The sequence below is a fragment of the Kutzneria sp. NPDC052558 genome (genome assembly GCF_044547355.1).
Lineage (GTDB): Bacteria > Actinomycetota > Actinomycetes > Mycobacteriales > Pseudonocardiaceae > Kutzneria.
Genome location: NZ_JBIUAG010000012.1, coordinates 69,444 through 184,306, shown reverse-complemented (window position 1 = coordinate 184,306; position 114,863 = coordinate 69,444). Strand labels below are relative to the sequence as shown.

The window sequence follows — 114,863 nt, the reverse complement described above, 5'->3', positions numbered from 1 at the left end:
CGGCACATCGTGGTGGTGCCGGAGATCGACATCCCCGGCCACAGCCAGGCCGCCATCGCCGCCTATCCGGAACTGGGCAATCTGGACTATCCGCTGCCGGTGTGGCCGCTGTGGGGCGTCAACGAGAACGTGCTCAACACCGAGGACTCCACTGTGGACTTCTTCCGGCACGTTTTCGACGAGCTGGTCGAGGTTTTCCCGTCGGAGGTCATCTGCGTCGGCGGCGACGAGGTGCCGACCGTGCAGTGGACTTCGGCGCAGGCGGCCGCGCGGGGCCTGGAGACCGTCCCGGAGTTGCACGGCTGGTTCATCCGTCAGATCGCGGAACACCTTGGCACGCATGGACGTCGCGCGATGGGCTGGGACGAGATCGTCCCCGAAGACCTGCTTGCGGGGTCGAGCAGCGGCACAGTCGGGCCGCTGCCCGGTGGTGCGGTGATCGCCTCCTGGCGGGGCGAGCGGGCCGGGGTCGACGCCGCCCGCGCCGGCTTCGACGTGGTGATGTGCCCGGAGCAGAAGGTGTATCTGGACCACCGGGAATCCGACCGGCGCGACGAGCCGATCCCGGTGGGCATGGTGCACACGGTGTCCGATGTGTACGAGTACGAGCCGATCCCGGCCGACCTCACCGGCGAGGCCGCCCGGCGCGTGCTGGGCGCGCAGGCCAACGTCTGGACCGAGCACCTGGACTCGCCCCGGCGGGTCGACTACGCGGCCTTCCCGCGCCTGTCGGCGTTCGCCGAGGTGGCCTGGACCGATCGGAGCAACCGGGACCTGGCCGACTTCAGCCGCCGGCTGACCGAGCACCATCTGCCCAGGCTGGACGCCCTCGGTGTGGAGTACCGGCCGCTGGCGGGCCCGCACCCGTGGCAGACCCGGCCCGGCGTCCCCGGCCGCCCGCGTTAGGCGACGCGGGTGAAAAGCCCGCGAGCACCACCCGTTTCGCTTACCAGTCGCTACCGTGCGAGCACGGACGGTGGGGGCGGTGCGTATGACGGGACGTTTCGGGGCGGCGTTCGCGGTCGCCGAGTACAGGGCGGTCTGGGCCGCCGGCGGCCTGTCCATGGTCGGCGACCAGCTGGCCCGGGTCGCGCTGGTGGTTCTGGTCTATGGCAACACGAAGTCGGCGGCGCTGACCGGTCTGACCTTCGCGCTGACCCTGGTGCCGTCCTTCGTGGGCGGCGTCTTCCTGTCCGGCCTGGCCGACAAGCTGCCCCGCCGCCGCGTGATGCTGACCGCGGATCTGTTGCGGGCAGCCATGATCGTGCCGGTCGCGGTGCCGGGCATGCCGTTCCCGGTGCTGTGTGTGCTGGTGGCCGGGGTGTCGCTGCTCAACGCCCCGTTCCGCGCGGCCGAGCAGGCGTTGTACGCGGATGTGTTGCCGCAGCAGGACTTCCTCGCCGGCATGGCCATTCGCAACATCACCAACCAGTCGGCCCAGGTGCTCGGCTTCGCCGGCGGCGGCCTGCTGCTGGCGCTGATCGGCCCGTACTGGGCGCTGTCGCTGGACGCCGTGTCGTTCCTGGTCTCCGCCCTGCTGCTGCGGGTGGGCGTGCGGGCCCGGCCGGCCGCGCTGAATCCGGCCGCGCGATCCGCGCCCGGCGGATTCTCCTTGCTGCGCAACGACTCCGGTTTACGGGCGTTGCTGCTGATCGGCTGGCTGACCGGTGTTTTCATTGTGTACGAAGGATTGGCCGGCCCCTACAACGCCCAGCTCGGCGGCACCACCGCGACGCTCGGCCTGCTGCTGGCGGCCGACCCGGTGGGCAGTGTGATCGGGGCGTTCATCTTCGGCCGATTCGTGCCGGCGACCGCGCAGACCCGTGGACTGGCCCTGATGTGCGTGGCCTCGGGGGCGCCGCTGCTGGTGTGCCTGCTCCAACCAGGACTGATCGTTTCCGCGGTGGTATTCGTGGTCGCCGGCGCATTCGGCACCGCGACGTACATGCAGACAACGGCATCTATTGTGCGGGGAGTGCCCGATTCCCGGCGGGCCCAGGTGTTGGGTCTGGCGTATGCCGGAATGATGGCGGCGCAGGGGTTGAGCCCATTCGTGGCGGGCCTGGTCGCGGACCGTGTCGGCGCGGCGAATGCGGTCGGCTGGTTCGGTGTCGCCGGGCTGCTGGTCGCGGCGCCGGTGGCGGTGGCCTGGCGGCGTGCCACCACCAGCCGGCCGGAAATCTGGCTGCCCGCCCCGGAAACCGGAGCGGACACCCGGCGGAACTGACCGGTTGCGGGACTAGTCCCGAGTCTTTCGCGTTGCCTTCATGGCGTTCCCTCCTCGTGATCACGGTTGTGAACTCACCCGGATGAACCTAGCGAATCCGCCGGGCTCGACTGAACACTGGAGACGGCGGCGGAAAAGGGGGCGACGTGTCGAGTATGAGCCAGTCCAGATCCTCTCCGAAAGGGGTCGATCGTTACGGGCTCATCGACCGCATGGCCGGATTCGCGCTGTGGGAGCTGCCGGGGCGCTGGATCGTCTACGCCGTTCTGGTGGAGGCGGTCGCGCTCGTTTTCGCGCTGGCCTCCTTCACCCACGGCGCGTTGACCGATGTGGCCCTGCTGCGTTTTGTCCTGCTGCTGGCGCTGGGCATGGTGCAGGCCGAGCTGTCCCGGCGGATCGAGCGCGACCGCCGCCGGATGAGCGGCTCCACCCACATCAACATGACCTCGATCTGGCTCATCCCGGCCGTGCTGATGCTGCCGCCGCAACTGGTCGCCATCCTCTGCGTCGCCCTCTACACCCACATGTGGCTGCGGATCTGGCAGAACCTGCGCAACGTCTCCCTGCACCGCACCGTGTTCGGGGCCAGCGCGGCGATCCTGGCCTGCCTGGCCGCGAACACCGTCTCGGCGGTGCCGCTGGCCGACCGGCTGCCCGAGTGGAGCTGGGGCGTCACCATGGCCTGCCTGCTCGGCGGGCTGACCTTCGAGCTGGTGGACGCCCTGTTGCTGGCCGTGTCCATCAACCTGCGCAGTCGGGGGAACGCCACCCTGACGGAGCTGTTCGGCACCTGGGACGACAACGCGCTGGAGTTGACCACGCTGTGTCTGGGCGGGCTGACCGCGCTCACCCTGGTGTACCAACCGCTGTTCACGGTGCTGCTGTTCTGCCCGATCGTCGTGCTGCACCGCAGCGTGCTGGTCAAGGAGCTGGAGGCGGCGGCCACCATCGACGTGAAGACCGGGCTGCTCAACGCGGTCACCTGGCACCACATGGCGACCCAGGAGCTGGCCCGGACCAAACAGGACCGTCGGGCCACGGTCGGCGTGCTGATGGTGGATCTCGACCATTTCAAGCGGGTCAACGACACCTACGGCCACCTGGCCGGCGACGCCGTGCTGAAGTCGGTGGCCACGGCGGTGAAGGGCCAGGTGCGGGCCGACGACGCGGTCGGCCGGTTCGGTGGCGAGGAGTTCGTGGTGCTGCTGCCCGGCGTCGACGACGCGGGCGCTCTTGTTGTGGCGGAACGGATTCGCAAGACCGTCGGCGCGCTCTACGTGATGTCGCCGCAGGACGGTGTGCCCATCGCCGGGCTGACCTGTTCGATCGGCGTGGCCGTGCACCGCAGCAGCGGCACGACCATGGAGCGCCTGCTGCTGGCCGCCGACACCGCCGTGTACCGGGCCAAGCGCACCGGCCGCAATCGGGTTGTGTCCACTATGGACAAGCGGGACGCGGCGTAGCGCCCGCCCGCGGGGTGATCCGGGACCTCCCCCTCGAAGGTCCCGGGTCACTCGTCCCACTCACTCGTCGTCGGCTTCCGGCACCAGCAGCCAGCAGGCCGCGTAGAGGACGATGCCGGCGCCGGCGAAGAACACCGTGCCGACCACCAGGCCGACCCGCAGCAGGGCGGCGTCCACGCCCAGCATCTCGGCCGCCCCGCCGCACACGCCGGCGAGCATTCGGTTCTCCCGGCTGCGGCGGAAGGTCCGCATCTTCTCGCCGGCCTCGTTCAGGATGTTGTTCGTCGTCATGGCACCAATACTGCCGTCGGCGCGGCCCCGTGCCATCGGGGTTCGTCCCTGGTTCGACCCGGAGATGGGCCTACCCTGCAAGCCATGGACACCCCGGGTGAGCTGGCCGCGGCCCTGGACCGGGTCGGTTATCTGGCCGACGAGGGGCTGGCCACGGCCGCCTTCCTGGCGCTGCGGATGCGCCGGCCGCTGTTCTGCGAGGGCGAGCCCGGCACCGGCAAGACCGCGCTGGCCAAGGCCCTGGCTGACGCCCTGGGCACCACGCTGATCCGTTTGCAGTGCCACGAGGGCATCGACGCGGCCCGCGCCCTGTACGACTGGGATTTCCCGCGCCAGCTGCTGCACCTGCGGGCCATGGAGTCCCAGGGGCGCACCGACGACGCCGAGGCCGAGCTCTACACCCGGCGCTTCCTGCTGGCCCGTCCGCTGCTGCAAGCCCTGGAGACGCCGGGCTGCGTGCTGCTAGTGGACGAGATCGACCGCGCCGACGACGAGTTCGAGGCGTTCCTGCTGGAGGTGCTCAGCGAGCACGCGGTCAGCATCCCGGAGCTGGGGGAGATCCGGGCGGCCGAGCCGCCGGTGGTGGTGCTGACCTCCAACCGCACGCGTGAGGTGCACGACGCGGTCAAGCGCCGCTGCCTCTACCACTGGCTCGAACACCCCGGTCTGGCCCGGGAGGTGCGGATCCTGCGCCGCCGCCTGCCGGCGCTGACCGAGGCGCTGGCCGGGCAGGTGGCGACGGCGGTGTCCCGGCTGCGGACCGCGGAGCTGCTCAAGCCGCCGGGGGTGGCCGAATCGCTGGACTGGGCCGAGGCGCTGCTGGCGCTGGACCGGCCGGTGCTGGACGTCGAGGCGGCGGCGATCACCCTGGGCGCGGTGCTGAAGTACCGGGAGGACGCGGACCGGGTCGTGCGGGCGGGGTTGGACGCGCTGCTGGCCTGAGTCGCATTATCTGAAGATGACGGACCCGCTGGTCGGGCTGACGGGCTTCACCGAGGTGCTGCGGCGCATCGGCCTCGGCGTGGATCCGGTGCGGGCGCAGGCCTATCTGGCGGCGCTGCGGCTCGTGGACGTGGCTCAGCCGAGCCAGGTGTACTGGGCCGGCCGCCTGTGCCTGTGCGCGGAGCCGGACGACATCGCCGGCTACGACGCCGCGTTCGCGTCCTGGTTCGGCGGCGTGCCCGTGCGCGCCTCCGGCAATGGTCGCGCGCGGCGGCGGACCGCGACCAGCGCCCCGTTGGTGGCACCGGTTTCCGGTCAGGGCCAGGGCGATGCGCCGGAACTGAGAGTAGCCGCCAGCGACACCGAGATCCTGCGGCAGCGAGACGTCACGAAGCTCGATGGGGCGGCGTTGCGGGAGCTCATGGCCACCGTCGACACCGCCCCGCCGCTGCGGCGCGGCGTCCGCACTCGACGTTCGCGCCGAGGTCGGCTCGACCCGGACGAAACCCTTCGTGAGCTGCTTCGTTCCGGCGGTGAACCGATCCGGCTGCGCTACCGTCGCAAGCGTTTGCGGCCGCGTCGGCTCGTACTGCTGATCGACGTCTCCGGCTCGATGGCCCCCTACTCCGACGCGCTGCTGCGGTTCGCGCACGCCGTGGTCCGACGCTCCCCGCCGAGCACGGAGGCGTTCACGCTCGGTACACGGCTCACGCGGGTCAGCCGCCAGCTCCGGATGCGCGACCCCGAGCAGGCCCTGGCGGCGGCGGCCCGGGCGGTGCCCGATTTCGCCGGCGGCACGCGCCTCGGCGACACCATTCGGCTATTTCTTGATCGCTGGGGGCAGCGCGGGCTGGCGCGGCAGTCGGTCACGGTGGTGTTCTCTGACGGCTGGGAGCGGGGCGACGCGACGCTGCTGGGCGAGCAACTGGCCCGGCTGCGCCGGCTCGCGCACGCCGTCCTGTGGGTGAACCCGCATGTCGGCCGTTCGGGCTATGCCCCGGTACAGTCCGGTATCCGCGCGGCGCTGCCGCACGTCGACCGGCTGCTCGCCGGGCACAGCCTGGCCACGCTGGATGAACTGCTGACGGAGGTGCGGCGTGCGTGACCTGCTCGACACGGTCGACCAGAACTGGCAGGAGGGCCGGCCGACCGCGCTCGGCACCGTGGTCGCCACCTTCCGCTCCGCCCCGCGCCAGCCCGGCGCCGCCATGCTCGTGGCCGAGGACGGCCAGGTCTCCGGCAGCGTCTCCGGCGGCTGTGTGGAGGGCGCGGTCTACGAGCTGGCCCAGCAGGTGATCGCCGACGGCCGCCCGGTGTTGCAGCGCTACGGCGTCAGCGACGACGACGCGTTCGCCGTCGGCCTTACCTGCGGCGGCATTCTCGACGTGTTCGTGGAACGCGTCGACGGCAAGCGGTTTCCCGAACTGGCCGCCGTGGTGAAGTCGGTGCGGGCCGAGGAACCGGTGGCCGTGACCACCGTGGTCGAGCATCCCGACGAGGCCCTGGTCGGCCGGCATCTGGTGGTGTGGCCCGATCGTCGGGCCGGCGACCTGGGCTCGGCCCGTATCGACGACGCCGTCACCGACGACGCCCGCGGCATGCTGGCCAGCGGCCGCAGCGGGCTCCTGCACTACGGCCCGGACGGCCAGCGCCGCGGCGAGGGCATGGCGGTGTTCGTCAACTCCTTCGAGCCGCCGCCGCGCATGCTTGTGTTCGGGGCCATCGACTTCGCCGCCGCCATGGTCCGCCTCGGCGCGTACCTCGGCTACCGCGTGACCGTCTGCGACGCGCGGGCGGTGTTCGCCACCAAGGGCCGTTTCCCCGACGCCGACGAGGTTGTCGTCGACTGGCCGCACCGCTACCTGGTGCAGCAGGCGGCCGAGGGCAAGATCGACCAGCGCACGGTGATCGCCGTGCTCACCCACGACCCCAAGTTCGACGTGCCGGTGCTGGAAGTGGCCCTGCGCCTGGACGTCGCCTACATCGGGGCGATGGGATCCCGCCGCACCCACGACGACCGCCTGGCCCGGCTGCGCGAGGCCGGCCTGTCGGAGGAGGACCTGACCCGGCTGTCCTCGCCGATCGGTCTCGACCTCGGCGCGCGCACCCCGGAGGAGACCGCGGTGTCGATCGCCGCCGAGATCATCGCCCTGCGCTGGGGCGGCCGCGGCGACCGCCTGGCCCACTCCCACGGCCCCATCCACCGCCCCAGCTAACCCCTCCCGCTCAACCCCCTCACGCTTGGAAGGGGGCTTTCCTCCACTCGGAGTGGAGGAAAGCCCCCTTCCAAGCTTCATGTCGGGGGCGGTGGGCGCAGATGCGGAGGAGGGGGTGGTTATGTCGCCGTATTTGCGCTGATCGTTGTGTCCGTGGGCGGAGGAGGGCAGGCTCGGAAGTGTGAGCCCGGTCACGACGCGGTGGCGGGTTCGGCGCTGCCTGGAGGCGACATGCGTATCACCATGATCGTGGACGGGACGAGCTACTCCGACGAGGTCGAGCCGCGAACGCTGCTCGTGCAGCACTTACGGGAGAAACTGGGCAAAGTCGGCACGGTTGTCGGCTGCGACACCGGCAACTGCGGGGCCTGCACCGTGCACGTGGACGGCCACAGCGCGAAGTCCTGCTCGATGCTGGCCGTGCAGGCCGACGGCTGTGAGATCACCACCATCGAGGGCCTGGCCCGGGACGGCCAGTTGCACCCGGTGCAGCAGGCCTTCCACGACAATCACGCCCTGCAGTGCGGGTTCTGCACGCCGGGCATGATCATGCAGGCGATCGACCTGCTGGCCGACGATCCCGATCCGGACGAGCGGACCGTGCGGCACGGCCTGGAGGGAAACCTCTGCCGCTGCACCGGTTACCAGAACATCGTGCGCGCGGTCCAGGACGCGGCGCACCGGCTGCAACCGGCGGCCGAGCGGGAGCGTGAGGCCGTGGGCGGTGGCGAATGACCACCGCCGAGATCGGAAAGCCCAGGCGCCGCAAGGAAGACGCCCGCCTGATCACCGGACGCACCCGCTGGACGGACAACATCGCCCTGCCCGGCCTGGTGCACATGGCCATCCTGCGCAGCCCCGTCGCGCACGCCCGGATCACCTCCATCGACACCGAGGCCGCGAAGGCCCGCTCCGGCGTGCTGGCCGTGCTGACCGGGGCCGATCTGGCCGAGGAGCAGGGCAGCCTGCCGTGCGCGTGGGCGATCACGCCGGACATGAAAACCCCGGCGCACCCGTCGATCGCCGTGGACACGGTCAACTACGCCGGCGAGGCGGTGGCGGTCGTGGTCGCCCGCACGGCGGCCGAGGCGCACGACGCCCTGGAGGCCATCGACGTCGACTACGACGACCTGCCGGTGGTGCTGGACATGGAGGCGGCCATCGCCGACGGCGCGCCGCTCGTGCACGATTCCCTGGGCACCAACAAGAACGCGCTGTGGGTGTTCGACTCGGCCGAGGCCGGCACCGGTGGCAGCGTGGACGAGGCCATCGCCGCCGGCGAGGTCGTGATCGAGCGGAAGTACCGCCAGCAAAGGCTGATCCCCGCGTTCATGGAGCCGCGGTCGGTGGTCTGCGACCCGACCGGCGAGCAGCTCACCCTGTGGTCGGCCACCCAGGTCCCGCACATCCTGCGGCTGATGCTGGCGCTGACCCTGGGCGTGCCCGAGCACAAGATCCGCGTGATCGCCCCGGACGTCGGCGGCGGCTTCGGCGGCAAGCTCCAGGTGACGCCGGAGGAACTGCTGGTCTTCCTGGCCGCCCGCCGGGTCGGCAAGCCGGTCAAGCACACCGAGACCCGGTCGGAGTCGCTGGCCACCGGCCACCACGGCCGCGACCAGATCCAGCGGGTGACCCTGTCGGCCACGCGCGACGGCACGATCACCGGCCTGAAGGTGGACCTGCTGGCCGACATGGGCGCGTACCTGAGCCTGGTCACGCCGGGCATCCCGATCCTGGGCGCGTTCATGTACAACGCCATCTACAAGATCCCGGCCTACCGGTTCAGCTGCACCAACGTGTTCACCAACAAGGTGATGACCGACGCCTACCGCGGCGCCGGCCGGCCCGAGGCCACCTTCGCCATCGAGCGCCTGATGGACGAGCTGGCGGCCGAGCTCGGGATGGATCCCCTCGCCGTGCGGGAGAAGAACTGGATCAGGCACGAGGAGTTCCCGTACACCACGGTCTGCGGCCTGACCTACGACTCCGGCAACTACGAGGCGGCCACCGACCGGGCCAAGCAGCTGTTCGACTACGACGGCCTGCGGCGGGAGCAGCGGGAACGCCGTGAGCGGGGCGACGTTGTGCAGCTGGGCATCGGCATCTCCACCTTCACCGAGATGTGCGGGCTGGCCCCGTCGCGGGTGCTGGGCTCGCTGTCCTACGGGGCCGGCGGCTGGGAGCACGCGGCGATTCGCATGCTGCCCAGCGGAAAGGTCGAGGTCGTCACCGGATCCTCGCCGCACGGGCAGGGCCACGAGACGGCGTGGAGTCAGATCGTGGCCGACCAGCTGGGCGTGCCGTTCGAGGACGTCGAGGTGCTGCACGGCGACACCCAGTCCTCCCACAAGGGCATGGACACCTACGGATCCCGCTCGCTGACCGTCGGCGCGATCGCGGTGGTGAAGGCCGCCGACAAGGTGATAGCCAAGGCGCGCACGATAGCCGCGCACATGTTGGAATGCGGCGAGGACGATCTGGACTTCACCGAGGGCCGATTCACCGTGCGCGGCACCGATCGCGGAACCGGCATCGGCGATGTGGCGCTGGCGGTGTTCGCCGCCCATGATCTGCCCGACGGCGTGGAACCGAGCCTGGATTCCGAGGCCACATTCGACCCGGAGAACTTCTCCTTCCCGCACGGAACCCATTTGTGCGCCGCGGAAGTGGACACCGAGACCGGCCGGGTGGCGATTCGCTCCTATGTCTGCGTCGACGACGTCGGCACCGTGGTGAATCCGCTGATCGTCGAGGGCCAGGTGCACGGCGGGCTGGCCCAGGGCATCGCCCAGGCGCTGTTCGAGGAGGCGGTGCACGACGAGAACGGCACGCTGACCACCGGCACCTTCGCCGACTACCTGCTGCCATCGGCGGCTGACCTGCCCTCGTTCACCACCGACCGGACCGAGACGCCGTCGACGACCAATCCGTTGGGAGTCAAGGGAGTTGGCGAGGCCGGCACCATCGCCTCGACACCGGCCGTGGTCAACGCGATCGTGGACGCCGTGCGGCACCTCGGCGTCAACGACATCGAGATGCCCTGCACGCCGTTCCGGGTTTGGAGCGCGATCCAATGATCCCCGCCGCCTTCGACTACGTCCGTCCGTCCACTGTGGATGAAGCGATCCAGGCGCTGGCCGAGGCCGGCGACGACGCGAAAGTGTTGGCCGGCGGGCAAAGCCTGCTGCCGGTGCTGAAGATGCGGCTGGCCGCGCCGACCGTCGTGGTCGACATCGGACGGATCCCCGAGCTGCGTGGCGTGCGCGAGGAGGGCGAGGACCTCGTCATCGGCGCGATGACCACGCACTACGAGGTGGCCCGGGACCACTTGGTCGCCGAGCACGCGTCGCTGCTGGCGCGGGCCACGGAAACCGTTGCCGATCCCCAGGTTCGCCACCGCGGCACGTTCGGCGGCGCGCTGGCCCACGCCGACCCGGCCGGCGACCTGCTGGCCCCGGCGCTGGCCCTGGGCGCGGTCATGGTGGTGGCCGGGCCGTCCGGCCGGCGCGAGGTGCCGGCGGCCGAGTTCTTCGTGGACTACTTCACCAGCGCGCTGGCCGCCGACGAGGTGCTGGTGGCCGTGCGGATTCCCAAGCACACCGGCTGGTTGTCGCACTACGAGAAGTTCAACCGGGTGGCCCAGGCCTGGTCGATCGTCGCGGTCGGGGTGTCGCTGTCGGTCAGCGGCGGCACGATCGCCGACGCCCGGGTCGGGCTGACCAACATGGCCTCGGTGCCGGTGCGGGCCGCCGGCGTCGAGCAGGCGCTGATCGGCCAGCCGGCCGGGGCCGACGTGCTGCGGGCCGCGGCCGAGCGCGCCGCCGAGGACACCAGCCCGATCGCCGACGGCAACGGCGACGCGGCGTACCGGGGCCAGCTGGCCAGGGTGCTGACCGGCCGGGCCCTGACGCTGGCCGTCGGGGGCTGACCGGTGCGGCTGGAACACCAGTTCCGGGTGGCGGCGCCGATCGAGGACGTCTGGTCGGCGCTGCTGGACCCGGCCCGGGTCGCGCCGTGCATGCCGGGGGCCACGCTCGGCGAGGTCACCGACGACTCGTTCGCCGGCTCGGTGAAGGTCAAGCTCGGGCCGGTCGCCTTGCTGTACAAGGGGACCGGCTCGTTCACCGACGTCGACGAGGCGGCCAGGCGGGCGGTGATCACGGCGTCCGGAAAGGACAGCCGCGGCAACGGCACCGCCGCCGCGACCGTGGAGGTCGTCCTTTCGGCCGAGCCCGGTGGGACCGTGGCCCGGGTCGTCACCGAGCTGAACGTGACCGGCCGGCCGGCCCAGTTCGGGCGGGGCATGATCACCGAGGTCGGCGGCAAGATCCTGGACCGGTTCGCCGAGTGCCTGGCCGGGAAACTGGCCCCGGCCGCCGAAGGCCCGCCGCCGGCCGAGGAGCGCCCCGCTGTCGGACAGGACCGACCTCCGCCGGCCGGCGACCCGCGGCCGCCTACGGCCGAGGAACCCCTGGACCTGCTCCAGGTCGCCGGAACGTCCGTAGCCAAACGGATCGTCGTGCTCATCGCGGTGGCGGTGCTGCTCATCGTGGTCGCCGGCCGGCTGCGCCGCCGCTGAACGGCTGCTTCGCAACGCCCATTGGGATGGCGTGCACCCGGGGTCAACCCACGGACGCCATACTGTTCGCGTGCCGAGCAAGCGAGTGACGATCACCCTGCCCGAGGACCTGGCGCCACGGGTCCAGGAGTTGGCCGACGACGCCCGCTTGGCGCTGGCCACCTACCTCACGCGGGTCGTGGAGTACCACGTGCTCAACCAGGACGGCCTGACGGCGATGGAGTACTGGGAGAGCCGGCACGGCCTGCTGACCAAGCCCGAGCTGGCCAGCGCGGACGAGGCCATCGAGGCCGCCCGCGCCCGACTGCGGCCGCCGCAGCAGTGAGCGGCAGCTTCCGCCCGCCGGTGGTCTACACGCTCGCCGCGATGGAGGCGGCGCTGGCCAACGACCGCAGGTTCATGGCCCTGCACAAGTGCTTCCTGCTCGACGAGTGCCAGCTCATCGTGCCCAGCGTGGTCCACGACGAGCTGCGCCGGCGGCGCGCCGAGCCGCTGGTCGTGATGCGCGCGTGCAAGGTCGACCAGTACGAGGACTCCCCGGTGGTCCGGGACTACATGGTCGACTTCGCGTTGATCGGCAAGGCCAACAGCCAGCTCAACGCCGTCACCGCCGCGACCGCGGTGGCCTACCGGGCGGTGGTCGTCACCAGCGAGGTCAACGCCCTGGAGCTGATGTGGGCGGTCCCCGACCCCGACCGCCCCATGTCCATCATCACCATCTGACCGCCCGTCCCCTCCCCAAGATCAAGGGACCGTTACTGACGTTGAACGTCATGAAGGGCCCCTTCATGACGTTCAACGTCAGTATGGGGCCCTTCATGACGTTGGATCAGCCGACCTCGGGCAGGGCCGGGCCGAGCAGGTCGTCGGCGTCCACGATCTTGTAGGCGTAGCCCTGCTCGGCCAGGAAGCGCTGCCGGTGGGCGGCGTAGTCGGCGTCGAGGGTGTCCCGGGAGACGATCGAGTAGAAGTGCGCCTGCCGGCCGTCGCCCTTGGGTCGCAGCAGCCGGCCCAGCCGCTGGGCCTCCTCCTGCCGCGAGCCGAAGGTGCCCGACACCTGCACGGCGATCGAGGCCTCCGGCAGGTCGATGGAGAAGTTGGCCACCTTGGACACCACCAGCGTCCGGATCTCGCCGCGGCGGAAGGCGTCGAACAGCTCCTCGCGCTCCTTGTTCTTGGTCGAGCCCTGGATCACCGGCGCGTTCAGGCCCTGGCCCAGTTCGTCCAGTTGGTCCAGGTACGCCCCGATCACCAGGGTCGGCTCGCCCTTGTGCTTGTCCAGCACGGCCTGCACCACCGGCAGCTTGGTGCGCGCGGTGGAGCAGATCTTGTACCGCTCCTCGGGCTCGGCGGTGGCGTACTGGAGCCGCTCGTTATCGGTCAGCGTCACCCGCACCTCGACGCAGTCGGCCGGCGCGATCCAGCCCTGGGCCTCGATGTCCCGCCACGGCACGTCGTAGCGTTTGGGGCCGATGAGCGAGAAGACGTCGCCCTCGCGGCCGTCCTCCCGGACCAAGGTCGCGGTCAGCCCGAGCCGGCGGCGGGACTGGAGGTCGGCGGTCATCCGGAACACCGGCGCCGGCAGCAGGTGCACCTCGTCGTAGATGACCAAGCCCCAGTCGCGGGAGTCGAACAGCTCCAGGTGCTTGTACTCGCCCTTGGTCTTGCGGGTGATCACCTGGTACGTGGCGATGGTGACCGGGCGGATCTCCTTGCGCTCGCCCGAGTACTCGCCGATCTCGTCCTCGGTCAGCGAGGTCCGGGCCACCAGCTCGCGCTTCCACTGCCGGCCGGCGACCGTGTTGGTGACCAGGATCAGGGTGGTGGCCTGGGCCTCGGCCATCGCCGCCGCGCCGACCAGCGTCTTGCCGGCGCCGCAGGGCAGCACGACCACGCCCGAGCCGCCGGCCCAGAACGACTGCGCGGCCAGCCGCTGGTAGTCGCGCAGCTGCCAGCCGTTCTCCGCCAGGGCGATCGGGTGCGCCTCGCCGTCGACGTAGCCGGCGTGGTCCTCGGCCGGCCAGCCCACCTTGAGCAGCGCCTGCTTGAGCCGGCCGCGCTCGCTGGGATGCACGATCACGGTGTCGTCGCCGACCCGGGCCCCGAGCATCGGGTTGATCTTCTTGTTGCGCAGCACCTCTTCCAGCACCGCGCGGTCGGTGGAGACCATGGTCAGGCCGTGGGCCGGGTTGTTCACCAGCTGTAGCCGGCCGAACCGGGCCATCGTGTCGACGACGTCGACCAGCAGCGGCTGCGGCACCGGGTACCGGCTGTACCGGACCAGCGCGTCCACCACCTGCTCGGCGTCGTGCCCCGCGGCCCGGGCGTTCCACAGCGCCAGCGGCGTCACCCGGTAGGTGTGCACGTGCTCCGGGGCCCGCTCCAGTTCGGCGAACGGGGCGATGGCCACCCGCGTCTCGTCGGCGAGCGGGTGGTCGACCTCCAGCAGCAGCGTCTTGTCGGACTGGACGATCAGAGGTCCGTCGGTCACCGCTCGCGCTCCTCACCTCGGGGACAGCCCAGTGTGCCGAGCCGGGCACGCCGATTGCCAATCCGGCCACCCCGAGGCTGATCTGTGTCGCAGATCACACCAATGATTTCTTGAAGATCGGTTGCACGAATGGTGATCGCTTGATCGCCCACAGTGGCGGGGCCACGGGTTTCGGGGCACCGCGTGTGCCCGAATCTCGTGTTCACATAACCAACCGGTAAATACCCGGCGGGCGGGACCCGGCGGTGGCTACTGTCCGCGCTTCGGGGGTTGTGACGCCTGAGGCCAGGCGTTTTGTCACGCGAAACACCACAGAGGGACACCCATGAGCACTCCACCCATGCCTCCGGGCCCGCAGGACCCGCAGGCGCCCCAGCCTCAGGGACAGCCGTATCCGCAGGCTCCGCAAGGACAGCCGTACCCGCCGCAGGGCCAGTTCCCCGGCCAGCAGCAGCCGTTCCAGGGCGGCCAGGTGCCGCCGCCGGGAGGTCCGGTGCCCGGCACCGGCCCGCTGCCGGGACAGCCGCAGGGCTTCCCGCAGGCCCCGGTGGGCGCGCCGCCCAAGAAGAGCCGCCGCCTGCTGGCCAGCATCGGCGGCGCGGTCGGCGTGATCGTCGTCGTGCTGATCGTGCGGGCGGTCATCGGCCTCGGCGTCGGCACGGTGGCCAGCAGCACCGACGACGCGCACAACACCGCGGTCGGCGAGTGCGCGAGCGTCACCGGCACCACCACCAAGCCGAACTACGACAAGGTGGACTGCGCCTCCGGCAAGCAGAACTACATCGTCGGCGTGGTGCTGAAGTCCAACAGCGACACCTGCCCGGACGGCTACGACTCGTACTACGAGGAGGGCACGCTCAACAACGTGAAGCTGTGCCTGGCGCCGGTGCTCGAGGACGGCAAGTGCTACGACCTGAGCTCCACCGGCACCGACATGGGCTACACGGCCAAGTCCTGCACGGATCCTTCGGTTTTGCAGATCAAGGTCATCAAGGACAAGGCGGACAAGAGCGCCTGTGGCGCCGGGGGCGACGCCCTCGTCTACGACCCGCTGAAGTTGACCTACTGCGTGGCCGCGCCCACCGGTTCCTGAGATTCTCGTAGCGTCAAAGTAAAGACGGCCGGGTCGGGAAAAATCCCGACCCGGCCGTCGTCTATTTCGTCAGAAAATCTCGATCAGCTGTTCTGCTGCGAGGGCGGCAGCATCGACTGGGCGTCCAGGCGGTTCAACAACATTCCGGACGTCTGCATCATGTCGGCCACGCGCTGCAGGCGCACCGCGTTCAACGTGGTCGGGAAGTCGCCCACCGAGATCAGGTCGGCGGTGGCCGCGTCGACCCCGGCGTAGTCCTTCAGCACGGACTGCACCTCGAGCCGGTCCGAGGCCCGCTCCTGGGCCTGCTGCAACGCCTTGCGGAAGGCGGCCATGGTGTTCGGGTTGGCGTCGGCGAACTTCTTCGACGAGGCGTAACCGGTCATCGGGAACTCCTGGGTGGCGCCGCGGGCGGCGTCGGTCAGGATGGTCGCGCCCAGCTGCTGCTCGGCCTTGGTGATGAACGGCTCCACCATCCAGGCCGCGTCCACCGTGCGGTTCTGCAACGCGGTGATCATGTCCGTGAACGGGATCGTGGAGAACACGATCTTGTTCTGCTGCACGCCCGCGGTGTCCAGCACCGACTTGGTGGTCAGCACGCCCAGGTCGTTGTCGGCGTTGACGGCGATCTTCGGCGCCGGCTTGGAGATCGGGTTGTTGTAGCCGAGCGAGGGCAGTGTGACCAGCGCCATCGTGTCGGTGCCGGCCTGGTAGGCCTCGCCCTGCAACTCCAGCTGGGCGCCCCCGGCCTCGGCCTTGAAGAAGCCGACGTGCGTGGCGAACGCGACGTCGAGCTGGCCGCCGGCCAGCTGCTTGATCGCGTCCTGGTCGCTGTTCTCCTGCACCAGCTCGATCTTCAGCCCGGCCGCGTCGAACAGGCCGCTCTTGACCGCCATGTACAGCGGGGCCACGTCGACCTGGGCCTCGTAGCCGACCCGTAGCGCCGGGTGCTCGAGCGTCGGAGAGCTGGAAGAGCCGGATCCGGGCAACATGCTGCACCCGGCCGCGGAAGCGACCAGACCCAGCGCGCCCGCGAGCGCCACAGCGGTCCGTCGTACCGCTCCGATGGCCATGCGCACCTCATTAATTTGATCTACGGGCCCCCCAACCGGGCCGCTGGCATCAAACCACGATCGATACCAACATGCGGGGATGGTAGCCACCCGGACGTATGAAGGCATCCCCCGTGGCGGATACCGTGAGTGCATCTGGAGTCTTCCCGTGCGAGGTATCCGCCACTACGCTTCTTGGGCTAGTGGATGTGGTCGGCGCGGACCACTGAAGAAGGAGACGGCGGGGCCGTCTGGCATTACGCCCCGTGGTTGTGCTGCAATTCGGCCCACTTCGGAACCAACTTGGTCCGGGGAGGGACCGAGACACTGCTGCTGGAATGAGGAAGCCCAGGGTGGCCCGTCGAGACAAAGGCCCCGGCCGACCAGGCCTCGCTGGTCCGGCGCGTTCGGGTGGCCCCGAAAAGGGTGAAGGACTGGCTGCGCAGCGTGATGTGGACGTGAGCGAAGAAACCACCCATACCGGACCGAGCGTCGATGTCGGCGACATCGACCGCACGGACGGCGGCACCGGATCGCGGTGGCGCCTGCAGAACTGGCGTCTGCGCACCAAGCTGCTGGTCGTCCTGCTGATCCCGACGATCCTCGCCCTCATCCTGGGCGGCATCCGGGTCAGCGCCGACGTGTCCAACCTCACCGACGCGCAGCGCCTGGCCAAGCAGGTGCAGCTTCAGGTGTCCGTGGCCGAGCTGGTGCAGCAGTTGCAGCGCGAGCGCGACCTGACCGCCCAGTTCGTCGCGGCCAACCGCACCGGCGACCAGGTCAGCCTGGACCGCGAGCGGGACCGGGTGGTGCAGGACATCACCGCGTTCCGCAACCTGGTGAACACGCTCGGTCCCGGCCTGTCCAGCGATGTGGAGCAGCGCTTCCAGACCGCCGCCGACCAGCTGTCCCGCCTGACCAACCTGCGCAAGGCCGTGCAGGAGTCCCAGTACCCGGCCAGCGCCACGTTCAACGCCTACAGCGACTCCATCCAGAACCTGCTCGACCTCGGCGAGCAGGCCATCTCCACCATCTCCGACCCGAGCCTGGTCCGGTTGCAGCTGGCCACCAACGCCGTGGCCCGGGCCAAGGAGCAGGACTCCCGCCGCCGCGGCATCCTGCTTCAGGTCTTCCAGACCAAGACCTTCCCGCAGGACCAGCTGCGCGCCCTGCTGGCCGCCGACGCCGAGCTCGACGCGGCCAAGAACGACTTCTCCAAGTCGGCCACGGCCGACCAGCAGCGCATCTTCGACGACACCGTCACCGGCCTGATCGTCGACGACGCCAACAAGCTGGAGGAGGCCGCGCTCATCCGCGGCACCAACAACCAGGACCTGACCGGCCTGACCACGACCCAGTGGGACATCGACTCCACGCTGACGGTCAACCTGACCAACCAGGTCCAGCAGGCCCTGTTGCAGCAGTTGCAGCAGAACACCGACAACCTGGCCAGCGCCTCGCAGGACTCGGCCATCCGCAACTCCGCGCTGGTGCTCGGCGCGCTGCTGCTGGCCCTGGTGACCGCCCTGTTCGTGGCCCGCTCGCTGCTGCGCCCGCTGCGCGTGCTGCGCCGCACCGCCCTGGACATCGCCGACCACCGGCTGCCCGAGGAAGTGCAGCGCATCCTCACTGACCCGAACCCGGCCGAGGCGGCCCGGGAAGTGGTCGATCCGGTCCCGATCCACACCAAGGAGGAGGTCGGCCAGCTGGCCCGGGCCTTCGACGCGGTGCACGGCGAGGCGGTCCGGATGGCGGCCCAGCAGGCCATGCTGCGGGACAACGTCAACGCCATGTTCGTCAACCTGTCCCGCCGCAGCCAGGCCCTGGTCGAACGCCAGCTGGGCCTGATCGACCGGCTGGAGCAGGACGAGCAGGACCCGGACCAGCTGGCCAACCTGTTCGAGCTGGACCACCTGGCCACCCGTATGCGGCGCAACTCGGAGAACCTGCTGGTTCTGTCGGGCACCGACCTGGGCCGCCGGCTGACCCGGCCGGTCCCGGCCGGCGACGTCATCGGCGCCGCGGTGTCCGAGGTCGAGCAGTACGCCCGCATCCAGGTCGCGCCCACGCCGGAGCTGACGGTCCAGGGCCGCGCGGTCAACGACCTCGTGCACCTGATCGCCGAGCTGCTGGACAACGCCACCGCGTTCTCCGACCCGAACACCAAGGTCACCGTGCGCACCGCCAAGACGCGGCGCGGCGAGCTGGCCATCGAGATCCACGACCGCGGCGTGGGCATGTCCGGCCCGGACGTGAACGAGACCAACGAGCGCCTAGCCGACCCGCCCGAGGTCGACGTGGCCGTGTCCCGCCGGATGGGCCTGTACGTGGTCGCCCGGCTGGCCAAGCGGCACGACATCAAGGTGCGGCTGCGCGGCAACGAGGACATCGAGGGCGGCATGACCGCGCTCGTCGTGGTGCCCGGCTCGCTGGTGCTGGCCCCCGGGGCCGAGGTCAACACGCCGCCCTCGGGCGCCGAGCGGCCGGCCGTGCAGGCCGGCGGCGGCATCGCCAACGCCTTCGGCATGGCCCGGCGTCCGTCGGCCTCGCTGGAGGAGCAGCCGCTCGCGGTCCAGGACGTGGCCGGCGACCCCGGCATGCCGGTGCAGTTCGTGTCCAGCGCGGGCAGCCCGGAGCTGGGCGTCACCGGCGTGCCGCGCTGGTCGCCGAACACGCCCCCGCCTGGGGTGCCGGCGCAGACGCCGCAGGAGAGCACCGCGACCTGGTTCCCCTCCATGGAGGACTCGGCCGCCGGCCAGCCGGTGGACATGTTCGCCGGCTTCCAGGAGATGCCCCAGGAGCAGGTCACCCAGGGCTTCGCCACCAACGGCAACGGCAACGGCCTGGCCGGTCTCAACGGCAACGGCCTCAACGGCCACGCCGCGCCGGCCGCCGCCCCGCCGGCCCCCGTGCCGGCGCCGGCCCAGCCGGAGCCCAACCCGTTCCCGTCCCGTGACCTCGATCACGAGCTGGACGCGCCGACCGAGCGGCTGCCGATCTACGAGGCCGTCCTGTCGCAGTGGTTCCAGGCCGTGGAGGACGAGACGCCGGACCTGGAGGGCCCCTTCGGCGTGCCGACCCCGGCCGGGGCCTCCGCCGACGACCTGCCCGCCGGGCCGGCCACCGCCACCATGGCGCTGCCGCTGCCCGAGGTGCCCGAGCCGGAGGCCGAGGCCGCCGCGGAACCGGCGACGCCGGCCGCCGAGCCGACGCCCCCGCCGGCGGCCGAGACGCCCGCCGCCGCCAAGGCCGAGGCGCCCGCGGCCAAGCCGGCCGGGATGCCGCTGCCCAAGCGCACCCCCCGGGCGACGACGGACCAGCGGTCCGGGCAGACTCCAGGGGTGCCCGTCGACACCGAACCCGCCCGCCAGCAGCTGCCGGAGACCCCGGCCGCTCGCAACGGGTCGGCTCCGCTGCCCACCCGGCCGTCCCGGCCGGCAGCAGCGCGGAGTAACGAATGGACATCGCCTGGCGACGAAGGATGGCATGCCGCGGAGTCCTTGCTGAACCAGGCGCCCGATTCGCAGACCAACGCCGGCCTGCCGAAACGGGTCCCGAAGGCGCACCTCATCCCGGGCTCGGCCGCGCCGAAGACCCCGGCCGCGGTGCCCACCAGGGCGCCGGCCGCACCTCGGTCGGCTGACTCGGTGCGGGGTCGCATGTCAAGCTTCCAGCAGGGCGTGCGCCGTGGCCGGCACGCTTTGATAGACGCCTACTCTGGTGATGCGTCCACATCGCCGCAGAGCAGTGAAGACGAGGAGCAGGAGTGACTACCGCGTCTGTACAGCAGCCCGGCAGCTTCAGCTGGCTGATCACCGACTTCGTCCGCCGGGTCCCCGGCGTGGCGCACGCCGTCGTCGTCTCCGCCGACGGCCTGCTGCTGGCCGGTTCCCACGGCCTGCCGCGGGACCGGGCGGAGCAACTGTCGGCCGTGTCGTCCGGGCTGATCAGCCTGACCCAGGGCGCCGCGCGTTGCTTCGAGGGCGGCGCGGTCAACCAGACCGTCGTGGAGATGGAACGGGGGTACCTGTTCCTGATGTCGATCAGCGACGGATCGTGCCTGTCCATCCTGGCCGCGCCCAACTGCGACATCGGTCTCGTCGCGTACGAGATGACCCTTCTGGTCGAGCGGGTCGGCCAGCAGCTGACGCCTGAACTACGGGCTCAGCTGCAGGGCGTGGTCCGCAGATAGGCCCGGGCGGGGGTGAGAAGTGATGGCCAAGGGTTCTGGCGTACCCGGCGGCCGGTTCGGTAAGAAGTTCGACTACCAGGCCTGGGCCGCCGAGGGCTTCAGCTTCTCCGATCCCGATTCGGAGGGCGCCTCGGAGGCCGAGGACGACGCGCACTACGAGCTGGATGAGGTGCTGGATGACCCGCCACGACACCAGCTGCCCGACGCACCCCGACAACCCGGCGCCGTCGGCCGGGCGTTCGGCCCTGCGGGACGAGGTCTAGGCGACATGGCAGCTCACGGTCTTGACGACCCGCCACAGCACGGACTGGACGAGGTGCCCAACCGGTTCGACATCGACGGCTACGGCAACGGCCTGTTCGGCGGCCCTGGCGCCGACCTGTTCGGCGAGCACGGGTTCGTCGAGGGGCCGGCGCGCAGCCGCGGCGCCTACGGGCTACCGGAGGAGATGCCGGGCAACGGCGCGTTCGGCTTCGCCGAGGAGCGGGCGTCGGAGCGCAGCAACCCCGGCTATCGCGGCGGACCGCCCTCGGGACCCATTTCCGACCCGATGTCGGGCCCGCTCTACGATGCGGACGGCTACGAGGTGCACTTCGTGCAGCCGCCGGACCCGGAACCCGAACCGGACCCGGCCCAGCACGAGCCCGTGGTCGAGACCGGATCGCTGGTCCGTCCCTACACCAGGACCGGCGGCCGGACCCGCCCTGATTACGACCTGGCGATCGAGGCGCTGGTGTCCACCAGTGACCACGGTCGCGACAGGGACGCCGCAGTGACCGCCGAGCACCGGTCGATCTGCGGTCTGTGCGTTGAGACCCGCTCGGTCGCGGAGATCGCGGCGCACCTGCGGCTGCCCCTCGGGGTGGTCCGGGTGCTCATCGGTGACATGGCCAGCATGGGTCTAGTCCTGATTCACCAAAGCGGCCTGGTCGTGGGGGACAGGCCGTCCATTGAATTCCTGGAGAGGGTGCTCAGTGGGCTCCGCAGGCTCTAGTCCCCAGATCGCCCGGCAGGCGACGACATCGGCGAAGATCGTGGTCGCCGGCGGGTTCGGTGTCGGCAAGACGACGTTCGTGGGGTCGGTGTCCGAGATCGTGCCGTTGACGACCGAGGCGGTGATGACCGAGGCCAGCCTAGGGGTGGACGACCTGTCGGCCACGCCGAACAAGGTCACCACCACGGTGGCCATGGACTTCGGTCGGGTGTCGCTGGACAGCGACCTGATCCTGTACCTGTTCGGCACGCCCGGCCAGCACCGGTTCTGGTTCATGTGGGACGACCTGGTGCGGGGTGCGATCGGCGCGGTGGTGCTGGTGGACACCCGGCGGTTGGCCGACGCGTTCGCGTCGATCGACTTCTTCGACGACCGGCAGCTGCCCTACGTGGTGGCGGTCAACTGCTTCGACGGCATGTTGCACCACCGGATCGACGACGTGCGCGAGGCGTTGACCATCGACCAGTCGGTGCCGATCGTGACGTGCGACGCCCGTAACCGGGAGTCGACCAAGCAGACGCTGATCACGCTGGTCGAGCACGCCATGCGCCAGTGGATGTCGGTCCGCGCCGGCTGACCGACTGCTCCACCCGCTCCGCCCCACCTTTTCTGCCACATGTGGCCCACATTCGACTCCAGGAGTCGAATGTGGGCCACATGTGGTGAAAGAAGGGGGCAGGGGTCAGGTGTCGACCAGGGCGGCCGAGGTGATGAGGTGGACCGGGTAGCGGCGGATCTCGCCGTGGTCCACGCCTTCGAGAATGCCGCCGGCCACGCTCACCGGGGTGACAACGCGCTGCGTCGCGACGCCCCGTGAGTCGACAAAGCCCAGCCACACGCTGCGCCCCTCGCTGGCGGCTGCCCGCAGCAGCTCCAGGGTGGCGGCCACGGCGGTGCCGCGCGGCGTCGCGGCCGCCCGGTCCCCGGCCCGCAGCTGGTCGACCAGGGCCCCGAGCTGCTCGTCGGCCACCACGCCCGGCGCCTGGCCGCGGCGGGACGGCCGAGCCTTGGCCGGGATCCGGCGGCCCGGCGGCCGCAGGTCCAGCACGGAGCCGTCGGCCCCCTCGGCGGCCGGCGCGAAGCCGGCGGCCCGCAGCTCGTCGAGCACCTCGATCAGCGGCAGCGGGCTGACCAGCACGGTCGGCGCGATCCGCCGCAGCTCCAGGCGGGCCGAGGCCGGGTTGGCCAGCACCTCGGTGATCAGCACCGGGTCGTCGCAGCGCAGGAACGAGCCGGCCGCGCCGCCGCGCAGCCGCCCGTGCCGGCGGGCCACGTCGTCGATCAGGTAGGTCAGCCCCTGCGGCACCGGCGTCCGGGACCGGGCGCGGAACAGCTCGTGCAGCTCGTCGGCGGTGCGGCCGCTGTCCAGGGCCCGCCGCACCGAGGCCTCGCTCACCCGGTACACGGTGGCCCCGCCGGCCGATTCGACGTCGGCGACCAGGGCCATCTCGGCGGCCAGCAGCGGCTCCAGCGGCCCGGGCGCGACCACCGTCAGGTCGGCCTGCACGAGCACGTGGTCCAGTGGCTCCGGCATCGCGTCGGCCATCCGCTTGGCGGCCATCGCCGGTCCCTCGGCCAGCAGCGCCCGGGTGGCCGAGCTGACCGCGCCCAGGGCCATCACGCCCAGCGCCGTCGCTTCCGCGTACGTCCAGCGCACGACGTCGTCGCGCAGCCGCCCGCCCCGCCGCGGCGCCCGCCAGGCCAGCAGGGCCGCCACCTCGTCGGCGTTCGACACCGAGGTGCCCGGCGGCAGCTCGGCCAGCGCCTCCAGCACCCGGCGGCGCTCCCGCGGGGCCAGCGGCCGCCGCAGGTCGTCGGTCAGCGGGCCGATCGCCTTGTCACGTTCGTCACGGGTGCCGATCAGCGCCGGCAGCCGCGGCAGGTCCAGCCACGCCGCGGCGATCGTCGCCCAGCGCTGCTCGGGCGCGGCCACCAGCCAGCCGTCGGTGAGCGTGGTCGGCACCCACTCCGGGTCCACGCCCTCGCTGTCGGCGACCAGCCCGGCCCCGACCGCCAGTTCGGCCAGCAGCCCGGCGCGGGCGTCGTCGACGTCCAGCGCCTTGGCGATCCGGCGCACCTCGCGCACGCCCAGGCCACCCGAGCGCAGCACCGGCGCGGGCTCCTCCGACCACAGCCGCAGCAGCCCCTCGACGTGCCGGACCAGCTCCGACGCCTCGCCGGCGGCGGTGGTGTCCACAACGGACGGCTCACGGGAAACGGCGGTGAGGCTTGGCTCCTTGACTTGGACCGTCCCGAGTGGACGGCGGCCGCGGACGGCCATGCCCACCTCGCGGGGCAGCTCCACCGTCTCGTTGTCGCGGCGGGCCAGCAGGCCCATGGCCAGCAGCCGCTGGGTCGGCGTCTTGGCCCGCTCCAGCGGCACCACCACGCCCGCGTCCTTGGTCAGTCCGATCGGCGAGTCCCCGGCCAGCGCGGACAGCAGCCGCCGGTCCGGCTCCTCCAGCCCGGCCAGCACCTCGGTCAGGTCCTTGCCGACCAGATGCGGTAACGACCGGCCGAGACCGCCCGGGTACTGCGGCGCGACCTCCCGCGCCGCCGGCGCCGCCGACACCGCGTCGTCCGGACCCCACACGACGGCCCGGGTCCGCAGCGTGCGCACGGCCTCGGTCACCCGGGTCAGGGTCGCGTCGGCGGCCAGCAGCTTCGCCGTCTCCCGGATCGTGACCGGGGCGCTGTCGGCGTCCAGCACCAGCAGCGCTTCCAGCACGGTCAGGGTGAAGGTGTCCAGGTCCTCGCAGGCCCTGGCCACCGACGCGCGGATGCCGGCCCGGGTCGCCAACACGGTGCTGTCCGCGGGCGCCGGGGTCGCCAGGTCCGGGCGGGCGCGCAGCAGCGCGACGAGCGCGTCGTCGTCGAGCGCCCGGAACCAGTCCGCGAGTGAGAGGCCGGCCATCATGCACCACGTTAGCCGTGCGGCACGCTGGATGTGCCGCTCGGGCGGCGTCGGGCCCGTGGCCATTTGCTCGCGCGGCATACTGTGACTGTCTGACCGCACGACGAGGAGGAACCGTGGCGAAGGACCGCAGCACGCGCATCGAGCCTTCCTGGCCGCACATCGAGGGCGAGAAGCACCCGGTCAGCGAGCTGGCCACGGACGTGCAGGGGGCGCTGTCGCCGTTCGGCGACGTGGTGTTCCCGGTCGACCCCGAGTCGCTGCCGTACACGCACCCGGTGACCGAGATCAACCGCTGAGAGCTGGTTTTCGAGTCGCGCACGTTCCGGAATTCGACGCGGTTTAGGCTCGTTTCATCGGCCGTCGGCCGCGTCGAATCTGGAGGACAGCCATGCCGGTTCCGGGACCCGGATATTCGATCACCATTCGGGTCGAGGCGCCGCCCACGGCGAGCGCGGCCGGCGACCTGACCAGCGCCGTTGGCCGCGTCGGGGGCGTGATCACCGCCTTCGACGTCGTGGAGTCCCACGCCGATCGAGTCGTGTTCGACATCACGTGCAACGCGATGTCGGCCAATCACGCCAAGGACATCACCGACGGCCTGGACGCACTTCCGGGCGTTCGCGTCCGAAAGGTGTCCGACCGCACATTCCTGGTCCACCTCGGCGGCAAGATCGAGGTCACCTCCAAGGTCGCGCTGCGCAACCGCGACGACCTCTCCCGCGCCTACACCCCCGGCGTCGCCCGCATCTGCCAGGCCATCGCGGCCAACCCCGAGGACGCCCGCCGCCTGACCATCAAGCGCAACACCGTGGCCGTGGTCACCGACGGCTCGGCCGTGCTGGGCCTGGGCAACATCGGCCCGGCCGCCGCGCTGCCGGTGATGGAGGGCAAGGCCGCGCTGTTCAAGAAGTTCGCCGGCGTGGACGCCTGGCCGGTGTGCCTGGACACCCAGGACACCGAGGAGATCATCCGCGCGGTCGAGCTGATCGCCCCGGTCTACGGCGGCATCAACCTGGAGGACATCGCCGCCCCGCGCTGCTTCGAGATCGAGGCCCGGCTGCGCGAGAAGCTGGACATCCCGGTCTTCCACGACGACCAGCACGGCACCGCGATCGTCGTGGTCGGCGCGCTGCGCAACGCCCTGCGCGTGGTCGGCAAGGACATCACCAAGTCCAAGATCGTGGTCTGCGGCGTCGGCGCCGCCGGCTCGGCCATCATCCGGCTGCTTCAGCACCAGAAGCCGGCCGACATCCTGGCCGTGGACATCCACGGCATCGTGCACCCCGAGCGCGACAACCTGGACTCCAACCTGGAGCAGATCGCCGCCAGCACCAACATCGAGCACAAGGCCGGCACCCTGCACGACGCGCTGGTCGGCGCGGACGTGTTCATCGGCGTCTCCGCGCCCAACCTGTTCGGCGCGGCCCAGGTGGCCACCATGAACTCCGACGCCATCGTGTTCGCGCTGGCCAACCCCGACCCGGAGATCGACCCGGTGGAGGCCCAGCAGCACGCCGCCATCGTGGCCACCGGCCGCAGCGACTACCCGAACCAGATCAACAACGTGTTGGCCTTCCCGGGCGTGTTCCGCGGCCTGCTGGACGCGCACGCCAGCACCATCACCGACGCGATGCTGGTGGCCGCGGCCAACGCCATCGCCGACGTGGTGGAGCCGGAGCGGCTCAACGCCTCGTTCATCGTGCCCAGCGTCTTCGACAACAACGTGGCCCCGGCGGTGGCCGAGGCGGTCAAGAACGCCTCGCGGGCCAACTAACTAGTATTCGTGCCGTGAGCGAGCTGAGTCACGTCGACTCCGCCGGCGCGGCCAGGATGGTCGACGTCTCGGCCAAGCAGGCCAGTGCGCGGGTCGCGGTCGCGACCGGCGTGCTGCGGACCACGGCCGAGGTCGTCGGCCTGCTGCGGCGGGACGGGCTGCCCAAGGGCGACGCCCTGGCCACGGCCAGGATCGCCGGCATCATGGGGGCCAAGCGCACCCCCGACCTCGTGCCGCTGTGCCACCCGATCGCCCTCACCGGCGTGAAGGTGGACCTGGCGCTGGAGGACGAGGCCGTGCGCATCACCGCCACCGTGAAGACCACCGACCGCACCGGCGTCGAGATGGAGGCCCTGACCGCCGTCGCGGTGGCCGGGCTGACCCTGCACGACATGGTCAAGGCCGTCGATCCGGCGGCCGTGCTCGACGCGGTGCGGGTGGAGCGCAAGGACGGCGGCAAGACCGGCGCCTGGATCCGACCGGAGGACCGATGAGCAGGCGGGCACGGGTTGTCGTGGCGTCCAACCGGGCCGCGGCCGGGGTGTACGCCGACCGGACCGGGCCGGTGATCACCGCCTGGCTGCGGGACCGGGGCTACGAGGTGGCCGAGCCCGTGGTGGTGCCCGACGGCGATCCCGTCGCCGCCGCACTGCGGGCCGCCGTCGCCGAGGGGGTCTCGGTGGTGCTGACCACCGGCGGCACCGGGGTGACGCCCACCGACCGCACGCCCGAGGCCACCCGCTCGGTGCTGGACTACGAGATTCCCGGCATCGCCGACGCGATTCGGTCGGCCGGGCTGCCCAAGGTGCCGACCGCCGTGCTGTCGCGGGGCGTCTCCGGCGTGGCCGGCACGACGTTGGTGGTGAACCTGCCCGGCTCGACCGGCGGCGTGAAGGATGGACTGTCCGTGTTGGACGGTGTGCTCGATCACGCGGTGGATCAGCTGGCCGGCGGCGACCACCCGCGCCCAGCCGGCTCCCATGAGCACGGCTCGGCCGCCGAGGCGGCGCCAGCGGTGGTCGTGCGGGCCGAGATCAGCGAGACGCCGGTCTCCGCCGCCGAGCACGCCGCGCTGGTGTCCGACCGGACCGCCGGCGCAGTTGTCACGTTCGAGGGCGTGGTCCGTGACCACGATCACGGCCGGGGCGTGACCGAGCTGGAGTACTCGGGCCACCCCAGCGCCAAGGACGTCATCGCCGACGTGGCCGCCGAGGTCGCCGCCCGCCACCCGGAGGTCCGGGCCCTGGCCGTCAGCCACCGCCTCGGCCACCTGGCCATCGGCGACGTGGCCCTGGCCTGTGCCGTCTCGGCCGCCCACCGCCGCGAGGCGTTCCTGGTCTGCGCCGAACTTGTCGACGAGGTGAAGGCCAAGCTCCCGGTGTGGAAGCGCCAGGTCTTCACCGACGGCACCGACGAGTGGGTCAACTGCCCCTGATCGGAGCCGGCAATACGGAGCGGGGGTCCGGGGCGGAGTCCAGCATGGGGTCTGGGGCCCGGCCCCCCAGAAAATACGCTAGCGCCCCATGTTCGCTGCCCAGAAAATCGGGCACTGCGCGAACATGGGGCGCTCAGGCGCTAGACAGACGTCACTTCGTGGTCAGCTTCTGACCGACGATGATCAGGTTCGGGTCCGAACCGATGACGTCCTTGTTCTTGTTGTACAGGTCCTGCCAGCTGCCGCTCAGGTGCAGCTTCTCCACCAGGCCGGACAGGGTGTCGCCGGCGACGACGGTGTAGTCGCCGTTGCCGTCCAGCTTCGGGGCCTGAACCGGCGCCTGCGCCTGCGGGGCCGGGGCGGCCTTGCGCGGGGCGGGCTTGGCCGGGGCGGCCTTCGGGGCCGGGGCGCCCGTGCCACCAGCGGTCACGCCGCCAGCGCCGCGGGAGAAGCACACCGGCCACGCGCCGCCACCCTGACCGGCGAGCACGCGCTCGGCCACGGCGATCTGCGCCTCACGGCTGGCCAGGTTGGCGGTGGGGGCGTACGCGCCGCCACCGTAGGCACGCCACGTGCTGGCGGAGAACTGAAGACCGCCGTAGTAGCCGTTGCCCGTGTTGATGGCCCAGTTGCCGCCACTCTCACACTTGGCGACGGCGTCCCAGTTCACGGATGCCGCGTTGGCAGTACCAGCTGCGATCGCCATCGGGGCGGCGACAATCGCACCGGCCAGGGCGACCTGGGTGACGGTACGAGCGACGGTGGACTGCTGACGGTGCTTACCGCGGTAAGAAATCATTGACCTCTCGCCTACAGCGCCTGCGTCACACGCTCGCCGGCACGACAGGCACAGGTGTGCCCGTCGAACGTCGACGGGCACTTCGGGTGGCCCGTCGGACTTCCGGCATGGGGTTCCGGGTGGTGCACATCCCGCTGGGCGGTTCTCGGGCGCCCAGGGGTGGTTCCCCCGCCCCTGTTCGGTAGTTGTCCTTCGCTCGGGGTTCTTGGCCGGGGGACCGCCGAACAGGGTTTGGCGCTTCGGTCCCTCGGGTACTGCCGGTCGTTTCGGGTTCGACCGAGAAGCGACGCTAGGTGACGGCGGCGGGATCGCCAAATGCTGAAGGATGTGACCGTCATCACAGTAACGCGACGCAACCGGGGTCGATCCCGCTTGTTTTCCCAGGTCAGATCGTCGTTATCTGGCCGTTTCCAAGTCGAGATCGATCACCTTGCGTGAGGCCTGTGTCACGTGGTTTAGCCCGAAAGCGATGGTCATAGCGCAACCGAAAAGTTGCCCGGATAGCCCTTGCGCGCCAGGCGACTGTATCGATTCAGGAGCGAGTCACGGACCGCTAGGCTCTCCGGGAGGGGCCGACGGGCGAGGGGAGGGGCGGGCTGGATGGCGGGCGAGATCGAGTTCCGTGTGCTCGGCCCGCTCGAGATCCGGGTCGACGGCGCGCCCCGGCCGCTGCCGGCGGCCAAGCAGCGCCTGCTGCTCGGCTCCCTTCTGCTCAGGGCGAACCAGGCCGTCTCCGCCGCCGAACTGGTCGACGTGGTGTGGGGCGAGCGGCCTCCGGCCGGCGCCCGCAACACCCTGCGCACCTATGTCATGCGCCTGCGTCAGCAGCTGGGCCCGGCCTGCGCCCTGCGCACCGCCCAGGACGGTTACGCGCTCGACGTGCCGGACGACTCGCTCGACGCCACCCGGTTCCGCCAACTGCTCGTCGCCGCCCGTGCGGCCGAGGAGCCGTCGGCCGCCTGGTCCCTGCTGACCGAGGCGGTGGCGCTGTGGCGCGGCCCGGTGCTGGCCGACCTGGCGCTGAATCCGTTGCAGCACAACGAGATCAACCGCCTGGAGGCGGAACGGCTGGACGCCCGCGAGCGGCGCATCGCCGCCGGCCTCGCGCTCGGCCGGCACGAGGAGCTGCTGCCGGAACTGCGCGAGCTGGCCGACGCCAACCCGGCCCGCGAGCAGATCTGGGCCCAACTCATGACCGCCCTCTACCGCTCCGGCCGACGCGCCGACGCACTGCATATATACGGAGAGGTGCACGAGTACCTCACCGAGGAGCTCGGTGTGGACCCCGGCGCCGAGCTGCTGCGCGTGCGCCAGGCCGTGCTGTCCGACCATCCCAGTCTGCGAACCCCGTTGGGGGCCAAGGCATCCGTGCCGGCACAGCTGCCGCCCGAGGTGATCAACTTTGTCGGACGGGTGGCGGTCGCGGCCGAGATCGCCGAGCGCCTCGCGCCGACGAGTCCACTGTCGGCGACCGATCCGCCGGAGCAGAGACAGGCGCCGGCAGCCACCCCGGTAGTGGTGCTGACCGGACCGCCCGGCACCGGCAAGACCGCGCTCGCGGTGCACGTCGCGCACCGGCTGCGCGCCCGTTTCCCCGACGGCCAGCTGTTCGTCGACCTCCGTGGCCACGCGCGGGGCCCGACCCTGGGGCCCGACCAGGTGCTCGCCCGGTTCCTGCGGGCGCTGGGCGTCGCCGCCGACGACGTGCCGACCGAGCTCGACGAGCAGTCGGCGGCGCTGAGATCTCTGTTGGCCGGCAAGCGAATGCTCATCGTGCTGGACAACGCCGCCCGCCCCGGCCAGGTCCGCCCGCTGCTGCCCGGGGACCCCGGCTGCGCGGTGTTGATCACCAGTCGGGACGCGCTGCGCGGGCTGGTGGCCGAGCAGGGAGCCGGCCGCGTGCACGTCGGCGGCCTCACCCCGGCCGAGTCGAACACCCTGCTGTCCCGGATCCTCGGCGACGAGGTGGTCCGGGAGGAGACGGCCGCCGCCGCGGAACTGGCCCGGCTGTGCACCTATCTTCCGCTGGCCCTGCGGATCGCCGCCGCCAACATGATCGGCGACGACCAGCCGCGGCTGGCCCAGCAGCTGGCCCGGCTGCGCGAGGGCAGCCGGCTGGCCGCGCTGGCCGCCGACGGGGACGAGACGGTGACCGTGCGGGCGGCGTTCGACCTTTCCTATGAGGCGCTGGACGAACCGGCCAAGCGGGCGTTCCGGCTGGTCGGCCTGGCCCCGGGCCAGGACCTCACGCCGGAGGCCATGGGCGCGCTCGCCGACTGCCCGCCGCCGCAGGCCCGCCGGCTGCTCGACCAGTTGTCGGCGGCCAATCTCGTGCAGCAGCTGACCCCCGGCCGCTACCAGGCGTACGACCTGCTTCGTGTCTACGCCCACGAGCGGGCGCTGGCCGAGCCCGAGGACCCGGCCCTGGCTCGCCTGCACACCTATTACCTGCACGCGGTCGCGGAGGCGGCGGCGCTGCTCGGACCCGAGGTGCCCAGCCTGGTGCCGCTGCCGCCGCGCCCGGGGCCGGACCGGTTCGGCGACCGGGACGAGGCGCTGGAGTGGATGACCGCCGAGCTGCCCAATCTCGTCCCGCTGATCCAGCAGGCCGCCGGCGAGATCGTCTGGCAGCTGGTGGACTCGCTGCGCGGCTTCTTCTACGCCCAGCGGCTGGCCACCGAGTGGCAGCTGGTCACCCGGGCCGGCCTGGCCGCGGCGGCCGCCGCCGGGGACGAGGTCGCCGAGGCGGCGATGCGCTACAACCGGGCCGCCCTGGACTGGAGCCGCGGCCGGGCCAACGAGGCCGCCGACAGCTACGCCCGGGCGCTGGAGGTGTTCCGCCGGGCCGGCCTGCGGGTCGGCGAGTACTCGGCGCTGACCAACCTGGCCATCGCCCTGTCGGAGTTGGGCGATCTGGACGGCGCGGCGACCCGGTTCGCCAACGCGCTGGAGATCGCCGAGGGCGACCCGACCCGGCAGGCCCCGGTGCTGGTCAACCTGGGTCTGGTGCAGGTCAGCCTTGGCGAGACCGAGGAGGGCTTCGGCTACCTGGCCCGGGCCAGGGCCATCTGCGCCGAGCTGCGCATCGAGCACGGCGAGGTGACCTGCCTGAACAACCTGCTCAACTTCAGCCGGCACATGGGCCGGTTCGAGGCCGTCGAGGAGTACTTCGAGCACGGCGTGGCGCTGAGCCGGCGGCTGGGCAACCAGGAGAGCGAGTCGGGGCTGTTCAACGCGATGGCGTTGGTGCGGCTGGACTTCGGCCGGCAGGCCGACGCCGAGCGGATGGCCGCGACCGCGCTGGAGCTGGCCGCGTCGCCGAGCCTGTACCGGTCCCGGATCGACGCCCTGAACACGCTCGGCGACGTGGCCCTGGTCGGCGACCGGGTCGAGGACTCCATCGGGCACTACCGGCACGCGCTGGGCCTGAGCCGCCAGCGCGGCCTGCGGTTCGGCGAGGTCGAGGCGTTGATCGGACTGGCCCACGCGATGCTGGACGAGGACGAGGCGCTGGCCCACGCGGTCGAGGCGGTGGCGCTGACCGGCCGGCACGAGCTGCGGTTGTCCCAGGGGCGGGCGCTGCTCGCGCAGGCGCACGTCCATCTGCGCCGGCAGCAGCCCGAGGCGGCGGCCGACTTCGGCGAGCGGGCGGTGGCGCTGCTGCGCAAGACCGGCCAGCGGCTGTGGGAGGCCCGCGCGCTGAGCCTGCTGGCCCAGGCCTACCGGGCCGCCGGCCAGCTGGAAGTGTCCACTCGGCACGGTGCCGAGGCCGCCGCGCTGCTGTCCGGCATGGGACTTCCGGCATCGTCGATCTAGACTGGATGATCGCTGTCGAAGTTCGTTTTTCGCTAGTGGACGCCGCGGGACACTCCTAGGCTGGAAGGCCACGAATGCACGGCCGAGAGGAGGGTGGCGTGTCCCCTGACCTGCGCTTCCGTATTCTCGGCCCGCTCGAGGTGTCCAAGGCCGGCCGGCCGGTGCCGATCCGCGCGGCCAAGCACCGCACGCTGTTGGCCAGCCTGCTGCTGCGGGCCAATCGGGTGGTTCCGGTGGACGCGCTCGTGGAGCGGCTGTGGGCGGGCAACCCGCCGGCCCGGGCCCGGGGCACGCTTCAGACCTACGTGCTGCGGCTGCGCCAGACCCTCGGCGATCCGACGCTGGTCCGCACCGCGCCCGAGGGTTACTACATCGACGTGCCACCGGGGTCCGTCGACCTGGAACGGTTCCGCGAGCTGTCCGACGAGGGCACCCGGGCCGGCGACGCCGGCGACCTGACCGCCGCCGCGGCCGCGCTGGACGAGGCCCTGCAACTGTGGCGGGGCGCCCCGCTGGCCGACGTGCCCTCGGACTCGTTGCAGCGCAACGTGGTTCCGCAGCTGGTGGAGCAGCACCTCCAGGTGCTGGAGCGGCGTATCGACATCGAACTTCAGCGCGGCCGGCACCAGGCGCTGATCGCCGAGCTCCAGTCGCTGACCGCCAAGCACCCGGCGCGGGAGCCGTTCTGGGGCCAGCTGATGCTGGCGCTGCACCGCAGCGGCCGGCAGGCCGACGCGCTGGCGGCCTACCAGGGCGTGGCCGGCTACCTGGCCGACGAGCTGGGCATCGATCCCGGCGAGCCGCTGCGCCGGCTGCACCAGGCCATGCTGCGCAACGACCCCGAGCTGCTGGCCCCGATCGTCTCCGAGGCGGCGCGGCCGGTGGTCGTGCCCTCGCAGCTGCCGGCCGACATCGCCGACTTCGTCGGCCGGGCCGAGCTGATCGACCAGCTGGTGTCCCGGTTCGAGCCCAGCCCGCCGGAGGGGCCGATCGCGGTGATGGGGCCGCCCGGCGTCGGCAAGACCGCCTTCGTCGTGCACCTGGCCCACCGGCTGCGCCCGCGCTTCCCCGACGGTCAGCTCTACGCCAACCTGCGCGGCTACGCCCTCGGCCCGGCGCTGAGCACCGCCCAGGTGCTGTCCCGGTTCCTGCGGGCGATGGGCGTGCCGCCGGAGCAGATCCCGATCGACGTGGATCACCAGGCCGCGGCCTTCCGCTCCCTGTTGCAGGGCAAGCGGATCCTGATCGTGCTGGACAACGCGGCCGCCGCCGACCAGATCCGGCCGCTGCTGCCGCCGGTCGCCGGCTGCGCGGTGCTCGTGACCAGCCGCAACGACCTGCGCAGTCGCCTGCTCGACGTCGACACCGTGCTGCTGGAGCCGCTCACGCCGACCGAGTCCCGGCAGCTGCTCAGCGCCGTGCTCGGGCCGGAGCTCAAGGACATGCCGGCCTCCACGGAGCTGGCCCGGCTGTGCGCGTACCTGCCGCTGGCGCTGCGGATCGCCGCCGCCAACCTGGCCAAGTCGCCGCCGTCGGGCCTGGCCGACTACGTGGCCGAGCTGCGCAACGGAAACCGGCTGTCGGCGCTGAGCATCGCCGGCGACGAGGGCACCGCCGTCCGCGCCGCCTTCGACCTTTCCTATACGACGCTGCAACCGCGCGCCCGCGAGCTGTTCCGGCTGCTGGGCCTGGTGCCGGGCCCCGACTTCACGCCGCAGGCCGCCGCCGCGCTGATGTCCAGCGACCCCGCCGACGCCGCCGACCTGCTCGACCAGCTCGCCGCCGTGCATCTCGTGCAGCAGGTGGTGCCGGGCCGATTCCAGTTCCACGACCTGATCCGGCTCTACGCCGCGCAGCGTGAGCACGAGGAGAACACCCGCACCGAACGGGACATCGTGGTCCGGCGGCTGTTCGACCACTACCTCGCCGGCGCGATCGGCGCTTCCCACGTCGCCTACCGGGACCTGGTGCGCCTGGTCGTCGGCCGGCAGCGCGGACGGGAGTTCGCCACCGAGGCCGAAGCCGTGGCCTGGCTGGACGCCGAGCGCCTCAACCTGATCGCCGCCTTCGGCCACGCCGCCCGGCACCACCTGTCCGAGCACGCCGTCCGACTGGCCGACGCCCTGCGCGGCTACTTCCTGGCCCACCAGTACAACGTGGACTGGTTCGCCACCGCCTCCACCGCCGTCGCCGTCGCGCGGCGGGCCGCCGACCGGCGCGGCGAGGCCGCGATGCTGTTCAACCTCGGCTCCGCGCAGTGGAACATGGACCGGCAGGAGGAGGCCATCGAGAGCTTCCTGGCCGCCGCCGACATCTTCCGCGAGCTCGGCGCCGACGACGGGGCCGCCGCCTCCCTCAACAACGCCGGCAACTCCCACCTGGAGCTGGGCCAGTTCGACGAGGCCGCCGGCTACTTCACCGAGGTGCTGGCGCTGGCCGAGCGGTCCGGGCTGCGCGACATCGAGGTGATCGGGCGGGCCAACATCGGCTTCGTGCTGCTGGAGCTGGGCAAGCTCGGGGAGGCCGTCGAGCACTGCCGACGGTCCATCGAGCTGTGCCAGGAGGCCGGGCTACGGCACTGCGAGGCCCACAGCGTGGCCAATCTCGGGGCCGCCCTGCTGGAGGGCGGCCATCCCTACGAGGCCATCGAGCAGCTCACCGCCGCGCTGGGCATGTTCCGTTCGCTGGGGGAGGTCAACGCCAGCCTGGAGGTGCTGCACCGGCTGGCCACCGCCTACCAGATGACCGGGCAGCCCGAGCCGGCCCTGGAACTGGGCCGGGAGGCGCTGGACAGCGCCCGCCGCACCGGCAACCAGCGGGCCCTGGCCATGAGCCGGTCCGTGCTGGGCCTGACCCTGCACATGTCCGGCAAGTTCGCCGAGGCCATGGCCTGCTTCGACGAGACGCTGGCCACCATCGACGAGGTCCGGCACCTGCGGACCCGGCTGTGGGTGCTGATCGGCGGGGCCATGGCCATGAACTCCGTTGGCCGCACCGAGGAGGCGCTGGCCACCGGCCGCCGGGCCCTGGAACTGGCCGCCCCGCTGCCGCTGTACCGAGGCCGGGCCCTGATGCTGCTGGCCGTGCTGCTCACCGGGCTCGGCGGCGAGCAGAACATGGCCGACGCCTACGCGTTCGCCGTGGAGGCACAGGCGATCTTCCAGGAGGCCGGCAACCCCAGCGGCTCGGCGTGGTGCCTGCACGTGATGGCCCAGGTCCGCAAGTTCCACGGCGACACCGAGGCCGCCGACCGGCTCAACCGCGAGGCCCTGCGCACCATCGACGGCCGCGCCTGGGCCGACCGCATCCGCGCCGCCATCACCGCCTAACCCCCAGGTTCGACGCTAGGAAGGGGGCTTTCCTACACTCCAAGTGGAGGAAAGCCCCCTTCCACACCTGAGCGGTGCTCAGCCGCCGGCGAAGGGGGGGAGCACGTCCAGCTCCACGCCGCCGGCGACCCGGATTCCGGTGTCCCGCACGGCGATTCCGTCCAGCAGCAGGCTGGAGGCGGTGAGCACCCGGGCCAGGCCCTCGCCGTGCCGGTCCCGCACCAGCCGCAGCACATCGTCCACCGTGGACTCCGGGGTCACGGTCAGCTGCTCGTCGCCGATCCCGGCGGCGGCCTTGGCCCCGGCGAAGTAGCGGATGGTCAACACCACGCGGTCAGCCTCCGATCGCGCTCATCGGACGGTCCGGCTGGGCGAAACCGTCGTCGTTGATGCCGTGCCCCTTGGCCTTGCCCCACATCGCGGCCCGCCACAGCCGGGCCAGCTCCTCGTCGGAGGCGCCGGCGCGCAGCGGACCGCGCAGGTCGGTCTCGGTGGTGGCGAACAGACACGTGCGCAGCGCCCCGTCGGCGGTCAGCCGGGTCCGGTCGCAGGCGGCGCAGAACGGCCGGGTCACCGAGGCGATCACGCCGACCGTCGCCGGGCCGCCGTCGACCAGCCACCGCTCGGCCGGCGCGGCTCCCCGCCGGGCCGGCTCCGGGGTCAGCGTGAACCGCTCGCCCAGCCGGTTCAGGATCTCCTCGGCGGTGATCATCTTGTCCCGGTCCCACTCGTGCTGGGCGTCCAGCGGCATCTGCTCGATGAACCGCAGCTGGTAGCCGTGGTCCAGGCAGAACTGGAGCAGGTCCGGGGCCTCGTCCTCGTTCACGCCGCGCATCAGCACGGTGTTCACCTTCACCGGCGTCAGCCCGGCCTCCTGGGCCGCGGCCAGGCCGGCCAGCACGTCGTCCATGCGGTCCCGGCGGGTGATCGCCGCGAAGCGGTCGGGTCGAAGTGTGTCGAGGGACACATTGATACGGTCCAGCCCGGCCAGGGCCAGCGAACGGGCCTTGCGGGCCAAGGAGACCGCGTTGGTCGTCAACGACATGCGGGGCCGGGGGCGCAGTTCCGCCGCGGCCGCGAGGATCTGCGGCAAATCCTTACGCAGCAGCGGTTCCCCGCCGGTGAAGCGGAGCTCGCGCACGCCCAGCAGGTCGACCGCGACGCGGATCAGCCGGATCAGTTCGGCCCCGCTGAGCAGATCGGGGGCCGGCAGCCATTCCAGGCCCTCGGCCGGCATGCAGTACGTGCACCGCAGATTGCACCGGTCGGTGAGAGATACCCGCAGGTCAGTGGCGACGCGGCCGAATTTGTCGATCAAGCCCGGCAGATCGGGACGCGTCGAGGTGTCCGGGGTGCTCCGCACGCCCGGAAGGCCTAGCTCGACGGGTGCCATCACGATCAGCCTAGTCGCTGGACGCCCTAGTCTTGACCGCTGCGGAACGGCGGTTGCCGGCTATGATGTCTTTAGGACCAAGTGTCTTAGCAAGCAGTATCTTATTAACCGAGGGAGGTTGAGGTGGTGGCCATGCCCGAGACGGCCGGGGCCAAGGCGGTCTATCCGGTCAGCGACGAGGAGCTGGCGCGCTTTTCGTGGCTGGGGCGGGACAGCAGCCTGGTGACCGTGATGTTCCACGCTCGGGTCGCCGAGCAGCTCGGCCTGTCGACCACCGACCACAAGTGCCTGGACCTCGCCGCCCGCGGCGGCCAGCCGATGACCGCCGGCCGCATCGCCGAGCTCTCGGGGCTGTCCACCGGCGCCGTCACCGGCGTGATCGACCGGCTCGAACGGGCCGGCTACGTGCGCCGCGTCCGCGACCCGCACGATCGGCGAAAGGTGCTCGTCGAGGTCACCCTCAGCGATCCGCAGCGGTTCGCCCTGCTGTTCAAGGGCGTGTCCGAGATGATGGCCCGGGTGCTCTCGCACTACACGCCCGAGCAGCGTGAACTGCTCTTCGAGTACGGCAGCGAGGTCCTGGCGCAGATGCGCAAGGAGATCGCCAAGTTCGCCGTCACCGATTGAGCCGATCGGTTAACAAATCCTTATCTGCGGAGCTATCTCCCTTCTCGTGCCGCATCGGCGGAGCTAGCCTCGGCGCGTGACCCGATCCGACGCGCCCACCTACCGGGTGTCCGAGGCCGCCGTGCTGCTCGGCGTGAGCGATGACACGGTGCGCCGCTGGCTGGACGGCGGCCAGCTCACCGCCGGCGTCGACAGCGCCGGCCGCAAGGTCGTCGACGGCGCCGAGCTCGCCGCCTTCGCCCGCGCCCAGGCCAATGCCGTGCCCGACCCGTCCGGCGTGGGCCGGTCGGCCCGCAACCGGTTCGTCGGCCTGGTCACCGAGATCGTCCAGGACAAGGTGATGGCCCAGGTCGAGATCCAGAGCGGGCCGCACCGGGTGGTGTCGCTGATGAGCACTGAGGCGGTCCGGGAACTCGGCCTGACCCCCGGGGTGCTGGCGGTGGCCGTGGTCAAGTCCACCCAGGTGATCATCGAAACGCCGGGAGGCATGTCGTGAGGAAACTCGTCGTCGCCATCGGGTCGGCCGCGCTGCTGCTGACCGCCTGCGGCGGTGGGTCGACGTCGTCCCAGGGACAATCGGGTCAGGGGACGTCGACCACCAGCGGCGCGCCGCAGGAGTCGGGCACCCTGACCGTGCTCGCCGCCGCCTCGCTGACCACCTCGTTCAACAAGATCAAGGCCGACTTCGAGGCGGCCCACCCCGGCGTCACCGTCAAGCTCACCTACGACGGCTCCTCGACCCTGGTGCAGCAGATCACCAACGGCGCCCAGGCCGACGTGTTCGCCTCGGCCGACCAGGCCAACATGGACAAGGTCACCAAGGCCGGCCTCAACGACGGGCCGCCCCAGCTGTTCGCGCGCAACAAGCTGGAGATCGCGGTGCCGCCGAGCAACCCCAAGAACATCGCCACCTTCGCCGACCTGGCCAAGCCCGGCACGGTTGTCGTGGTGTGCGCCGACGCCGTGCCCTGCGGGGCGGCGGCCCTGAAAGTCGAGCAGGCCACCGGCGTCACGATCACCCCGGCCAGCAAGGAGACCGCGGTCACCGGCGTGCTGTCCAAAGTGGAGTCCGGCGACGCCGACGCCGGCCTGGTCTACCTCACCGACGTCAACTCGGCCGGCAGCAAAGTGAAGGGCATTGCCTTCCCCGAGGCCGACAAGGCGATCAACGACTACCCGATCACCGTGCTGAAGAACGCGCCGCAGTCGGCCATCGCCAAGCAGTTCGTCGACTTCGTGCGCGGCGAGCAGGGGCGCAAGGAGCTCGGCGCGGTCGGTTTCCAGCTGCCGTGAGACGGTCCGTCCCGGTCCTGCTCTGGATCCCGGCGGCCATCGCGCTGGCCCTGGTCGTGCTGCCGGTCATCGGTCTGGTGGCCCGCAGCGACCTGGGCCGGCTGCCGGCCCAGGTGATCAGCCCGGCCGCGCTGGAGGCCCTGTGGCTCTCGGTGCGGACGGGCGCGACCGCCACGCTGTTGTCGTTGCTGCTCGGCGGTCCGCTCGCGGTCGTGCTGGCCCGCGGGCGGCTGCCGGGGCTGCGGCTGTTGCGGGCTGTGGTGCTGCTGCCGCTCGTGCTGCCGCCGGTCGTCGGCGGCCTGGCGCTGCTGTACCTGTTGGGGCGCAACGGATTCGGCGGGCAGATGCTGGCCCTGTTCGGGCTGCGGCTGCCCTTCACCACCGCGGCGGTGATCATCGCCCAGACCTTTGTCGCCATGCCGTTCCTGGTGATCGGCCTTGAGGGCGCCCTGCGCACCGCCGGCGAGCGCTACGAGGCGGTGGCCGCCACCCTCGGCGCCGCGCCGTGGACGGTGTTCCGGCGGGTCACCGTGCCGTTGTTGTTGCCGGCCTTGGGGTCCTCGCTCGTGCTGGCGTTCGCGCGATCCCTGGGGGAGTTCGGCGCCACCATCACGTTCGCCGGAAACCTCGAGGGCACCACGCAAACCCTGCCGCTGCTGGTCTACGTGCAGTCCGAGTCCGATGTGGACGCTGCCGTCGCGGTGTCGCTGCTGCTGGTCGTGCTGGCGATCGTGGTGATCGCCGTGGCCCGACCCCGGTCCATCGAGGGTCGACTGTGAGCCTCGACCTCGGCATCGCCGTCCGCCGCGATTCCTTTGCGCTGTCCATGGAACTGTCCGTCGCCGACGGCGAAGTGGTCGCGGTTCTCGGGCGGAACGGGGCCGGCAAGTCCACGTTGCTGTCGGCGCTGGCCGGCCTGCTGCGCCCCGACGAAGGCCGGATCGAGCTCGGCGGCCGGGTGCTCACCGATGCCGCCGCCGGCGTGCACGTGCCACCCCATCTGCGCGGAATCGGCCTGCTGGCTCAGGATCCGCTGCTGTTCCCGCACCTGACCGTCGCCGCCAACGTCGCCTTCGGTCCGCGTTCCCAAGGCGTGTCGCGTGCCACCGCCGATGCCATCGTTCGGCGTCTACTGTCCGATGTGGACGCTGCCGAGTTCGCCTCGCGCCGGCCCAGCCAGCTGTCCGGCGGGCAGGCCCAGCGCGTCGCCGTCGCTCGGGCGCTGGCGTCCGAACCGGAGCTGCTGCTGCTCGACGAACCCTTTGCCGCGCTTGACGTCGACGCCGCCCCCGCGCTGCGGGCCATGCTCCGGCGTGTGCTGCGCGGCTCGTCCCGCATGGCCCTGCTCGTCACCCATGACCCGCTGGACGCACTGGTGCTGGCCGACCGGGTCATCGTGCTCGCCGACGGCCGGATCGTCGAACAGGGCGAGACCCGGGCCGTGCTCGGCCGGCCCCGCACCGCCTTCACCGCCCGCATCGCCGGCCTCGACCTCGTGCCCGGCGTGTACGGGCCGTCCGGGCTCGTCGCCGAGGACCTCGTGCTCAGCGGGCACGTCCCCGAGCCCATCCCCGACGGCTCGCCCGCCGTCGCCGTCTTCGCGCCGGCCGCCGTCGCCGTGCACGTCGATCCGCCCGGCGGCAGCCCCCGCAACGTGTTCGGCGCCGTCGTCGGCGGCCTGGAGCCGCACGGCGACCTGATCCGGCTGCGCGCCGCCCGCGCCGTCGACGGTCCGTCCTGGGTGGACGGCCTGGCCGCCGACCTGACCGCCGCCGCCGTCGCCGACCTGGGGATCGAGCCCGGCGCCCGGATCTGGCTGGCCGTGAAGGCGGCCGAGGTGGCCCTGCACCCGGTCGCCGGGGGATCATGAGGCCATGGTCTGGAACTATCTGATGGACATGGACGGTGTGCTCGTGCACGAGGAGCACATCATCCCCGGCGCCGACGAGTTCCTCAGCGAGCTGCGGGACCAGGGCATCCCGTTCATGCTGTTGACCAACAACTCCATCTACACCCCGCGCGACCTGCGGGCCCGGCTGCTGCGCACCGGCCTGGACGTGCCCGAGTCGGCCATCTGGACCTCGGCGCTGGCCACCGCCAAGTTCCTCGACACCCAGCGGCCCGGCGGCTCGGCCTACGTCATCGGCGAGGCCGGTCTGACCACCGCCCTGCACTCGATCGGGTACGTGCTGACCGACAGCGACCCCGACTACGTGGTGCTGGGCGAGACCCGGACGTACAGCTTCGAGGCCATCACCAAGGCCATCCGGCTGGTCGACGGCGGGGCGCGCTTCATCGCCACCAACCCCGACGAGTCCGGTCCGTCGCGGGAGGGGCTGCTGCCGGCCACCGGCTCCGTGGCCGCGCTCATCGCCCGGGCCACCGGCCGGGAGCCGTACTACGTGGGCAAGCCCAATCCGCTGATGATGCGGTCCGCGCTGCGGGCCATCGGGGCGCACTCCGAGAGCACCCTCATGATCGGCGACCGGATGGACACCGACGTGCGGTCCGGGCTGGAGGCCGGCCTTCAGACCATCCTGGTGCTGTCCGGCATCTCCGGGGCCGACACCGCCGAACGCTTCCCGTACCGGCCGACCCTGGTGATCGACTCCATCGCCCAGCTCGTCGGCAACGCCGCCGACCCCTTCAAGCACGCTGGGTGACCGCCCGCCTGCGGACCGCTCAGAACCACGAATCCCCAGCTCACAGAGATCATTTCGATACGCTCCGGTGACCGGTCCGCCCGGCGGCCGGGGGCATCGACCGCCTATCGTGGCCACCGTGGGCGACGACGAACGAGACGAGTCGGTGTTCGTGGTCGGTGACGTCCATGGCCACCTCGCGGAGCTGATCACCGCACTGCACACCGCCGGGCTGACCACCCCCGAGGGCCAGTGGTCCGGGGGCCGGCACCGCCTCTGGTTCCTCGGCGACTTCGTCGACCGCGGCCCCGACGGCATCGGCGTCATCGAGCTCGTCATGCGCCTGTCCGACCAGGCCGACCGGGCCGGCGGCTTCGTCGGCTCCCTACTCGGCAACCACGAGGTGCTGCTGCTGGGCATGCACCTGTTCGGCGACACCCCCGTGCCCTCGGACTACGGCTTCCGCAGCTTCGCCCGCAGCTGGCACCTCAACGGCGGTCAGCTGTCCGACCAGACCCGCCTCACCGACCGCCACGTCCGCTGGCTCACCGACCGCCCCGTCGCCGTCGTCGTCGACGAGCACCTGCTGCTGCACTCCGACACCACCGCCTACCTGTCGTGGGGCGACACCGTCGACGAGGTCAACTCGGCCGTCAAGGCCATCATGCAGGGCCGTGAGCTCACCTCCTGGTGGGACTGCTGGCACAAGATGACCACCCGCTTCGCCTTCCGCGGCGCCACCGGCGCCCAGACCGCCGACGAGATCATGGGCAAGTTCGGCGGCAAGCGCATCGTCCACGGCCACAGCATCATCGCCGACCAGCTCGGCATCGAACCCGACCAGGTCGAGGGCCCCCTCTCCTACGCCGACGACAAGGTCCTCGCCGTGGACGGCGGCCTCTTCGACGGCGGCCCCTGCCTGGTCGTCGAGCTCTGAGGCCACCCCCGCTCGGGGGTGGCCGTGGTCCGCGTCACAGGCGAGGATGGGCCACATGGTCGCGCTGCCCGCATACGCCTCAGGAACCTCGGACGTGTCCCTGCTCGGGGACACCATCGGCGACAACCTGGACCGCACGGTCGCCCGGGTCGGTGATCGGGACGCGTTGGTGGACCGGGCGTCCGGCCGTCGGTGGACGTACGCGGAGCTGGCGGCGGACGTGGACGCGGTGGCGCTCGGGTTGCGGGCGCTGGGGGTGACGAAGGGGGACCGGGTCGGGATCTGGGCCCCGAACGGCGCGGAGTGGGTGCTCACGCAGTACGCCACGGCCAAGCTGGGCGCGATCCTGGTCAACATCAACCCGGCCTATCGGGTGCACGAGCTGGAGTTCGTGCTCAACCAGGCCGAAGTCGGCACGCTGATCGCCACGCCGACGTTCAAGACCTCGGACTACGAGGCGATGATCAACGAGGTGCGGCCGAACTGCCCGGCCCTGGGCACGGTGCTGCTGATCGGCCGTCCCGAGTGGACGGAGCTGGTCGAGAACGGCCGGACCGGGGATCGGGCCTGCCTCAAGGAGATCAGGCTCTCCCCGGACGACCCGATCAACATCCAGTACACCTCGGGCACCACGGGATTCCCCAAGGGCGCGACGCTGTCGCACCACAACATCCTCAACAACGGCTACTTCGTCGGCGAGCTCTGCGGCTACACCGAGCAGGACCGGATCTGCATCCCGGTGCCCTTCTACCACTGCTTCGGCATGGTGATGGGCAATCTCGCCGCGACATCGCACGGCGCCTGCATGGTGATCCCGGCCCCGGCGTTCGATCCGGTGTCCACATTGGACACCGTGCAGGCCGAGCGCTGCACCTCGCTCTACGGCGTGCCGACGATGTTCATCGCCGAGCTGACCCTGCCCGGCTTCGACGACTACGACCTGTCCAGCCTGCGCACCGGCATCATGGCCGGCTCGCCGTGCCCGGTCGAGGTGATGAAGCAGGTCATCGACCGGATGGGCATGACCGAGGTGACCATCTGCTACGGCATGACGGAGACCTCCCCGGTGTCCACGCAGACCCGCGCCGACGACTCGCTGGACCGCCGGGTGGCCACGGTCGGCCGGGTGCACCCGCACCTGGAGGTCAAGATCGTCGACCCGGTCACCGGCCTCACCGCCGCCCGCGGCGAGCAGGGCGAGCTGTGCACCCGCGGCTACTCGGTGATGCTCGGCTACTGGGGCCAGCCGGACAAATCCGCCGAGGTGATCGACGCGGCCCGCTGGATGCACACCGGGGACCTGGCCGTGATGGACGACGACGGCTACGTCGCGATCACCGGGCGGATCAAGGACATGGTCATCCGCGGCGGCGAGAACGTGTATCCGCGTGAGGTGGAGGAATTCCTCTACACCCACCCGGACGTCCTGGACGCGCAGGTGATCGGCGTGCCCGACGAGCGCTACGGCGAGGAGCTGATGGCCTGGATCCGGCTGCGCCCGGGCGCCGCGCCGGTCACGGTGGAGGCGGTTCGCGAGTTCTGCGCCGGAAAACTGGCCCACTACAAGATTCCTCGCTACGTGCACGTGGTCGAGGAGTTCCCGATGACGGTGACCGGCAAGGTCCGCAAGGTCGAGATGCGGGAACGAGCGGTGGAGATCCTCCGGGCGAACCAGACGAACGGCGGGTAGTCAGGCGCACATACCGTGTCGGTATGGTTACGCGGCGCCATCCCGATGTGAGGAGCCGCCATGAGGCATCGCGCCCTGATCCGCATCGCCGCCGGAGTCGCCGCCCTGCTGCTCGTCGGGTCCGCATCCGCGGCCGCCGGCGACGACACACCCGTGATGTGGAGCGTGCCCATCACCGGTGACCAGGTCAACCAGCTCGTCGCCGCCGGCTTCGACGTGGCCGAGACCGGCGGCGACGGCGTGGCCTACGTGACCGGCACCAACCAGACCGCGCAGGCCTTGCGCGACTTGGGATACCGGCCGACCGAGTTCGACACGATCTACAAGGAGCTGCCCGCGCAGCGTTCCCTGGCCGCCGGCACCTTCTACGGCGGCTACCGGACGGTGACCAGCCAGGAGCAGCACCTCGGCCAGGTCGCCGACGCCCACCCGGACCTGGCCACGGTGTACGACATCGGCGACTCCTGGCTGAAGACCAAGGGCCGCGGCGGCCACGACATCGAGGCCATCTGCCTGACCAAGAAGAAGACCGGCGACTGCGCGCTGAGCACCACCTCGGCCAAGCCCAAGTTCACGCTGATCGCGCAGATCCACGCCCGTGAGATCTCCACCGGCGAGCTGGCCTGGCGCTGGATCGACTACCTGGCCAACGGATACGGCTCCGACGCCACGGCGACGTCCATTCTGGACACCACCGAGATCTGGGTGATCCCGATCGCCAACCCGGACGGCGTGGACGCGGTGGCCTCCGGCGGCAACTCGCCGAAGATGCAGCGCAAGAACGAGGACAACAGCCACGGCTCGTGCACCGGCACCGACGTGGGCATCGACCTCAACCGCAACTCCACCTTCAAGTGGGGCACCGATTCCAACGCCCCGTGCGACGAGACCTACCAGGGCCCGAGCAAGGGCAGCGAGCCCGAGGTGACCGGGCTGGAGAAGTTCTTCCGGTCCATCTACCCGGTGCAGCGCGGCAGCGGCGACAACGACCCGGCGCCGGTGACCGCCCGCGGCACGATGATCACGATGCACAGCTACGGCAACGACATCATCATTCCCTGGGGCTGGAACAACAAGCCCTCGCCCAACGACGCCCAGTACCGGGTGCTGGGCAAGAAGATGGCCGCCTCCAACGGATACGTCGTCGACACCAACGGCGGCACCGTCGGCTACGAGACGCCCGGCACCACCGACGACTTCACCTACGGCACGCTCGGCGTGGCCAGCTTCACCATCGAGGTCGGCTCGGCCAGCGGCACCTGCGGCGGCTTCTTCCCGAAGTACTCGTGCGTGGACAGCAAGTTCTGGCCGGACCTGAAGGGCGCGTTCATCGTCGCGGCCCAGGCCGCCGCCGCCCCGTACAAGCAATAGATCGCGTTGTCGACAAAGCGGCCCCGGTGCGTCACGCGCCGGGGCCGCTGACTGTCCGAAGTGGAATGATCACCCGATCTAGCGATACAGACCCGGCTGCCTTCTCGGCCGGGGTACACCATGATCACCGATGTGACTCATCGGGAACTGCCTGCCAGCGGTCGAGGATGCTTCGCCGCGGTCGTGATCGTCCCCATCGCCGCGTTCGCCGGCCTGACGGCACTCACCACGCTGATCACCGGCCACGACGACCCGACGGCCGGGCCGCCGTTCGGCCTGCCCCATTCGACCAGGGTCAGCCAGACCGCCCCGCTGGAGACCGAAGGGAGCGAGGACCCGCCGACCGGCACGCTCGCCGCGCAGCCACTGGCCCTGCGCAACCCCGACAAGCCGACGACCAGCGTCATCGTGCCCTCGGCGGTGGTCGCCACCTCGTCGACAAGGAGCGCGGATCCGACCACGTCGACGCCGTGCCCGGGCCGGACGCCGCCCGCGCAGACCACGTCGACGACAACATCGGCATCGCCAACCACTACTGCGACACCGACGGCGACGAGCACCACCACCACCACAACCACAACGCCGCCACCGACGACAACTTCCGTTGCCACGACTACGACTACGACAACCGCATCGACGACGTCAACGAGTAATGCCGGTGTGTCCAAGTGAGTAGCGGCCCGGCTGCGGCCACACGCACAGGCCGTGCGGCTGGTTGCCGACCGGGATCTTCCTGAGCAGCGAGCCGTCCTTTGTGGACAGAACGTAGACCGTGCGGTCGTAGCGGCCGGACAGCCACAGCTGCGAGCCGTCCGCCGTCACGTTGCCCATGTCCGGGCTGCCACCGCCGGGGATGCGCCACTTGGCCTGCTCAGCGCCGGTGTAGGAGTCGAGCACACTGACCGAGCCCTCGTGGCGGTTGGTGACGTACAACTGCTTGGCGTCACGGGAAAGATAGAGCCCGTGCGCGCCGCCACCGGTCGGGATGAAGCGTTGCACCTTGGTCGCCGCGCCGTCGAGCACCCACAGGCCGTTGGCGTCCGAGTCGGCGATGTAGTAGGCGGAGCCATCCGGCGCCAGCTTGATGTCCTGCGGCCCCATGACCGTGTGCCGCTGCGGCATGTCGATCATGCGCAGCAGCTTGTGCGACGCGATGTCGATGACCGCGACCCGCCCGGCGAACTCGCACGTGAACACCGCGGTGCGACCGTCCGGGCTGAAGTCGGCGTGATCGACGCCGGCGCAGTCCGGCACCGCCGTCTCGTCCTGCTGCTTCCAGGTGGCCGGGTCGTACCAGACCAGCTTGCGCAGCCGCTCGGCCACCGAGATCGCGAACTTGCCGTCCGGCGTGAAGTACATGTTGTACGGGTCCACGACCGGGATCTGCTTGCCCGGCTGGCCCGTCCGCGGATCGAACGGCAGCAGGTGATCGCCCTGGTCGTCGGTGGCGTACAAGGTGCGCATGTCGAACGAGGGCACCACGTGCTGAAGTTCCACGCCCGCCGGGTACTTGGCGACTACCTGGAAGGTCGCCGGGTCGATCACCCACACGTCGCCGGAGCCGCTGTGCGGCACGTAGACCAGCGGCTTGTCCTGCTTCAGCGCGCCCAACACCATGTTCGGGCCGGCGTCGGCGTACACGTTGTGCGGGTCGCTCACCGGCGGCATGCCGGCCAGACCGTCCACAAGGGACTTCGGTGTGGTCGTGGTCGGCGGCGGCGTTGTGGTCGTGGTGGTCGGAGCCGGCTTCGGCTCCTCCGCCGCCGGGGCCGACGAGCACGCGGTCAGCGCCGCGGCGCAGGCGAGGGCGAGCAGCGCCCTTCCGTGGATGGGCAACTTCTCACCTCAGCAGTTCGGTCGCGGTCACCGGGGTCAGGCCCCGGGCGGCGAGATCGGTCAGGATGCCGGGCAGCGCCTGCACCGTGCCGGGATGGCCCAGGTGCATGCTCACCACGCTGCCCGCCTTGGCGGCGGCCGTCGCCCGCCGGATCGCCGCCGCGCCGGGATCCGTCCAGTCCAACGAGTCCACGTCGTAGGACAGGGTCCTCGCGTAGCCGGCCTTGCCGGCCGCCGCGAGCTCACGGGCGGTCGCGTGCTGGCCCTGCGACTGGCGGAAGAACGTGCCCGGTGTTCCGACCACTGTGGACAGTGCGTCCCGGCAGCGCTCGATCTCGGTCAGCATCGGGGCCGGCTGGTAGCTCTCCAGGTCCGGGTGGCTCCAGGTGTGGTTGCCCAGCTCGTGGCCGCCGTCCCGGACCATGCGCGCGCCGTCCGGGGTGTCGGTCAGCCAGGTGCCGACCGCGAACACCGTGACCTTGGCGTTGTGCTGGGCCAGCAGCGCCATGACCTGGCGGGTGATCTCCAGCGGGCCGGCGCCGTGGAAGGTCAGCGCCACCTCCGACCGGCCGCTCGTCGCCCGCGCCACCTCGACCGCCGGTCCGCCCGGGGCGACCGTCGTCATCGGCGTGGCCGTTGTTGTCGTTGTGCCCGGCGGCGTTGTCGTCCCGCGCGTGGTCGTGCTGGGGGATGGAGCGGCGGTCGGTGGTCCGGCGCATCCGGCCAGGGCGGTGGTCGCGGCGATTCCGAGCGCGGCTCGACGAGTGAAACGCCGGGTCACGTCGTAAGTATGGCCAGTGCCACGTTGAGAGCGATCACGACCCCGGCGATCAGCCCTGCAAGCGCGGTGGTCGCCGGCCGGTTCACCGCGTCGCCCATCACCGTGCGCTTCGCCGTCAACACGACGAGTGGCACCAGGGCGAACGGGATCCCGAACGACAACACCACCTGCGAGAGCACCAGCGCCCTGGTCGGGTCCACACCCAGCGCCAACACCACGATCGCCGGCAGCAGCGTCGCCAACCTCCGGGCCAGCAGCGGAACCCGGCGTCGCAGCAGGCCCTCCATCACTACCGCGCCCGCGTAACAGCCGACCGATGTGGAGGCCAGGCCCGATGCCAGCAGGCCGACCGCGAACAGCAACGCCACCCCGCCCCCGAGGGCATCGCCAACCGCCGCGTGCACCCCGTCCAGCGAACTCCCGTCCGTTCGGCCGCCCAACGCCGTGGCCGCCAGCAGCACCATCGCCAGGTTCACCGTGCCCGCCAGCACCATCGCCAGGCCCACGTCAGCCTTGGTGATCCCCAGCTTTCCCGGGTCCGTGCCGAACCGGTCGCGGGCCAGCGCGCTGTGCAGGTACACCACGTGCGGCATCACCGTCGCCCCGAGCATGCCCGCCGCCAGCAGCACGCTGTCGACCCCGTCGAACCTCGGCGCCAGTCCGTTGAGCACCTCCGCCGGGTTCGGCGGCGCCACGAACAGTCCCGCCACGAACCCCACCGCGATCACCAGCAGCAGGCCCGTGATCGTCCGCTCGAACCTCGACTGGCCCGCCCGGTTCTGCACCGCCAGCAGTGCTGTCGACACCGCTCCCGTGATGATTCCGCCCAGCAGCAACGGCAGTCCGAACAGAATCCGCAGGGCGATCGCCCCACCCAGCACCTCCGCCAGGTCCGTCGCGATCGCCACCAGCTCCGCCTGCGCCCAGTAGAGCAGCCGCATCCCCTTGGGTAGCCGATCCCTCAGCAGCTCCGGCAGGGACCTTCCCGTGACCAGTCCCGCCTTCGCCGACAGGTACTGCACCAGCCCCGCCATCGCGTTGGCCGCCACCACCACCCACACCAGCAGGTACCCGTACTTGGCCCCCGCCTGCGTGTTCGTCGCCACGTTCCCCGGATCCACGTACGCGATCGCCGCCACGAACGCCGGCCCCAACAACCCCGCCCGGCCGCGCAACCGGGCCGCGATCGACACCATTACTGCAACCTACTTGCAGTAGTCGGCTGTGGACCAGTGGCCGCCACTCGCCGCCGCCCCTTCGACGTTCTTCGCCAACCGTCCGCCTCCACCCGCGGTTTCCAACTCCGCCCACTCCGCCGCTCCCCAACCCCGCCGCACTCGACCGGCGCTCCGGCTGCGGAGCAATGCCGCTGCGCTCGACTGACGCTGTCGCTCTCGACCGATGCTGTTGCTCTCGACTGACGCTGGTGCTCTCGACTGATGCTGTCGCTCTCGACCGATGCTGTCGCTCTCGACCGATGTCGCCGCCTTCGACCATTGCTGCTGCGCTTGACCTGTGCTGCTGCGTTCGACTGATACTGTCGTTTCCGACCAGCGCTGTGGCCTTGGGACAGCGCCGCCTCAGAGCAGCGCCGCCGCTTTGCTGCTGAGTCCTGGGGCGCCGGGGCTTCCGCCTATCGCGGTCGCCGAGCCGTCACACCTCCGCCATGACCGCCGCGTCCTCGTCGCCGAACTGGTCCTCCAGGCGTTCCGGCGTGTAGTCCAGGTCGATTTTCGTCACGTCCGCGCCGCGGGCCGACTCGATCGCGCCGAGCCGGCGCTGGGCGCGGTCGCCGGCGTAGCTGACGAACTCGGTCACGTCGAGGTCGAAGGCGGTCGGGTCGACATGGTCGAGCACCCACTGGATTGCCGACAGGGAATGCGGCACCAGCTCGCCCATGCGCTGGGTGACGACGTCCCAGTTGGAATCGTCGGCGGCGACGTGCCGGCGGCAGGTGAAGGTTCCCCACGCCATGTGCCGGCGCTCGTCGTCGCCGATGCGGCGGACCAACTCCTGCATGCCGGGCAGGATGCCGCGGCTCTTGCACACCTTGTTCCACGCGTAGTAGCCGGTCAGCGCGAGCGTGCCCTCGACGATGTGGTTGTAGGTGACGCTGGCCTTGATCTGCGCCGCCGGGCTGTGGTCGTGCTCGAGCCGCCGCAGCGCCGCCGGCAGCTCCTCGTAGAAGATCTTGCGGTAGCCGGGGTTGTCGGCGACGTAGGAGTGCAGGTCCTCGGTCAGGCCGACGGCGTCCATCCAGCGCCGGAACACCTCGGTGTGCCGGGCCTCCTCGAACGCGAACTGGGTGAGATACATCTCGTCGCCGATGCGGCCCTCGGCCGCCATGGCCCGCATAAACGGCTGGATGTCCTCGGTCACGGCCTCCTCGCCGGCCACGAACATGGCGACCAGGTAGGTGGCGTTGGCCCGCTGGGCGTCGGTCAGTTCGGCCCAGTCCCGGGCGTCCTGGCTGAAGTCGATGTCGGCCGGGTTCCAGAACTTGACGTTGCCCTTGGCGAACAGCCGCAGCGGCAGGTGGTCCCAGTTGAAGCCGCCGCGCAGCGAGTGGAATCCGGTCCGATGCAGGTCGTCGGCGGTCGTCTCGGGAGTCATCGGGGAGCCTCCGGGATCAGTCGGCGCATCAGGGCGGTGATGGTGGCGACGGCCTCGTCGACCGTGCCGGTGGGGGTCAGCAGATGGCTGACCGTCAGCCGCATGCCGGTCTCGGCGAGCAGCTCGATCTCCGAATCGGGCAGCCACGGCATACGCACCCGCCACAGCTGTGAGAGCAGGTCGACGGCGGGCAGCAGCACCGGCCGCCCCTTGGTGGTCAGCAATGGCAGCAGATCCTCGGCGTCGGCGCCGGTGATGATCGCGTTGACGAGCCGGTTCTCCGCCGCGTGGGTCAAGGTGTGACGCACTGCTGCAGAGATGCCGCTTTCGACGTCGGGTGCGTCCATGAAGCGTTGCGCCACCCCTTGTAGGAACTCCGCGACCGTCTGCGCGGCCACGGCGTTGACCAACGCCTCCTTGGTACCGAACTCGTTGTGCACGGTTTGCCTGCTCACCCCGGTCGCCGCCGCCACGTCGGCCATCCGCATCCCACGAAAACCGCGGTCCGTGAGCAGATCTGTCGCCGTGGCGATGAGCTGCGCCCGCAGAGATTCGCGCACGCGCTCGACGAATGGTGTGACCTGGCTCATACACCTCAGCTTGACACCTTTGCCTTCGATGTCAAGAGCGGCGACATCTTCCAAACCCTGTAAACCCGCAGGCCGCCCCCCGCCGTGAGCGGACGAAAAGGCTTCCAGCTGCTCGACAGCCCAGCGTTCCCTCGCGACGCCGTCGGCGGTTGCTTGTCATCTGGCCCCATATGACAAGCAAGTGGACAAACCAGCACCGATGACCAGTGGCCGGGCATCGGAGTGTCGGTGATCGGTGGCCAGGCAGGCGGCTGTCGGTGATCGGCGAACGGAGATTCGCCCGTCGGTAATCGGGCCGGCGGCTGGGCGCGAAAACGCCTGGTGTCGGCGGTTAGGGTCGTGATGTGGCGCTGACCGTGGGCTTCGACCTTGACATGACCCTCATCGACGCCAGGCCCGGTGTGGCCGCGGCCATCGACCAGGTGGGCGCCGAGTTCGGCGTGGCGCTCGACGGCGCGGACTTCGCATCGCGGCTCGGGCCGCCGCTGCAGGACATGTTCCGCGACGCGGGCATGGACGAGGCGATCATCCCTGCGCTGATGGACCGGTACCGGGCTCTGTATCCGACGGTGGTGATCGCCACCACCGTCGCGATGCCCGGCGCCGACGAGGCCATGGCCGCCGTCCGCGAGCTGGGCGGCCGTGTGGTCGTGATCACCGGCAAGTACGAGCCCAACGCCCGCCTGCACGTCGAGGCCCTCGGCTGGGAGATCGACCACCTGAGGGGCGAGCTGTGGTCCTCGGCGAAGGGCACGGTGCTACGCGAGCAGGGAGCCGCCATCTACGTCGGCGACCACGTCGGTGACATGCAGGGAGCGCTCGAGGCCGACGCCGTGGCGGTGGCCGTCACGACCGGTCCGTGCAGTCGGCGCGAGCTTGTGGATGCCGGCGCCGAAGTGGTGCTGACCAGCCTGAATGAGTTCCCGGCCTGGCTTTCCGACAACGTCGAGCGGTTCTTGCGGCCGATGGCCGGCTGAGTTGTCCACAGGCGACCTGTTGCCTCACCAAGAACGCCCGCGTGGGTTAGGTCGGGTGGCCGAGGGGGATCGTTCAGGCCACCGCCTGTCGGTCACTGCGCGGCGCGGGCGCATGAGCACAACCGGCCGTCGTGTCTACCAGGATCACGGGTCTGACCAGTGCACGACCGACTGCGCCTGAACCCTGCCCGGGGACTGTCAGGCGCGGCGGCGGTTTTGCAGGAAGACGGCGACCAGGCCCATGGCCAGTCCGATCGGGGTGAGCAGGACGCCGGGCACGTTCAGCCACAGGGGGAGATCGCGGGCGCCGCTGGCGTAGAGGCTGAAGATGACTGCGAGCGCCACCAGGCCAAGCGCGAAGACCACCATGGACAGCGTCATCAGCTTGCCGCCGGGCACCGACCTCGTCATGCCCTCAGCGTAACTCGACATCGTCCCGGTCCCGCCGCCGATGCCCTACCCTTGAGGTTCGCGCCCTGGGCACGGTCCCCGGGCGCGTTCGTTGTGTGCAGCGGAGAGGTGAGCACAGTGCCGACCGGCAGGGTCAAGTGGTACGACACGGAAAAGGGATTCGGCTTCGTCACCCAGGACGGTGGCGAAGACGTCTACGTTCGTGCGTCCGCACTGCCGCCCGGGATCGAGGGCCTCAAGACCGGCCAGCGCATCGAGTTCGGCATGGCCGAGGGCCGGCGCGGACCGCAGGCGCTGTCGGTGCGGCTGGTCGACGCCCCGCCCTCGGTGGCGGAGGCCAAGCGCCGTCCCGCCGAGGAGCTGCACGGCCTGATCGAGGACATGATCAAGGTGCTGGAGGCGAAGATCCAGCCGGACCTGCGCCGTGGCCGCTACCCGGATCGCAAGACGGCGAAGCTGATCGCCGAGCTGGTCCGTGGCGTCGCCCGGGACCTCGACCCGTAAACCGGCAGCCCGTAAACCAGTAGGCCCTGGACCGGCAGCCGGTTGGCGATGGGCGGTGCGCTGTGTCGGAGCAGACGAGCAGGTTGCTCGCGGTCGCCCGGCAGGAGGCCCGCGCTCAGGTGAGCAGCGGCCATCTCCTGCTGGGAGCGCTCCGGCCGGACGGCGATGACGTGCTGCGCCGCGTCAACCTCGACGTCGACCTGGACGAGATCCGTGACCATGTGCGCGTGCTCACGGCCGGGGCGTCGGATCCGCATGCCCGGCTCAGCACCCGAGTGAAGCGTGTGCTCACCGAGCATCGGTCCACACGGGACGTGGTGGTGGCGTTGTTGGACGATGCGGAGTCCACGGCGGCGCGGGCCCTGGTTCGAGCCGGCCTCGACCCGGCCGAAGTGTGCGAACGCGTACGGAGGATGCCGGGGATCAGGCGGAGGAGCCGGGCCTCCGCCAAGCAGAGTTCGGTGCCCCCGCCGCCGGAGATTCAGCCGCTCTGACCGGCGACCGACAGCACCCAGGTCGCGCCGACCACGAACTGTGGCTCGCCGGTGTTGGGGTCGAGCGTGAGCACGCCGGCGTAGCGCTGCACCTCGGCGGTCTCCAGCTGCGCCGAGCCCGGCAGCTCAAGGGTGTAGGCCAGCCGCTCGCCGGCGGCGAACACCGAGGTGCGGCCCTCCTGCTCCTGGCCGTTCTGCTTGTACTTGAACGTGACCTGCCACACGGCGTTGCCGATCTCGGTGGGCACGGAGATCTGCAGCGGCTTGTTCGGCGGCACGGCCAGGGTCGCGCCGGCCGCGGGGTCGGCGGCGCAGTTGTTGACCTGGAAGTCGCAGTACTCGGACGGCCCGGTGACGGCGGTGGTGTTCACCGCGAAGAAGGTCACCTGCGGCAGCGGCGGCGCCGAACACGCCGAGGCCAGCACACCCGCGCCGACCAACACCAGCGGGACAAGGCGTTTCGCGCTCACATCCGACGAGCCTACGTGGCTGGCCGCGCCGGTCGGTCTGGGGGCTGTGGTGATCGACCGCGCTCTGCGGCCCGAGGGTCGGCCTGACGCCAGGTGATCCGCCGCGGCGATGGTGGAGCAAGCGGCGTCGGCCGACGCAATGCTCCAGTGCCGACGCAATGCTCCAGTGCCGACGCAATGCTCCAGTGCCGACGCAATGCTCCAGTGCCGACGCAATGCTCCAGTGCCGACGCGTTGGAGAGGGGCTCGACCCGTGGGCTACGGGCCCGGGGCGGGGGCACCGGGGGTGGGGCGGTGGTGGTTGGGGCGGGTCACGGGATCGGACTTGAGGGGGCGTCGGCGGCCGAGCCAGGGCAGGAGGGTGCTGTCGCGGTTGACCATGACGGTCTGGGCCAGGCCGGCGGCCAGGAGCAGGCCGACGACGGCGAAGCCGATCCAGTACTGGGCGGGGAGGAGCACGCCGAGGGCCCCGCCGAAGACCCAGCCGAACTGGAGGATGGTCTCGGAGCGGCCGAAGGCGGAGGCCCGGGACTCCTCGGGGAGGTCGTCCTGGATGGTGGCGTCGAGGCTGATCTTGGCGAGGGCGCTGCCGACGGAGCCGACGAGGGCCAGGGCGACGACGGTGGGGACGCCGGGCAGCAGGGCGGCGACGACGGTCATGCCGAGGATGGCGCTCAGGCAGCTGATGATCACCTGGTCGGGGCGGCCGAAGTGCAGGCGGGCACCGATGCCGTTGCCGAGGAAGTTGCCGAGGCCGGCGGCGGCGCCGATGACGCCGAGCAGCACCAGCTGCTCGACGGGGGCGTGGTCGCGCTCGGTCTGGGCCTTGATCACGAAGGCGGCGAACAAGGTCAGGAAGCCGGTCAGCACGCGGATGGTGCCGTTGCCCCACAGCGCCACCACGACCTGCCGGCCCAGCGGCTGGCGGGTCTTGATCCGGGGCTCGGCCCGCAGCGACGTGGGGACCTCGCCTTCGGTGACCTCGACCCAGGCCGGGATCCGCAGGCACAGCACGGCGTCGGCGACGCACAGAATGGCGGTGAACCACAGCGCGCCGGGCGAGTTGAACAGGTGGGCGAAGCCGGCGGCCAGGGCGCCGAAGACGCCGGCGGCGGCGAGGCCGAAGACGGTGAGCCGGGCGTTGGTCTTGACCAGCGTGATGTCGGGCGGCAGCACCCGTGGTGTGACGGCGGCCTTGAGCACGTTGAACGACTTGGACAGCACCATGGTGCCCAGCGCGGCCGGATAGAGGCCCCAGTCGTCGAAATGCATGGCCATGACCACTGCCAGCAGGGCCTGCCCGAAGCAGGACACGGCCAGCGCGAGCCGGCGGCCGTGCTGGATCTTGTCCAGGGCGGGGCCGATGACGGGGGCGATCACGGCGAACGGCGCGACGGTGATCAGCAGGTACAGGGCGACCTTGCCCTGGCTCTCACCGGTCGCGGCGGAGAAGAACAGGGTGTTGGCCAGCGCGACGGCCAGGGTGGCGTCGGTGGCGTAGTTGAGCATGACGGCCCAGGTCAGCGAGGCGAGCCCGGACTGGTCGGCGCCGTCGGCGTGCAGGGCGCGCTTGAACGCGTCGACGCCCCGCTGCCCGAGCTGCCGGCTGCGGTACACGGCGACCCTGGTCACGGTGAGCTTCCGCGGCGTGCGGGGCCCGCTGATCGGCTGCTCGGGCGGCACGAACCGGTGTTCCTGGGACGGCGGGTCCTCGCGGTACGTGGGCGGCGGGTTCTCGCGGCGGGTGGGCGGCTCTTCGCGGTAGGTGGGCGGGCTCTCACGGTAGGGCGGGGGAGGGTTCTCGCGACGGGTGGCCGGGTTCTCACGCCGGGTCGGCGGCGGAGCGGTGCGGTAGGCCGGAGGCTCTTCTTCCTGCTGCCACGGGTACCGCCGCATCGGCCGGGTCGGCGGCTTGGGCGCGCGTGACCACTCGGCGACCAGGTCCGGGTCGTTCTGCACGGACTGCTGGCGCCGTCGGCTGGCTCCGCTCCAGCCGCGACGGCCGTGGCCGGGGTCGGAGTGGTCGGCGGTCACCCCTCAATCCTGCCGCACTACGAGCCGTCGTGTGTGAACCTCACCCGGTAGACCAGGGGCCAGCGCTTGCCGGTGACCAGGTACTCGCCCGGGTCCGGGGCGACCGAGATGCCGTTGAGCACGTCGTCAGGGGTGGTGTCATGGGCCGGGCCGAGCGCCGACAGGTCGGCCACGCCCTGCACGGCGCCGCTGGCCGGATCCACCCGAATGATCGTTTTTGTGGGGTAGACGTTGGCCCACACCGAGCCGTCGGCGCACTCCAGCTCGTTCAGCTGGCCGTCGTAGTCGACCTGCACGTGCCCGAGCACGGCGAACGTGGTCGGGTCGCGGAAGGTCAACAGAGCGGTGCCGTCGCTCATCACGAGGCGTTTGCCGTCGTAGCAGAGGCCCCACCCCTCGTCCTGGAACGACGCCGTGCTGATCTGCCGCAGCGTTGCTCGATCGCGCACGATCGCGACGTTCTGCTGCCAGGTCAGCTGCCAGATCTTGTCGCCGACCACGGCGATGCCCTCGCCGAAGTAGTCGGCCGGCAGGTCGACGGCGTGCAGGACCTGCCCGGTGTTCGGATTCAGGGCCCGCAGTGTGGACGAACCCTGCAAGCCGGTGCTCTCGTACAGCACGCCGCCGGCCAGTTCGTAACCTTCCGTGAAGGCCGACGGATCGTGCGGCATCGTGCCGAGGACCTCCACCCGCAGGTTCGGGGGCCCGGCCGGGGCGGCGCAGCCCGCGAGCAACGCCACGGCAAGTAACAGCAAGGCTGCGCGCATCTCAAGAGCGTGACACGTGTGCGTCGGCGTTCCACGAGTGCGGCACAATCGTCGGGTGACCGCACCGACCACCAGTGAGCAGCCTCCGAACCCGGTCCTCGCATCGGTCGTCGAGCTGGCCAGGGCCGCCGCCCAACAGGAGGCCGGCGACGAGCCGATCGGCGCGCACGCCGGCGTACTCGCCGAGGACGAGTCATCGGTCACCCACCTGTTCGAGGCGTCCCACCCCGGCTACGACGGCTGGCGCTGGGCAGTGACCATCGCGACCACCGGCGGCGACGAAGACCCGGTGACCGTCAGCGAGGTCGTGCTGCTGCCCGGCCCCGACGCGCTGGTGGCGCCCGACTGGGTGCCGTGGGGCGAGCGGGTCCGCGCCGGCGACCTGGGCGTCGGCGACCTGATGCCGACCACGCCGGACGACCCCCGGCTGGTGCCGGGCTACCTCCAGTCCGACGACCCGGCGGTGGAGGAGGTCGCCCGCGAGGTCGGCCTCGGCCGCGTGCGGGTGCTGTCCCGGTTCGGCCGGCTGGAGTCGGCGCGCCGCTGGGAGGCCGGCGACTTCGGCCCGCGCAGCGACATGGCGCGCAGCGCGCCCGCCTACTGCGGCACCTGCGGCTTCTACCAGCAGCTCGCCGGCAGTCTGGGCGCCGCCTTCGGCGTGTGCACGAACGAGATCACGCCGGCCGACGGCCACGTGGTGAACGTCGACTACGGCTGTGGTGCGCACTCCGAGGCGGAGGTCGACATGGGCTCGACAGTGCCGGTGGCCGAGCTGGTGTACGACGACGCCGAACTCGAAGTCGAGCAATGAGCGAGCTTGCGAGCGAATCATTCAGCGCGGAGGGTCCGCGAACGCGGACACCGAGCGCTAGCGAGGTGCCGCAGTGACAGATTTCGGCGTCACCGACCTGCGCACTTCCGTCCTGCAGGCCTGGCGTGGCTCGCCGACCCGGTTCCGTGAGGACGCGAACGCCGAGGAGGACCTGCGCCTCGGCGGCTACCGTGACCGGCTGCTCGTGGAGCTGGCGCAGAACGCGGCGGACGCGGCCGGAGCCGGCGGCGTGCTGCGGCTGTCCGTCGTGGACGGCGAGCTGCGCGCGGCGAACACCGGCGAGCCGCTGACCGAGGCCGGGGTGGCGGCGCTCGCGTCGTTACGGGCATCGGCCAAGCGCGGCGGTGGCACTGTCGGCCAGTTCGGCGTCGGCTTCGCGGCCGTGCTGGCGGTCACCGACGAGCCGCGCGTCGTCTCCAGGACCGGCGGCGTGGCGTTCTCCGCCGCGCGCACCCGGGAGCTGGTCGGCGATCTGCCCGAGGTGGCCGAGCGGGACGGCGCGGTGCCGGTGCTGCGGCTGGCGTGGCCGGTGCCGGACGAGGAGCCGCCGGTGCCCGAAGGCTTCGACACCGAGGTGCGGCTGCCGCTGCGCCCGGAGGTCGACGCGGCCGAGCTGCTGGCCGAATGTGCCGCGGAGACCCCGGATCTGCTGCTCGCCCTGCCCGGGCTGAGCCGCGTCGAGGTCGGCGAGCACACGTGGTGGCGTGAGGACAACGAGGACGGCACGGTCGTCCTGCACGGCCCGACCGGCCGGGTCCGGTGGCTGCTGCGGCGTGCCTCCGGCGTGCTGGACGCGGCCGTGATTGAGCGGCTTGGTGTCGAGGCGCGGCAGCGGACGGAGTTCTCCGTGTGCTGGGCCGTGCCGATCGACGACGAGGGCGTGCCGCGTCCGCTGGACGAGGACGTGCTGCACGCACCGACGCCGACCGATGAGCGACTTTCCCTGCCGGCACGGCTGTTGGCCACGATTCCGGTCGAGGCCTCCCGCCGGCGGCTGATGCCGGGCGCCGCCACCGACGCGGTGCTGGCCGCCGCGGCGAGGGCGTATCCCGACCTGGTTCTGGCGGTGCGACCGGAACAGCGGACGCTGCTGGTGCCGCTGCCGGACTTCCCCAAGTCCGAAGTGGATGGTCAGCTGCGGGCGCTGGTGACCTCCGAGCTGCGCACCTCGGTGTGGCTTCCGTTGCAGGAAGGCGGGTTCGGTGCGCCGGCCCGGTCGCGCGTGCTGGACGTGCTGGCCCCGGCGTTGGCGGACATGCTCGCCGACATCGTGGACGGCCTGGCCAAGGCCGAGCTGTCCGGCACCGCCCACACCCGACAGCTTGCCGCGCTTGAGGTTCCGCGGCTGCGGTTGTCCGAGGTCGCGGCGATCGTCTCCGGCCAGGACCGTGACCCGGCGTGGTGGGCCCGGCTGTACGCGGCGCTCGATCCCGTTGCGGAGCAGGATTCCACCGCCCGCGAGGAGCTCGGCGGCCTGCCGGTTCCGCTGATCGACGGCCGTACTGTCACCGGTCCGCGGGACGTGTTGCTGCCGGACTTCGACCAGGAGACGCTGGCCGAGCTGTCCACAATGGACGTCACCGGGCTGCGGGTCGCGCATCCTGACGCCGTGCACCGGTTGTTGGAGCGGCTGGGCGCACGCTCGGCCGGGCCGGCGGATCTGCTGGACGCCATGCAGGCCGCGGTCGAGCGGAGCATGGACGACGCCGAGTCCGGTGTGGACACCACGTCGCTGGTGGATTTCGTGCTGTGGCTGACGGAATCGACCGGGGCGCGGCGGGGCGAGCGGCCGTGGCTGGGCACCCTGGCGCTGCCCGACGCCGACGGCGAGTTCCGGCACGCCGACGAGCTGATCCTGCCGTCGAGCCCGCTGCGCGAGGTGTTCGCCGACGACGTGATCGGCAAGGACGCGCCGTTGGGCGTGCTCGCCGAGGACCTGGCCTCGCGGTGGACGCCGGACGTGCTGGCCGCGGTCGGCGTGATCGATTCGTTCGTGGTCGTCTTCGACGACTCGCCCGGCGGTCCCGATCACGAGCTGGCCGACGAGGAGGCGTGGTGGGCCGCTGTGGACGGCGACCTCGACCCGCCGTCCACGTTCGCCGGCGTCCGCGACCTCGATCTGGTCGCCGATGACAAGTGGCCGGCCGCGCTGCGGCTGCTGGCGGCGGAACCCGAGACGTGGCAGGCGATTCTGCGCCCCGGCGGCTACACCTCGTGGTGGCTGGCCCGACACGCGCGGCTGGCCGGCGCGCCGCCTCGGTCGTGGCGACTGCCCGACGCCGAGGCTCTGGCCGGCGTCTACGACCCGATCCCCGATGTCGGCGTGCGCACGGATCTGTTGGCTGCCATTGGTGTTCGCTCCTCGCTGGTGGTCGCCGACGCCGCTGACGTGACGGATGTGTTGCAGCGCTTGGGTGATGCGGAACGGGCCGTCCCGCCGGGTGTCGCGATGCGGGCCCATGGCGTGCTGGCCGAGGCCGTTCGCTCCGGCGCTGTCGACGCCGGCGACGTCGAGCTCGATGAGCGGGTTCGGGCGCTGAGCGGCGCTTCCGTGTCCGGTGAGCAGGTCGTCGTGCTCGATTCGCCCTGGCTGCTGGCCGCGTTCACGCCGGACCAGGTCGTCGCGGCCGATCCCGATGACGCCGAGCCGTTGGCCGAGCTGCTCGACCTGCCGCTGGCCGCCGACGAGGTCGACGCCGACGCCCTCATCGGCGACGGCCAGCCGGTCAGCTGGTCCGACCTGGGGGCCGTGGTCGCTGCCAGCGAGCTGCTCGACCGACCTGTGCCCGACGGCCTGGTGGTCGTCTACGACGAGCTCTCCGTCCGGCGCGGCGACACCCGGTACCGCGTCGCCTGGTGGGTCACGGAGGACGGCGTCGTGCACGCCGAGGACACCCCCGCCGGGCTTTCGCGGGCCCTCGCCTGGGCCGTCGACCGCTGGCACGACCGGCATTTGCTGGCGGCACTCCTCGACGACCCGACCGCGGCGACCTACCTGTCCTGACCAGCGCCTATTCGGTTGTCCACAGGGTTGAACCTGTCCACATGTGGATCTTGCCGGGCCTCGGGGACGGCCTTCGCCCGATAGACTGGAGCGGGGTCGCCCCCCGGGATGGGTGGGGGTTTCGGCAAAGTCGGTCGTGCGCTGGTCAGTCGCGCCGAACGGGCAGCTGCGGGCCCGTGCTGGCCATCGAGGTTCGCGATGGCCGGGTTGCGGGTACGAGGTGATCGCGGAGCCGGGGCGGCTCGAAACCGTCGAAATCGCGCCTGTCTACAGCAGGCCCTCCTGGGCGGTGCGGGAGCCCCGGCGGGCGGCGGAGCGCTGCCAGCGGAACACGCCGTAGCCGAGAAAGCCCAGGCCGAAGCCGGCGAGGCAGGACCAGGTCCACAGGGGCGGGGCGCCGGCCAGGAGCATCACGACGAACGCCACGAGGAAGGCGAGGGTGCCGACGACCACCACCGGCACCGGATCGGTCAGGGACCGCGGCAGCGGCGGCGGGGTGGGGCCGGTAACCAGGTCGTTACCGTGCTCCTCTTTGGACATCTCGGCCACGTCAGGCAGGCTACCGCGCCATGAGGGCAGCAGCGCTGGACCGGTTCTTCAAGATCAGCGAACGGGACTCGTCGATCGGGCGGGAAGTCCGCGGCGGGGTGGTCACGTTCGTCGCGATGGCCTACATCGTGGTGCTCAATCCGCTGATCATCGGCAGCTTCTCGGCGAGCGACCCGGGCGCGCACAAGGACGTGCTGGGCAACATCCTGTCGGTGCCGCAGGTGGCGGCGGTCACCGCGCTGGTCGCGGGCGTGATGACCATCCTGATGGGCCTGCTGGCCAACTACCCGTTCGCGCTGGCCACCGGCCTCGGCCTGAACAGCCTGGTGGCGGTGACCATCGCCCCGCAGGTGACCTGGCCCGAGGCGATGGGTCTGGTCGTGGTCGAGGGCCTGATCATCGTGCTGCTGGTGTTCACCGGCTTCCGCACGGCGGTGTTCAACGCGGTGCCGGCCGCGCTGAAGTCGGCCATCGCGGTCGGCATCGGCCTGTTCATCGCGCTGATCGGCCTGGTCGACGCCGGCTTCGTGCGCCGGCTGCCGGACGCCGCCCACACCACCGTGCCGGTGGGCCTGGGCATCAACGGCTCGATCGCGTCCTGGCCGACGTTCGTGTTCGTGATCGGCCTGGTGCTGACCGGCATCCTGGTGGCCCGCAAGGTCCGCGGCGCGATCCTGATCGGCGTGCTGTCCTCGACGGTGCTGGCCATCGTGGTGGAGGCGATCTTCCACGCCGGCCCGTCCAACGGCACCAACCCGCTGGGCTGGGACCTGGGCTACCCGGCGCTGCCGCAGCAGGTCTTCGGCCTGCCCGATCTCTCGCTGGTCGGCCACGTCTCGTTCGGCGCGTGGACCCGGCTGCCGGCGATCACCGTGCTGCTGCTGGTGTTCACGCTGGTGCTGGCCGACTTCTTCGACGCCATGGGCACGATGACCGGCCTGGGCAAGGAGGCCGGCCTGCTGCGGGAGGACGGCCAGCTGCCCAAGGTGGGCCGGGCGCTGTTCGTGGAGGGCCTGGCCGGCGCGGCCGGCGGCTTCGGCTCGGCCAGCTCGAACACGGTGTTCGTGGAGTCGGCCTCGGGCATCGCCGAGGGGGCCCGCACCGGCCTGGCCAACATCGTCACCGGCGTGCTGTTCCTGCTGGCGATGTTCCTCACGCCGCTGTACCAGGTGGTGCCGGTGGAGGCGGCCGCGCCGGCGCTGGTGATCGTCGGCGCGCTGATGATCCGGCAGGCCAGCGGCATCGACTTCACCGACTTCCGGATCGCGCTGCCGGCCTTCCTGACCATCGTGGTGATGCCGTTCACGTACTCCATCGCCAACGGCATCGGTGCCGGCTTCATCAGCTACGTGCTGCTGGCCGTGGCCACCGGCGGCGGCCGCAAGGTGCACCCGCTGATGTGGGTGGTGGCTGTGGCCTTCGTCGCGTATTTCGCGGTCGGGCCGATCGAGTCGGCCCTGGCCGGTAGTTAGTGAGGTATGCTAACTACATGGCGGAACCCGAGTCGAACGAGCCAGCGCTGGCCAGCCGGTTGCGGCTGGCCGTCGTGCGGCTCAACCGTCGGCTGCGGGCCCAACGCACCAACTCCTCGGTCACGCTGACCCAGGTGTCGGCCCTGTCCGCGCTGCGCAAGTGCGGGCCGCTGACCCCGGGCGAGCTGGCCGCCAAGGAGGGTGTCCAGCCGCCGTCGATGACCAGGGTGATCTCGGCGCTCGAGGACTACGGCTTCGTGTCCCGGCGCCCGCACCCCACCGACGGCCGGCAGGCCATCGTCGAGCTCACCGACCAGGGCTCCGCCTATCTGCGGGCCGAGGTGTCGGCCAGGGAAGCCTGGCTGGACTCGCGGCTGGCGGAATTGGACGACTCGGAACGCGAACTGCTCGCGCACGCGGCCGAGATCATCGACCGGATGGCGGGCCAGTAAAGGGGGCGGCGGACGAGTGCCGGCATACGCGGGGAGCACCGGAACAGAGCAGAAGCACACCTCGGCAACCCCGCGCACGACCGGAATGTTCGGTTCGCTGCGTGAGCGCAACTACCGACTCTTCGCCGGCGGGCAGATCGTCTCGCTTATCGGCACCTGGATGCAGCGGGTGGCCCAGGACTGGCTGGTCCTGGAGCTGTCCGGCAAGGACCCGATCGCCCTGGGCATCGCCGCCGCCCTCCAGTTCTTACCCACGCTGTTCCTGTCGCTGTGGGCCGGCGTGCTCGCCGACCGGATGGACAAGCGGCGGCTGCTGATGCTGTTGCAGGCCGCGATGGGCATCTGCGCCCTCGGCCTGGGCCTGCTGGACGTCACCGGCGTCGCGCAGCTGTGGCAGGTGTACGTCTTCTGCTTCGTGCTGGGCTGCTTCTCCGCGGTCGAGACGCCGGTGCGCCAGTCGTTCGTGGTCGAGATGGTCGGCAAGGCCCAGGTCACCAACGCCGTCGCGCTGAACTCGATGACCTTCAACCTGGCCCGGATCGTCGGGCCGGCCATCGCCGGCGTGCTGATCACGCTGATTGGCACCGGCTGGGTGTTCCTCGGCAACTTCGTCAGCTTCGCCGCCGTGCTCACCGGTCTGGCGCTGATGGACGCGTCCCGGCTGCACCGGGGCACGCCGGCACCACGCGAGCGGGGCCAGCTGCTGGAAGGCCTGCGCTACGTGCGCGGACGGCCCGACCTGGTGATGCTGATGGTGCTCGTGTTCCTGGTCAGCACCTTCGGCATGACCTTCTTCACCACGCTCGCGGTCGCCGCCGCCAACGTCTTCCACCAGGACGCCGACGGCTACGGCCTGCTGTCCACCATGCTCGCCGTCGGCACCCTGTCCGGCGCCACCCTGGCCGCCCGGCGCAGCACCCGCGGCCGGCCCCGGCTGCGCATGCTGTTCATCGGCGGGCTCGTGTTCGGCGTGCTGGAGATCATCCTCGGCGTGATGCCGTCGTACCTGGCCTTCGGGCTGATGCTGATCCCCATCGGCATGGCCCTGATGACCTTCACCACCACCGCCAACAGCACTGTGCAGCTGTCGGTGACCCCGCAGATGCGGGGCCGGGTGATGGGCCTGTACATGCTTGTCTTCCTGGGCGGCAACCCCATCGGCGGTCCCCTGACCGGCTGGCTGGCCGACGCCTTCGGCGGCCGCGCCCCGTTCATCGCCGGCGGCATCGTGTCCGTGGTCGCCACGGCGGCCTGCGGCCTGATCCTCATGCGCCGCGCCGACATCAGCCTCCGCTCCCTGCTCCGCCGCCGCACCGTCCCCGAGGCCGCCTGACGTTGGGAAGGGGACCTTCCTCCACTCCGAGTGGAGGAAGGTCCCCTTCCAAACTCAAGATGGGGCGGTGATCTCGGGATCGGTGGGGTGGCTGCCGCTGGTGGTCGTCTGCGTCGTGTTCACGGCGGCGGCGGCGTTCGTGGTGTGGGCGGGGCGGTTGATGCCGCCCTGGCCGGTGGTCTTCGCCGCGTTGAGGGCGGTGCTTCAGCTGGCGGTCGTGTCCGCGGTGATCACGGCGGTGCTGGCCTCGCTGGGGCTGACCGGGGCGTTCCTGCTGCTGATGGCCGTGGTGGCGACGGCGACGTCGGCGGCGCGGACGAGGGTGGGCTGGCGCGGGGCCTGGGTGGGGCTGGCGATCGTGGCGGGGGTGATCCCGGCGCTGGCGCTGCTGCTGGGCACGGGGCTGCTGCCGGTGACGGGGATCGCGCTGGTGCCGATGGGCGGGATCCTGATCGGCGGCGGCATGACGGCGACGACCCTGTCGGTGCGCCGGGTGCTGGACACGCTCAAGCAGCGGCACGGGGAGTACGAGGCGGCGCTGGCGCTGGGCTTCACCGAGCCGGTGGCGATCCGGGAGCTGGTGCGCAAGCCGGCGGCGGATGCCTTGCTGCCGGCGCTGGACCAGACCCGCACGGTCGGCCTGGTCACCCTTCCGGGTGCTTTTGTCGGCATGCTGCTCGGCGGCTCGCCGGTGTGGCTGGCGGGGGCGTTGCAGCTGGTCGTGCTGCTCGGGCTGCTGGCGGTGGAGGCCCTGGCGATCGTGATCGTGGTGGAGCTGGTGGCACTCGGCCGGGTCAGGAGGGTTGACCCGGAGCGAAGGTAAGGCTAACCTAATCTCAACCGCTTCGTGGTGGGAGCGGCAGTCAGTTCGGGAACAGAGAAGGCCCCGGGTCCGGCAGACCCGGGGCCTTCTCGCACGTCAGGCCAGGGCACGGGCGAGGAAGTCGGCGGCCTGGTCGATCGCGGCCTCGGCGGCGTGGGTGTCGCGCAGCGCGTTGAGCATCACGAAGTCGTGGATCACGCCGGTGTAGCGCACGGCGGTGACGGGCACGCCGGCCTCACGCAGCTTGGCGGCGTAGGCCTCGCCCTCGTCCCGCAGCACGTCTGCCTCGTCGGTGATCACCAGGGCCGGCGGCAGGTCGCGCAGCTGCTCGATCGTCGCGCGCAGCGGCGAGGCGGTGATCTCGGCCCGCTGGGCCTCGTCGGTCGTGTACTGGTCCCAGAACCACTGCATGGCGTCGCGGCGCAGGTAGTAGCCCTCGGCGAACTGGTGGTACGACTCGGTGTCGAACGAGGCGTCGGTCACCGGGTAGAACAGCACCTGCTGCTTGAAGCTGAACTCGCCCCGCTGCTTGGCCATGAGCGTCAGCGCGGCGGTCATGTTGCCGCCGACCGAGTCGCCGGCCACGGCCACGCGGGTGGCGTCCAGGTCGTGCTCGGCGCCGTGCTCGAAGACCCACTTGGCCACGGCGTAGTTCTGGTTGATGGCCACGGGGTAGCGGGCCTCGGGCGAGCGGCTGTAGTCGGGGAACACGATCGCGGCGCCGGTCTTGGCGGTCAGCTCCCGCACCAGGCGGTCGTGCGTCTGCACGTCGCCGAACACCCAGCCGGCGCCGTGGATGTAGACGACCACCGGCAGCGGGCCGGTCGCGCCGACGGGCCGGGTGATGCGCGCCGGCACGCCCTCGACGGTGAGCTCCTCGATGTCCACCTCGGGCTGGTCGACCGGGCCGGCCTGGAGGCCGTCGACCACCTTGCGGCCCTCGGCCGGGCCCAGTTCGAACAGGTACGGCGGCTTGGCGGTGGCGTCGGCGAGCTCCTGGGCGGCCGGCTCGAGAACGATGCTCATGGCTTCCTCCTGTGGCTTGCTGGGCTCCTGGCCTGATGTCGATAACACTAGGACACGTTTAGATCGTGCACAACTTAAGTTGGCAAGTTATGATTGTGGCATGGACGACACGGACAACCCGTTGCTGCTGAGGGACCAGCTGTGCTTCTCGCTGTACGCGGCGAGCCGTGCGGTCACCGCCCTCTACCGGCCGCTGCTGGACGAACTGGGGCTGACCTATCCGCAGTACCTGGTGCTGCTGGTGCTCTGGGAGCACGGCACCGTCCCGGTCAAGGACGTCGGCAATGCCCTCCAGCTGGACTACGGCACGCTGTCGCCGCTGCTCAAGCGGCTGGAGGCGAACGGCCTCGTGCGCCGCACCCGCCGCGCCGACGACGAGCGGTCGGTGGCCGTGGCCCTGACCGAGGAGGGCGTGGCGCTGCGCGACCGGGCGCTGTCCGTGCCGCCGGTCATCGGCACGGCGATGGGCCTGGAGATGGCCGAGTTCGAGGCCCTGCGTGGGCTGCTCGGCAAGCTCACCACGTCGGTGCAGGCCTACACGGCGTGAGCACGGACCGAGGCCCCGTCGCGGACGACGGGGCCTCGGTTTTTCCGGGCAGCTCGGCTTGTCGGAGCATCCACTGCCGGGTTCAGGGGGTGAGCTGAAGGCCGTTCCGGCCGGCTCGGGCCGCCTCGAAGCGCTCGTTGACGTCGGTCCAGTTCACGACGTTCCACAGCGCGTTGATGTAGTCGGCCTTGAGGTTGCGGTACTGCAAGTAGTACGCGTGCTCCCAGATGTCGAAGGCCAGCAGCGGCGTGGTGGCGATCGACAGGTTCGAGTGGTGGTCCTTGAGCTGCTGGGTGATCAGCCGCCGGCCCACCGGCTCCCAGGCCAGGATGCCCCAGCCGGAGCCCTGGATGGTGCTGGCGGCCGCGTTGAGCTGGGCGCGCAGGCCGTCGAACGAGCCGAAGAACTCGTCCACCGCCGCCGCCAGCTCGCCGGTCGGCTTGTCGCCGCCGTTCGGGCTCAGGTTCTTCCACCACACCTGGTGCAGGGCGTGGCCGGCCAGGTGGAAGGCGAGCGTGGTCTCCAGCCCGACGATGGAGCCGAACGCGCCCTTGTCCCGCGCCTCGTCGATCTGCTCGATCGTGTCGTTGGCGCCCTTGACGTAGGCGGCGTGGTGCTTGCCGTGGTGCAGCTCGTTGATCTCGCCGATGATCGCCGGCTCGAGCGCGCCGTAGTCGTAGTCGAGGTCGGGCAGTACGTACTGGGCCATAGCTGCCACTATCTAGCAATTGCCAGATAGTGGCAACTAGGACGATGGTCTCTCTTGACTACCAGACCGGCCAGGTGTGCACCGGGTTGCCGGCGTGCATCAGGTCGACGTACCGGCGCAGCATGCCGATCAGCGCCGCCTCGCGGTCGGCCCCGCGCTGCTCCAGCTGCGCGACGGTCTCCCGCTGCCAGGACGAGCCGGTCCGCCGGGCCACGCAGCGCTGCTCGATGATGCCGAGATAGCGCTCGCGGGCGGCGTCGGAGACGCCCAGCTCCCGCAGGCCCTCGTGGGCCATCGGCAGCAGCCGCCGTAGCACGAGCTCGTCCGGCGGCACCCAGCCGATGCCGGGCCAGTACAGCTGGGCGCCCATGCCGTGCCGCGCGCCCGAGTAGAGGTTCTCCTCGGCCGCCTGGAACGACATCTGCGTCCACAGTGGACGTTCCTGGGTGGCCAGCGCCCGCTGCGCGCCGTAGAAGAACGCGGCGTTGGCCAGAATGTCCACAATGGTCGGCCCGGCCGGCAGCACCCTGTTCTCCACGCGCAGGTGCGGCACGCCGTCGACCAGGTCGTACACCGGGCGGTTCCACCGCCACACGGTTCCGTTGTGCAGCCGCAGTTCCGACAGCTGCGGCGCGCGGCCGGCGGCCAGCTCGGCGATCGGGTCCTCGTCGTCGATCACCGGCAGCAGGCCCTGGAAGTAGCGCACGTTCTCCTCGAACAGGTCGAAGATCGAGGTGATCCAGCGCTCGCCGAACCAGACCCGCGGCCGCACGCCCTGGTTCTGCAACTCCTGCGGCCGGGTGTCGGTGGCCTGCTGGAACAGCGGAATCCGGGTCTCGTGCCACAAAGCCTTGCCCAGCAGGAAAGGCGAGTTCGCGGCCAGCGCCACCTGCACGCCGGCCAGGCACTGCGCCGCGTTCCAGTGCGCGGCGAAATGGTCCGGCTGCACCTGCAGATGCAGCTGCACCGAGGTGCAGGCCGCCTCCGGCAGAATGGATTCCGCGTAGCTGCGCAGGCGTTCCGGCTCGCCGCCCGGCATCGGCGAACCCTCCATGTGCAGCACCATCTCCTCGCCGCGGGCGGCGAAGATCTCGTCGTTGAGCACCGTGTAGCGCCGATTGCTGGTCAGCCAGCGCGGATCGAAGTGCTCCCGCCGCAGCGTCGGCAGCACCCCGATCAGCACGATCGCCGCCCCCGCGTCCTTCGCCTTGGCGTCGGCGTTGTCGAAGGTCTGGCGCAGCTCGCGTTCCAGGTCAACCGCCTCGTTGCCGGCCAGCGGCCGGGGTGGCACGTTGATCTCCAGGTTGTGCTGGCTGAGTTCGGTGGTGAAGGAGGGATCATCGATCTTCTCCAGCACCACGGAGTTCGTCATCGCCGGTCGCAGCTTCTCGTCGACCAGGTTCAGCTCGATCTCCAGCCCCATCTGCTGTTGGGGGAACGAGAACACGTCATCCGTGAGCATTCTGGCCAACGCGTCCAGACAGCGCTGCACCTTCTCGCGGTAACGCTGGCGGTCCTCCCGACTGAATGTTCGGTCGGACACGTCCTTGCCCATGCCGCCTCCCACTTCGGTCTGCCCGGATCCTCGGGCGCCTGAAGCGAATGCCCACCGTGACACAACGGGTTTGGCCTGCCCATCGGCCAAAACGGTGCACTCTGTCACATTGGCATAACTTCCGGTGAGAATGCGCTGGTAGAAGCCCTGGGATTACCACTCCTGGCAAGGCCGAAACATGGTATGGGCGAACAGTGAGAGACTGCGTTCGTGCCGCAGGTGATCGAGATCGACGACCCCGCCGACGCCAGGCTGGACGACTTCCGCGACCTGACCACCGCCGACCGGCGGCCGGACCGGCCCGGCGGGCGCGGCCTGGTGATCGCCGAGGGCGTCATCGTCGTGCGCCGGTTGCTGGACTCGCCCTATCCGCTGCGCGGCCTGCTCGGCATCCCCCGTCGGATCGAGGAGCTCGTCCCCGAACTGGGTGATTTCGACGGCCCCGCCTACGCGGTGTCGGCCGAGGTGATGGCCGAGGTTGTCGGATTTCACCTGAATCGCGGCGTGCTGGCGGCGGCCGACCGCGCCCCGCAGCCGGATCCGGTGGCGCTGATGCGGGACGCCCGGATGCTGGCCGTGCTGGAGGGCGTCGGCGACCACGAGAACCTCGGCGCCCTGTTCCGCAACGCCGCCGCGCTCAGCGTGGACGGCGTGCTGCTCGGGGCCGGCTGCTCGGATCCGCTGTACCGGCGCAGCGTGCGGGTGTCCATGGGGCATGTGCTGCGGATTCCGTTCGCCGACCTGCGGCCGTGGCCGCGCGGCCTGGACCTGTTGCGGGACAACGGCTTCACCGTCGTCGCCCTGACACCTCGGGCCGACGCCGTCGACCTGCGGGAATGCAAGCTGGCGGGAGAGAAGGTGGCCCTGCTGCTGGGGTCGGAGGGGCCCGGCCTGACCGATGAGGCCATCGAGGCGGCCGACGTGGCCGTGAAGATCCCGATGGCCGATGGTGTGGATTCCCTGAATGTCGCCACCGCGGGCGCGGTGGCGTTTCACGCGCTGGGGGTGTCGTGAGTACCGTCGAGCAGGCAGACGCCGACCGGTCGGAGGGGACTTCCGTGCAGCTTCACGCCCGATGCGGCCGTGCCGTGCTGGTCGGCCACGACGGCGCCCAGATGCGGGAGGTCGACCCCCGGTCCCTCGCGCTGCCGGCCGAGCTGACCTCCGCCCTGCACGAGTGGGCCGAGGTCGCGCACGCGCTCGTGCCCAACGACCGCGAGCCGGTCGGCGGCACCGCCGGCGACCTGGTCACCCGGCGGGGCCGCCAGCTGGCCGGCCGGCTGGCCACCGAGCTGGGGCTGCCCATCGACTACGCCGACCCGGTCACCGGCGACGTGTACGAGGTCGAGCCGGCGATCGCCCCGACGCCGCCGGTGGAGGAGGAGCACGAGGAGGACTTCCCGGCGCGGGAGCCGACGCCGTGGGCCACCGGGCTCACCGTGACGGTCGTGGTGGCCCTGATGATCGTGATCGCGGTGACCTCGCTGTCGTTGGCGCTGGCCCAGGCCAGCCTGTGGCTGGCGGTCATCGCCAACGTGGTGATCATCGGCGGCCTGTCGCCCTCGGTCTGGCTGGCCCGCGACGTCCCGGTCTGGCGCTGGGTCGCGTTGGGCGTGGCCAGCGGCCTCGGCCTGGCCTGGATCGCCCTGCTGCTCAGCCTCCTGGGCCCCGTCACCGCCTGACCCGGCGAGTCCCGCTCGACGGCGGGACTCGCCGGGGTGGTCAGGCCAGGGAATCCAGCCAGGCCTCGTGGAGGCGGGCGAACCGGCCGTGTTGGTGGATCAGGTCGGCGGGGGAGCCGTCCTCGACGATCCGGCCGCCGTCGACCACCAGCACGCGGTCGGCGATCAGCACGGTGGACAGGCGGTGCGCGATGATCACGGCGGTGCGCTCGGCCAGCACGGTCTCCAGGGCCGCCTGCACCGCCCGCTCGGTCGGCACGTCCAGGCTGGACGTGGCCTCGTCGAGCACCAGCACCGACGGGTCGGCCAGCAGCGCCCGGGCGAACGCCACCAGCTGGCGCTGGCCCGCCGACAGCCGGCCGCCGCGCTTGCGGACGTCGGTGTCGTAGCCCTCGGGCAGGGCGCTGATGAACTCGTGCGCCCCGACCGCGGCGGCGGCCCGCCGCACGTCCTCCCGCGTGGCGTCCGGCCGGCCCATGGCGATGTTGTCCGCGACCGACCCGGCGAACAGGAAGTTCTCCTGCGTCACCATGGTCACCGCCGACCGCAGGTCGACGTCGGCCACGTCCCGCAGGTCGACGCCGTCCAGCGCCACCGTGCCGGCCGACGGGTCGTAGAACCGGGCCACCAGCTTGGCCAGCGTCGACTTGCCGGCGCCGGTCGCGCCGACCACCGCGATGGTCTGCCCGGCCGGCACGTGCAGGTCGAACTCCGGCAGCACCACCGGCGTGTCCGGGCGGTAGCGGAACTCCACCCGGTCGAACCGGATGTCGCCGCGCCGGCCCTCCCGGGGCAGCGGCCTGGGCTGCGCCGGCTCGGCCACCGACGGCTCCTCCTCCAGCACGCCGGAGATCTTCTCCAGCGCCGCGACCGCGGCCGAGTAGGAGTTGGCGAACATCGCCAGATCGTCCAGCGGGTCGTAGAAGCGCCGAAGGTACAGCGCGAACGCCGCCAGCACGCCCAGTTGCAGGCTGCCGTCGACGACCCGCAGCGCACCCCAGGCCAGCACCACGGCCATGGTCACGTTGCCGACCAGCCGCACCGTGGCGGTGAACCGGGCCATCACCTTGAAGGCCCGGTTGTTGGCGTCCCGGTACTCGACGTTGACCTCGTGCAGGATGTCCTCGTTGCGCCCGTGCCGGCGGTAGGCCTGCACCGCGCGGATCCCGTTCATGGTCTCCACGAACTGCACGATCACCTTGGCCACGGCCGAAGTCGTGGCCCGGTAGGCCTTGTGCGAGGCGCGCCGGAACCAGCGGGCCACGATCAGCACCGGGATGAAGCCGGCCAGCACCACCAGGGCCAGCCGCAGGTCCAGGACCAGCATCGTGACCGCGATGCCGACCACGGTGAACAGCGAGCTGAGCAGCCCGTCCAGGCCCATGTCGAGCAGGTCGTCGATCGACTCCACATCGGAGGACAGCCGCGAGATGATCTTGCCCGAGGTGTAGGACTCGTGGAACGACAGGGAAAGCCGTTGCACGTGGCGGAAAACCCGGTGCCGCAGGTCGAGCAGCAGGTCCTGGCCGACCCGGCCGGACAGCCGCACGAACCCGAACTTGGCGCCGGCGCTGGCCAAGCCGCACGCGGCATAGCCGAGCACGCACCAGACCAGGGTGGCCGGCTGGCCGGTGACCACGCCGGTCACGCCGCGGTCGATCGCCGCCGCGACCAGCAGCGGGCCGGCCAGCTGGGCGCCGTTCTCCAGCACCACGAACACCAGGGCCAGGGCCACGGACCACTTGCGTGGCCGCAGCAACGACACCAGCAGCCGGCGCGACCGCGCCTGTAGCTTGGCCGTCACGACCTTGCCGACGTCCTCGATGTCCTCCGCGGCGACGCCGCGCCAGTCGGTAGCGGTCGGATTCGCAGTGATCGGCGCGCTCATCAGACCGCCACCTCCTCGTCCTCGTCTTCGTCCATTGTGGACAGCAGTCGCCGGTACTCGGCGTTGCTGGCCAACAGCTCGGAATGCGTGCCCACGGCGGCGATCCGGCCGTCGACCAGCATCGCCACCCGGTCGGCCAGCTGCACCGTGCTGGGCCGGTGGGCCACCACCAGCGCCGTCACATCGTGCAGCACGCGGCGCAGCGCCCTCTCCACCTCGCCCTCGGTGTGAACGTCCAAAGCGGACAGTGGGTCGTCCAGCACCAGCACCGCCGGCCTGCCGACCACGGCCCGGGCCAGCGCCAGCCGCTGCCGCTGGCCGCCGGACAGCGACAGACCCTGCTCGCCGACGCGGGTCGCGATGCCCCACGGCAGGTTCGACACGAACTCCTCGGCCTGCGCCACCCGCAACGCCTCGTGCACGTCCTCGTCGGACGCGCCCGGAGCGCCCAGCGCCACGTTCTCCCTTACGGAGGCCGAGAACAGCACCGGCTCCTCGAACGCCGTCGCCACCACTCGCCGCAGGTCGTCCAGCCTGAGGTCGCGCACGTCGACGCCGTCGACGGTGACCCGGCCGCCGGTGACGTCGGCCAGCCGCGCCACCAGCGCGGTCAGCGCCGTCTTGCCCGAGCCGGTGCTGCCGACAAGCGCCACCGTCTCGCCGGGACGGACGTCGAGGTCGACGCCCTGGAGAACCTCGCGCGTGCCGCCGTCGTAGGCGAAGTGGACATCCTCGAATACCAGGTGTCCGTGGACCTGTGCCGGAAGGTCCCGAGGATGCTCAGGCTCGACAATCGTGTTGATCTCATCCCGGACCTCCCAGTACCGGTCGCACGCCGATGCGGCCATGTTGGTCTCGGCCAGCAGCCAGCCGATCGAGTCGAACGGCCAGCGCAGGAAGGTGCTCACGGTGATCGCCGCGATCAGCGTGCCGGCCGAGAGCGTGCCGTCGGCGATGCCGACGCCGCCGACCGCGAGCTCGCCGGCGATCGCCAGCTCGGGCAGGCTGATCAGCACCGCCCACAGCGCCGCCATCACCCGCACCTTGCTCAGCTCCGCGCCGCGCAGGGTCTTGGCCTGCGCGACGAACGACTTCGTCATGTCGCGGCCCCGGCCGAACGCCTTGAGCACGCGAATGCCCAGCACCGATTCCTCCACGGTGCTGGCCAGGTCGCCCTGGAGGTCCTGGGCCCGCCGGGCGTAGATCTTGTACTTGGTCTCGAACAGGTACGACAGCACGATCAGCGGCGCGCCGCAGGCGATCACGATCAGCCCCAGCAGCGGCGACAGCGTGAGCAGCACGCCCACACCCACCACCAGCACGGTGCTGTTGACCACCAGGAACACCGCCGCGAAGGCGATGAACCGGCGCAGCGTGCTCAGGTCGTTCACGGCGCGGGACAGCAGCTGGCCCGACTGCCACTTGTCGTGGAAGGCCACCGGCAGCCGTTGCAGGTGGTGGTACAGGTCTTCCCGCAGCCGCATCTCGACTGTGGTGCTGGGCCGCACGTTCAGCCGCCGTCGCGCGTAGAACAGCAGGGCCTCGACCACGCCGAGAATCAGCACCACGGTCACCAGCCAGGGCAGCTGCGACAGCTCGTGTCGGGCCACCGGGCCGTCGATGATCTGCTGGATCACCAACGGAATCGACAGTCCGGCCAGCATCGCGACCAACGCCGCCGCGAGGGAGGCGTACAGATCCAGACGCACCGGACGCACATAGGGCCACAGCCTGCGCAGCGTGGCGAAGGATGAGCGGTGGGTGACGGACTGGGCTCCGTCGTCACTCATTCGACAATCCCCCTTCGAGTTTCACCTCGACCATACGAGGCCCCTCTGACAACAACATCCGAATTTCCGGGCGGCGACACGAGCCTGCGGGCTCCAGCGCACTCGAGGTCAAGGGCGAAGCCGCAGGTCACACCGGACGGCGGGGCGTGGGCCATGGGTGTCGGGGCGCGCGAATCCGGCGCATGATGCACCCATGACGCGACCCGAGTCCGTGCACTACCTGCGTACGGAGCCGACGATGGCGTTCCCCGAGGGACGGCTGCTGGCCCGCAAGCAGCGCCAGCTCTACGTCCTGGCCCCGGACGGCTGGACGCGGCTCGGCGCCGACCGTCCGATCGACGCCAAGCCGCTGACCCGCCAGGAGGCGGAGGACTGGTGCGAGCGCGAAGGCCTGGACTGGCAGGCCTTCGAAAACCTGTGACCGAGCTTGCGAGGGCACCGTTCAACACAGTGACCTTGGGTCGCAGGCACGCCGAGCGCCAGCGAGGTGGGGCTGTGACCGAGCTTGCGAGGGCACCGTTCAGCACGGTGGCCCAGCGCGGGACCTAACGCTGCGAGCGCACCCCGAGCAGCACGTCCTCCCAGGACGGCACGATCGGGTGGTTCTTCTTGCCCCGACGCGGCGGCGCCTCCGCCTTGCGGGCGGCCGGCTGGGCCTCCGGCTTCGCCGGCTCGGGGGCCTGCGCGGCCGGCGGCTCCTCCACCGGCTCCGGATCGGTGATCGCGGGGGCCGGCGGCTGAACCGGCACGGTCGGCTCGACCCGGGCCGTCTCCGGCTCGGGCACGACCGGGGCCGGCTCCGGGGCGGTCGTCGGCTCGGGCGCCACCGGCGGCGGCGTCACGGCCTGGGCCGGTGCCGGTGCCGGCGTCGGCGCGGGGGCCTGGGGCTCCAGCTCCAGCGCCTGCCGGGCCAGCTCCGTCACCGGCCGCACGGTGCGCAGCGGCCGGTTCGGGGACGGGTCCAGCAGGTCGATGGCGTGGTCGTCGATGGGCGAGACGGTGCCGCCGTGCGCGCCCGGGTGGAACGCCCAGTGCGCCCGGTTCTCCGACCTACCGGCCTGCCAGTGCAGCTGGATGATCCACTTGCCGTCCTCGCCGCGCCAGGAGTCCCAGTTCACCGACGCGTAGTCCTGGCCGCGCAGGCCGAAGGAGTGCGCGATGACCTCGCCCAGGGTCTGCACGTCCGGCCCGTCCTCGCGGATCGGGTGGGCGCGCTGGGCCAGCTCGGCGGTGCGGGAGCGCTCCAGCAGCACGGGGTAGGCGAACCGCTCGATACGGTGCGTGGGCATGCCGGCCGCCGCGGCGACCTGCTCCACCGACTCACCGGCGCGGATGCGGGCCTGGATCTCGCGGGGACGCATCTGGACGTCGGTCTCCGCCGCGATCTGGCCGAGGCGGGCGACGTCGCCCCGCGCGGCGGCGCGCAGCCGCTCGTCGCAGGGAATGGTGTAGCGCTCACCGCGAACGGGGTCTTCGCAGATGACAGATGTGCCGTCGTCGTCGAGCCCGACGACTCGCAGCGCTCGCATCACGGCCTCCCCGATCTGTCACCTCGCCACTCGCCAACGATAGTTCGGCGCGCCTACTTGACGCCGCAGGCGCGCCGAGTCTATCGACATCCGACCACGATCCTGCCGGATTTACTAGCTAGGACGCATGGCGAGGCGATCAGGTTCACCACTACGGACCGTGAACCGAAAGATCACAGTTGACCGACGACCCACTCCACGCACTTGGTCAGCGCGGTCACGTCGTCCGGCTCGATCGCCGGGAACATGGCCACCCGCAACTGGTTCTTGCCCAGCTTCCGGTACGGCTCCACGTCCACGACCCCGTTGGCCCGCAGCACCTTGGCCACGGTCGCCGCGTCCACGTCGTCCGAGAAGTTGATCGTGCCCACGACCTGGGAGCGGTTGGCCGGGTTCGCCACGTACGGAGTCGTGTACTCGGTCGCCTCGGCCCAGGAGTACAGCCGCTGCGAGGAGTCGGCGGTGCGGGCCGTGGTCCACTCCAGACCGCCGTTGCCCAGCATCCACTCGATCTGGTCGGCCAGCAGGAACAGCGTGGCCACCGCCGGGGTGTTGTAGGTCTGGTCCTTGGTCGAGTTGTCCAGGGCCGTGGTCAGCGACAGGAACTCCGGCACCCAGCGGTCCGAGGCGCCGATCTCGGCGACCCGCTCCAGCGCCGCCGGGCTCATCAGGGCCAGCCACAGGCCGCCGTCCGAGGCGAACGACTTCTGCGGCGCGAAGTAGTAGACGTCGAAGTCCTCGGCCTTGACCGGCAGGCCGCCCGCGCCCGAGGTGGCGTCGATGGCGACCAGCGCGCCCTGCGAGCCGGCCGGGCGGATCACCGGCACCGCCACGCCGGTCGAGGTCTCGTTGTGGGCCCAGCCGACCAGGTCGACGCCCTCGCCGGCGGCGAACGCGATCTCCGGGGCGTCACCCGGCTCCGCCTTCACCACGACCGGGTCCTTGAGGAAGGGCGCGCCCTTGGTGACGGTCGCGAACTTCGAGGAGAACTCCCCGTAGGTGAAGTGCTGCGCCCGCTCCCGCACCAGGCCGAACGCCGCGGCGTCCCAGAAGGCGGTGGTGCCGCCGTTGCCGAGCACGACCTCGTAGCCCTCGGGCAGCGAGAACAGCTCGCGCAGGCCCGCGCGGACCCGGCCGACCAGCGACTTCACCGGCTTCTGCCGGTGCGAGGTGCCCATGAACGCCGCGCCATCGGCCGCCAGCTTGGCCAGCTGCTCCGGGCGGACCTTGGACGGGCCGCAGCCGAAGCGGCCGTCGGACGGACGCAGCTCGGCGGGCAGGATGAGGGTGGCGGGGTCTGCGGTCTGCGTCATGCCGGCGCCTCCGGACGTGTCAGCAAGGGCAAAGGGGGCCGGCGCCGTTGCCGGGAAGGGCTCAGTGTTGCAAATCGGTGTCCGTCACGTGACGGCCGGGTGTTCTGCGCCACACCGTAGTCACGGATCGGTCAGGTCGGCCAGCAACACCGCCTGTGCCGTGGACGCGATGTCGTCCCAGCTGTCCGGCGGCAGCTCCAGCAGCCGGCGCACCCGCTGGCGGCTGGACAGCAGCTGCATCAGTGTCGCGTCGTCGACCACGTCCGCGGTGTCGAAGTTCTGGTAGAACGCCAGACCCGTGGTGAACCAGGACAGCGCCCCGTCCAGGTCGGCCGCCTCCTCCAGGACCTCGCCGGCGCAGACGTAGGCGAACGGGTCGGTGGGCCGCGAGCGTTTGAGGTCGGCCAGCGTGCTCAGTGCCTGGTCGGGTCGCCCCGTGTCGAACAGGAACCCCGCGTAGTACGTGCGGGCGTCCCCGACCACGTGGCCCCCGTCGGCGATCGCCGCCTCGAACAGCTCGCCCGCCCGGTCCGTCCGGCCGGCCGCCGCCCACCCCTCCGCGGCCTCGACCAGGTACTGCGCCCGCTCCCGCGGGATCAGCGCGGCCAGCCGCTCGGCCTCCGCCGCCTCGGCGGCCCTGGCCCCTGCGTCCCGCATTCCCGGAGGCTAGCGGGTGAGAGCGCGTCCAAACGCCACCTCACAGAGTGGTTCCCGAACCCCCGTTCACTCGATCGGCCCACTCCCCTTCCGTTACCTGAGTGGCTCGCTTTCCGTTTGGGGCCACCTGAGCCACTCAGGTAACGAAAAATGGCGGGGGTCAGCCGTGGGCGATGGAGTCCCAGCCCTCGACCTCGTCCGGCTTGCGGGGGCCGGGGCCGATGTACGAGGCGGAGGGGCGCACGAGGCGTCCGGTGCGCTTCTGCTCCAGGATGTGCGCGCACCAGCCGGCGGTGCGGGCGCAGGTGAACATCGCCGGCATCATGTGCGGCGGGACCTCGGCGAAGTCGAGGATCACCGCGGCCCAGAACTCGACGTTGGTCTCGATGGCCCGGTCGGGGCGGCGTTCCCGCAGCTCGGCCAGGGCGGCCTGCTCCAGGGCGTTGGCGACCTCGAAACGGGCGGCGCCGAGCTCGTGGCAGGTGCGGCGCAGGACCCGGGCCCGGGGGTCCTCGGCCCGATAGACGCGGTGCCCGAAGCCCATGAGCCGCTCGCCCCGGTCGAGGATGCCGGCCACGACGGCGCGCGCGTCGCCGACCCGTTCGACCTCCTCGATCATCGGCAGCACCCGCGCGGGCGCGCCGCCGTGCAGCGGGCCGGACATGGCGCCGATGGCCCCGGACATGGAGGCGGCGACGTCGGCTCCGGTGGAGGCGATCACCCGTGCGGTGAAGGTCGAGGCGTTCATGCCGTGCTCGGCGGCCGACACGAAGTAGGCGTCGACGGCCTTGATGTGGGCGGGATCGGGCTCGGCGCGCCAGCGGGTCATGAAGCGCTCGGTGATCGTCCGGCACTCGTCGATACGCCGCTGCGACACCGCGGCCCGGCCGATGCCGCGGGCCGACTGGGCCACGTAGGACAGGGCCATCACCGAGGCCCGGGCCAGCTGGTCGCGGGCCTGCTCGTCGGTGATGTCCAGCAGCGGCTGATAACCCCAGATCGGCGCGAGCATGGCCAGCGCGGCCTGCACGTCGACCCGCACGTCCCCGGTGTGCACCGGGATCGGGAACGGCTCGGCCGGCGGCAGCCCCGGCCCGAACCGGCCGTCCACCAGCAGCGCCCACACGTTGCCGAACGTCACCCGTCCGGCTAGATCCTCGATGTCCACTCCGCGATAGCGCAGCGCGCCGCCGTCACGATCGGGCTCGGCGATCTCGGTGCGAAACGCGACCACGCCCTCGAGCCCCGGCCGGAATCCGTCCTCCATGGCGCAACCCTGCACCCGCGGCGGCCGATCGGCAATCGCTGGTAAACATCATGTTGCCATCGCCATCCGGCGGTCACCCCGTGTTAGATCTCTGCCATGCACCTGACGCCGCACGAACGGGACAAGCTGCTGGTGCACGTGGCCGCGGACGTGGCCCGTCGCCGGCTGGACCGGGGCGTGCTGCTCAACTACCCCGAGTCGGTCGCGCTGATCACCGACCACGTGCTGGAGGGCGCCCGCGACGGCGAGTCGGTCTCGGCGCTGATGGCCAGCGGCCGCCAGGTGCTGCGCCGCGACCAGGTCCAGCCGGGCGTGCCCGAGATGCTGGACTCGGTGCAGGTGGAGGCGACCTTTCCGGACGGCACCAAGCTGGTCACCGTGCATGACCCGATCGCGTGAGGGTGGCGATGATTCCAGGCGAGATCATTCCCGGCGACGAGCCGGTGGAGCTGAACCCGGGGCGGGAGCGCACCGTGCTGACCGTGGTCAACGCCGCCGACCGGCCGGTGCAGGTCGGCTCGCACTACCACTTCGCGGCCGTCAACCCCGGGCTGGAGTTCGACCGGAAAGCCGCCTGGGGCAAGCGTTTGGACGTGCCGGCCGGCACGTCGGTCCGGTTCGAGCCCGGGGTGGAGCGCGAGGTGACGCTGGTGCCGATCGCCGGCAACCGGGTGGTTCCGGGGCTGCGCAAGGAATGGTCGGGGGCACTGTGACGAGCATCGACCGCCGCCGGTATGCCGAGCTGTTCGGGCCGACCGCCGGCGACCGGATCCGGTTGGCCGACACCAACCTGTTCATCCAGGTGACCGAGGACCGCAGCAGGGGCGCGGGCTCCGGGGACGAGGTCGTCTTCGGCGGCGGCAAGGTGATCCGCGAGTCCATGGGCCAGGGCATGGCCACCCGGGCCGAGGGCGCGCCGGACGTGGTGATCACCGGCGCGGTCGTGCTGGACCACTGGGGCGTGGTCAAGGCCGACGTCGGCATCCGCGACGGCCGGATCGTCGGCATCGGCAAGGCCGGCAACCCGGACACCATGGACGGCGTCGACCCGGCGCTGGTGATCGGCCCGTCGACGGAGATCGTGGCCGGCAACGGCAAGATCCTCACCGCCGGCGGCATCGACTGCCACGTGCACTTCATCTGCCCGCAGCTGGTCGACCAGGCCCTGGCGGCCGGGCTGACCACGCTGATCGGCGGCGGCACCGGGCCGGCCGAGGGCACCAAGGCCACCACCGTCACGCCCGGATCCTGGAACCTGGCAAGGATGCTGGCCTCGATGGACTACCAGCCCGTCAACGTCCTGTTGCTGGGCAAGGGAAACACCGTCAGCGAGGAAGGGCTCTGGGAGCAGCTTCGCGGCGGGGCCGGCGGTTTCAAGCTGCACGAGGACTGGGGCACCACGCCGGCCGTCATCGACTCGGCGCTGCGGGTGGCCGACGCCTCCGGCGTGCAGGTGGCCATCCACACCGACACCCTGAACGAGGCCGGCTTCGTCGAGTCCACTGTGGACGCGATCGGCGGGCGGTCGATCAACGCCTACCACACCGAGGGGGCCGGCGGCGGGCACGCGCCGGACATCATCAAGGTGGTCGGCGAGCCCAACGTGCTGCCGTCGTCGACCAATCCGACCCGGCCGCACACCGTGAACACCCTGGACGAGCACCTGGACATGCTGGTGGTCTGCCACCACCTGAACCCGTCGGTGCCCGAGGACCTGGCCTTCGCCGAGAGCCGGATCCGGCCGACCACCATCGCCGCCGAGGACCTGCTGCACGACATCGGGGCCATCTCGATGATCAGCTCTGATTCGCAGGCCATGGGCCGCATCGGCGAGGTGATCATCCGGACCTGGCAGACCGCGCATGTGATGAAGTCACGGCGAGGTGTTTCCCCAGGAGGAAACTACAAAGCGGACAACGAGCGGGCCCAGCGCTATGTGGCCAAGTACACGATCAACCCGGCCATCGCCCACGGCATCGACCACGAGGTCGGGTCGGTGGAGGTCGGCAAGCTGGCCGACCTCGTGTTGTGGGAGCCCAAGTTCTTCGGCGTGCGGCCGCACATGGTGCTCAAGGGCGGCTTCGCGGCGTGGGCGGCGATGGGCGACGCCAACGCCTCCATCCCGACCCCGCAGCCCGTGCTGGCCCGGCCGATGTTCGGCGCCGCGCCACGGGTTGCCGCCGCGAGTAGCGTGCACTTCGTTTCCCAGGCGGCCATCGACGACGACCTGGCATCGAAGTTGGGGCTCTCACGGCCATTGCTCCCGGTCGCCGACACCCGCCGCCGCGGCAAGGCCGACATGGTCCTGAACGACACGCTGCCCCGTGTCACCGTCGATCCCGACAGCTTCGCCGTGCATGTCGACGGCGAGCTCGTCGAGCCCCATCCGGTGACGGAACTGCCCATGTCGCAACGCTATTTCCTGTTCTGATGTCGACCGTGCTGCTGGTGCTCGCCGATTCCCGCTTCCCGGGCGGCGGGCACGCCCACTCCGGCGGCGTCGAGGAGGCCGCCGCCCGCGGCCTGATCACCGACGAGCCCTCCCTGGCGTCCTTTTTGGACGGCAGGCTGCGCACCAATGGCCTGGTGTCGGCCGCCTTCGCCGCCGCTGCCGTCGACGACTCATGGTCCACTTTGGACGTTGAGCTGGACGCTCGCACTCCTTCGCCCGCCCAGCGCGCTGCCTCCCGCGCCCAGGGCAAGAGCACTCTTCGAGCCGGTCGTGTGGCGTGGCCGTCCCCTCTGCTGAACTCGCTTTCCCAGCCCCACCAAGCCATTGCCATCGGAGCGCTGGTTCACGTCGCCGGCGGCACTCCCCGTGAGGCCGCCGAGTGCGCTGCCTATTTGTCGGTCAGCGGTCCGGCCAGCGCCGCCGTACGGCTGCTCGGGCTGGATCCCTTCTGTGTCAACGCCATCGTGGCCCGTTTGGATCTCGCCGCCGTGGTCGACGAGGCGGTCAAAGGCCTTCCCATGCTCGGCGCGCCCGCCCTGGACCTGTTCGCCGACTCCCATGCCCGGATCCACCAGCAGGAGGTGCGTCTCTTTGTCAGCTGACCACGAGCACCCGATCTCGTTCGACCCCACGTTCACCGTGCACGACCACCATGAGCAGCCGTCCACCGCCGGCCGTGCCGTCCGTATCGGCATCGGCGGTCCCGTCGGCAGCGGCAAGACCGCCCTCACCGCCGCCCTCTGCCGGGCCCTCGGCGACGAGATCGAGCTGGCCGTCGTCACCAACGACATCTACACCACCGAGGACGCCGACTTCCTCCGCCGGGCCGGCGTGCTCGACCCCGCCCGCATCGAGGCCGTGCAGACCGGCTGCTGCCCGCACACCGCCATCCGGGACGACATCAGCGCCAACCTCGACGCCGTCGAGACCCTCGAACAGCGCTTCCCCGGCCTCGACCTCGTGATCATCGAGAGCGGCGGCGACAACCTCACCGCCACCTTCAGCCGCGGCCTCGTCGACCGCCAGGTCTTCGTCGTCGACGTGGCCGGCGGCGACAAGGTCCCCCGCAAGGGCGGCCCCGGCGTGACCACCGCCGACCTCCTCGTCATCAACAAGATCGACCTCGCCGAGCTCGTCGGCGCCGACCTGGACGTCATGACCTCCGACGCCCACCGCATGCGCAACCACCGCCTGCCCGTGATCACCCAGTCCCTCACCCGCACCCCCGACGCCCCCGAGGTGGCCGACTGGGTCCGCAAGCAACTGGCCGTGGGTTGACGGCGTGATGCGGGCGAGGGCCCGGCTCGGGGTGGAGCTGCGTGACGGTCGCAATGTGCTGTCCGAGCTCCGCTCGGTTGCGCCGGTGACGCTGGTGCCGCAGCGGCGTGGCGGGGGCGGGGCCGCGGTGGTTCATCTCGTGAGCTCCGCCACCGCGCCGCTCGGCGGGGACGACCTCGCGCTCGAGGTGCGCGTCGGCGCTGGAGCAGTGCTGCATCTCTGCGGCATTGCCGCCACGCTCGCGCTGCCCGGCATCCATGGTGAGCGGAGCCGGACCTCGATTCATTTCGACATCGATGTCGGCGGCACGGTCGTTTTCCTTCCCGAACCCACCGTCGTCACCGCCCGTGCCGCGCACAGTTCACTCTTTACGGCGAATCTTGCCGACGCCGCTCGACTTCGTTGTCGAGAAGTGCTCGTGCTCGGCCGGGTCGGCGAGTCTCCGGGCAGTCTGGACAGCACCGTCGAGGTCGTGCGGGCCGGCATGCCCCTGCTCCGCCAGCGCATCGACATCGGCGACCCCACGCTCACCGCCAGCGCCGCCTACCTCGCCGGCCATCGGGTGCTGGCCACCGAGCTGCTGGTCTGGGGTCCCGACCCGGCCACCGCCGCCAGCGGCGACTGGTGGTCGCTCGCCCCGCTGGCCCACGGCGGCTCCCTCGCCACCGCCCTCGCCCACGATGCCGTCACCGCCCAGCGCCGCCTGGCCACCGCGGTCGCGGCCCACCCCGGCCTGGCCAACCCCGAACCCGCGCCGACCCGCACGACCAGCGCGCCCGCCCACCTCGAAATCCCGACAACACCATCCCACCCGGTCGCCGGCCGCCTCTGACCATCACGCCCCCGCCCGACCAGCGCCGACGCGTTCGAGCAATGCTGACGCGTTCGACCAGTGCCGACGCGTTCGACCAGTGCTGACGCGCTCGACCAGTGCTGACGCGCTCGAGCAATGCTGTCCCGGTCGAGCACTGCGCACGCCGTCGACCAATGAGTACGCCGTGGAGCATTGCGCACGCCGTTGACCACTGCGTGCGCCGTGGAGCATTGCGCACGCTTTCGAGTTCGGCCGCCGCCGTCAACTGGGCGGGAAGGTGGGGGAAGGGCGGTGCGGCGGGGTGAGGTCGCGGGGAGCGGTTGTGATGTCGCTCGCCGCGGGGCGGGCGGCGGAGAGGGCAAGGGGGGAGGGACTTGCGGTCGGTGGGGCGGCGGGTCGGGCTGGGGTTCCACTGTGGACGGGGGTTTCTGAATTGATCACTTTTTCGATCCGGAACCGCTGCGTGGCCAATTCCCGTTCGTGATCACTTCGCCGGGTGTTCACCGTCACCTCGCGAGCGGTTCCGGTTTGGCGGCAAACCCCGTACCTTCCGACGAACACGGTTGGTACCACGAGTGCTCTTCCGCGCGGAGGCCGCTATGCCGGAAACCCAGTCCGAGACCAACATCGCGCTCCCGGCGATGCGAGTGTCCTACGAACAGGGCTCGCTGACCGAGATCGACCTCGCCGCGACCTGGCACGAGCAGCTGAGTCAGTGGCTGGACGAGGCGACACGCGCGGGGCTGGTTGAGCCGAACGCGATGGTGCTGGCCACGGCGGACCCGGAGGGCCGGCCGTCCTCGCGCACGGTGCTGGCCAAGGGCCTGGACGCCCGTGGACTGGTGTTCTACACGAACTACACCTCCAACAAGAGCCACGACCTGAGGGCCACCCGGTACGCCTCGGCGACCTTCCCCTGGCTGGCCATGCACCGCCAGGCGACGGTCCGCGGCACGGTGGAGAAGGTCGACCCGGCGGAGACGGCGACCTACTGGGCCACCCGCCCGCGCGGCTCGCAGCTGGGGTCGTGGGCCTCGCCGCAGTCCCGGGTGGTGCGCGGCCGCGGTGTCCTCGACAGCGCGCTGGCCAACATCAACCGGCAGTTCGCGGACGCGGAGCGAGTACCGGTGCCGCCGCACTGGGGTGGCTGGCGGATCCGGCCGGAGATGGTCGAGTTCTGGCAGGGCCGGCAGGACCGGATGCACGACCGGCTGCGCTTCCACCTGGTCGGCGAGAGCTGGCAGGTCGAGCGGCTCGCGCCGTAGGGCAACCCACGACGTGACACCCGACGGCCCGTGACCATGTCACGGGCCGTGGCAGATCACACCCGGAAGGGTCGTTAGTTATCCTAAACTAACGACCTGTGACCGCTGCCGACACCGACGCGCCCCCGAAACGTGGCCTGCTGGCCCGGCTGGTGCTGGACACCAGGCCGCTGAAGCTGCCGGCCTACCGGCGGCTGTGGTTGTCCACGGTGATCACGGCCATCGGCAGCCAGCTGACGGCCGTCGCGGTGCCCAAGCAGGTGTACGACATCACCGGCTCGTCCGCGTACGTGGGCGTGGCCGGGGCGGTGGCGCTGGTGCCGCTGCTGGTGTTCGGCCTGTGGGGCGGCGCGGTCGCGGACGTGATGGACCGGCGAAAGCTGCTGCTGATCAGCAACGCCGGCATCGCGGTGGTCTCCATTCTGCTGTGGTTGCAGGCGTTGACCGGCATGAACTCGGTGACGGTGGTGTTGGTCCTGCTCGGCCTCCAGCAGGCGTTCTTCGCCGTGAACATGCCGGCCCGCAGCGCCTCGATCGCCCGGCTGGTGCCGAGGGAGCTGCTGCCGTCGGCCAACGCGCTGGGCTCCACGGTGCAGTCCTTCGGCGCGGTGCTTGGCCCGATGCTGGCCGGCGCGTTCATCCCGATCCTGGGCCTGTCCACGCTGTACCTGATCGACGCCGTCGGCCTGACGGCGACGCTGTGGGCGGTGTGGAAGCTGCCGCCGCTGCCTCCGCTGGACGGCGTGCGCCGCACGGCCGGCCTGCGGTCGGTGATCGACGGATTCCGTTACCTGTCAACGAAGAGCGTGCTGCTGGCCTCGTTCCTGGCCGACATCATCGCGATGGTCTTCGGCATGCCGCGGGCGCTGTTCCCGGAGATGGCCGAGCGGACGTTCCACGACCCGGCCGGCGGCGGCCCGGCGCTGGGCTGGCTGTTCGCGGCCATCCCGCTGGGCGCGCTGCTGTTCGGGCTGCTGTCGGGCTGGCTGTCCCGGATCACCCGGCACGGGGTCGCGGTCTGGGCGGCGGTGGCGGCCTGGGGGGTGGCGATCATCGGCCTGGGCCTGTCGCAGTCGCTCTGGCTGGCGGTGCTGTTCCTGGCCCTGGCCGGCGCGGCCGACATGGTGAGCATGGTGTTCCGCGGCGCGATCCTGCAGTCCGCCGCCACGGACGAGATGCGGGGACGGATGCAGGGCGTCTTCACGGTGGTCGTGGCCGGTGGGCCGCGGCTGGCCGACGTCCTGCACGGCACGGTCGGCGCGGCGGTCGGCACCTCGTGGGCGGTCTCCGGCGGCGGTGTCGCCGTGCTGATCGCGATCGCCGTCGCGGCCGTCGCCCTGCCGGCGATGTGGCGCTACCGCGCGTCCGTGGATAGGGCCTGAGCTGCGGGTTTAATATTTTCTCAAGATTTGTCCCTCGGCCTGGACCTACCTTCTCGTTGCCGTGCGCCAGCACGGCGGTGATGAGGGGGTTCGGTGAGAACAGTTCGTTCCGACGCGCGCAGACGCGTCTGGACTCGTGCACGGGCCGGCGGGGTGGCGATGGCTGCCGTCGCCGCGCTCGGCATCACGTCGGTGGAGGCGGTGCTGCCGCCACCGGCCGACGCGGCGGCGTCGAAGGCGAGCGACCCGAGGCTGCTGCCGGTGCTGCCGACCGCGCCGGCCAAGGCCGCGGCGGCGCAGCCCGCGCCGAAGGCGGACTTCACGCCGATGGCGAAAACCGGCGAGAGCCACTTCGACCCCCAGCGGTCGAAGATCATCTCGCGTTCCACGTACACCGAGGAATACCTCAACCCGGACGGCACGCACAGCGTGCGACAGTCCACCAAGCCGCTGAACATCAAGCTGGCGGACGGCACCTGGACACCGGTGAACACCGCGTTGACCGTGGACGGTGCGAGCAAGCGGGCCAGCGCCGCCCGCAATCCGCTCAACCCGTCGATGGCCGGCGCCGCGAACGACCCGGCCGTGCTGCGGGTGGACGCCGACGGCCACACGGTCTCCCTCGGCCTCGACCACGCGGCCCCGGCCGCCGCCACCGTGGCCGGCAACGGTGTCAGCTACGCCAACGTGGCGCCGGACACCGACCTCGGCTACGAGGTGACCTCCGGCCAGGTCAAGGAGACCGTCAAGCTGAAGAAGCCGCCGGCCACCGCGTCCTGGCGATTTCGGCTCGACGCCGGCGATCTGACGCCGGCGGTGGACAAGTCCGGCGAGGTGCGGCTGACCGACGCGCACGGCGACGTCAAGCTGGTCATCCCGCCGGTGGAGACGTGGGACTCCGCGGGTGGCGGCGACACCGCGCCGGCGGTGACCGGCGGCTCCTACGGCCTGGAGCGCGCCGGTTCGGCGTGGTGGCTGACGGTCTCCGTCGACCAGAAGTGGCTGCACGACCCCAAGCGCGTCTATCCGGTGACCGTGGACCCCACGTTCGCCTTCGGCGTCGGGGAGTCGCATGCCTACCGCAGCGACGGCTACACCTGTGACAACTGCGGCCTGCGCATCGGCAACAGCCTCAACGGCGGCGACTCCTACAACCGCAGCTGGTTCTACATCGACTACTCGTCGTTGTGGGGCAAGACCGTGGTCGGCGCGAAGCTGGACGTGGACCGCCAGACCGACACGACTGGCTCCATCAAGGCCTGGAGCGCCGGCCTGTGGCACGCCACCGACCGCAACTTCAACGCGCTCGGCGAGTACCTGGGCAGCACCCTGGTCGGTGACGTGGGCACCTTCAACCACCCGTACCTGACCAACTTCCTGCGCGGCCGCGTCGACGCCCGGGACAACAACGTGGCGTTCATGCTGACCGGCGGCGAGGACCCGGGCGTGTGGAGCTACAAGCACCTCAACGCCACGCTCACCGTCGACACCGGCACCGCCCCGCCGGCCCCGACGCTGGCCTCGCCCGCGGACGGCAGCGTGCTCACATCGCTGACTCCGACGCTGGCCGTGAACCCGGTCACCGACTCCGACGGCGACAAGGTGAAGTACTGCTTCAAGGTCGCCACGGGCGCCGACGCCGAGTCGGGTGTCGTCGTGGACTCCGGCTGCCTGGACTCACCGACCTGGTCGGTGCCCTCGGGCGTGTTGCAGGACGGCGTCGCCTACACGTGGCACGCCGCCGCCTACTCCGGCATCACCAGGGTCACGCCGTCCTGGGTCGGCCACATCAAGGTGGACCAACGCATCGGCGAGCACGGACCGTCCCCTGTGGACAACTTCGTCGGCGCGACCGTGAACCTGGCCAACGGCAACCTGTCCCTGGCCGAGGCGACACCGTCGTTCGCCACGGTCGGCGGCAGCGCCGGCATGACGTTCACCTACAACTCGCAGCAGGTCGACCCGAAGGGCCTGCGCGCCTCGTACTTCAACGATCTCAGCCACAACGGCATCATCAACCCGAGCCAGCAGCCGGTGCTCGTGCGCACCGAGCCGCAGGTGAACGTGGACTGGGGCGCCAACTCGCCGTTCCCGCCGGCGCTCGGGGCGGACTACTTCGTGGTCCGCTGGGAGGGTTACTTCCAGGCGCCGACCACCGGCACCTACCAGTTCGCCGGCGTGCACGACGACGCGGCGCAGATCTGGGTCAACAACAACCAGGTCTACACCACGACCAGCGGCAGCGACGTGAACTGGGCGGCGGCGACCGGGGTGGCGCTCACCGCCGGCCAGCGCGTGCCGATCAAGGTGGAGCTCCAGGAGATCACCGGCAACGCGATGATGCGGCTGTTCACCCGCACCACCGACGGCGCCACGGTGCCGGCGCAGATCGTGCCGTCGGACTGGCTGTACAGCAGCGACGCGCCGGCGCTGCCGTCGGGCTGGACGCTGTCGTCGGATCTGGACGGCTCCAGCTCCGGGTACACCACGGCCCAGGTGACCGACCAGAACGTGGTGCTGACCGACTCGACCGGCGCCAAGCACACGTGGACCAAGAAGAGCACCGGCGGCTACACCGCGCCGGCCGGCGAGGACGGCCTGCTCACGTTGGACGCCAACGGTCTTGTCGTGTTGACCGAGGGCGCGGAGGTCTTCTCCTTCCGTCCCGACGGCCGGCTCGGCTCGCAGACCGCCAGCGCCGACTCGCGCAAGCCGGCCGCGTTGCAGAACGTGTACGACGGCGCCACGCCGGCCCGGCTCGTGCAGATCAAGGACCCGGTCAGCGGCCGTGCGCACGTGCTGCACTACAACCGGGCCGGTGACGACTGCTATGGCGGTGTGACGCCGCCGCAGGGCGCGGATGCCTTGCCTCCGGCGCAGATGCTGTGCCGAGTGTCCTATTGGGACGGTACGGAGACCCGGCTGTGGTACACCGGCGGCCGGCTGTCCCGGATCGAGGACCCGGGCTCCGAGGTCACCGACTACGGCTACAACGCCAACGGGCAGCTGGTCATGCTGCGGCTGCCCACGGTCACCGACTGGATCGCCGCCGACCCCACGCACCGCACGTGGCCGGACTACATGACGCAGATCGGCTACGACAGCCCGACCGGCAAGGCGAAGGTCACCGGCATCACCGGACCCTCGCCGCAGGCCGGCCAGGCGCGACCGGTCCACAGCTACCGCTACGACCCGGCCAACCGGCAGACGTTCACCGACATCGCCGGCCTGTCGCCCGCCACCGGATTCGCCGGCAAGGTCACCTATGACGACGCCGACCGGGCGCTGACCGCCACCGACGCCACCGGCAAGGTCACCGCGCAGACGTGGAGCCCCAAGGATCAGGTGCTCACCAGCACCGACGCCGCCGGCCGCGTGTCGACCACGGTGTACGACCGCGCCGACCGTGAGACCGACACCTACGGTCCCGCGCCGGGCAACTGCTTCAACGGGCAGTTGCCGACGACGTGCCAGTGGGGCGTTCCGCACAAGCACACCGACTACGACCAGGGCCTCAACGGCCTGGCGGTGGCCTGGTACGACAACCACAGCCTGACCGGCGCGCCGAAGGTGTTCACCACCGGCATCGGCACCGCCGACGGGACTCTGGTCCGCAACTGGGGCACCGCCGCGCCGACCGCCGGCATCCCCGCGGACCACTACTCGCTGCGGGCCACCGGTGAGATCACCTTCCCGCAGGCCGGCGACTACACGCTCCGGCTGCTGGCCGACGACGGCATCCGGGTGTGGGTGGACGACCAGCTCGTCATCGACGACTGGCGCAACACCTCGGCCACCCGCACCGCCACCGTGCACAGCGACGCGGCGAACTCGGTGAAGCGGATCCGGATCGAGTACTACGAGTTCGACCAGGGCGCGCAGCTGGAGCTGGACTGGACGACGCCGTCCGGGGTGCAGCAAGCCGTGCCGGGCGCGCAGCTCAGCCCGCGCTACGACCTGCCGACCGGCAGCGTCGAGTCGGACGACCGCGGCGTGCCGGAGCACCGCACCGCCACCAGCTACGGCGACGGCAACGTGGAGTCCGCGTACGGGCTGGCCACGAAGACCGCGGTCGACCCGACCGGGCTCAACCTGGGCAGTGTCGACGGCTACGAGCCGCTGGGCAGCGGATATCTGCGGCGTACCAGCAAAACCATGCCGACCGGGGCCAAGAGCACCTACGCGTACTACGGCGACACCGAGACCAGGGCGAACCCCTGTGTCGCCGGCAGCGCCGCGGTCAACCAGGGCGGCATGGCCAAGCTCACCACGTCGGCGACCCCGGCGACCGGTGGGGCCCGCACCGACGAGCAGGTGTACGACGCGTCCGGCCGTGTGGTGGCCAAGGCGACCAGCGGCGACTGGATCTGCACCAGCTTCGACGCCCGCGGTCGCACCACGCAGCAGACGTTCCCGGCCAACCCGACCGTCGGCGCGCGGACCGTCACGTACAACTACGCGGTCAACGGCGATCCGCTGACGTCCTCGGTGTCGGACTACACCGGCACCGTCACGACGACCGTGGACCTGTTGGGGCGCACGGTGTCCTACACGGACGCGAACGGCGTGAAGACCGACACGGTCTACGACGCGGCCGGCCGTCCGTCGACCAGCACGATCACGCCGCCCAACCCGGCGGACCAACCGCAGGTCACCAGCTTGACCTACGACGACGCCGGCCGGGTGCTCACCACCCAGCTGGCCTCGACGGTGCTGGCCAACAGCCACTACGACAACGCCGGCGAACTGTCCTCTGTGGACTACGCCAACGGTGCGAAGCTGGCTGCCATCAACAAGAACGGCGCGGGCGAGACCACCTCGCTCGAATGGCACACCTCGGACGGCAAGGTCGTCTTCTCCGCGGTGACCAGGTCGACCGCCGGCACCATCGTCGACGAGGCGCTCAACTACGTCGACCCGCGGCCGGACGGCGCGAACTACAGCTACGACGCGGCGAACCGGCTCACCGAGGCGTACGTGAACGGGCACCACTACACGTACGACTTCGCCTCGGCGGCATCGTCGGCGTGTCCGAGCGGCACGCAGGCCAACGCCGGTCTCAACACTAACCGGATGCGGCTGCTGGACCAGACCAGCAGCGGCACCGCGGAGACCGACTACTGCTACGACGCCGCCGACCGCCTGCTGGCCGCCGTCGGCGCCAACGCGATCACCGGTTTCCAGTACGACAGCCACGGCAACACCACGCAGTTCGTGTCCGGCGGCGCCACCACGTACCTCGGCTACGACTCGGCCGACCGGCACCTGACGGCCAGCACGAAGAGCAGCGACCCCAACCAGGTCGCGGACGTGAGCTACGTGCGGGACGCCGCCAACCGGATCGTCCGCCGCGACGCAAAGTCCGGTGACACCAACGGTGTCGCGCTGTACGGCTACAGCGGTGACGGCGACAGCGCCGACCTGACCATGGACGGCACGAAGAAGGTGCTGAGCACCTCGATCGGTCTGCCCGGTGGCGTGCTGTACACCGTGCAGGGCGGTTCGAGCACATGGGACGCCCCGTCCGTGCGCGGCGACCTGGTGCTGACCATGGACGCCGCCGGCAAGCAGAGCGGGGACCTGCGGTACTACACCCCCTTCGGCGAGGCGCTCAACGCGTCCGGGGCCGTCGATCCCCAGGCGGTGCCGGACAACCAGCCGGGCAAGATGGACTACGGGTGGTTGGGCCAGAACCAGCGCCCGTACGAGCATGCCGGCGCGCTGGCGTTGGTGGAGATGGGCGCACGGCCGTATCTGCCGGGCGTGGGCCGGTTCCTGTCGGTCGACCCGGTCGAGGACGGTTCGGCCAACGACTACGACTACGTCAACGCGAATCCGATCATGGGCACGGACCTGGATGGCACGAGGGCCCGGCGGCATCGGTACTGGAACCCGTGGCGGCCCAGTCCCCATGAGCTCAAGCGGCGGATGGCTCGCCAGTTGGTCAAGGCCGCGCGGCGGGCCCAGCGGGCCATGATCCAACGCGTCGTGGACGCGCGCAATCGCGCCGCGCGGGAGCGGTTCAAGGGCAGCCTGCGGCTGGACATCTGGGCCGACTGGATCTCGAATCTGACCGGGCCCGCCGGCGGGCTGTCCTGGGTGTGCAGTGCGCTACAGGGCGGGTCGAGCCTGGACCAGAAGTGTCTGTCCGTCCAACACGGCATCACGCGGGCCTACCAGTGGGGCTTCGAGCGGGCGGTCGACGTCGGCTGGTCGCTCGGACGCGGGCTCGTGACCGGGGTCAGGCGGCTTCTTTCCTGGTTCTGACCGGTGATCGAGGCGGGGTGGCTGCTTCGGCGGCCACCCCGCTTTGCTGCCGTCAGGAAACCCTTGGCGCCAAACCTCTCGCGAGGGTGTCGACCAACGCCTTGGCGTAGGCGCCGTCGGGGTCCAGATCCGGGTCGAACACCGTCACCTCCACGCCGAGGCAGCCCGGGGCGACGGTCAACCCGGCCAGCAGCTCCGCCAGCTCCGCGTGGTCCAGACCTTCGGGCGCGGGGGCGTCGACGCACGGCATGACGGCTGGATCCAGCACATCGACGTCGAGGTGCACCCAGAAGCCGTCCAGCTCGTCGAGCCGGCGGCGGGCCCACTCGGCGGACTCGGCGGCGCCGGCCTTGCGGATCTCCAGGGCGGTCCGGTGGCCGATGCCGCACGAGGACAGCTCGCCCCGGGCGTCGTCGTCCTCACGGATGCCCAGCACCACGACGTCGGCGTCCTCGAACAGCCGGGAGGCCACGTCGGCCTGACCACGACCGGTGGCCAGGGCGAGGTCCTCGCCGGCGGCGGCGCCGATGTCGGCGGCGGCGGAGTTGCCGGGGTGGCGGAAGTCGCTGTGCCCGTCGACGAAGGCGAGGCCGTAGCGACGGCCCTCGGCCAGGGCCCGTTCCCGCAGGGCCAGGCCGGTTCCCAGCAGCACGGAGCAGTCGCCGCCGAGCACGAGCGGGAAGCTGTGGCCGATCATGCCGGCGACGCGGTCGGCGAGGCGGCGGGCGAAGGCGGCGATCCCGGAAGCGTGAAAAACACCGTCGCCGGGCTGCCAGGCACCCAGGTCGTAGCGCGGTGCGACGAGCCCCCCGGCGTCGGCGGCGGCGAGGCGGCCGAGCAGGCCGGCCTCGCGCAGCGCCGCGGGCGCCTTCGCGCAGCCGGGCACCACTCCGGGCGCCGGTGGGCGCAGGCCCAGGTTCGTCGGTGCGTCCACGATGCTGATCGCCACGGACACAACCCTAGATACGCCGGTCGGGTGAAGCCGAACCGTGTTGAGTTCGGCCCCGATCGGTGAGCCGATCGTTACGAGTTCCCGCGTCGGACCTCTAAGCTCGCACGGGTGAGCGGTCCCACTGGCGCCCAGTTCGAGATCACCTACGGCCGCGCCCGCGCGGTCGTCACCGAGGTAGGCGCGGGCCTGCGGACCTATGAGGTCGCGGGCGTCGACTACGTGCAGAGCTATCCCGACGACACCTACCCGCCGATGGGCGCGGGCGCGGTGCTCGTGCCCTGGCCGAACCGGGTGCGGGGCGGCCGGTGGCCGTTCGAGGGCGGCGCCCAGCAGCTGGAGCTGACCGAGCCGGAGCGGCACAACGCCAGCCACGGCCTGGTGCGCAAGCACACCTGGCAGGTGATCAGCCACACCGGTTCGCTGATCTCGCTGGGCATCGACGTGCCGGCCCAGCCCGGCTGGCCGGTGCCGCTGCGGGTGACCATCAGCTACGCCCTGGACGCCGACGGGCTGACCGTCACGCACGGTGTCGCCAACGTGGGCGACCGCCCGGTGCCGTTCGGTGTGGGCATGCACCCGTACCCGAGGGCCGGCAACTCGGCGCTCGACGACTGCACGCTGCACCTGGCCGCGACCACGAGCCTGCCGCTGAGCCCGGAGACGATGACCCCGGACGGCCCGCAGACGCCGCTGGCCGGCACCGACCTGGACTTCACCAGGCCGAAGTCGCTGCGCGGGGTCCGTCTGGACCACGCCTTCGGCGGCTGCGAGCCGGGCGCCGACGGCCTGGTCCGGCACCGGCTGACCGGCCAGGACGGCGGCGTCGAGCTGTGGGCGGACCCGGACTTCCGCTGGGTGCAGGTGTACACGCCGGACGACTTCCTCGGCCGGGGCCGGGCCGTCGCGATCGAGCCGATGACCTGCCCGCCGGACGCCCTCAACTCCGGCATCGACCTGATCACGCTGGCCCCGGGTGAGGCGTGGTCGGCCCGTTGGGGACTGCTGCCGCGCTGAACCGCTGTTCAACCCGCCCGAGACCGTTAGCATCGCGAACCATGAACGTGGCGATCACAGGCGGATACGTGGTGCCGGTCGACGGCGACCCCATCGACGGCGGGACAGTCCTGGTCATCGACGGGCGGATCGCCGCCGTCGGCGCGGACGCCGACGTCGACGTGCCCGACGACGTGGCGGTCGTGGACGCGGCCGGCTCCTGGGTGCTGCCCGGGTTCGTCGAGGCGCACGGGCACCTCGGCGTGGCCGAGGAGGCCGAGGGCTGGGCCGGCGAGGACACCAACGAGATGACCGACCCGGTCGGGGCCCGGTTCCGCGCGCTGGACGGCATCAACCCGGCCGACCTGGCCTTCGCGGACGCGCTGTCCGGCGGTGTCACCACGGCGGTGATCAAGCCGGGCTCGGGCAACCCGATCGGCGGCCAGACGGTGGCGGTCAAGTGCTGGGGCCGGACCGTGGACGAGATGGTGCTGCGCGAGCCGGTCAGCGTGAAGAGCGCGCTGGGCGAGAACCCGAAGCGGGTCTACGGCGACAAGAACGTCACGCCGAGCACCCGCCTCGGCGTGGCCGCGGTGATCCGGGAGGCGCTGGTCAAGGCCCAGGACTACAAGGCAAGGCGGGACGCGGCGGCGGCCGAGAACAAGCCGTTCGACCGGGACGTCACCAACGAGATCCTGGTCAAGGTGCTCGACCGCGAGCTGCCCTGGTGCCAGCACACGCACCGGGTGGACGACGTGGCCACCGCGATCAGGCTGTCCGAGGAGTTCGGCTACCGGCTGGTCATCAACCACGGCACCGAGGCCCACCTGATCGCCGACCTGGTGGCGGAGAAGAACATTCCGGTGATCATCGGCCCGCTGTTCACCACCCGGGTCAAGGTCGAGCTGCGCAACCGCTCGATGCGCAGCCCGGGCATCCTGGCCAGGGCCGGGGTGGAGCTGGCGATCATGACCGACCACCCGGTTGTGCCCATCCACTTCCTTGTGCACCAGGCGACTCTGGCCGTCAAGGAGGGTCTGGACAGCGACACCGCGCTGCGGGCGATCACCGCCAACCCGGCGCGCATCCTCGGCCTCGACGACCGGGTCGGCTCGCTCAAGCCGGGCCTGGACGGCGACATCGTGATCTGGAGCGGGGATCCGCTGGACGTGATGAGCCGGGCCCTGCGCGTGTTCATCCAGGGCCGCGAGGTCTACCACTTCGACGAGAACTCCGGCGAGGGCGTGACCGTCGACCCGTTCTACCGCGAGCGCTGACCCCCGAGGGCGGGTTCGCCGAGCCGGCGAACCCGCCCTCGGGTCAGCCCTTGGCCAGGTGCCGGCCGATCACCATGCGCTGGATCTGGTTGGTGCCCTCGAAGATCTGCAACACCTTGGCCTCACGCATGTAGCGCTCGGCCGGGAAATCGCGGGTGTAGCCGGCCCCGCCGAGCACCTGCACGGCGTCGGTGGTCACCTTCATCGCCGCGTCGGTGGCGACCAGCTTGGCGATCGAGGCCTGCCGGCTGAACGGCAGCTTGCGGTCGCGCCTGCGGGCCGCCTCCAGGTAGGTGGCCCGGGCCGACTCCACCGCGGCGGCCATGTCCGCCAACAGGAACTCCATGCCCTGGAACTCGATGATCGGCTTGCCGAACTGCCGGCGCTCGCGGGCGTAGTTGACGGCCTCGTCCAGCGCGGCCTGGGCCAGACCGACGGCGCAGGCGGCGATGCCGAGCCGGCCGGAGTCCAAAGCGGACAGTGCGAACCTGAGACCGCTGCCCTCGTCGCCGATCCGGCGCTCGGCCGGCACCCGCACGCCGTCGAAATGCAGCTGTGCCACGGGAGAACCGGTCAGGCCCATGGTCCGCTCGCGCTCGGCGGCCGACAGGCCCTCGCTCTTGCCGTCCACGAGGAAGCACGAGATCTCGCCGGTGCGGGCCATCACCGTGTAGAAGTCGGCGACGCCGGCGTGCGTGATCCATGCCTTGGTGCCGTTGAGGACGTAGTCGTCGCCCTCGCGCACCGCGCGGGTGGTCATGCCGCCCGGGTCCGAGCCGGCCTGCGGCTCCGACAGCGCGTACGCGCCGAGCAGCTCGCCGCCGATCATGTCCGGCAGCCAGCGCTCGCGCTGCTCGTCGCGGCCGAAGGTGGCCAGCGGGTAGCAGGACATCACGTGCACGGAGATCGCCTCGGCCACTGTCAGCCAGTTGCTGGCGATCTCCTCCAGGACCTGGAGGTAGACCTCGTACGGCTGGCCGCCCCCGCCGAACTCCTCCGGGTACGGCAGGCCGAGCAGCCCGGTCTTGCCGAGCAGCCGGAGCACCTCCCGCGGGAACCGGCCGGCCTCCTCCTCGGCCGCCGCGCGCGGGGCCAGTTCGTTCCGGCCGATGTCCCTGACCAGCTCGATCAGGTCCTCGGCCTCGGTCGTGGGCAGCAGGCGCTCGGCGGGCATGGCTACGCTCCCAGGTCGTAGTTCAGTACTGACAACAGTACTCTGGGACGTACTGGAGTACTACTGGTGAGTTTGTGGCACGCTCCACACATGACCAGGGCCGAAGTCAGCGCGCGATCGCGGCGCCGCACCCTCACCGCGCGCCAGTCCGACCTGCTCAACCGGCTGGAGCAGCTGTTCCTGGCCGAGGGCTTCGCCACGTTCACCCTGGACGACCTGGCCGCCCGCATGCGCTGCTCCAAGTCCACCCTGTACGCGCTGGCCCCCAGCAAGGAACAGCTGTCGGTGCTGGTGGTCAGCCACTTCTTCAAGAAGGCCACCGCCCGCATCGAGGCCCGCGTCGCCGACGTCGAGGACGTGCGGGCCCGCATCGGCGAGTACCTGTCGGCCGCCGGCGACGAGCTGCGGCCGGCCGGCCGCGAGTTCATCGGCGACATCGCCGCCTTCCCGCCGGCCCGGGCCGTCTACGAGCTCAACGCCCGTGCCGCCGCCGCCCGCATCCACTCGCTCATCGCCGACGGCGTCAAGCAGGGGGCGTTCCGAGACGTGCACGCCACGCTGGTCGCGGAGATGGTCGGCCTGACCATCGAGCACATCCACCTGGGCGTGATCGCCAAGCGCACCGGCCTCTCGGACGCCGAGGCCTTCCAGGCCCTCTCCGAGTTCCTCCTAGCCGCCCTCGCCCCAACCGCCTAACGGCCCCCAACGCTTGCCCCCAACGCTTGGAAGGGGGCTTTCCTTCACTCCGAGTGGAGGAAAGCCCCCTTCCAAGCGCCGGGCGGCGGCGGGGAAGGGGGGCCTTCCCAGGGGTGGCGCGGGCGACCTAGCATGGGCCGGCTCGTGACAACGTTGACAAAGGGGTGCGCGTGATCGTCGTCGCTGGTGAGGCGCTGGTCGACCTGGTTCCGACGACGGGCGGCGCGCTGCTGCCGCAGCTCGGCGGCGGCCCGTACAACGTGGCGATCGCCGCCGGCCGCCTGGACGCGCCGACGGCGTTCCTGTCCCGGGTCTCCACCGACGCCTTCGGCGACGCCTTGATCGCTCGGCTCAAGGACGCCCAGGTGGACGTGAGCCTGGTGCAGCGTGGCCCCGAGCCGACCACGCTGGCGGTCGTCGGCCTCGCGCCGGACGGCTCGGCCCGCTACGGCTTCTACGTCGAGGGCACCGCCGACCGGCTGGTCGCCGACCCGGGCCCGCTGCCGGCCGACACCCGGGCGGTTTCCTTCGGCACGCTGTCGATGGTGCTGGAGCCGGGCGCGTCGGTGTACGAAGCCCTGCTGCGCCGGGAATCGGCCAACGGCCGGCTGACCGCGCTGGACCCGAACGTGCGGCCGGTGCTGATCCCGGACGCCGAGGCCTACCGGGCCCGGTTCCGCTCGTGGCTGCCGGAGGTGGGCCTGCTCAAGGTGTCCATCGAGGACGCGCAGTGGCTGGCCGGCGACGCCGACGCGATGACGGAGATCCGCCGCTGGCAGGAGATCGGGCCGGCCGCGGTGGTGATCACGCGCGGCGGCGACGGGCTGGCCGTGCTGTCGGGTGACGGCCAGCTCGTCGAGGCGCCGCCGGTCCGCGTCGAGGTGGTGGACACCATCGGCGCGGGCGACACGGTGCAGGGCGCGCTACTGGCGTGGCTGCACCGTCACGGCGAACTGTCGAAGGAAGCGGTCAGGTCGCTGACCGACCAGGAGTGGCGGGCGGCCCTGGCCTTCGCCGGGGCCGCCGCCGCGATCACGGTGTCCCGCGCCGGGGCCGAACCGCCCCGCAGCGCGGAATTGACTCACCAGCAGTGGTGATGCCACCACCACGCGCCCAGGGAAACACCAAGACCCAAGCCGAGCACGATCATCTCGAAACCTCCGCCTCGTGTGCAGAAATTGATTTCGAAGAAATGCGGCCGCTGGAACAAAATTAACCCGGGGACAACGGTCCGGGGCGACACGAATGTGTCGACCTGTTGTCACGGGACGTGTCGGTAACCAGCACGGGCGGTGCGCGTGACCACCCGGGTGGCGCAGGCGGCTGCTCCGTACGGCGGAAACCGGGCCGGGTGCGGTCGGACGCCAGGCCCGGGCCCGGCGTGGCCCGCGCCACGGCTGCGGCCCCGATGTGTCCTTATCGTGACCCGAAGGGGTCCGGACATCGTGTGATACCTGTCCCATCGCCCGCAACAGCACGCCCGCCGCGCTGTGCGGGGGGCCCGAGGGCTACTAGCGTGGCAGGCGACAGGACCCCAACGGGGCGGTGCTGCGGTGCGGTCACCCCGGTTCCGTGCGCTCGCTCGACACCTTCGCTGTGAGCCCAGCGGCGCCCCGTCTGAGCGTGAGAGGGATTTTGATGCCCGACGCGACGACTGCGCCGAATACCGACCTCCGTACCGTCGCGCTGCGTTATGCGGGCGGAGAGCACGAGATGTCCGTGTCGCTCCCGACAGAGGGCGCACCAGGCATAGATCTCGGTAAACTCCTCGCGAAAACCGGGATGGTAACCCTCGACCCCGGATTCGTGAACACCGCTTCATGCTCCTCCGAGATCACCTACATCGACGGTGACGCGGGCATTCTGCGTTACCGTGGTTATCCGATCGAGCAGTTGGCGCAGCGGTCCAACTTCATCGAAGTCAGCTACCTGCTCATCTACGGCGAGCTCCCGACGCAGGCCCAGGTCGAGGAGTTCAGCCGCCAGATCAGCCGCCACACCCTGCTGCACGAGGACCTCAAGCGGTTCTTCGACGGCTTCCCGCGCGACGCGCACCCGATGCCGGTGCTGTCCTCGGCGGTGTCCGCGCTGTCCACCTTCTACCAGGACAGCCTCAACCCGTTCGACGACACGCAGGTCGAGATCTCCACCATAAGGCTGCTGGCCAAGCTGCCGACGATCGCCGCCTACGCGTACAAGAAGTCGATCGGCCAGCCGTTCCTCTACCCGGACAACAAGCTGGGCCTGGTCGAGAACTTCCTGCGCATGACCTTCGGCCTGCCGGCCGAGGACTACGACGTGGACCCGGCCCTGGTCCGCGCCCTGGACCTGCTGTTCATCCTGCACGCCGACCACGAGCAGAACTGCTCCACCTCCACCGTGCGGCTGGTCGGCTCGTCCGAGGCCAACCTGTTCGCCAGCATCTCCGCCGGCATCAACGCCCTGTTCGGCCCGCTGCACGGCGGCGCCAACAGCGCGGTGCTGGAGATGCTGGAGAAGATCCGGCAGGACGGCGGCAACGTCGACGAGTTCGTGCGCAAGGTCAAGAACAAGGAGGACGGCGTCCGCCTGATGGGCTTCGGCCACCGGGTCTACAAGAACTACGACCCGCGGGCCGCGATCATCAAGAAGACCGCGGACGAGATCCTGGGCAAGCTCGGCGGCGACGACCAGCTGCTGGAGATCGCCAAGAAGCTCGAGGAGACGGCCCTGGCGGACGAGTACTTCGTCTCGCGCAAGCTGTACCCGAACGTCGACTTCTACACCGGCCTGATCTACCGGGCCATGGGCTTCCCGACCAAGTTCTTCACCGTGCTGTTCGCGCTGGGCCGGCTGCCCGGCTGGATCGCCCACTGGCGCGAGATGATGAAGGACCCGGCCACCAAGATCGGCCGCCCGCGCCAGCTCTACATCGGCGAGGCGGAGCGCAACTTCGTGCCGATCGACGAACGCTGAATCGATCGCTGAACCGGTCCACTTTCCCGTTTGGAAGGGGGCTTTCCTCCACTCCGAGTGGAGGAAAGCCCCCTTCCGAGCGTCAGGGGCCGGGCGCAGGGGCCGAGCGCAGGGGGCGAGCGTCAGGGGGCTGGGCGGGGGGAGAGGTGGTGGGGGAGGGAGAGGGTGAGGAGGGTGATCAGCAGGCCTAGCCAGTGAGCCTGTTGTGGGGCGGTGGCAGTAGTCAGGACGCCCAGGGCCAGGGACAGGCCGAACAGGACGATCCAGAGCAGGCGGGGGCGGCTGATCAGGGAGACGCCGACGTGCCGGGACGCGGAAAGGCTGCACAGGACGGCGACCATCAGCTGGAGCACCGGCAGGAACGGGTCCAGCGCGATGGCCGGCCAGCGAACCGGCGGGGCGTCACCGAGGTGGGTGAGGGCGGTGAAGGCGGCGCCGGGGTCGAGCACGAACGCCCCGTCGGGCGTGATGGTGACGAAGTACGTGAAGAAGGCGCTGACCACGCCGCCGAACAGGCCGAACAGCAGGCCCGCGGTGGAATGTGTGTACACTGTGCGCCGGTCGCCCATGACCCTCCCCGCTGTGCGGCTGTGACGCCCTCACCGTAGCGTCGGTGGGCATGACCCCGCCCGCGATCATGTGGTTCCGCCGCGACCTGCGCCTGGGCGACCAGCCGGCGCTGCTGGCCGCCGCCGACAGCGGCGAGGTGCTGCCGCTGTTCGTGATGGACGATCGGCTGCTCAAGCCGGCGGGCGAGCCGCGGCGGCGGTTCCTGTTCGACTGCCTGCGGGCCCTCGACCACGACCTCGGCGGCCGCCTGCACGTCGTCAGCGGCGACCCGGCCCGGGTGGTGCCGGAGCTGGCCGCCACGATCGGCGCGGGCAGCGTGCACGTGTCGGCCGACACCGGGCCGTACGGGCGGGAGCGGGACGAGCGGGTGGCCAAGGCGTTGGGGGACACGGACTTCGTGCGGACCGGATCGCCGTACGCGGTGACGCCGGGCCGGGTCCGCAAGGCCGACGGCCAGCCGTACCGGGTGTTCACGCCGTTCCGGCGGGCCTGGCTCGACCACGGCTGGCGGCAGCCGGCGCGGTCCGATGTGGACAGTGCTCGGTGGATGAAGCTCAAGGGCGGTGAGCGGGTGCCCGCCGGCAAGTCGGAGTTGCCGGCGGGGGAGCGGGCGGCGCTGGAGACCTGGCAGGACTTCCGGGACGGCGCCCTCGCCGACTACGACACCGGCCGGGATCGCCCGGACCGCAACGGAACCAGCAAACTGGCGGCGTATCTGCGGTGGGGCTGCGTGCATCCGCGGACCCTGCTGGCGCAGCTGAAGCCCGGTCACGAGACGTTCCGCTCGGAGCTGGCCTGGCGGGAGTTCTACGCCGACGTGCTCTGGCACCGGCCGGCCACCGCCCGGGAGAACTACGACCGCAAGTTCGACAAGTTCGAGCACGACACCGGAAAGGCCGCGCGCCAACGGTTCCAGGCCTGGTGCGAGGGCCGCACCGGCTACCCGGTGGTGGACGCCGGCATGCGGCAGCTGCTGGCCGAGAACTGGATGCACAACCGGGTCCGGATGATCGTGGCCAGCTTCCTGGTCAAGGACCTGCACCTGCCGTGGTGGTGGGGCGCGCGGCACTTCATGCGGCACCTGATCGACGGCGATCTGGCGTCCAACCAGCACAACTGGCAGTGGGTGGCCGGCTGCGGCACCGACGCGGCCCCGTACTTCCGGATCTTCAACCCGATCACCCAGGGCGAGAAGTTCGACCCCAACGGCGACTACGTGCGCAAGTACGTGCCGCAACTGCGTGGTGTGCCGGGGAAAGCCGTGCACAAGCTGGGCAAGCTGCCGGCCGACTACCCGGCGCCCCTGGTCGACCACAACCACGAGCGCCGGGTGTCGCTGGACCGGTACGAGGCGGTCAGGACGCCCTGAGCGCGTCCAGCACCCGCACCCGGCCGCCGGTCTGGAGCACCGCGTTGCGGTAGATCCGCCCGGACAGCCAGGTGACCAGGGCGATCGCCGCGATCATCAGCACCACCGCCAGCACCACCTGCCAGCCCGGGGCCACGCCGAGCGCGATCCGGGCCGGCATCAGGGTCGGCGTGAACAGCGGGAACAGCGACAGCACGGTGCTGATCGTGTTGGTGGGGTTGGGAATCAGCAGGTTCAGGCCGACAACGAAGGCCAGCGTGGGCAGGATCGAGATCGGCGTGATCGCCGACTGGAGCTCCTCCTGGCGCGACACCAGCGAGCCGGCGGCGGCCATCAGCGCGGCGTACAGGAAGAAGCCCAGCACGTACCAGCCCAGCGCGCCGAGAATGGCGCCGAAGGCCACCGTGGGCAAGGTGAACGCGCCGCTGGTGTTGGCCAGGGCCAGGCCGGCGGCGGCGATGATCGCCACTTGGATCAGCCCGACCACGCCGATGCCGAGGATCTTGCCCAGCAGCAGCTGCCACGGCCGGATGGTGGCCAGCAGGATCTCCACCACCCGGCTGGACTTCTCCTCGACCACGCCCTGGGCGACCGCGGTGCCGAAGGTCATGATGGAGATCACCAGCACCACCCCGGTCACCAGCGACAGCGCGATCCGCTGCCCCTGCTCGGGATCCGGCGCCTGCTGCACGACCACGTCCACCTTGGCGTTCTGCGCGGCGGCCACCGCGGCCGCCGGCAGCTGGGACTGGGCGATCAGGCCCTGGATCGCCTGCGCCCGGACCAGTTGCTGCAACGCGTTGCGCAGCACCGGGTCCAAAGTGGACTTCACGACCGCCTGCGGCTCGCCCAGCGGGCCCTCGACCAACACGTCGAGCTGGCCGTCGCGGACCTGCTGCTCGCCGACGTCCTTGTTGTCGACGGTGCTGATCTGCACCTGCTTGCCGAGCGCGGCCGCCTCGGCGGCCAGCGGCTGGGACATGGCGGTGGCCTGCCCGGTCAACCCGATCTTGGTGGTGTTCTCCTTGCCGATGAAGGTGAACAGCACCACGTAGGCCCCGAGCACGGCCAGGATCAGCACGGTGCTGATCACGAACGACTTGCTGCGCAGCCGGGTGGTGAACTCGCGGCCCGCGACCAGGCCGATCACGCGGGTGACGGTCACGATGCCTCCTGTTCGGTCACGACGTTGCGGAACAGCTCGGTCAGGCTCGGCCGCAGCCGGGTGAACTCCCGCACCGGCCCGGCCTTCAACGCCGCCGCCAGCACGTCCTGGTCGTCGGCGCCCTCGCCGAGCTCGACCGTGACGCGGCCGCCGTCGACGGCGACCACGCGGACCCCGGTCAGCCCGGCCGCCCAGCTCACCTCGTCCCCGTCCGGGTCGGCCCCGTCCACCACCAGCCGCACCGGGCCGCTCTCGCGCAGCTCGGTCACGCCGCCGTTGGCCACCATCTGTCCACTTCGGACGATGCCGACCCGGTCGCACAGCCGCTCGACCAGATCCAGCTGGTGGCTGGAGAACAGCACCGGCACGCCCCGCGCCGCCTGTTCCCGCAACACCTCGCTCATCAGGTCCACGGCCACCGGGTCCAGCCCGGAGAACGGCTCGTCCAGCACCAGCACCGCCGGATCGTGCACCAGCGCGGCGATCAGCTGCACCCGCTGCTGGTTGCCCAGGCTGAGCTTCTGCACCTCGTCGTCGCGGCGCGGCCCGAGGCCCATCCGGTCGAGCCAGCCGTCGGTGGCCCGCCGGGCGTCGCCGGCCGACATGCCGTGCAGCTGGGCCAGATAGACGAGTTGCTCGCGGGCCTTCATCTTCGGGTAGAGGCCGCGTTCCTCCGGCATGTAGCCGATCCGCCGCCGGGTGGCCAGATCCACCGGCCGGCCGTCGAAGCGGACCTCGCCCGCGTCGGCGGCCAGCACGCCCAGGGCGATGCGCATGGTGGTGGTCTTGCCGGCCCCGTTGCTGCCGACGAAGCCGAACAGCTCGCCCGCGTGCACCTCGAACGTCATCTGGTGCAGCGCTTGCACGTTCCCGTAGCGCTTGGAGATCCGGTCGATCTCCAGCACTCCCTCAGCCACGGTGCTCTCCTTCGGCGATCTGGGTGTTGCTGGCGACCAGCACGAGGCTCATTAAAGCCACGAACGGACCAAGTGGCAGCCGTCTGATCGGCGGCGCTGCGAAAATCACAGCGGCGGCAACCATGCTCCACGTGGCGACGAGGAACCCAAGGTAACCGGAGCCGCCGCGTGGCGCGAGTTCGCGTTCATCCGACAGCCGCGCCGACCGCTCGCCCAGTGTCGTCTGTGAGCATCTTGTTCCGCATCCGCAACGCGGCCGTGATCAGGAGCAGGACTGCCGGCTGCCAGCACCCCGGCGCAGTGTTGCAAAAACCTAACAAGCCGTCAACGAATCACGCGATGGAGGGCGCGCTCCCGGTCGGCGGGCACGAGGCCGATGCGGGTGCGGCGGTCGAGGACGTCGTCGGCGTCCAGGGCGCCTTCGTGGTCGTAGGCCCAGGCGATCTCGGCCTCGGTGATGTCGCCGAGGACGGGAGTGGGGCGGTCCAGGGCCACCAGGAGGGGGGCCTCGGAGCCGTACTTGGCGACGAGGCGGGAGGGGGCGTCGACGGGACAGCGAGTGGCGCCGACGAGGGGAATGTCCTTGGTACGGCCGGGAATTGTGGTCAGATGAGTGGCGTCGACGGCGTCGGCGGCCATGCGGCGGTAGGTGGTGAGCTTGCCGCCGACAACGGTGATCACACCCTCGGGAGAGGTGAGCACGGCGTGCCGGCGGGAAAGATCCGCGCTGCGGGAGCCGTCCTGTTCGATCAACGGGCGGAGGCCGGCGTAAGAGCCGATGACGTCGGCGGGAGTCAAGGGCTGTTGCAGGACTGAGGAAGCGACCCCGAGCAGGAAGTCCACATCGGACTGCGGGACGGTGGGCACATCGGGCAGCGGACCGTCCACGGGCTCGTCGGTGAGGCCGATGTGGACCCGGTCGTCGGACTGGGGCAGCACGAGCGCGAAACGGTTGGTGGAGCCGGGAATGGGAACGGTCAGCGCGGTGGAGCCGATCGTCACGGCGGAGGCGCGCACGACCAGGTGGGAGCCGCGCGACGGGCGCAGGCGAACGGACGGCACAAGGGAGCCGGCCCAGACTCCGGTGGCGTTGACGACGCGGCGTGCCCTGATCGCGAATTCGTTGCCGGTCAAGGTGTCCACGACCTGAGCGCCGTCGCCGGCCAACGCCGTCACGCGGGCCCGGGTCAGGATCCGAGCGCCGAAGCCGGCGGCGGTGCGGGCGAGGGCGACGACCAGGCGGGCGTCGTCGATGAGTTGGCCGTCGAACGACAGTAGTCCGCCGGTGAGACCCAAAGCGCGTACGCCTGGTACAAGCGCGAGGGTTTCGGCGGCGGAGATGCGACGCGGGGGTGGCAGCACGCGGCTGGGGGTGCCGGCGGCGCGGCGGAGCAGGTCGCCGGCGCGGAGGCCGGCCATGACCAGCGAGCCGCGCTGTTTGCCATGCAGGGCAACGATTTGCGGTAAGGCGCGGACGAGGTGCGGGGCGGTGCGGGTCATCAGGATGCCCCGCTCGACGGCGCTCTCGTACGCCAGCCCGACCTCGCCGTGGGCCAGGTACCGCAGGCCGCCGTGCACAAGCTTGCTCGACCAGCGGGAGGTTCCGAAGGCCAGGTCGTGGGCCTCGACCAAGCACACCGACAGCCCGCGCGAGGCGGCGTCGAGTGCGGTCCCGACGCCGGTCACGCCGCCGCCGACGACCAGGAGGTCCACGACCGCGCCGCCGGCGACCTCGGCCAGTTCCCGCGACCGGCGGGCGGCGTTCAACGACGTCTTCACGGCCGCAGCGCCCCCTCGATCATCAGCGCCAGTTCGTCGAAGACGGCGTCCGGATCCAGCTCGGCGATCGCCGGCCGGACCGACAGCACGAACGACTGCACCATCAGCAGCAGCGTCCGGGCCTGCACGTCCAGGTTGCCGGCCCGGACCGAGCCGTCCTCGTGCCCGGCGGCCAGCTCCACCCGGAGGAACTGCTCGGCGATGCGTTGCGTGGCCCCGAGCCGCTCCACGACGTAGGGCAGCAGCAGTTCGGCGTCGCGGTCGAGCACGGCGGCCATCAGGGGGTTGGCCAGCAGCCGCCGGATGGTGCCGACGCCGCCGCTGACCAGCCGTTCGCGCGCGGTCCGGCCGGGGCCGACCTCGCCAAGCAGCGCGCCGAACTCCCTGGTCATCAGGGCCGCGACCAGGCTCCGGACATCGGGGAAGCGCCGGTAGAGGGTCATCCGGCTGACGCCGGCCTCCCGGGCCACGTCGGTGAGCGTGGTGCGCCGCACACCGACCAGCAGGACGCACTTGTGGGCGGCGTCCAGCAGGACGTCGTCTCCGACTCGGGCGCCGTGACGCTCTCGGCCGATGTGACGTTGTGACGACATGTGTAACACTGTAGCAATGGAACCGGGGATCGATCACACCCTGCGCGGCGGCTGGACGCTCGGCGAGCACGTGCTGCCCCCGCACGCGCTGCGCTGGCTGCGGGCCAGGACCGGCCTGGCCGAACACCCGACGCCGGTCGCGCCGGACTCGGTGCTGACCGTGCCGGAGCCGGAGCTGTCGATCGTCGGGAGAGCGGCGCTGGAGGCCGTGGTCGGCCCGGAGAACGTGTTGCTGGACCGCGACTCCCGGCTCGGCCGGGCCGGCGGAATGTCCTATGTGGACCTGCTCAGGCACCGCGGCTGCGGCGACCTGGCCGTGCCGGACGCGGTGGTGCTGCCGGCCGACCCGGACGAGGTGGTGGCCGCGCTCAAGGCCTGCGCCGAGCACGACATCGGCGTGATTCCCTTCGGCGGCGGCACTTCCGTGGTCGGCGGCGTGACCGCGCTGCGCGGCGGCAAGCACGCGGTGGTCGTGCTCGACCTGGCCCGGCTCAACCGCCTGGTGTCCATCGACCCGCTGTCACGGCTGGTCGTGTTCCAGGCGGGAGTGCGGGCCACCGACGCCGAGCGCATGCTCGCCGCGCACGGCTTCACCCTCGGCCACTTCCCGCAGTCCTTCGAACGGGCCACCATCGGCGGCTTCGCCGCGACCCGCTCAGCCGGGCAGGCCTCGGCCGGCTACGGCCGGTTCGAGGACATGGTCGACGGCGTGCGGCTGGCCACCCCGCTCGGCGAGCTCAACCTGGGCGTCGCCCCGGCCACCGCCGCCGGCCCCGACCTCAAGCAGCTGGTGATCGGCAGCGAGGGCGCGTTCGGCGTGATCACCGAGGTGACGCTGCGGGTCCGGCCGGTGGCCACCCACACCCGGTACGAGGGCTACTTCCTGGACGGCTGGGACAAGGCCACCGACGCGATCCGGGACCTGGCCCAGCATCGCGTGCTGGCCGACGTGACCCGGCTGTCCGACACCGACGAGACCGAGGTGCAGCTGGCCCTGACCGGCGGGGTGCGGGCCGGCGCGGTCAAGGCCTACCTGCGGGCCCGGCGGGTCGCCGACCCGTGCCTGCTGATCCTGGGCTGGGAGGCCGGGTCCGCCGGCGAGCTGGCCGTCCGTCGCGCCGGGACGCTGCGGGCGCTGCGGGCCCACCGCGCGGTGCGGCTGGGCCGGCTGATCGGGGAATCGTGGCGGCACGGCCGGTTCTCCGGTCCGCGCCAACGGGATTCGCTGCTGGACGCCGGTGTGTGCGTGGAGACGCTGGAGACCGCGACGCACTGGTCGCAGCTGAGCACCCTTCGCTCGGCCGTGCGAGGGGCCTTGCAACGGTCGCTGAACCGCGCGGTGGTCATGTGCCACGTGTCGCACGCGTACGAGACTGGGGCCTCGCTGTACTTCACGGTGCTGGCCGCGCGGGCCGACGACGACCCGATCGGGCAGTGGCAGCGGGCCAAGAAGGCGGCGTCCCAGGCGATCGCGCCGCTGGGCACGATCACCCACCACCACGCCGTCGGCACCGATCACGCGCCGTACCTGGCGGGCGAGGTGGGGGCGCTGGGCATCGAGGTGATGACCTCGGTGAAGCGGGCGCTGGACCCGACCGGCGTGCTCAATCCCGGAAAGCTGTTGCCGGCGGCCGATCGGGGTTAACCTCCCGAGATGAGTGGAGAACTGCTGATCAGGGGCGTTCGGCCGTGGCCGAGCGCGGCCGAGCTGCCCGCGGTCGACGTGCTCTGCTCGGCCGGCCGCATCGACCAGATCGGGGTCGGGCTGGCCGCCCCGGCCGAGGCGCCGGTGGTCGACGGCGGGGGCGGCGTGCTGCTGCCGTCCTTCGTCGACGCGCACGGCCGGCTGGACGCGTTACGTCCCGGCATCACCATGGTCCGGGCCCACGTGCCGGTTGACGAACTGGACGAGGCCCTGGCCCGGCGGGACGAGCTGCTGGGCCGGGTCGAGGTGCAGCTGGTGGCTCTGGCGCCCGCCGGCGCGATCACCGGCATGGACGCCCTCGACGCCGCCCTGACCGCCGGCGCGGACCTGGTCGGCGGCGTCGATCCGGCCCGGGTCGACCGGGATCCGGTGCGGCACCTGGATGTCGTGTTCGGGCTGGCCGACAAGCACCGCTGCGGCGTGGACATCCAGCTCGACGATCCCGGCGAGCTCGGGGCGTTCGAGCTGGAGCTGATCTGCGAGCGGACCGCCGCGCTGGATATGCGCGGCCAGGTCAGCGTGGTGCACGCCACCGCTCTGTCCACTGTGGACCCGGACCGGCAAGACGAGCTGATCGACCGGCTGGCCGAGGCCGACGTGGCCGTGGTCGCGACCCGGCCGCTGCCGCTGCGCAAGCTGCGCTGGGGCGGCGTCCGCGTCGGCATCGGCGGCATCGACGTGTGGCAGCTGGCCGAGGCCGAGGGCTACACCGCCGACCCGATGATCGAGATGTGCGCCGACACCGCCACCCGGGGTGGCGCGGCCGTGCTGGGCGAGCGCGACCACGGCCTGGTCGAGGGCGACCGCGCGGAATTCGTGGTGCTGCCCGGGGACACCGTCGCCCAGGTGATCCGCCAGGGCCTCGCCCCCACCCTCGTCGTCCACCAAGGCCGCGTCGTTTAACCCCAAACCAACGTCATGAAGGGCCCCATCCTCACGTTCAACGTCAGGATGGGGCCCTTCATGACATCAAAAAAGGGCGGGGGGAGGGGTCAGTCGGCGATCTTGACGAGCATCTTGCCGGTGTTCTCGCCGCGCAGCATGCCCAGGAACGCCTGGCCGGCGTTCTCCAGGCCGTCCACCACGGTCTCGGTGTACTTGAGCTTGCCGCCGGCCACCAGCGGGGCGACCTCGGCCACGAACTGGGGCTGGAGGTCGTAGTGGTCGCCGACCAGCAGGCCGCGGATGGTCAGGCGCTTGGCGATGACCTGGGCCAGGTTGCGCGGGGCCGGGGTGGCCTCGGTGGCGTTGTAGCCGGAGATCATGCCGCAGACCGCGACCCGGCCGTGCACGGTGAGGCTGGCCAGCGCCGCCTCCAGGTGGTCGCCGCCCACGTTGTCGAAGTACAGGTCGATGCCGTCCGGGGCGGCCTGGGCCAGCAGCTCGGTGACCGGGCCGTCCTTGTAGTTGAAGGCGGCGTCGAAGCCCAGCTCCTCGGTCAGGTACTTGACCTTGTCCGGGGTGCCGGCGCTGCCGATGACCCGCTTGGCCCCCTTGAGCTTGGCCAGCTGGCCGACGACCTGCCCGACCGCGCCGGCCGCGCCGGACACGAAGACGGTGTCGCCCTCCTTGAACTCGCCGGAGCGCAGCAGGCCGGCGTACGCGGTCAGGCCGGGCATGCCCAGCACGCCGAGATAGGTGCTGATCGGGGCGGCCTGCGGGTCCACCTTCACGGCCTGCTTGGGGTGGATGACCGCGTAGTCGCGCCAGCCGGCGAAGTGCAGCACGATGTCGCCGACGGCGAAGCCCTCGACGTCGGACTGGACGACCTCGCCGACGGCGCCGCCCTCCATGACCTTGCCGACCTCGAACGGGGCGCTGTAGGACTTGACGTCGTTCATTCGGCCCCGCATGTACGGGTCCACGCTCATGAACAGGTTGCGCACCACGAGGCGACCGGGCTCGACCACCAGCGGGGCCTCCGCGACCTCGAAGGTCTGCTCGGTCGGCCAGCCCTTCGGCCGGGCGGCGAGCCGGATCTCGCGGACGGTGGTCGGAACGGACATGGCGAAGCCTCCATTTTCGAGACTGATCAGTTCAGTAATTGACGCTCATCTCAGACAACACCTTGGCCCTCGCCGGCTGTTCCCGCGAGTGGCGACGGTCACTCACCGGCCGAGAATGCCCTTTTTTCGGATGGCGTCGATCAGCGCCAGCTGCGTCCGCTCCACCTCGGCCTCGTAGAACTCCAGCGGGCGCGGCGGCACGCTGGTGTCCGGGCGGGGGATGGGCGTCACCTGCATCCAGCGCTCGTGGAACAGCTCGCCGACCGCCTTGAGCCACAGCTCGTCGATCTGGGACATGCTCTGGTCGGCCCGCACCAGCATCTCGTTGGTGGCGGCCATGGCGTCGTCCAGCCGCTCGGTGACCACGTCGCCCCGCTCGGCGTTGTGCTCGCGCATGTCCTGCACGGCGTCGTCGATCCAGCCGATGATCTCCTTGTAGCGCTCGGTCGCGCCGATCGCGTCGTTCACGGCTGCTCCCCATCGGTGTCGAACGGGATGACCACCTGCGGCCGGGCGTGCTCGAACCGATCGAAGAACAGGCCGCGGCCGGGCCGGGGCGACCAGGTGATCAGCTGGCCCGGGGCGTAGGTGTTGAGGTCCTGGCCCTGCACGTCGAAGGCGACCCAGGAGCCGATGTCGTCCGCGGACGCGCCCATCATCAGCAGGTTCTTCAGCCGCGCGGGGCTGCGCCACCAGCCGATCAGGTGGGTCCGGTGCTCGGGGCCGCTCCTGAGCACCTGCCGGAAACTGTCCACACCGGACACCCGGGTCTCCGGATCCTTGGTCTCCAGCACCGAGTTCGCGGCGTCCATGCCGTACAGCACGAGATAGTGCGGCACCGGCTGCTCGATCACCGCGCCGGACAGCCGCCCCTCCAGCTCCTTGGCCACCAGGCCCAGCTGCTGGCGGATGCCGTCCAGGCCGACCTCGGCCACCTCGTGCCCGAGGCCGCGCAGCCGGGCGGCCAGCGACTCGGCCGCCGGCATCGCGTCGTCGATCATCGGGGCCACGGTGAACCGGGCCTGGCCGGGAAGGTGTTGCCGGGCAAGGGAAAGCGCGGCGGCGGCCAGCACGCTGGTCGATTCGTTCAGCACGGAGCCGAACACGGCCACGTTGCGGCCCGGCGCGCGGGCCAGCGACACCCGGGCCGCCCGGTCCTCGACGTCGATGACCTGTCCCAGCAGGACGGTCGGCGCGCGGCCGGAAACCGGCTCCAGGGCCCGGAAACCGGGCATGTCGGCCAGCACCGGCACCCGGCTGCCGTCGAACAGCCGCGGCACCGGGAGGTCGGACGGCTTCATCTCGAACAGCCGGGACTGCACCCGGTCGACGGTGCCGCGGCCGGTGGCGTCGGGCACCCGGGCCATCTCGTTGCCCTGCTTGACCCCCGACTCGTGGTTGACGATCGCGTGCCAGCGCGGCAGGGTGATCGCCTCGTTGTTGCCGTCCACCAACACCCGGCGCGCCTTGGGCAGCGCGACCCGCACGGTGAACTGCTCGAAGATCGCCGGCTTGCCCCAGAACGCCTCGATACCGGACACGTCCTGGCTGGCCAGCACCAGGTGGATGCCCTGCGACCGGCCGCGCCGGGCGACATCCTCCAGCAGCGCGGTCGCCTCCCGGGTGACGGCGTCCTTCTCCGCGAACAGGTACTGGAACTCGTCGACCACCGCGATGATCCGCGGCCAGCGGCCGTCCGGGTCCTCGGCCCGCAGCTCCTCCAGCTTGGTGACCTCGTGCGCCTTGGCCGCGTCGGCCCGGCGGCGCATCTCGTCGGCAAGGAAGCGCAGCAGCGCCACGCCGAACTCCCGGTCCTGGTTGACGTTCACGCCGACCAGCCGCGCGTTCGGCAGCCACGTCGGGTCCTTGCGGCCCGGCGCGAACTGGGCGAAGGACACGCCCTCCTTGAAGTCCAGCAGGTACAGCTCCAGCTCGGCCGGCGAGTAGCGGGCGACCAGGCCGCCGAGCATGGCGTAGAGGAAGTTCGTCTTGCCCGAGCCGCTCGGGCCGCCGATCAGCACGTGCGGCGAGCTGTCCCCGATGGTGATCGGCACGGCCACGCCGTCGCGGTGCCCGATCGGGGTCTGCACGCCGGAAGAGGACTGGTAGGACCAGAAACGCTCGGGCAGCAGCTCCTCGAACGTGCACACCCGGCTGCGGCGCTCCTCCAGCGCGGCGGCGATGGCCGCGCAGGCCCGCGGCACCATCTCCCGGGGCAGCACCGGATCCACGTGGAAGGTGGCGTGCTCGCCGGACATCGTGGTGCGCCACGGCCGGTCGTCGAACAGCTTGACCGTCTCAATAGGACTGTTGACGGTGATCGGGATGTCCACCAGCACCAGCTGCACGCCGGCGGCCAGGCCGTTGCGGGCGATCCGCTGGAGCTTGTGCAGCTCCTCGTCCTTGAGCGCGTCCGGCCGGCCGAACAGCACCGCGACCCGCCACGGCTCGGTGCGCAGCCCGGCGTCGGACTCCATGGAGCGCAACGAGTCGTGCCCGCCGACCAGCACCGTGGTGTGCACCTTGCGGATGTGCTCGGCCAGCTCGTCCAGCATCTCGCCCGGCCGCGCCGGGTCGTGCACGGTGAGCAAACCGGCCCGGGTCAACGGATACAGCCCGGGCAGCGAGCCGGTGAGCTGGCCGACGTCCCAGACGTGCACGTGCACCAGGCCGGGCTGGAAGTGGCTGAGCACCCGCAGCAGCAACGACTCGACCAGGTTCTCGGCCTGTGGCCGGCTGGTCGACGAGGTGAAGATGGCCAGGTGTGACCGGTCCAGCAGCGGCACCGCCACCGGGAACGACACCGGCACCGGCGAGGTGGTGGCCACCGCGGCGCCGATGCGCCACAGGCCGGGCACCGGGCCGCGGCCGTCGACCGTGCCGATCTGGCCCAGCCAGTTCTCGTAGTCCTCGGACGCGCTGCCCGGGGCGGCCTCGGCGACCAGGTCGGCCAGCGCCCGCGGACCGTTGTTGGTCCACTTGGCGAAGGCCTGCTCCCAGTCCTCCTTGGCCTGGGCCACGATCGCGGCCAGGCGCGGGTCGGTGAGCGACTCGGCGTAGTCCGGATCACGCAGCGCCTGGTCGATGCCCTTGGCCCGCAGATCCTGCTCGAACGTCTCGCGCGCCTGCTGCACGGCGGCCACGTCGTGCGCCCGCTTGGCGGCGCCGCGGGCCGCGGCGACCGCGTCGTGGAAGGCGGCGAACGCGTCCTGTATCCGTTGCCGGCGATCGTTTCGCCTGTTCAACGCCCACCTCTACGGTCAGTTCACAGGCGGCTGGAGAACCGTTCCACGGCTTCCATGACGCCCAGCAGCAGCGTCAGCTGCTCACCTGCATGGTCGCACGCCTTGGTCAGTTCCGGGGGCACAAGTGAACGGGGGTGCATCCGGCTGGCCTCGGTGAGGATCGCGTGGGCCTCGGCCAGCCGTTCGCAGGCCTCGGTCAGCTGCTGGTGCGCCGTCCGGAGATGCTCGCCGACCAGCGCGATGCGGGCCTGCACCTGTTCGACTGAGGCCACCGGTCACAACCGGCCGGCGTAGGACTCCGCGTTGCTCATCGCGGCCATCACCGCGTCGCGGGCCTCGCCGATCTTCTGCAGCGCGTGGGTGAACATGTTGTTCACGTCGCTGGCCTCGGACTGGTTGCTGCCCTGCGCGGCCTCCTGGAAGGCCTGCTGGGCCTGTCCGATCTGGGTCTCCGCTTCCTGCAACGCCTGGGCACCGCGTTCGGCCTGCTCCTTGGCCAGACCGATCTGGCCCCTCACCTGCTCGACGCTAGCCATCGCTG

Annotated in this window: 101 protein-coding genes and 1 pseudogene (1 of these 102 only partly in view); 63 read left to right on the top strand and 39 right to left on the bottom strand. The window is 71.1% G+C overall.

Features of this window, described 5'->3' with window-relative positions; genetic code table 11:
* The 3 genes from ACIG5F_RS22790 to ACIG5F_RS22780 form a co-directional block, all read left to right on the top strand.
* On the top strand, window positions 1–906 hold the 3' portion of the coding sequence (locus tag ACIG5F_RS22790; protein WP_396520463.1) for a beta-N-acetylhexosaminidase. The gene continues 675 nt to the left of window position 1, outside the view; the window shows 906 of its 1,581 coding nt (coding positions 676–1,581); its start codon lies off the left edge, out of view; its stop codon occupies window positions 904–906.
* Window positions 907–991: 85 nt separating this feature from the next.
* A complete protein-coding gene (locus ACIG5F_RS22785) occupies window positions 992–2,227 on the top strand; it encodes an MFS transporter (protein ID WP_396520461.1) in 1,236 nt (411 codons plus the stop codon).
* Window positions 2,228–2,382: 155 nt separating this feature from the next.
* Window positions 2,383–3,690, top strand: a complete 1,308-nt coding sequence (locus tag ACIG5F_RS22780; RefSeq protein WP_396520459.1) for a GGDEF domain-containing protein — start codon at window positions 2,383–2,385, stop codon at window positions 3,688–3,690.
* A 60-nt stretch (window positions 3,691–3,750) separates the two neighbouring features.
* Here ACIG5F_RS22780 and ACIG5F_RS22775 read toward each other — a convergent pair whose 3' ends face one another.
* The gene (locus ACIG5F_RS22775) at window positions 3,751–3,981 is read right to left on the bottom strand and encodes a PspC domain-containing protein (protein WP_396520457.1); all 231 of its coding nucleotides are present in this window, start codon (window positions 3,979–3,981) and stop codon (window positions 3,751–3,753) included.
* A gap of 84 nt (window positions 3,982–4,065) precedes the next feature.
* Between ACIG5F_RS22775 and ACIG5F_RS22770 the strand changes: the two genes are divergently transcribed.
* The 9 genes from ACIG5F_RS22770 to ACIG5F_RS22730 all read left to right on the top strand — a co-directional run bounded on the left by ACIG5F_RS22770 (window position 4,066) and on the right by ACIG5F_RS22730 (window position 12,441).
* Entirely contained in the window at window positions 4,066–4,923 is an 858-nt protein-coding gene (locus ACIG5F_RS22770) for an AAA family ATPase (RefSeq protein WP_396520455.1), read from the top strand.
* A 16-nt stretch (window positions 4,924–4,939) separates the two neighbouring features.
* Window positions 4,940–6,028 (top strand): VWA domain-containing protein, encoded by a 1,089-nt coding sequence (locus ACIG5F_RS22765; protein WP_396520453.1) that lies wholly within the window; start codon window positions 4,940–4,942, stop codon window positions 6,026–6,028.
* Window positions 6,021–7,139, top strand: a complete 1,119-nt coding sequence (locus tag ACIG5F_RS22760) for an XdhC family protein (RefSeq protein WP_396520451.1) — start codon at window positions 6,021–6,023, stop codon at window positions 7,137–7,139. Before ACIG5F_RS22765 ends, ACIG5F_RS22760 begins: the two co-directional genes overlap by 8 nt.
* Before the next feature lie 231 nt (window positions 7,140–7,370).
* Window positions 7,371–7,874, top strand: a complete 504-nt coding sequence (locus tag ACIG5F_RS22755) for a (2Fe-2S)-binding protein (protein WP_396520449.1) — start codon at window positions 7,371–7,373, stop codon at window positions 7,872–7,874.
* A complete protein-coding gene (locus ACIG5F_RS22750) occupies window positions 7,871–10,216 on the top strand; it encodes a xanthine dehydrogenase family protein molybdopterin-binding subunit (RefSeq protein WP_396520447.1) in 2,346 nt (781 codons plus the stop codon). The genes ACIG5F_RS22755 and ACIG5F_RS22750 overlap by 4 nt, the downstream gene beginning before the upstream one ends.
* Window positions 10,213–11,067, top strand: a complete 855-nt coding sequence (locus tag ACIG5F_RS22745) for an FAD binding domain-containing protein (RefSeq protein ID WP_396520445.1) — start codon at window positions 10,213–10,215, stop codon at window positions 11,065–11,067. Before ACIG5F_RS22750 ends, ACIG5F_RS22745 begins: the two co-directional genes overlap by 4 nt.
* A gap of 3 nt (window positions 11,068–11,070) precedes the next feature.
* Window positions 11,071–11,718 (top strand): SRPBCC family protein, encoded by a 648-nt coding sequence (locus ACIG5F_RS22740; RefSeq protein WP_396520443.1) that lies wholly within the window; start codon window positions 11,071–11,073, stop codon window positions 11,716–11,718.
* A gap of 70 nt (window positions 11,719–11,788) precedes the next feature.
* Entirely contained in the window at window positions 11,789–12,043 is a 255-nt protein-coding gene (locus ACIG5F_RS22735) for a hypothetical protein (protein WP_396520441.1), read from the top strand.
* The gene (locus tag ACIG5F_RS22730; protein ID WP_396520439.1) at window positions 12,040–12,441 is read left to right on the top strand and encodes a hypothetical protein; all 402 of its coding nucleotides are present in this window, start codon (window positions 12,040–12,042) and stop codon (window positions 12,439–12,441) included. The genes ACIG5F_RS22735 and ACIG5F_RS22730 overlap by 4 nt, the downstream gene beginning before the upstream one ends.
* Before the next feature lie 106 nt (window positions 12,442–12,547).
* Here the strand turns inward: ACIG5F_RS22730 and ACIG5F_RS22725 are convergent, their stop codons facing one another.
* The gene (locus ACIG5F_RS22725) at window positions 12,548–14,209 is read right to left on the bottom strand and encodes a DNA repair helicase XPB (RefSeq protein WP_396520437.1); all 1,662 of its coding nucleotides are present in this window, start codon (window positions 14,207–14,209) and stop codon (window positions 12,548–12,550) included.
* A 325-nt stretch (window positions 14,210–14,534) separates the two neighbouring features.
* Between ACIG5F_RS22725 and ACIG5F_RS22720 the strand changes: the two genes are divergently transcribed.
* Window positions 14,535–15,302, top strand: a complete 768-nt coding sequence (locus ACIG5F_RS22720) for a hypothetical protein (protein WP_396520435.1) — start codon at window positions 14,535–14,537, stop codon at window positions 15,300–15,302.
* Between the two features lie 83 nt (window positions 15,303–15,385).
* On the opposite strand, the gene ACIG5F_RS22715 is transcribed toward ACIG5F_RS22720, so the two are convergent.
* The gene (locus ACIG5F_RS22715) at window positions 15,386–16,375 is read right to left on the bottom strand and encodes an ABC transporter substrate-binding protein (RefSeq protein ID WP_396520433.1); all 990 of its coding nucleotides are present in this window, start codon (window positions 16,373–16,375) and stop codon (window positions 15,386–15,388) included.
* 437 nt (window positions 16,376–16,812) lie between these two features.
* Between ACIG5F_RS22715 and ACIG5F_RS22710 the strand changes: the two genes are divergently transcribed.
* Genes ACIG5F_RS22710 through ACIG5F_RS22695 form a run of 4 tightly spaced genes read left to right on the top strand, consistent with a single transcriptional unit; the run spans window position 16,813 to window position 22,117 of the window.
* On the top strand, window positions 16,813–20,124 hold the full coding sequence (locus ACIG5F_RS22710) for a nitrate- and nitrite sensing domain-containing protein (protein ID WP_396520431.1): 3,312 nt from the start codon (window positions 16,813–16,815) through the stop codon (window positions 20,122–20,124).
* Window positions 20,121–20,546 (top strand): roadblock/LC7 domain-containing protein, encoded by a 426-nt coding sequence (locus ACIG5F_RS22705; protein WP_211764050.1) that lies wholly within the window; start codon window positions 20,121–20,123, stop codon window positions 20,544–20,546. The genes ACIG5F_RS22710 and ACIG5F_RS22705 overlap by 4 nt, the downstream gene beginning before the upstream one ends.
* Window positions 20,547–20,568: 22 nt before the next feature.
* Window positions 20,569–21,540, top strand: a complete 972-nt coding sequence (locus tag ACIG5F_RS22700) for a DUF742 domain-containing protein (protein WP_396520429.1) — start codon at window positions 20,569–20,571, stop codon at window positions 21,538–21,540.
* Window positions 21,521–22,117 carry an ATP/GTP-binding protein gene (locus ACIG5F_RS22695; RefSeq protein WP_025354196.1) on the top strand — a complete coding sequence of 199 codons (597 nt, stop codon included), beginning with the start codon at window positions 21,521–21,523 and terminating at the stop codon, window positions 22,115–22,117. Before ACIG5F_RS22700 ends, ACIG5F_RS22695 begins: the two co-directional genes overlap by 20 nt.
* Before the next feature lie 105 nt (window positions 22,118–22,222).
* On the opposite strand, the gene ACIG5F_RS22690 is transcribed toward ACIG5F_RS22695, so the two are convergent.
* A complete protein-coding gene (locus ACIG5F_RS22690) occupies window positions 22,223–24,454 on the bottom strand; it encodes a helicase-associated domain-containing protein (protein WP_396520427.1) in 2,232 nt (743 codons plus the stop codon).
* 116 nt (window positions 24,455–24,570) lie between these two features.
* On the opposite strand from ACIG5F_RS22690, the gene ACIG5F_RS22685 reads away from it, so the two are divergent.
* From ACIG5F_RS22685 to ACIG5F_RS22670, 4 genes are all read left to right on the top strand, one after another.
* Window positions 24,571–24,753, top strand: a complete 183-nt coding sequence (locus ACIG5F_RS22685) for a hypothetical protein (protein ID WP_396520425.1) — start codon at window positions 24,571–24,573, stop codon at window positions 24,751–24,753.
* Window positions 24,754–24,845: 92 nt separating this feature from the next.
* Window positions 24,846–26,231: an NAD-dependent malic enzyme gene (locus ACIG5F_RS22680; RefSeq protein WP_396520423.1), complete on the top strand. Its 1,386-nt coding sequence runs from the start codon at window positions 24,846–24,848 to the stop codon at window positions 26,229–26,231.
* 14 nt (window positions 26,232–26,245) lie between these two features.
* Complete coding sequence (moaC, locus tag ACIG5F_RS22675; protein ID WP_396520421.1) at window positions 26,246–26,725, top strand: cyclic pyranopterin monophosphate synthase MoaC; 480 nt, start codon at window positions 26,246–26,248, stop codon at window positions 26,723–26,725.
* Entirely contained in the window at window positions 26,722–27,666 is a 945-nt protein-coding gene (locus ACIG5F_RS22670) for a molybdenum cofactor biosynthesis protein MoaE (RefSeq protein WP_396520419.1), read from the top strand. The genes moaC and ACIG5F_RS22670 overlap by 4 nt, the downstream gene beginning before the upstream one ends.
* Window positions 27,667–27,817: 151 nt before the next feature.
* Here the strand turns inward: ACIG5F_RS22670 and ACIG5F_RS22665 are convergent, their stop codons facing one another.
* A complete protein-coding gene (locus ACIG5F_RS22665; RefSeq protein ID WP_396520670.1) occupies window positions 27,818–28,462 on the bottom strand; it encodes a transglycosylase family protein in 645 nt (214 codons plus the stop codon).
* A 603-nt stretch (window positions 28,463–29,065) separates the two neighbouring features.
* Here ACIG5F_RS22665 and ACIG5F_RS22660 point away from each other — a divergent pair.
* Both ACIG5F_RS22660 and ACIG5F_RS22655 read left to right on the top strand, forming a co-directional pair.
* Window positions 29,066–32,281 (top strand): BTAD domain-containing putative transcriptional regulator, encoded by a 3,216-nt coding sequence (locus tag ACIG5F_RS22660; protein ID WP_396520417.1) that lies wholly within the window; start codon window positions 29,066–29,068, stop codon window positions 32,279–32,281.
* Window positions 32,282–32,379: 98 nt separating this feature from the next.
* Window positions 32,380–35,610 carry an AfsR/SARP family transcriptional regulator gene (locus ACIG5F_RS22655; protein ID WP_396520415.1) on the top strand — a complete coding sequence of 1,077 codons (3,231 nt, stop codon included), beginning with the start codon at window positions 32,380–32,382 and terminating at the stop codon, window positions 35,608–35,610.
* Between the two features lie 78 nt (window positions 35,611–35,688).
* Here ACIG5F_RS22655 and ACIG5F_RS22650 read toward each other — a convergent pair whose 3' ends face one another.
* Entirely contained in the window at window positions 35,689–35,940 is a 252-nt protein-coding gene (locus ACIG5F_RS22650) for a MoaD/ThiS family protein (protein ID WP_396520413.1), read from the bottom strand.
* A gap of 4 nt (window positions 35,941–35,944) precedes the next feature.
* Window positions 35,945–37,003 (bottom strand): GTP 3',8-cyclase MoaA, encoded by a 1,059-nt coding sequence (gene moaA, locus ACIG5F_RS22645; protein ID WP_396520411.1) that lies wholly within the window; start codon window positions 37,001–37,003, stop codon window positions 35,945–35,947.
* Window positions 37,004–37,135: 132 nt separating this feature from the next.
* Here moaA and ACIG5F_RS22640 point away from each other — a divergent pair, with 132 nt between their 5' ends.
* The 9 genes from ACIG5F_RS22640 to ACIG5F_RS22600 all read left to right on the top strand — a co-directional run bounded on the left by ACIG5F_RS22640 (window position 37,136) and on the right by ACIG5F_RS22600 (window position 45,563).
* Window positions 37,136–37,630, top strand: a complete 495-nt coding sequence (locus ACIG5F_RS22640; RefSeq protein WP_396520409.1) for a MarR family winged helix-turn-helix transcriptional regulator — start codon at window positions 37,136–37,138, stop codon at window positions 37,628–37,630.
* Window positions 37,631–37,706: 76 nt separating this feature from the next.
* On the top strand, window positions 37,707–38,126 hold the full coding sequence (locus tag ACIG5F_RS22635; RefSeq protein ID WP_396520407.1) for a molybdopterin-binding protein: 420 nt from the start codon (window positions 37,707–37,709) through the stop codon (window positions 38,124–38,126).
* Window positions 38,123–38,923, top strand: coding sequence for a molybdate ABC transporter substrate-binding protein (gene modA, locus ACIG5F_RS22630; RefSeq protein WP_396520405.1), 801 nt, complete (start codon window positions 38,123–38,125; stop codon window positions 38,921–38,923). Before ACIG5F_RS22635 ends, modA begins: the two co-directional genes overlap by 4 nt.
* A complete protein-coding gene (locus ACIG5F_RS22625) occupies window positions 38,920–39,702 on the top strand; it encodes an ABC transporter permease (protein ID WP_396520403.1) in 783 nt (260 codons plus the stop codon). Before modA ends, ACIG5F_RS22625 begins: the two co-directional genes overlap by 4 nt.
* The gene (locus ACIG5F_RS22620; protein ID WP_396520401.1) at window positions 39,699–40,793 is read left to right on the top strand and encodes a sulfate/molybdate ABC transporter ATP-binding protein; all 1,095 of its coding nucleotides are present in this window, start codon (window positions 39,699–39,701) and stop codon (window positions 40,791–40,793) included. The genes ACIG5F_RS22625 and ACIG5F_RS22620 overlap by 4 nt, the downstream gene beginning before the upstream one ends.
* Window positions 40,794–40,797: 4 nt before the next feature.
* A complete protein-coding gene (locus tag ACIG5F_RS22615; protein ID WP_396520399.1) occupies window positions 40,798–41,586 on the top strand; it encodes an HAD-IIA family hydrolase in 789 nt (262 codons plus the stop codon).
* 118 nt (window positions 41,587–41,704) lie between these two features.
* Entirely contained in the window at window positions 41,705–42,502 is a 798-nt protein-coding gene (locus ACIG5F_RS22610; RefSeq protein ID WP_396520398.1) for a metallophosphoesterase, read from the top strand.
* Window positions 42,503–42,548: 46 nt separating this feature from the next.
* Window positions 42,549–44,192, top strand: coding sequence for an AMP-binding protein (locus ACIG5F_RS22605; RefSeq protein ID WP_396520396.1), 1,644 nt, complete (start codon window positions 42,549–42,551; stop codon window positions 44,190–44,192).
* 60 nt (window positions 44,193–44,252) lie between these two features.
* On the top strand, window positions 44,253–45,563 hold the full coding sequence (locus ACIG5F_RS22600) for a M14 family zinc carboxypeptidase (RefSeq protein ID WP_396520394.1): 1,311 nt from the start codon (window positions 44,253–44,255) through the stop codon (window positions 45,561–45,563).
* 137 nt (window positions 45,564–45,700) lie between these two features.
* Here ACIG5F_RS22600 and ACIG5F_RS22595 read toward each other — a convergent pair whose 3' ends face one another.
* Complete coding sequence (locus tag ACIG5F_RS22595; RefSeq protein ID WP_396520393.1) at window positions 45,701–45,994, bottom strand: hypothetical protein; 294 nt, start codon at window positions 45,992–45,994, stop codon at window positions 45,701–45,703.
* Window positions 45,995–46,033: 39 nt separating this feature from the next.
* On the opposite strand from ACIG5F_RS22595, the gene ACIG5F_RS22590 reads away from it, so the two are divergent.
* On the top strand, window positions 46,034–46,216 hold the full coding sequence (locus ACIG5F_RS22590) for a hypothetical protein (RefSeq protein WP_396520391.1): 183 nt from the start codon (window positions 46,034–46,036) through the stop codon (window positions 46,214–46,216).
* Here ACIG5F_RS22590 and ACIG5F_RS22585 read toward each other — a convergent pair.
* From ACIG5F_RS22585 to ACIG5F_RS22565, 5 genes are all read right to left on the bottom strand, one after another.
* Window positions 46,206–47,399, bottom strand: a complete 1,194-nt coding sequence (locus tag ACIG5F_RS22585; protein ID WP_396520389.1) for a beta-propeller fold lactonase family protein — start codon at window positions 47,397–47,399, stop codon at window positions 46,206–46,208. The genes ACIG5F_RS22590 and ACIG5F_RS22585 overlap by 11 nt on opposite strands.
* Window positions 47,400–47,403: 4 nt before the next feature.
* Window positions 47,404–48,024 carry a polysaccharide deacetylase family protein gene (locus ACIG5F_RS22580; RefSeq protein WP_396520387.1) on the bottom strand — a complete coding sequence of 207 codons (621 nt, stop codon included), beginning with the start codon at window positions 48,022–48,024 and terminating at the stop codon, window positions 47,404–47,406.
* A 152-nt stretch (window positions 48,025–48,176) separates the two neighbouring features.
* The gene (locus tag ACIG5F_RS22575; protein WP_396520385.1) at window positions 48,177–49,376 is read right to left on the bottom strand and encodes an Nramp family divalent metal transporter; all 1,200 of its coding nucleotides are present in this window, start codon (window positions 49,374–49,376) and stop codon (window positions 48,177–48,179) included.
* 457 nt (window positions 49,377–49,833) lie between these two features.
* Entirely contained in the window at window positions 49,834–50,793 is a 960-nt protein-coding gene (locus ACIG5F_RS22570) for a R2-like ligand-binding oxidase (RefSeq protein ID WP_396520383.1), read from the bottom strand.
* Window positions 50,790–51,383: a TetR/AcrR family transcriptional regulator gene (locus ACIG5F_RS22565; RefSeq protein ID WP_396520381.1), complete on the bottom strand. Its 594-nt coding sequence runs from the start codon at window positions 51,381–51,383 to the stop codon at window positions 50,790–50,792. Before ACIG5F_RS22565 ends, ACIG5F_RS22570 begins: the two co-directional genes overlap by 4 nt.
* Before the next feature lie 344 nt (window positions 51,384–51,727).
* Here ACIG5F_RS22565 and ACIG5F_RS22560 point away from each other — a divergent pair, with 344 nt between their 5' ends.
* Window positions 51,728–52,360 (top strand): HAD family hydrolase, encoded by a 633-nt coding sequence (locus ACIG5F_RS22560; RefSeq protein ID WP_396520379.1) that lies wholly within the window; start codon window positions 51,728–51,730, stop codon window positions 52,358–52,360.
* Between the two features lie 198 nt (window positions 52,361–52,558).
* On the opposite strand, the gene ACIG5F_RS22555 is transcribed toward ACIG5F_RS22560, so the two are convergent.
* Window positions 52,559–52,771: a hypothetical protein gene (locus ACIG5F_RS22555; RefSeq protein ID WP_396520377.1), complete on the bottom strand. Its 213-nt coding sequence runs from the start codon at window positions 52,769–52,771 to the stop codon at window positions 52,559–52,561.
* Window positions 52,772–52,888: 117 nt separating this feature from the next.
* Between ACIG5F_RS22555 and ACIG5F_RS22550 the strand changes: the two genes are divergently transcribed.
* Together ACIG5F_RS22550 and ACIG5F_RS22545 are read left to right on the top strand one after the other, a co-directional pair.
* Complete coding sequence (locus ACIG5F_RS22550; protein WP_116181255.1) at window positions 52,889–53,275, top strand: cold-shock protein; 387 nt, start codon at window positions 52,889–52,891, stop codon at window positions 53,273–53,275.
* Between the two features lie 62 nt (window positions 53,276–53,337).
* The gene (locus tag ACIG5F_RS22545; RefSeq protein ID WP_396520375.1) at window positions 53,338–53,769 is read left to right on the top strand and encodes a Clp protease N-terminal domain-containing protein; all 432 of its coding nucleotides are present in this window, start codon (window positions 53,338–53,340) and stop codon (window positions 53,767–53,769) included.
* On the opposite strand, the gene ACIG5F_RS22540 is transcribed toward ACIG5F_RS22545, so the two are convergent.
* The 3 genes from ACIG5F_RS22540 to ACIG5F_RS22530 form a co-directional block, all read right to left on the bottom strand.
* On the bottom strand, window positions 53,757–54,239 hold the full coding sequence (locus ACIG5F_RS22540) for a DUF2771 family protein (RefSeq protein WP_396520373.1): 483 nt from the start codon (window positions 54,237–54,239) through the stop codon (window positions 53,757–53,759). The genes ACIG5F_RS22545 and ACIG5F_RS22540 overlap by 13 nt on opposite strands.
* Before the next feature lie 258 nt (window positions 54,240–54,497).
* On the bottom strand, window positions 54,498–56,273 hold the full coding sequence (locus ACIG5F_RS22535; protein ID WP_396520371.1) for an MFS transporter: 1,776 nt from the start codon (window positions 56,271–56,273) through the stop codon (window positions 54,498–54,500).
* Between the two features lie 17 nt (window positions 56,274–56,290).
* Window positions 56,291–57,040: a glutaminyl-peptide cyclotransferase gene (locus ACIG5F_RS22530; protein ID WP_396520369.1), complete on the bottom strand. Its 750-nt coding sequence runs from the start codon at window positions 57,038–57,040 to the stop codon at window positions 56,291–56,293.
* A gap of 55 nt (window positions 57,041–57,095) precedes the next feature.
* On the opposite strand from ACIG5F_RS22530, the gene ACIG5F_RS22525 reads away from it, so the two are divergent.
* Entirely contained in the window at window positions 57,096–57,851 is a 756-nt protein-coding gene (locus ACIG5F_RS22525) for a DUF3027 domain-containing protein (RefSeq protein WP_396520367.1), read from the top strand.
* 73 nt (window positions 57,852–57,924) lie between these two features.
* Entirely contained in the window at window positions 57,925–60,876 is a 2,952-nt protein-coding gene (locus ACIG5F_RS22520) for a sacsin N-terminal ATP-binding-like domain-containing protein (RefSeq protein ID WP_396520366.1), read from the top strand.
* A 267-nt stretch (window positions 60,877–61,143) separates the two neighbouring features.
* Here ACIG5F_RS22520 and ACIG5F_RS22515 read toward each other — a convergent pair whose 3' ends face one another.
* The gene (locus tag ACIG5F_RS22515) at window positions 61,144–61,416 is read right to left on the bottom strand and encodes a DUF2530 domain-containing protein (protein ID WP_396520668.1); all 273 of its coding nucleotides are present in this window, start codon (window positions 61,414–61,416) and stop codon (window positions 61,144–61,146) included.
* Between the two features lie 29 nt (window positions 61,417–61,445).
* Between ACIG5F_RS22515 and ACIG5F_RS22510 the strand changes: the two genes are divergently transcribed.
* The 4 genes from ACIG5F_RS22510 to ACIG5F_RS22495 all read left to right on the top strand — a co-directional run bounded on the left by ACIG5F_RS22510 (window position 61,446) and on the right by ACIG5F_RS22495 (window position 65,505).
* Entirely contained in the window at window positions 61,446–62,897 is a 1,452-nt protein-coding gene (locus ACIG5F_RS22510; protein ID WP_396520364.1) for an NCS2 family permease, read from the top strand.
* Window positions 62,898–62,914: 17 nt separating this feature from the next.
* Window positions 62,915–63,349 (top strand): MarR family winged helix-turn-helix transcriptional regulator, encoded by a 435-nt coding sequence (locus ACIG5F_RS22505; protein WP_396520362.1) that lies wholly within the window; start codon window positions 62,915–62,917, stop codon window positions 63,347–63,349.
* A gap of 85 nt (window positions 63,350–63,434) precedes the next feature.
* A complete protein-coding gene (locus tag ACIG5F_RS22500) occupies window positions 63,435–64,682 on the top strand; it encodes an MFS transporter (protein WP_396520361.1) in 1,248 nt (415 codons plus the stop codon).
* Between the two features lie 70 nt (window positions 64,683–64,752).
* Window positions 64,753–65,505 (top strand): ABC transporter permease, encoded by a 753-nt coding sequence (locus ACIG5F_RS22495; RefSeq protein WP_396520666.1) that lies wholly within the window; start codon window positions 64,753–64,755, stop codon window positions 65,503–65,505.
* A 96-nt stretch (window positions 65,506–65,601) separates the two neighbouring features.
* Here ACIG5F_RS22495 and ACIG5F_RS22490 read toward each other — a convergent pair whose 3' ends face one another.
* Window positions 65,602–66,531, bottom strand: a complete 930-nt coding sequence (locus tag ACIG5F_RS22490; RefSeq protein ID WP_396520360.1) for an alpha/beta hydrolase — start codon at window positions 66,529–66,531, stop codon at window positions 65,602–65,604.
* Window positions 66,532–66,631: 100 nt separating this feature from the next.
* On the opposite strand from ACIG5F_RS22490, the gene ACIG5F_RS22485 reads away from it, so the two are divergent.
* Window positions 66,632–67,078, top strand: coding sequence for a MarR family winged helix-turn-helix transcriptional regulator (locus tag ACIG5F_RS22485; protein WP_396520358.1), 447 nt, complete (start codon window positions 66,632–66,634; stop codon window positions 67,076–67,078).
* 82 nt (window positions 67,079–67,160) lie between these two features.
* Here ACIG5F_RS22485 and ACIG5F_RS22480 read toward each other — a convergent pair whose 3' ends face one another.
* Together ACIG5F_RS22480 and ACIG5F_RS22475 are read right to left on the bottom strand one after the other, a co-directional pair.
* Window positions 67,161–67,787, bottom strand: coding sequence for a superoxide dismutase (locus tag ACIG5F_RS22480; RefSeq protein WP_396520356.1), 627 nt, complete (start codon window positions 67,785–67,787; stop codon window positions 67,161–67,163).
* 58 nt (window positions 67,788–67,845) lie between these two features.
* Window positions 67,846–69,342 carry a glutamate-cysteine ligase family protein gene (locus ACIG5F_RS22475; RefSeq protein ID WP_396520354.1) on the bottom strand — a complete coding sequence of 499 codons (1,497 nt, stop codon included), beginning with the start codon at window positions 69,340–69,342 and terminating at the stop codon, window positions 67,846–67,848.
* A 210-nt stretch (window positions 69,343–69,552) separates the two neighbouring features.
* Here ACIG5F_RS22475 and ACIG5F_RS22470 point away from each other — a divergent pair, with 210 nt between their 5' ends.
* Together ACIG5F_RS22470 and ACIG5F_RS22465 are read left to right on the top strand one after the other, a co-directional pair.
* Window positions 69,553–70,356 (top strand): TrmH family RNA methyltransferase, encoded by an 804-nt coding sequence (locus ACIG5F_RS22470; protein WP_396520352.1) that lies wholly within the window; start codon window positions 69,553–69,555, stop codon window positions 70,354–70,356.
* A gap of 44 nt (window positions 70,357–70,400) precedes the next feature.
* Window positions 70,401–71,024 carry a DUF2537 domain-containing protein gene (locus ACIG5F_RS22465; protein WP_396520350.1) on the top strand — a complete coding sequence of 208 codons (624 nt, stop codon included), beginning with the start codon at window positions 70,401–70,403 and terminating at the stop codon, window positions 71,022–71,024.
* A gap of 40 nt (window positions 71,025–71,064) precedes the next feature.
* Here ACIG5F_RS22465 and ACIG5F_RS22460 read toward each other — a convergent pair whose 3' ends face one another.
* Both ACIG5F_RS22460 and ACIG5F_RS22455 read right to left on the bottom strand, forming a co-directional pair.
* Window positions 71,065–72,912 carry an ABC transporter ATP-binding protein gene (locus tag ACIG5F_RS22460; RefSeq protein WP_396520348.1) on the bottom strand — a complete coding sequence of 616 codons (1,848 nt, stop codon included), beginning with the start codon at window positions 72,910–72,912 and terminating at the stop codon, window positions 71,065–71,067.
* On the bottom strand, window positions 72,912–74,702 hold the full coding sequence (locus tag ACIG5F_RS22455; protein ID WP_396520346.1) for an ABC transporter ATP-binding protein: 1,791 nt from the start codon (window positions 74,700–74,702) through the stop codon (window positions 72,912–72,914). Before ACIG5F_RS22455 ends, ACIG5F_RS22460 begins: the two co-directional genes overlap by 1 nt.
* Before the next feature lie 193 nt (window positions 74,703–74,895).
* Between ACIG5F_RS22455 and ACIG5F_RS22450 the strand changes: the two genes are divergently transcribed.
* Complete coding sequence (locus ACIG5F_RS22450; RefSeq protein ID WP_396520344.1) at window positions 74,896–75,123, top strand: hypothetical protein; 228 nt, start codon at window positions 74,896–74,898, stop codon at window positions 75,121–75,123.
* Between the two features lie 124 nt (window positions 75,124–75,247).
* On the opposite strand, the gene sepH is transcribed toward ACIG5F_RS22450, so the two are convergent.
* The 4 genes from sepH to ACIG5F_RS22430 form a co-directional block, all read right to left on the bottom strand.
* A complete protein-coding gene (sepH, locus tag ACIG5F_RS22445) occupies window positions 75,248–76,231 on the bottom strand; it encodes a septation protein SepH (protein WP_396520342.1) in 984 nt (327 codons plus the stop codon).
* Window positions 76,232–76,404: 173 nt separating this feature from the next.
* Entirely contained in the window at window positions 76,405–77,544 is a 1,140-nt protein-coding gene (gene serC, locus ACIG5F_RS22440) for a phosphoserine transaminase (protein WP_396520340.1), read from the bottom strand.
* A 120-nt stretch (window positions 77,545–77,664) separates the two neighbouring features.
* A complete protein-coding gene (locus tag ACIG5F_RS22435) occupies window positions 77,665–78,201 on the bottom strand; it encodes a tetratricopeptide repeat protein (protein WP_396520338.1) in 537 nt (178 codons plus the stop codon).
* A 160-nt stretch (window positions 78,202–78,361) separates the two neighbouring features.
* On the bottom strand, window positions 78,362–79,468 hold the full coding sequence (locus tag ACIG5F_RS22430; protein WP_396520336.1) for a citrate synthase 2: 1,107 nt from the start codon (window positions 79,466–79,468) through the stop codon (window positions 78,362–78,364).
* Window positions 79,469–79,564: 96 nt separating this feature from the next.
* Between ACIG5F_RS22430 and ACIG5F_RS22425 the strand changes: the two genes are divergently transcribed.
* The 9 genes and pseudogenes from ACIG5F_RS22425 to ACIG5F_RS22385 all read left to right on the top strand — a co-directional run bounded on the left by ACIG5F_RS22425 (window position 79,565) and on the right by ACIG5F_RS22385 (window position 92,926).
* On the top strand, window positions 79,565–79,867 hold the full coding sequence (locus ACIG5F_RS22425; RefSeq protein ID WP_396520334.1) for an urease subunit gamma: 303 nt from the start codon (window positions 79,565–79,567) through the stop codon (window positions 79,865–79,867).
* A gap of 8 nt (window positions 79,868–79,875) precedes the next feature.
* Complete coding sequence (locus ACIG5F_RS22420; protein ID WP_396520664.1) at window positions 79,876–80,181, top strand: urease subunit beta; 306 nt, start codon at window positions 79,876–79,878, stop codon at window positions 80,179–80,181.
* Entirely contained in the window at window positions 80,178–81,899 is a 1,722-nt protein-coding gene (locus ACIG5F_RS22415) for an urease subunit alpha (protein ID WP_396520332.1), read from the top strand. Before ACIG5F_RS22420 ends, ACIG5F_RS22415 begins: the two co-directional genes overlap by 4 nt.
* Window positions 81,899–82,522 carry an urease accessory protein UreF gene (locus ACIG5F_RS22410; protein WP_396520330.1) on the top strand — a complete coding sequence of 208 codons (624 nt, stop codon included), beginning with the start codon at window positions 81,899–81,901 and terminating at the stop codon, window positions 82,520–82,522. The genes ACIG5F_RS22415 and ACIG5F_RS22410 overlap by 1 nt, the downstream gene beginning before the upstream one ends.
* Window positions 82,512–83,198 (top strand): urease accessory protein UreG, encoded by a 687-nt coding sequence (ureG, locus tag ACIG5F_RS22405; RefSeq protein ID WP_396520328.1) that lies wholly within the window; start codon window positions 82,512–82,514, stop codon window positions 83,196–83,198. The genes ACIG5F_RS22410 and ureG overlap by 11 nt, the downstream gene beginning before the upstream one ends.
* A 7-nt stretch (window positions 83,199–83,205) precedes the next feature.
* Window positions 83,206–83,928, top strand: a pseudogene (locus tag ACIG5F_RS22400) (urease accessory protein UreD); the annotation flags it as partial.
* Window positions 83,929–84,611: 683 nt separating this feature from the next.
* Complete coding sequence (gene pdxH, locus ACIG5F_RS22395) at window positions 84,612–85,277, top strand: pyridoxamine 5'-phosphate oxidase (RefSeq protein ID WP_396520326.1); 666 nt, start codon at window positions 84,612–84,614, stop codon at window positions 85,275–85,277.
* A gap of 98 nt (window positions 85,278–85,375) precedes the next feature.
* Window positions 85,376–86,659, top strand: coding sequence for an MFS transporter (locus ACIG5F_RS22390; RefSeq protein WP_396520325.1), 1,284 nt, complete (start codon window positions 85,376–85,378; stop codon window positions 86,657–86,659).
* Between the two features lie 159 nt (window positions 86,660–86,818).
* The gene (locus tag ACIG5F_RS22385; protein ID WP_396520322.1) at window positions 86,819–92,926 is read left to right on the top strand and encodes a PA14 domain-containing protein; all 6,108 of its coding nucleotides are present in this window, start codon (window positions 86,819–86,821) and stop codon (window positions 92,924–92,926) included.
* Between the two features lie 52 nt (window positions 92,927–92,978).
* On the opposite strand, the gene ACIG5F_RS22380 is transcribed toward ACIG5F_RS22385, so the two are convergent.
* A complete protein-coding gene (locus ACIG5F_RS22380; protein ID WP_396520320.1) occupies window positions 92,979–93,875 on the bottom strand; it encodes an arginase family protein in 897 nt (298 codons plus the stop codon).
* 111 nt (window positions 93,876–93,986) lie between these two features.
* Here ACIG5F_RS22380 and ACIG5F_RS22375 point away from each other — a divergent pair, with 111 nt between their 5' ends.
* The gene (locus tag ACIG5F_RS22375) at window positions 93,987–94,892 is read left to right on the top strand and encodes an aldose 1-epimerase family protein (protein WP_396520318.1); all 906 of its coding nucleotides are present in this window, start codon (window positions 93,987–93,989) and stop codon (window positions 94,890–94,892) included.
* 41 nt (window positions 94,893–94,933) lie between these two features.
* Complete coding sequence (locus ACIG5F_RS22370; protein WP_396520315.1) at window positions 94,934–96,148, top strand: amidohydrolase; 1,215 nt, start codon at window positions 94,934–94,936, stop codon at window positions 96,146–96,148.
* 43 nt (window positions 96,149–96,191) lie between these two features.
* Here the strand turns inward: ACIG5F_RS22370 and ACIG5F_RS22365 are convergent, their stop codons facing one another.
* On the bottom strand, window positions 96,192–97,322 hold the full coding sequence (locus ACIG5F_RS22365) for an acyl-CoA dehydrogenase family protein (RefSeq protein ID WP_396520313.1): 1,131 nt from the start codon (window positions 97,320–97,322) through the stop codon (window positions 96,192–96,194).
* A gap of 90 nt (window positions 97,323–97,412) precedes the next feature.
* On the opposite strand from ACIG5F_RS22365, the gene ACIG5F_RS22360 reads away from it, so the two are divergent.
* From ACIG5F_RS22360 to ACIG5F_RS22350, 3 genes are all read left to right on the top strand, one after another.
* Window positions 97,413–98,018 carry a TetR/AcrR family transcriptional regulator gene (locus ACIG5F_RS22360; protein ID WP_396520312.1) on the top strand — a complete coding sequence of 202 codons (606 nt, stop codon included), beginning with the start codon at window positions 97,413–97,415 and terminating at the stop codon, window positions 98,016–98,018.
* A gap of 170 nt (window positions 98,019–98,188) precedes the next feature.
* Complete coding sequence (locus tag ACIG5F_RS22355) at window positions 98,189–99,115, top strand: carbohydrate kinase (RefSeq protein ID WP_396520310.1); 927 nt, start codon at window positions 98,189–98,191, stop codon at window positions 99,113–99,115.
* Between the two features lie 541 nt (window positions 99,116–99,656).
* Window positions 99,657–100,973 (top strand): citrate synthase, encoded by a 1,317-nt coding sequence (locus tag ACIG5F_RS22350; protein ID WP_396520308.1) that lies wholly within the window; start codon window positions 99,657–99,659, stop codon window positions 100,971–100,973.
* Between the two features lie 122 nt (window positions 100,974–101,095).
* On the opposite strand, the gene ACIG5F_RS22345 is transcribed toward ACIG5F_RS22350, so the two are convergent.
* A complete protein-coding gene (locus ACIG5F_RS22345) occupies window positions 101,096–101,542 on the bottom strand; it encodes a hypothetical protein (protein ID WP_396520306.1) in 447 nt (148 codons plus the stop codon).
* A 50-nt stretch (window positions 101,543–101,592) separates the two neighbouring features.
* Here ACIG5F_RS22345 and ACIG5F_RS22340 point away from each other — a divergent pair, with 50 nt between their 5' ends.
* On the top strand, window positions 101,593–102,912 hold the full coding sequence (locus tag ACIG5F_RS22340; protein WP_396520303.1) for a cryptochrome/photolyase family protein: 1,320 nt from the start codon (window positions 101,593–101,595) through the stop codon (window positions 102,910–102,912).
* On the opposite strand, the gene ACIG5F_RS22335 is transcribed toward ACIG5F_RS22340, so the two are convergent.
* From ACIG5F_RS22335 to ACIG5F_RS22320, 4 genes are all read right to left on the bottom strand, one after another.
* Window positions 102,899–104,077, bottom strand: a complete 1,179-nt coding sequence (locus ACIG5F_RS22335; RefSeq protein WP_396520301.1) for an ABC transporter permease — start codon at window positions 104,075–104,077, stop codon at window positions 102,899–102,901. The two genes, ACIG5F_RS22340 and ACIG5F_RS22335, sit on opposite strands and share 14 nt — an antisense overlap.
* Window positions 104,074–104,994 carry an ABC transporter ATP-binding protein gene (locus ACIG5F_RS22330; RefSeq protein WP_396520299.1) on the bottom strand — a complete coding sequence of 307 codons (921 nt, stop codon included), beginning with the start codon at window positions 104,992–104,994 and terminating at the stop codon, window positions 104,074–104,076. The genes ACIG5F_RS22335 and ACIG5F_RS22330 overlap by 4 nt, the downstream gene beginning before the upstream one ends.
* A 324-nt stretch (window positions 104,995–105,318) precedes the next feature.
* Entirely contained in the window at window positions 105,319–106,773 is a 1,455-nt protein-coding gene (locus tag ACIG5F_RS22325; protein WP_396520297.1) for a glycerol-3-phosphate dehydrogenase/oxidase, read from the bottom strand.
* Window positions 106,770–107,366: a TetR/AcrR family transcriptional regulator gene (locus tag ACIG5F_RS22320; RefSeq protein ID WP_396520295.1), complete on the bottom strand. Its 597-nt coding sequence runs from the start codon at window positions 107,364–107,366 to the stop codon at window positions 106,770–106,772. Before ACIG5F_RS22320 ends, ACIG5F_RS22325 begins: the two co-directional genes overlap by 4 nt.
* A gap of 16 nt (window positions 107,367–107,382) precedes the next feature.
* Here ACIG5F_RS22320 and ACIG5F_RS22315 point away from each other — a divergent pair, with 16 nt between their 5' ends.
* Together ACIG5F_RS22315 and ACIG5F_RS22310 are read left to right on the top strand one after the other, a co-directional pair.
* Window positions 107,383–109,011, top strand: coding sequence for an FAD-binding oxidoreductase (locus ACIG5F_RS22315; protein WP_396520293.1), 1,629 nt, complete (start codon window positions 107,383–107,385; stop codon window positions 109,009–109,011).
* Between the two features lie 9 nt (window positions 109,012–109,020).
* Entirely contained in the window at window positions 109,021–109,974 is a 954-nt protein-coding gene (locus tag ACIG5F_RS22310; protein WP_396520291.1) for an N-isopropylammelide isopropylaminohydrolase, read from the top strand.
* A gap of 89 nt (window positions 109,975–110,063) precedes the next feature.
* Here ACIG5F_RS22310 and ACIG5F_RS22305 read toward each other — a convergent pair whose 3' ends face one another.
* The 5 genes from ACIG5F_RS22305 to ACIG5F_RS22285 form a co-directional block, all read right to left on the bottom strand.
* Window positions 110,064–111,077 (bottom strand): NADP-dependent oxidoreductase, encoded by a 1,014-nt coding sequence (locus tag ACIG5F_RS22305; protein ID WP_396520289.1) that lies wholly within the window; start codon window positions 111,075–111,077, stop codon window positions 110,064–110,066.
* A gap of 102 nt (window positions 111,078–111,179) precedes the next feature.
* Window positions 111,180–111,545 carry a hypothetical protein gene (locus ACIG5F_RS22300; protein WP_396520287.1) on the bottom strand — a complete coding sequence of 122 codons (366 nt, stop codon included), beginning with the start codon at window positions 111,543–111,545 and terminating at the stop codon, window positions 111,180–111,182.
* Complete coding sequence (locus ACIG5F_RS22295) at window positions 111,542–114,322, bottom strand: FtsK/SpoIIIE domain-containing protein (protein ID WP_396520285.1); 2,781 nt, start codon at window positions 114,320–114,322, stop codon at window positions 111,542–111,544. Before ACIG5F_RS22295 ends, ACIG5F_RS22300 begins: the two co-directional genes overlap by 4 nt.
* A gap of 20 nt (window positions 114,323–114,342) precedes the next feature.
* Window positions 114,343–114,594, bottom strand: coding sequence for a hypothetical protein (locus ACIG5F_RS22290; RefSeq protein ID WP_396520283.1), 252 nt, complete (start codon window positions 114,592–114,594; stop codon window positions 114,343–114,345).
* A 3-nt stretch (window positions 114,595–114,597) separates the two neighbouring features.
* The gene (locus tag ACIG5F_RS22285; protein WP_211763970.1) at window positions 114,598–114,840 is read right to left on the bottom strand and encodes a hypothetical protein; all 243 of its coding nucleotides are present in this window, start codon (window positions 114,838–114,840) and stop codon (window positions 114,598–114,600) included.
* Window positions 114,841–114,863: the final 23 nt, after the last annotated feature.

Excerpts from the sequence above, each read along its gene's own strand:
- ACIG5F_RS22700 (WP_396520429.1), top strand. The coding sequence starts at position 20,569 with ATGGCCAAGGGTTCTGGCGTACCCGGCGGCCGGTTCGGTAAGAAGTTC.
- serC (WP_396520340.1), bottom strand. The coding sequence starts at position 77,544 with ATGACGCAGACCGCAGACCCCGCCACCCTCATCCTGCCCGCCGAGCTG.
- ACIG5F_RS22640 (WP_396520409.1), top strand. The coding sequence starts at position 37,136 with ATGCCCGAGACGGCCGGGGCCAAGGCGGTCTATCCGGTCAGCGACGAG.
- ACIG5F_RS22745 (WP_396520445.1), top strand. The coding sequence starts at position 10,213 with ATGATCCCCGCCGCCTTCGACTACGTCCGTCCGTCCACTGTGGATGAA.
- ACIG5F_RS22505 (WP_396520362.1), top strand. The coding sequence starts at position 62,915 with ATGGCGGAACCCGAGTCGAACGAGCCAGCGCTGGCCAGCCGGTTGCGG.
- ACIG5F_RS22670 (WP_396520419.1), top strand. The coding sequence starts at position 26,722 with ATGAGCAGGCGGGCACGGGTTGTCGTGGCGTCCAACCGGGCCGCGGCC.
- ACIG5F_RS22420 (WP_396520664.1), top strand. The coding sequence starts at position 79,876 with ATGATTCCAGGCGAGATCATTCCCGGCGACGAGCCGGTGGAGCTGAAC.
- ACIG5F_RS22680 (WP_396520423.1), top strand. The coding sequence starts at position 24,846 with ATGCCGGTTCCGGGACCCGGATATTCGATCACCATTCGGGTCGAGGCG.
- ACIG5F_RS22765 (WP_396520453.1), top strand. The coding sequence starts at position 4,940 with ATGACGGACCCGCTGGTCGGGCTGACGGGCTTCACCGAGGTGCTGCGG.
- pdxH (WP_396520326.1), top strand. The coding sequence starts at position 84,612 with ATGCCGGAAACCCAGTCCGAGACCAACATCGCGCTCCCGGCGATGCGA.
- ACIG5F_RS22410 (WP_396520330.1), top strand. The coding sequence starts at position 81,899 with ATGTCGACCGTGCTGCTGGTGCTCGCCGATTCCCGCTTCCCGGGCGGC.
- ACIG5F_RS22555 (WP_396520377.1), bottom strand. The coding sequence starts at position 52,771 with ATGACGAGGTCGGTGCCCGGCGGCAAGCTGATGACGCTGTCCATGGTG.
- ACIG5F_RS22345 (WP_396520306.1), bottom strand. The coding sequence starts at position 101,542 with ATGGGCGACCGGCGCACAGTGTACACACATTCCACCGCGGGCCTGCTG.
- ACIG5F_RS22605 (WP_396520396.1), top strand. The coding sequence starts at position 42,549 with ATGGGCCACATGGTCGCGCTGCCCGCATACGCCTCAGGAACCTCGGAC.
- ACIG5F_RS22315 (WP_396520293.1), top strand. The coding sequence starts at position 107,383 with ATGGAACCGGGGATCGATCACACCCTGCGCGGCGGCTGGACGCTCGGC.
- ACIG5F_RS22575 (WP_396520385.1), bottom strand. The coding sequence starts at position 49,376 with ATGGTGTCGATCGCGGCCCGGTTGCGCGGCCGGGCGGGGTTGTTGGGG.
- ACIG5F_RS22570 (WP_396520383.1), bottom strand. The coding sequence starts at position 50,793 with ATGACTCCCGAGACGACCGCCGACGACCTGCATCGGACCGGATTCCAC.
- ACIG5F_RS22515 (WP_396520668.1), bottom strand. The coding sequence starts at position 61,416 with ATGTCCAAAGAGGAGCACGGTAACGACCTGGTTACCGGCCCCACCCCG.
- sepH (WP_396520342.1), bottom strand. The coding sequence starts at position 76,231 with ATGCGAGCGCTGCGAGTCGTCGGGCTCGACGACGACGGCACATCTGTC.
- ACIG5F_RS22720 (WP_396520435.1), top strand. The coding sequence starts at position 14,535 with ATGAGCACTCCACCCATGCCTCCGGGCCCGCAGGACCCGCAGGCGCCC.
- ACIG5F_RS22305 (WP_396520289.1), bottom strand. The coding sequence starts at position 111,077 with ATGTCCGTTCCGACCACCGTCCGCGAGATCCGGCTCGCCGCCCGGCCG.
- ACIG5F_RS22600 (WP_396520394.1), top strand. The coding sequence starts at position 44,253 with ATGAGGCATCGCGCCCTGATCCGCATCGCCGCCGGAGTCGCCGCCCTG.
- ACIG5F_RS22530 (WP_396520369.1), bottom strand. The coding sequence starts at position 57,040 with ATGCGCGCAGCCTTGCTGTTACTTGCCGTGGCGTTGCTCGCGGGCTGC.
- ACIG5F_RS22340 (WP_396520303.1), top strand. The coding sequence starts at position 101,593 with ATGACCCCGCCCGCGATCATGTGGTTCCGCCGCGACCTGCGCCTGGGC.
- ACIG5F_RS22510 (WP_396520364.1), top strand. The coding sequence starts at position 61,446 with ATGAGGGCAGCAGCGCTGGACCGGTTCTTCAAGATCAGCGAACGGGAC.
- ACIG5F_RS22770 (WP_396520455.1), top strand. The coding sequence starts at position 4,066 with ATGGACACCCCGGGTGAGCTGGCCGCGGCCCTGGACCGGGTCGGTTAT.
- ACIG5F_RS22360 (WP_396520312.1), top strand. The coding sequence starts at position 97,413 with ATGACCAGGGCCGAAGTCAGCGCGCGATCGCGGCGCCGCACCCTCACC.
- ACIG5F_RS22660 (WP_396520417.1), top strand. The coding sequence starts at position 29,066 with ATGGCGGGCGAGATCGAGTTCCGTGTGCTCGGCCCGCTCGAGATCCGG.
- ACIG5F_RS22430 (WP_396520336.1), bottom strand. The coding sequence starts at position 79,468 with ATGGAGGACGGATTCCGGCCGGGGCTCGAGGGCGTGGTCGCGTTTCGC.
- ACIG5F_RS22755 (WP_396520449.1), top strand. The coding sequence starts at position 7,371 with ATGCGTATCACCATGATCGTGGACGGGACGAGCTACTCCGACGAGGTC.
- ACIG5F_RS22750 (WP_396520447.1), top strand. The coding sequence starts at position 7,871 with ATGACCACCGCCGAGATCGGAAAGCCCAGGCGCCGCAAGGAAGACGCC.
- ACIG5F_RS22490 (WP_396520360.1), bottom strand. The coding sequence starts at position 66,531 with ATGAGCATCGTTCTCGAGCCGGCCGCCCAGGAGCTCGCCGACGCCACC.
- ACIG5F_RS22320 (WP_396520295.1), bottom strand. The coding sequence starts at position 107,366 with ATGTCGTCACAACGTCACATCGGCCGAGAGCGTCACGGCGCCCGAGTC.
- ACIG5F_RS22450 (WP_396520344.1), top strand. The coding sequence starts at position 74,896 with ATGACGCGACCCGAGTCCGTGCACTACCTGCGTACGGAGCCGACGATG.
- ACIG5F_RS22350 (WP_396520308.1), top strand. The coding sequence starts at position 99,657 with ATGCCCGACGCGACGACTGCGCCGAATACCGACCTCCGTACCGTCGCG.
- ACIG5F_RS22715 (WP_396520433.1), bottom strand. The coding sequence starts at position 16,375 with ATGGCCATCGGAGCGGTACGACGGACCGCTGTGGCGCTCGCGGGCGCG.
- ACIG5F_RS22780 (WP_396520459.1), top strand. The coding sequence starts at position 2,383 with ATGAGCCAGTCCAGATCCTCTCCGAAAGGGGTCGATCGTTACGGGCTC.
- ACIG5F_RS22615 (WP_396520399.1), top strand. The coding sequence starts at position 40,798 with ATGGTCTGGAACTATCTGATGGACATGGACGGTGTGCTCGTGCACGAG.
- ACIG5F_RS22455 (WP_396520346.1), bottom strand. The coding sequence starts at position 74,702 with ATGAGTGACGACGGAGCCCAGTCCGTCACCCACCGCTCATCCTTCGCC.
- ACIG5F_RS22435 (WP_396520338.1), bottom strand. The coding sequence starts at position 78,201 with ATGCGGGACGCAGGGGCCAGGGCCGCCGAGGCGGCGGAGGCCGAGCGG.
- ACIG5F_RS22580 (WP_396520387.1), bottom strand. The coding sequence starts at position 48,024 with ATGACGACGGTCGCCCCGGGCGGACCGGCGGTCGAGGTGGCGCGGGCG.
- ACIG5F_RS22480 (WP_396520356.1), bottom strand. The coding sequence starts at position 67,787 with ATGGCCCAGTACGTACTGCCCGACCTCGACTACGACTACGGCGCGCTC.
- ACIG5F_RS22460 (WP_396520348.1), bottom strand. The coding sequence starts at position 72,912 with ATGAGCGCGCCGATCACTGCGAATCCGACCGCTACCGACTGGCGCGGC.
- ACIG5F_RS22485 (WP_396520358.1), top strand. The coding sequence starts at position 66,632 with ATGGACGACACGGACAACCCGTTGCTGCTGAGGGACCAGCTGTGCTTC.
- ACIG5F_RS22690 (WP_396520427.1), bottom strand. The coding sequence starts at position 24,454 with ATGGCCGGCCTCTCACTCGCGGACTGGTTCCGGGCGCTCGACGACGAC.
- ACIG5F_RS22385 (WP_396520322.1), top strand. The coding sequence starts at position 86,819 with ATGGCTGCCGTCGCCGCGCTCGGCATCACGTCGGTGGAGGCGGTGCTG.
- ACIG5F_RS22500 (WP_396520361.1), top strand. The coding sequence starts at position 63,435 with ATGTTCGGTTCGCTGCGTGAGCGCAACTACCGACTCTTCGCCGGCGGG.
- ACIG5F_RS22565 (WP_396520381.1), bottom strand. The coding sequence starts at position 51,383 with ATGAGCCAGGTCACACCATTCGTCGAGCGCGTGCGCGAATCTCTGCGG.
- ACIG5F_RS22365 (WP_396520313.1), bottom strand. The coding sequence starts at position 97,322 with ATGCCCGCCGAGCGCCTGCTGCCCACGACCGAGGCCGAGGACCTGATC.
- ACIG5F_RS22785 (WP_396520461.1), top strand. The coding sequence starts at position 992 with ATGACGGGACGTTTCGGGGCGGCGTTCGCGGTCGCCGAGTACAGGGCG.
- moaA (WP_396520411.1), bottom strand. The coding sequence starts at position 37,003 with ATGGCACCCGTCGAGCTAGGCCTTCCGGGCGTGCGGAGCACCCCGGAC.
- ACIG5F_RS22475 (WP_396520354.1), bottom strand. The coding sequence starts at position 69,342 with ATGGGCAAGGACGTGTCCGACCGAACATTCAGTCGGGAGGACCGCCAG.
- ACIG5F_RS22370 (WP_396520315.1), top strand. The coding sequence starts at position 94,934 with ATGAACGTGGCGATCACAGGCGGATACGTGGTGCCGGTCGACGGCGAC.
- ACIG5F_RS22310 (WP_396520291.1), top strand. The coding sequence starts at position 109,021 with ATGAGTGGAGAACTGCTGATCAGGGGCGTTCGGCCGTGGCCGAGCGCG.
- ACIG5F_RS22775 (WP_396520457.1), bottom strand. The coding sequence starts at position 3,981 with ATGACGACGAACAACATCCTGAACGAGGCCGGCGAGAAGATGCGGACC.
- ACIG5F_RS22425 (WP_396520334.1), top strand. The coding sequence starts at position 79,565 with ATGCACCTGACGCCGCACGAACGGGACAAGCTGCTGGTGCACGTGGCC.